This window comes from Enterobacter sp. SA197 (assembly GCF_054131575.1).
Genome location: NZ_CP096393.1, coordinates 1,672,477 through 1,787,819 on the forward strand (window position 1 = coordinate 1,672,477; position 115,343 = coordinate 1,787,819).

Consider the following 115,343-nt stretch of genomic DNA (forward strand, 5'->3'; position numbering starts at 1 on the left):
CGCCCCCAGAACACCCACAAAAATCACGCATACCGCACTGATGGCAGGAATGCCGCCTATGCTTCCTCCTACGGCCATCGCAATGGGCGTCGTCACGGATTTTGGAAGAACCGAAGCTGCAATTTCAGGTGTCGCCCCCATCATCAGGGCGATAACTGAACCGGTGACCATGGCGACCACGCTACCAATAAAGCAAATAGTGATTATCGATTTCCAGCGCGCCCGGATCTGGTGAAGCTGTTCATAGAGCGGGAAGGCGAGCGCCACGACCGCAGGCTGCAGCAGGTCATTGAGGATTTTGCTCCCCTGAAAATAGTGATCGTAAGGGATCCCCGTCAGCAGCAGGAAAGGAATAATCACCACCATGGCTATCAGCAACGGATTAAGCAGCGCCATCTTAAAACGTGCGGCGAGTTTGCGCGCAGCGAAGAACACGGCCAGGGTCAAAGGCAGGGACCACCAGATATACGTCATCATTATTTACTCTCTTTTTTACCAACGACGTTACGTTCGCCATGTACCAGATGGGTGCTCCAGCTCACAACCAAAAAGACAATGAGCGTACTCACGGCACAGGAGACCACAATGGGCCCGAACTGAGCGCGTAGCATGTCGTAATACTGCATGACCCCCACACCGATAGGCACAAAGAGAAGCGCCATATAGCGGATCAGGACGTAGCAGCCAGGGGCGACCCATTTCGCCGGCAGGATTTGCAGTGCCAGCAGGACAAATAAAATCAGCATGCCAATAATGCTGCCGGGAATAGTAATAGGTAGCAGCGAAGAGAGGTAAATTCCCGCATACAGACAGGCGTAAATAAGAGCAAAAGCGCGCAGATAGTGCCAGATATTAGTCAGTGATTTACTCATGGTGAAAACCCTTGATGAACCGCATTCATCATACAATTAAAGGCTAAAATGTGCTACCGATCACATCATGAATTATGAGCATACCAAATATTCCTTTAGGGAACGTCAGGCCTTACCACAGGATAACGCCTGCTTTTCGTCTGTCAGCTTGCGTATTGCCTCAGTAATATGGTGAACGACTTCCTGTATGCCACGGTGGACTACACGATCCTGGCGCATAACCCAGCCTAATGTACGGTGCAGCGGGGGCTCCAGAGGAAAAATTTCAAGGCCCTCTCTTTCCAGCGGCTGCGCAACAGCCATGCGTGGCACGATACTCACCCCCAGTCCTGCACGCACCATGCGTTTAATCGCTTCGACGCTGCCAAGCTCCATCACCGATTTCGCCTCTACGCCAGCGCTTAAAAACCAGTTATCAATTTGCTGGCGAACGCCGCTACCGGATTCAAACACAATGAGCGGCATCGCGGCGCAACGGGCCGGGGAAAAAGGGGCATCCACGCCTTCGAGTCCCGTCGCGCCAATCACCACAAACTCTTCCTTCATCGCCGGGGTTATCTCTATGTTTTTGCCTGCCGCGGGCAGAGTGACGAGGCCGATATCAATCCTGTTTTCTTCAATGGCGCGAACAATGTCCTGGGTATTCCCGGTGCGTACGTCGACGGTAAGCTTTGGCCAGAGCTGACGCAGCGCCAGCAATACCGGAGGCAGTAAATGAATACACAGGGTTGCGCCTGTTCCCAGAACAACGCTGCCGCTGATGTGCTGCTGGTGTCTGGCGACAGCCTGCACTGCCGTGTTGACCGCTCTGTCAATCTCAGCGCAATGTTCGAGTAACGTCAATCCGGCAGGCGTAGGGCGGATACCGCGCCCGGTTCGCTCAATTAAGCGCGCCTGCAAGGTGGCCTCTAACTGGCGTATCTGCAAACTGACCGCAGGCTGGGAGAGGCCCAGCACCGTGGCCGCAGCGGTAAAACTTCCCCGACTTATCACCAGCTTATAGGTGGCCAGCTGATCGAGACTGAGGGTGGTCATGCAAGGTTTTCCTTATACAGGTCATAAGTGAAGACCTGTGCCTGAAGAGAGAGGGAACGGTTATCCTGCCTGCATCAGAAACAGGAGTTGAAGAATGCACATTACTGAAGCCGAAGAACATCATATTCCCGCCATCCACGCAATATATGCCTGGCACGTGGCCCACGGCACCGCCTCGTTTGAAACCGAAATCCCCACGCCTGACGATATGCTGGTGCGCCTGAACAACTTGCGTGACGCCGGACTGCCCTGGTTTGTATTGATCCATGAGGGCAGTGTTAAAGGGTACTGCTACCTGTCACGCTACCGGACTCGTGCGGCGTACCGCTACACGCTTGAAGATTCGATTTACATTGATAATGCTTTTTGTCGCCAGGGGGCGGGCAAAAAGCTGCTCGCCAGGGCTATAGCCTGGGCCGAAGCACACGGGTACAGACAGTTGATCTGCGTGGTCGGTAACAGTGAAAACGAAGCTTCACTGGCTTTACACCAGCGTGCTGGTTTTACGCTAACGGGCACGCTAAAAAATGTTGGGTTCAAACATAATCGTTGGCTGGATATTGTTATTCTGCAACGTATGTTGGGGGAAGGGGCGCTAAGCGTGCCCAAGGACGCGCATCCTGCTTTAACCTGCGCATGACATCCACTTTTGCGTGGGTGGTCGTGGACCGTTGTTGTGACAAGCCTTATGGCATTACGCCAGCGCTGAACGTTAAGAGTAACGTTCTCTTACCTTCAGCGCGCCCGAAATAAGGGAAGGGGCATCACTCCGGTGCCGCTTTTTACGAGCCCGTTTCCATAAGCGGAAAAAGCATTACCCCTGAAACGTGAAAAATGCCACAATGGTGGCTGTTTATACAGTGTTTCAGGTTTGACGATGGCCCTTACCACTGCGTTAAGAGCGCAAATTGCCGCCTGGTATAAGGCGTTGCAACAACAGATCCCCGATTTTATTCCCCGAGCCCCGCAACGACAGATGATTGCCGATGTGGCGAAAACCCTCGCCGGGGACGAAGGACGGCATCTGGCAATCGAAGCGCCAACGGGGGTCGGCAAAACCCTCTCCTATCTGATTCCGGGGATCGCCATTGCTCGTGAAGAGCAGAAAACGCTGGTGGTCAGCACCGCTAACGTCGCTCTGCAGGATCAAATTTTCAGTAAGGATCTGCCGCTGCTGCGCAAGATTATCCCGGACCTGCGCTTTACCGCGGCCTTTGGGCGCGGGCGCTATGTCTGCCCGCGTAATCTGGCAGCGCTCTCCAGTACCGATCCCACACAGCAGGATCTGCTGGCCTTCCTTGAGGATGAGCTCACGCCAAATAATCAGGAGGAGCAGAAGCTTTGCGCCACGCTGAAAGCCTCTCTGGACAGCTACAAATGGGATGGCCTGCGCGATCATACCGATAAGCCGATAAGCGACGATCTCTGGCGGCGTCTCAGCACGGACAAAGCCAGCTGTCTGAATCGTAACTGCCATTACTACCGTGAATGCCCGTTTTTTGTCGCACGTCGTGAGATTCAGGAGGCAGAAGTGGTGGTGGCGAATCATGCGCTGGTGATGGCCGCACTGGAAAGTGAAGCGGTATTGCCCGAGCCGAAAAATTTGCTGCTGGTACTGGATGAAGGCCACCACCTGCCTGATGTGGCCCGTGATGCGCTGGAAATGAGCGCTGAAATCACCGCACCCTGGTTTCGTCTGCAACTTGACCTGTTCAGTAAACTGGTAGCGACCTGCCTTGAGCAGTTCCGGCCCAAAACTACGCCGCCGCTGGCGAACCCGGAACGCTTTAATGCCCATAACGAAGAACTGTACGAGCTTATTGCCTCGCTGAATAACATTCTCTGTCTTTATCTTCCCGCAGGTCAGGAAGCGGAACACCGCTTTACGATGGGGGAACTTCCCGAAGAGGTGATGGTGATTTGTCAGCGGCTGGCAAAGCTTACCGAGATGCTGCGCGGGCTGGCAGAGCTATTTTTGAACGATCTGAGTGAGAAAACCGGCACCCATGACATCGTGCGTCTTCATCGGGTACTGTTGCAGATGAACCGGGCGCTGGGCATGTTTGAATCCCAGAGCAAACTCTGGCGGCTGGCCTCAATGGCGCAGGCCTCTGGCGCACCGGTCTCCAAGTGGGTTACCCGCGAAGTACGGGACGGGCAAATTCACCTGTTCTTCCACTGCGTTGGCATTCGCGTCAGCGATCAGCTGGAAAAACTGCTCTGGCGCAGCGTACCGCACATTGTGGTCACCTCTGCCACCTTACGCTCGCTTAATAGCTTTTCACGCCTGCAGGAGATGAGTGGCCTCAAACCCAAAGCGGGCGACCGTTTTGTGGCGCTGGACTCTCCCTTCAACCATGTTGAGCAGGGGAAAATCGTTATCCCGCAGATGCGTCATGCGCCGCTTATTGACAATGAAGCGGCGCACCTGGCCGAAATGGCAGCCTATTTTCGCGAACAGGTTGAGAGTAAAGCCCACCGCGGAATGCTGGTGCTGTTTGCCAGTCAGCGGGCGATGCAGCTCTTTTTAACCTTTGTTACAGACTTGCGTTTGTTACTGCTGGTGCAGGGCGATCAGCCCCGCTACCGGCTGGTTGAACTTCACCGTAAACGCATCGATGAAGGGGAACGTAGCGTGCTGGTCGGTTTACAGTCCTTTGCGGAGGGGCTGGATCTTAAGGGCGACTATCTGACGCAGGTGCACATCCATAAAATCGCCTTCCCACCCATCGACAGCCCGGTCGTGCTCACCGAAGGCGAGTGGTTAAAAAGCCTTAATCGCTATCCCTTTGAGGTACAAAGTTTACCAAGCGCCTCGTTTACCCTCATTCAGCAGGTGGGGCGTTTGATTCGTAGCCACAGCTGCCACGGTGAAGTGGTGATTTACGACAATCGCTTGCTGAGCAAAAGTTACGGCAAGCGCCTGCTTGACGCGCTCCCGGTTTTTCCTATTTCCCAACCCACTGTTCCTGACGTTATAGTGAAGAGACCGAAGCAAAGCCGCCGTAAGCGCCGCTGAAAATGTGAGTCAGTGAGGAGTGTCGATGGATTACCGCAAGATCATCAAAGAGATTGGTCGGGGAAAAAACCATGCCCGCGATCTGGATTTTGACACCGCCCGTGGGCTGTATTCCCGGATGTTAAGTGGTGATGTCCCGGATCTTGAACTGGGTGGTATCCTGCTGGCCCTGCGAATAAAAGGGGAAGGCGAAGCAGAAATGCTGGGGTTTTACGAGGCCATGCAGCAGCAGACCCTACGCCTGACGCCACCGGTCGCGAAACCGATGCCGATTGTCATACCCAGCTATAACGGTGCGCGTAAGCAGGCAAACCTGACGCCGCTGCTGGCGATCCTGCTCAATAAACTGGGTTTCCCGGTTGTGGTTCACGGCGTAAGCATCGATCCGACCCGGGTAGTCAGCGAAACCATTTTCGCTATGCTCGGGATTGAAGCTACACATCATGCCGGGCAGGCACAGGCAAAACTGGAAGGTCAAAAGCCTGTGTTTATACCCGTGAGCGCGCTGTGCCCACCGCTGGAAAAACAGCTCTCTCTGCGCTGGGTGATGGGTGTCCGTAACAGCGCCCATACGCTCGCGAAACTGGCGACGCCCTTTGAGAAGGACGCTGCACTTCGCCTCTCCAGTGTTTCTCACCCGGAGTATATTCCACGCGTCGGTAAGTTTTTTGCCGACATTGGCGGCCGTGGTTTGCTGATGCATGGAACGGAAGGCGAAGTGTACGCCAACCCACAGCGTTGTCCGCAAATCACGCTCATCGACGCGCAGGGCACGCGTGTGCTCTTTGAACGTCAGGATGCCCCGACGCAAGCGGTTTTACCCTCAGCAAAAGACCCCGAAACCACAGCGCGCTGGATTGAGCACTGCCTGTGCGGGCGTGAACCGATACCGGAATCCTTAAAGATTCAGATGGCGTGCTGTCTGGTGGCGACGGGTGAGTGCAGTTCACTGGAAGCCGCGCACTCGCGCATTGCAAGCCACTTCTGATCGACAGGCAAAAAAAAGCCCGTCTCATCACTGGACGGGCTAAAAAGGGTAATAACAACAGGGTCAATGAGGGGTGGAGCATCCGTCAGAGGGTTAGTCTACGGGGTACATCAATTTAGGTTACTTGTAGATAACTGCAGTGCCGCTCAGTTTGTTGCTGGTGTTGGCAGAGGTGATGCTATAACCCGTTGCGCCAGCAGCAGCAGCTTTTTCAGCCAGTTGTGCTTCCAGACCATCCAGAGTGGTAGCGCCTTCGGCGGAAACGACACCGATTTTATTCATGTTCTGGGCCTGCGCCGGGTTAATCGCCTCTGCGGCGAAAGCACCGAAGGACAGAGTAGAAAGGGCGATGGCAGCAACAGCATATTTGATGGTTTTCATAGTTAATCTCTCGCAGGTTATTCTGTTCAGGGGACGTTCTTCCGTCGATGTGATAAGTATCACGGTTTTTTACGAGAGAGAAAATCTAAGAGAATTGACGGCCTTGTTTAAAAAAATTGAATAACTTTTAACGTGTTGATTTATCTGTTAATAATTAAAAAGCAGCGCTTTTTTTGCCGCTTCGTCTGACGGGGTTAAAGGGTTAGGCACAGAATGCTACTTTTTATCGGCATAAATGTGCGCGCAAGCGAAACCGCTTGCGCTGCATAAATCGGTAAAACAGAGTCAACGAAGCTGGCTGTCTTTGGAACCTCTGCGATTATATCCTGCATGTGTCGAGTTTTGTAAATCTTTCTGCTGCTGACACTGAAGACAGAATCGTACCCCCGGAATCGCTTTACGCCGTGCATCAGGAATAGGTTCTCCGCACTCGGCGCACTCTTTAAGGCTTTCACCTTTAGGCAGGTCGTTACGCGCCCGCGCTACTGCATCTTCAATAGTGCTGTCGATCTGATCCTGTACTGCACCGTCATTTGCCCAACCGGAAGCCATCGTCTTCACCTCGGTGTTGATCATTCATAAGATCAATATTGCGTATTATTTCGCCATTTCAAGCCCCGGAGATAAAAAACCCGCAGCGAGTGCGGGTAAGCGCAACGCGAAAGAATTAGCGGTCGTCGGGGCGACGCATATCGAAACGCTGCGCATCCGTAATGGTGTAATAGGCTGTCGGGCCACCGGCCCGCAAAATGGGCTGCGCTTTTGCCGTCTGGTATATACCCTCTTCTAACAATGATTCATCAATATGGATGGCAACCGCTTCACCCAAAACCAGCCAACTGTCCAGCTCGTCACCATTGGCCTTTGTCAGTTGAATACACTGGGAGAGCCGGCACTCGAAATGGACGGGGCTTTCTGCCACGCGCGGGGCTTTAACGAGATGACTGGCAAGGGGTGTTAACCCGCCAAAAGCGAACTCATCCTCGCCGGGGGCGAGTGAGGCGGAGGTTTCATTCATTCGCTCTGCTAACGCACGGGTTGCCAGATTCCAGACAAAGACTTTCGTCTCAACTATGTTTCGCACGCTGTCTTTCCAGCCGCTACTGGCGAAACCAATAATCGGCGGGCGATAATTGAAGCAGTTAAAGAAGCTGTAGGGCGCAAGATTCTGCTGACCACTACTGTTTAACGATGAGATCCAACCGATGGGGCGAGGGCCAATAATCGCATTAAGCGGGTCATGGGGCAGACCGTGTCCCTTTGTAGGTTCGTAAAAATACATGGTGCGTTCCTGACAGCTGAGAGTTTCTTTAACCTCACTTATTTACCCTGCCGCCGTCAACGGGTATCTTACGCCGCTGCCAACAGGAGAATGCCATGAATGCCCAGAAGCCGGGGTTACACCCACGTAACCGCCACCACAGCCGCTATGACCTCGACACGCTTTGCGAGAAAACACCCTCATTGCGTGAATTTATTACCACCAGTCCGGCGGGGGAGGCCACAGTAAACTTTGCCGACCCGCAGGCGGTCAAAACGCTAAATAAGGCGCTACTGGCACATTTTTATGGCGTTAACGAGTGGGACATCCCGGCGGGCTTTTTGTGCCCACCTGTACCAGGTCGTGCGGATTATATACACCATCTGGCAGATCTGCTGGCAGAGAACAATGAAGGCAAGGTGCCTGCTCAGGCCACTATTCTGGACGTCGGCACCGGCGCGAACTGCATCTATCCCCTGATAGGCGTTCATGAATATGGCTGGCGTTTTACCGGCAGTGAAGTGAGCCAGGAAGCGTTGACCAGTGCGCTTGCCATCGTTAACGCTAACTCAGGGCTGACCCGTGCCATTCGTCTGCGTCGTCAGAAAGATCCCGCGCTGATTTTGCCGGGCATTATCCATAAAAATGAGTGCTTCGACGCCACTCTCTGTAACCCTCCATTTCATAACAGCGCCGAAGCCGCTGCTGAAGGGGGGGAGCGTAAGCGCCGTAATCTGGGGCTGGCAAAAGACAGCGAAGCCAACTTTGGCGGTCAGCAGCAGGAATTGTGGTGTGAAGGTGGGGAAGTGGCCTTCATCAGTAAAATGATTGATGAAAGTAAACAGTTTGCGCGGCAGGTGATGTGGTTCAGCTCGCTGGTTTCCCGTGGCGATAACCTTCCGCTGCTCTATCGCGCGTTGACGCAGGCGGGGGCGGTTAAGGTTGTGAAAAAAGAGATGGCGCAAGGCCAGAAGCAAAGCCGGTTTATCGCCTGGACCTTTATGGACGACGCCCAGCGTAAACGCTGGGCGCAGACCCGTTTTAAAGGGTAGGTGGGGCGGGGGGCTGTGGCATAAGGGCCTGCGGCTGGCTGCCCGGCGACGGCAGCACCTGATAGGTCTGCACTGGCGGGCGCACGTCCGCCAGGTCAAAGTGCTTTTTCACCATACTGTCGAGCGCAAAACGCACCGTCCACTGCTTGAGTGGCAATGTGGTGAAGGTGACACGGATGGTAAAGGCGGTGTTAGTCAGCCCCACGATGCCCACAAAAGACGGCTCGCCGATGATGAGCCCCCGAATATCCTGCATCTCCATCAGCTCCGCGACGGCATCCGCCAGCGCTTTCTTCGCTTTGTCCGCATCCTCATGACGATCCACATCGTAGTTGGCCACCACCGACCCGATTCCCCGCACAAAGTTGGCGAAGGTGGTTATCGATGACCAGGGAATGATGTGATAGGCCCCGGTATCCTGACGCACCCCCACTGACCGAATCGACATACGTTCAACAGTCCCGGTTAGCGGGCCAATAGTGACCAGATCCCCCGTATTCATGCCGTTTTCGAACTGAATAAATATCCCTGTAATGATGTCCTTTACCAGCGTCTGGGAACCAAAGGAGATGGCCAGGCCCAGAGCGCCAGCACCAGCCAGCAATGGGGCAATGTTAACGCCAATTTCCGACAGAACAATCATGATGGTAATGGTACTGATAACCACCGCCAGCGCATTACGAAACAGCGTCAGGAGCGTGCGGGTTCGTGCGCTGGGAAGCGAGCGACCATGAATGTCCAGCGCCAGACGGTTCTCAATGATGCTTGCCAGCAGCGTCCAGCCTACTGCCGAGAAGAACAGAATGAGGGCAATGCGGATAAGGATATCCACCGCTTTTTCCCCGGCGCCATAAGTCAGCCAGTACCAGAAATCAAACAGCCCCCAGGCGTTGAGCAACAACAGCACCGTGGCGCACACTACCAGGATACGCGCAACTTTCAGCGAGGATGAGAGCCAGCCGTTGAGGCGCTTCTGGAGCTCCGGATAGTTGCGCTGGGTTTCCGGTGAGAGGGTGATGGTTTTATTTATCCAGCGGGAAAGCATGCCGGAAAGAAAGGCGGCAATACTCAGAATCGCGAGGCTGCTCACTGAGGCGCCCATCATAAATTTCAGGCTGTTACCCGGATCGAACAGGGAGAAGAAGAACAACACAATGAAATAGGCGCTGGCCAGCCAGTGCCACACCAGCGCGAAGGCGCGGATAAACAGGCTGAAAAAAGCTAACGACCGATCGGCAAGTGTGTGCAGGTTTTTTTGAATCACCTTTTTATTGTGGAAGATAAGATAGAGCGCCCAGATGGTTATGCACAGCATGATAATGACGTTAGCCAGTGCACCCACCTGCACGTTGACCTGATTTGAGATGATGGGTACAGCCACCAGCAGGCCATAGCCAATCAGGCTGCTTAATGCGCTCAGGCGTAAATGCCAGTAGCGCGCGGTTTCATCGGCAATGCGAAAAGGGCGCAGATCGGGGATGCGGGGGCAAAAGACCAGTCTGAGAATCGCTTTAAAAAATTCAATCAGCGCGAAAGCGTTGAGAAACAGGCTTTGCTGAAACGCGATAGTACGATTACCGTTATTGAGATTCGTACTGAGGAGCTGTCCGACAAACAGCGTCAGGGCCAGCAGCATCATATCAATGATAAACGCCCCGATAATCATCGACGGCAGCTGGAGCCAGTTGCTTCGTTCGCGGTTTTTATGTCGGCCCCACTGACCCATTTTTCGGTACAACGGCATCACGCTAAAGCGCACCAGAAACCAGAAGGCGAAGACCAGGGCTGCCAGCAGTAAAAAGTAAGTCGCCGCATTGTAAAAGGTGTGTGGATTAAAGGCTTTATGGGGAGAACCGGTGATATTGCGATAGAGCTGGGCAAAGCGCTCAGAAAAGGCGTCGCCATAGTATCCGCTGACTTCGGTAATCTTCTCCAGCACAGTTTTTTCTTCGGTTATCGCCGGTGGCGTAATAAGCGGAACGGGGTCCTGCGGGGGCGTGGTGGCGACCTTACGCAGTTGATCGATCAGTTCCTTTCGGGATTGCTCATTATCAAGTACGTCGGCAAGGGCAGCATAGGCCGCTTTTTTCTGTTCGACGTCCGGTTCTTGTGTGCTGGTCGTGGGGGTTGAAGGGGCTGCGCCCGTGGTCACCCCCGGTATAGCAACCGCCTGAACTGATGAGCAGAACAAGCTGGCGAGCAACAACAGGATCCACGGCACGGCATTCTCCGATGAAAAAAAGTAGCAAAATGATAAGTATAGATGGCAAGCGGAGGAAAGGAGATTTTGGGAACATTCTGGCGTAAAAAAGCCGGGCGAACCCGGCTGGTCATGTCATGCGCCAGAATCAGGAGACGTGTTGCAGGAACTCCTGCAGACGTGGACTCGGCGGATTTTCAATCAGGGTCTGCGGATTACCATCTTCAGCAATGCGACCTTTATCGATAAAGATCAGGCGGGAAGCTACTTTCTCAGCAAAACCGATTTCATGGGTCACGATAACCATCGTCATTCCCTCTTCGGCCAGATCCTGCATGACTTTCAGGACTTCATGGCGCAGTTCCGGGTCAAGCGCAGAGGTCGGCTCATCGAACAGCATCATTTTCGGTTTTACTGCCAGTGCACGGGCAATGGCCACACGCTGCTGTTGACCGCCGGAAAGTTCAGACGGGTAGTGATGCGCGCGCTCTGCCAGGCCAACTTTTGCCAGCAGCGATTTCGCCAGCGTTTCGGCATCCGCTTTTTTCGTGCCGCGCACGCGCAGCGGACCAAACATCACGTTTTCCAGCGCGGTCAGATGCGGAAAGAGATAGAACTGCTGGAACACCATGCCCGCTTCCTGGCGGATCAGGCGGTCGTCAACCTTCGGATCATTGACCTTCAAACCATCGACAATCAGTTCGCCGCTGGTTATCTCTTCAAGTTTGTTGATACAGCGCAGCAGGGTGGATTTACCGGAGCCGGAGGGACCGATAATCACGACGACTTCGCCCTGAGTGATGTTCAGGTCGATATTGTGCAGCACCTGAGTTTGCCCAAAGTGCTTGGATACGTTCTTAAATTCAATCACAGGATTTTCATCCTTCTTTCAAGGCGGCGCAGAACAAAGCTCAGAACCAGCGTAATAATCAAATAAACAACGGCAACGGCGCTCCAGATTTCCAGGGCGCGGAAGTTACCGGCGATGATCTCCTGGCCCTGGCGGGTCAGCTCGGCCACGCCAATAACGATAAATAGCGAGGTGTCTTTAATACTGATGATCCACTGATTCCCCAGCGGCGGCAGCATACGACGCAGCGCCAGCGGCAGAATAACGTGACGAATGGTCTCACCGCGGGACAACCCCAGCGCCAGACCGGCCTCACGAAAACCTTTGTGGATGGAGAGTACAGCACCGCGGGTGATTTCCGCGATGTAGGCGCCTGAGTTGATCATGATCGTGACCACCGCAGCGCTGAAAGGGTCGATACGCAGATCGTTGAATGCCATCGGCAGGGCGAAGTAAATAAACATCACCTGCACAACGATAGGGGTACCGCGAATAACTTCAATAAAAACAAGCGCAATATGGTTGGCAATCCAACCGCCAAAGGTGCGTGCGAAACCTGCCGCTAAACCAATAATCAGGCCGCCAATTAAGCCAAGGACCGAGATCCAAAGCGTCATTTTTGCACCTTCAATCAGAAGCGGAATGGCGGGCCAGATGGCACTCCAGTCAAACTGCATGATGAATTCCTGTAAACCGTGGTGGAGATATACAAATACCCATAGTACCGGAACGTCGGCCTACGGGTTATAAATCTGCTTTTGTATGCCCGGTAAACATCAGATTACCGGGCAAAAAAACAGCGAAAAAATAGTTTTATTTAGGTTCGGTACCGAACCATTTTTTATAGATTTCGTTATAAGTACCGTTGTCGCGTAAGGTTTTCAGTGCGCCATTCACTTTAGTACGCAGGTCATCGCTGCCTTTCGGGAAAGCAATCCCGTACTGCTGAGCTTCAAGAGAGTCACCCACAGCTTTGAACTGACCCTTACCGGCGGTCTTAATGAAATAGAGGATGTTTGGCGTATCATGCAGAACCGCATCAGCACGGTTGGTGCCAAGCTCCATATACGCATTATCGATATTCGGGAACTGACGCAGGTCTTTGGTTTTAATGTTGGCCTTCGCATAATCTACGGAGCCAGTACCGCTTTTGACCGCAACCACTTTACCATCAAGATCTTTTACGCTTTTTACGTCGTTGTTACTGCTTTTCACCATCACCAGCAGGCCGCTTTTGTAGTAGCCGTCAGAGAAATCGATCGCTTTTTTGCGTTCGTCAGTAATGGTGATACCGGCCAGCGCCAGGTCAACGTTCTTGGTCTGCAGTGCCGGGATGATGCCGCTGAAGTCCATTGGTTTCAGCTCATAATCAAGCTTCAGTTCTTTTGCAACGGCGGCCCACAAATCGACGTCAAAACCGACGTACTTGTCACCTTGTTTGAATTCGAAAGGAACGAATGCGGTGTCAGTCGCAACAACTAATTTTTCTGCGGCCTGGGAAGATACAGCGAAAGCAAGAGCGAGTGTAGCCAGGGAAAGTTTGAATACAGACTTCATAGTTTTTCCTTTTATATCCACGGGGCAATCCCCTGCGAGAACGTACGCAGTATGAAAAAATCGTGCCAGGTTTACAACCCGTTGTTTTGTAAAGAGGCGGGATTCTCAACGTGCACGATGGCGCGCGCATTACCGGCGTTTTGCACCAAATTGGGGCTTTATTATGGTGCGTGCGCAATGCATGCACAGATTACTAGCAATTTAGCGCGGAAATTCGCCAGTAAACAATCTTTTCATAACAATTTTGTGAAGTGATGATAACAAGATGGGCGTGATTAGCGGGACAGATAATTTTTTTTGCACTTTTATGGTGCAGGGGAATAAAAAACCCCTTTGCGCGGGCGCAAAGGGGTCAGAATCACAGCTTATGGATTACTCGATGTTAGATTCGATAAACCACAGGAACTGATCGAGGTCGCGTGAGGCAGCGGTGAAGATATCGGCAGTATCTTCATCTTTCGCTTCGCCGATAGCTTTACGCACATCATTAGCGACGACTGCGTAACGGTCAGCCAGCTCTTTCAGGTGATCCTGTACGCTGTGAATATCCAGCGGGTAGCTCTTCAGCGCGGTTTTGCTGTTGATGACCTGAGTGGTCCCGAGCGCAACACCACCTAACTGTACGGCACGCTCTGCCATGGTATCCAGATGATTCACCAGGGCGGTGCGGAAACCATCAAGCATTTCGTGAACGGCGATAAAATTCGCCCCGCGCATGTTCCAGTGCGCCTGTTTAGTGATCAGGGAGAGATCAATGAACTGGACCACCTGGCGATTCAGCACCTCAATGGTTGCCTTCTTCTCGCTGTCCGGTACATCGTTGCGGGTATAAAGCAGATTAGACGCTTTCGTTTTAACCAGTTTAGCGGTACTCATAATCTCATATCCTCTTGATGTTTGTGTCCCAGGTAATGACTGGAACTAAGTATAGCACCAGATTTCAGAGTGATAATTTGGATATGCCTATCGGTTTGATAGCATCGGTTAAAATTTAACGCATTTGTGGCTGAATAATAATTATTATCACGGCTGAGGCCGTTTAATAATTATCGACAAAACGAAAGCGCCTGTAACGATATATAAATCTTACGGCTAAAGGCACAAATAATAGAGGGGAAATGAGAGTGGTAAAGTGCATGGTTATTCAGTCTGAGCTCAACAACCATGCGCAAGAATAATAATTATCCGATCTCTACTTTCTTTATTTCGCTCTCTTTGCGGATGGTAAGCGTCGAACCGATGGAGGCGATAACAATACACATAAGTGCCATAATTTGCTGAAAATTAAGCGTTTCGCCTAAGAAAACCATGCCGGACATTGCCGCCAGCGCAGGTTCCATACTCATTAGTGTCCCGAAGGTGCGGGTTGGAATCCGGGTCAGAGCGATCATTTCCAGTGAATAGGGCAGGGCGGTTGATAATATGGCAACGGCAATACCCAGCGGGAGCACTGACCAGTGCCATAATAACTCTCCAGCCTGGATAATTCCTAAAGGAACAAAAACAATGGCCGCTATTAATGAACCAAGGGCGACAGTCGCAGGCCCGTGATCTTCTCCTGCTTTCTGTCCGCTAATAATATATACCGCCCAGCAGGCCCCCGCGCTTAATGCAAATGCGGCCCCGGTGAGATCCACATGGGCGACATCGTCACCTAATGGTAATAAATACCATAGCCCCACAACGGCCAGGATAACCCATAAAAAATCAATGGCCCGGCGGGAGCCAAAAAGGGCCACTGATAGCGGGCCGACGAACTCCAGTGCTACCGCTATGCCTAACGGAACGGTTTGAATGGAAAGATAGAAGAGATAATTCATCGCCCCCAGCGACAGACCGTAAAAAAGCAGGGGCAGCCGCTGTTCACGGGTGAATCGTAAGCGCCAGGGCTTGAATATTACGATCAAAATCAGAGTACCCAGTGCAATGCGCAGCGCCGTTACACCGGGTGCGCCAACCAGCGGAAACAGTGATTTTGCCAGTGACGCGCCCCCCTGAATGGAACACATCGCCACCAGCAGCACGATTACAGGCAGCCATACCGGCATTTTACGAGACGTACCAGGCATCCTTTCTCCCGTCAATTTTTGTCAAAAGAAGTAAAAGAACGAGTCTACTTTAAATAGACCCGGCTGGTTGAGGGTTTGTTGAAAATCCGTCGCGCAAACCAGGTAGAATAGGGCGCATCTGCTGGTTAATTAAGCTATTCGATTAGGATTAATCTGGATGAATATGCCATGGTGGAACCTTCATAATGGCAGGTAGTATGGCAAAACGGCTGTTTAATGAAAGAGTTAGTCAACAGAGGAAATGTTCTGTTACAGGAAAAGCGTCATTAGACATCGTTAATGCCAAAGAGTTTCTTAACATTTTTTGATATATTTAAAACTTAGGATTTACTTGAAGCACATTTGAGGTGGTTATGAAAAAAATTGCATGTCTTTCAGCACTGGCCGCTGTTCTGGCCGTTTCCGTAGGTACTGCTTCCGCTGCAACTTCTACCGTTACCGGTGGTTATGCTCAGAGCGACGCGCAGGGCGTACAAAACAAAATGAACGGTTTCAACCTGAAATACCGTTATGAAGATGATAGCAGCCCGCTGGGTGTGATTGGTTCTTTCACTTACACTGAGAAAGATCGTTTCGAAGACGGCACTTACAATAAAGGTCAGTACTACGGTGTTACCGCAGGCCCGGCATTCCGTCTGAACGACTGGGCAAGCATCTACGGTGTTGTAGGTGTTGGCTACGGTAAATTCCAGCAGTCTGAAGACCAGCTCAAAACTGCAAGCAACAGCGACTACGGTTTCTCCTACGGCGCAGGTATGCAGTTCAACCCAATGGAAAACGTTGCCCTGGACTTCTCCTACGAGCAGTCTCGTATTCGTAACGTTGATGTTGGCACCTGGATCGCAGGCGTCGGCTACCGTTTCTAAGACGGTAACGATAAAAAATCCGCCTACGGGCGGATTTTTTTTATCTGCAATAAACGCACATCTTAGCGATTACGCGGTTCGAAAATATCCGTCGCAAGCTGGCTGTAGTCAATTTTCTGTAACTTAAAATTGGTAACGTAGACTGGCCCGGCTTTTTTCTCAGACATAAACGGGTACGAATTTTTTATCTCTTTCGCGCTAATACCTGTCCACTGCGAGAAGAAGCTCAGGAAATCGTTAGCCGAACGCCGCGCGTTAATCACCCGATGCGTTTTATCATCGCTCGAAATCACCATGAAAGGCACCTGGAAGTTCTGCTGGAACTTGTCGTCATGTGCCAGATATTGCACCTCTTTTCCCCGCTCTCTGAAGGTCAATCCATGATCGGAAAAATAGGTGATGGAGAAGCTCTCTCCGCTGCTATTTAACTGCGAATAAAGTTTGCCAAGCAGCTCATCCGTTGCGGTGATGGAATAGAGATAGCACGAGGTCTCCTTCGACTGCACGAACTCGTTATATTTATCCCCTGAACGTTCACAGGTTGAGGGGTGCGACCCCATCAGGTGCAGAACAATCAGCTGCGGCTGGGTACGGTGAGTTGAGAGCACCTGCGATGTCATTTTAAGTAAATCTTCGTCGCGGGTATTTTTATCAGCTTCAAAATCGCCCTTTTTCAGGAACTGCACTTCGTCGGCGCGCTTCGCGATACTGGCAATGGCGGTATCATACTCGCCGATCTGCCCCTGGTTTGAAAACCACCAGGTCTGAAAACCGGCACGGTTCGCCAGGGTGACGAAATTGTTCTGGTATTCCGGCTTGCCGTTTACAACGCGGTTCAGGGTCAATCCCAACGATTTTTGCGTTGACCCACTTGCGGAAATGTAATCCATAAAGAAGGTGCCGTTAGCCTGACTGGCAAAAGGGGAGTTATTCCAGTGCCCACCAAACGCCCCGACGGCATCGCGGCGTACGCTTTCACCAATGACAACCACATAGGTATGGTATCGGGTTTTTACCGCCGTCACGTTCCAGGAGTCTTTCATGTTGGCAAGCTGGGCCATGCTGGCCTGCTCATCAATCACGCCCTGATTGTTGACCACCACGTCGCGGACGAAGCGCAGCACCGGAATCCCGGTATCGCGAAGATGCACGTCATACCCGCGGAAATAATTTTGCACCGGCCCCACAAAATAGCAGCCAACGCAGAAGAGGGCTGCAAGGGTATCCCATTTGGTCCAGGCGGGCTTAGGTTCCGCTTTGCGGCGAAATGACACCACGCCAAGCGCGAAAATGAGTAAGCCGATAGCGTAGTGATACCAGGGAAAAATCTTCAGGATTTCCGTCGACTCTTCCATATTGGTGGAGTGCAATGCCAGCAGGGTATTAAAGTTCGGCGCGCCATAGGCCTGACCAAACGGATAATATGAGGCCGCAACCAGTGAAAAAATCCCGATGAGCACTTTTTGCGTACGCGGCGCATGGCGCCACATAACCCACATAAAGGCGGTAAGCACCACAGCATAAAGCACGCTGAATTCATAACCGAGCGCGTGATTTATCAGAATGGATTGTAAAAAGTAGAAGCCCGTCCACGGGCTTAACGCCTGTCCACGGGAGACAAGAGGTTCTTTAATTATCAGGCTCATAGTCACTATCACGAAAACGCCATGTGAACACCCTGGCGTAAGGGTCAATACCTGCCGGACAGTGCGTGGAGAGGGGAGTGGTCCACTTCTGCGAGCCGCAAGTTGTGCAGGGCTGCGCAAAGATAAATTGAGCGGCGGAGAAGGTCAACACCCGCTAAGGGATTGTTTTGGGAGGAACGCTGCAAATTGCAAAAATAAGGGAGACTGAGGGTCGGTCAGGCCAAATATAACGAGGGATTATGACAAAAAAATGAAGCGGCGTACCGCGACGCCGCCTTAATGAGAAGATTTTTCGTCTGATTTTGGTTTGCCGCTGATGATGTCACACAACATGTTAAGCAGCAGCAAACGTACTTTAAAGGGGGAGTGACTGAACACGTTCATGCACCTCTTGAATTCATTCATGATGACCTCCTGACGTTCACGTTCAGCGCGGTTTGACCTTGTCGCAGTGAACGTTATACATACAGATATAGCACAGGCTATATTGTATAGCTACGGCTAATACGTTAATTTTTTGTGCTGCTTCACGATTGGTTTACAATGAGCCCTCTCTTTTATGGCGCGAATGTCGCGTTACACCCCAGAGGAAGCACAATGAACCGTCGCGCAGGTAAGCAAACTATAAAAAAAGTGACGCTGGTGAATGTTGAAGAGCATGTCGAAGGGTTTCGTCAGGTACGTGAAGCGCACCGGCGTGAACTGATTGATGATTATGTCGAACTAATTTCTGATTTAATTCATGAAGTAGGGGAAGCCCGTCAGGTGGATATGGCGGCACGTCTTGGGGTTTCACAGCCCACTGTCGCAAAAATGTTAAAGCGTCTGGCAACGGTAGGGCTGATTGAACAGATCCCCTGGCGCGGCGTTTTTCTGACCCCCGAAGGCGAAAAACTGGCGCAGGCCAGCCGCGAGCGTCATCAGATAGTGGAAAGTTTCTTGCTGGTGCTGGGCGTTAGCCCGGAGATCGCACGCCGCGATGCGGAAGGTATGGAGCACCATGTCAGTGAAGAGACGCTGGAGCGCTTTCGCCTCTTTACCCAACAACGCGGGCTACCCACCGAATGAACCTGCCGCTTTTCCACGCGCTAAAGCGGGATCGCTTCTTACAACTTTTACTCCTTTTGGGAACAGGTCTGTGCGTTGTGGTTCCCTTTGCGCCTGGTACCTGGCCTGCCGCCATTGACTGGCACACCATTATTACGCTGAGCGGGCTGATGCTTCTTACCAAAGGCGTGGAGCTAAGCGGCTATTTTGATCTCCTGGGGCGCAGAATGGTGCGCCGCTTTCGTACCGAACGGCAGCTGGCTATGTTTATGGTGCTGGCGGCCGCGTTGTTATCTACCTTCCTTACCAACGACGTGGCACTGTTTATTGTGGTGCCCCTGACCATTACCCTTAAAAGGCTCTGCGAGATCCCGGTCAACCGACTGATCATTTTCGAAGCACTGGCCGTTAATGCCGGTTCACTGCTGACTCCTGTAGGAAACCCGCAAAATATCCTGTTATGGGGGCGCTCCGGCAGTTCGTTTCTGGCGTTTATCGGGCAAATGGCCCCTCTGGCGCTGGCCATGATGATATCGCTTCTTATCTTTTGCTGGTTCTGTTTTCCCAAAAACGCGCTTCGCTATCATAGCGGGACCACCACGCCCGACTGGCAACCACGACTGGTCTGGGCTTGCCTGGGCTTTTATATCGTCTTCATTACCGCGCTGGAGCTGAAGCTTGAGCTATGGGGGCTGGCAGCGGTGGCGATCGGGTTTCTTCTCTTTGCGCGCCGGGTAGTGGTGAGCGTGGACTGGACGCTATTACTGGTCTTCATGGCGATGTTTATTGATGTGCATTTGCTCACTCAACTGCCGGTTTTGCATGACCTGCTCAGTGCGACACGTGAGCTTTCTGCGCCCGGTTTGTGGTTTACGGCCATCGGACTATCGCAATTTATCAGCAACGTGCCGGCGACTATCCTGCTCCTTAATTATGTCCAGCCGGATACGCTGCTTGCCTGGGCGGTAAACGTGGGGGGCTTTGGCCTATTGCCTGGCTCTCTGGCTAACCTGATCGCCCTGCGCATGGCTAACGACCGCCGTATCTGGTGGCGTTTTCACCTTTACTCCCTGCCAATGCTGCTCTGGGCAGCGCTCATCGGCTACGGGTTATTTCTTCTCAGATAGTGCTGATTTGTCAGTTTATCCTGGCAAATGTATAGCGAGCTTCTAACTTTAGTAAACGGCGTAACTATGACGCCGTTCACTGACAGGATTGTTGCGAGCTATGGCAGACACTACAACTTCGCCTGACAACGGGCAGGAAAAAGAAGAGAAAACCCCGCGCAAACGCCCCGGTAAAAAGCCACTGATTATATTGGGGGTAGTGGTGGTCGTGATGGTTATTGTTGCACTGGTCTGGTGGATGATGACCCGCAATCAGAAGACCACCGATGACGCCTTTACCGATGGCGATGCCGTAACCATTGCGCCAAAAGTCGCAGGCTATGTTACCGAGCTGCGGGTGAAAGATAACCAGCAGGTGAAGAAGGGTGACCTGCTGCTGGTGATTGACCCGCGTGATGCGGCGGCCCAGCGCGATCAGGCGCAGGCTCAACTGGGCCTTGCCGAGGCGCAGCTTCATCAGGCCGAGGCACAGCTTGCGCTTTCCAAAGTGCAATATCCCGCCCAACGCGATGAAGCACGCGCGCAGGTGCTGAAAGCGCAGGCTGATTTAGCCAATGCTCAGGCGGCTTATAAACGCCAGCGGGGCGTTGATCCCCGTGCTACCACACAACAGAACATCGACAGCGCCAATGCGCAGTTGCGTAGCGCCCAGGCCCAGCTCGCCAGCGCGCAGGCCCAACTTGAGGTGGCCGATCAGGTACAGCTTCAGATCCGCCAGCAGGAGACCAACGTTGAGGCCCGGCAGCGGCAGGTCGATCAGGCCAAAGCCCAGCTTGAAACCGCAAAGCTCAATCTTTCCTGGACCGAAGTTCGCGCACCTTTTGATGGTTATGTCACTAAACGCAACGTGCAGACCGGCACCCTGGTGCAGGCAGGCACCGCGCTCTTTTCCCTGGTCTCGCCACACATCTGGGTGACAGCGAACTTTAAAGAGTCGCAGCTTGAACGTATGCGCCCTGGCAATAAAGTCACCGTGAAGGTTGATGCATGGCCAGACATGGAGCTCGAAGGACATATTGACAGTATTCAGCAGGGCAGTGGTTCGAAGTTTTCCGCCTTCCCGTCGGAAAACGCCACCGGCAATTTCGTGAAGATTGTGCAGCGTGTGCCGGTGAAAATCGTTATCGATAAAGGTCTGGACACCAGCCGCCCCCTGCCGCTTGGCTTATCAGTTGAACCTAAGGTCACGCTGGAATGACCGATACCCATCATGAAAACTGGCGCCCGGCCAGTAATCCCTGGACGGTGGCATGGGTCGTGACGCTGGCGGTGTTTATGGAAATTCTCGACACCACCATCGTCAACGTTGCCCTGCCGCATGTCGCCGGTTCGCTGTCAGCAAGCTATGACGAATCGACATGGGTACTGACCAGCTACCTGGTCGCCAACGGGATTGTGCTGCCCATCTCTGCGTTTCTGAGCCGGGTATTTGGCCGCAAGCAGTTCTTTCTGATCTGTATTGTCATGTTTACCGTCTGCTCATTCTTATGCGGTATTGCCACCGAACTCTGGCAAATCATTCTGTTCCGCATTTTGCAGGGCTTTTTTGGCGGTGGGTTACAGCCCACGCAACAGTCAGTGCTGCTGGACTACTTTAAGCCAGAGGACAGGGGCAAAGCCTTTGGTCTCTCATCAATTGCTATCATTGTCGCGCCGGTGCTGGGGCCCACCCTTGGCGGCTGGATAACCGATAATTATTCGTGGCGCTGGGTCTTCTTTATAAACATCCCGGTTGGGATCGTCACGGTGTTAGCTATCTACCAGTTGCTGGAAGATCCGCCCTGGGAGCGAAAATCAGAAGAGAAGCTCTCCATTGACTGGGCGGGGATCAGCCTGATTGCACTGGGGCTGGGCTGCCTGCAGGTGATGCTCGATCGCGGGGAAGATGAGGACTGGTTTGCCTCCGACTTCACCCGTACCTTTGCGGTTCTGACGATGATTGGCATCATTGGTGCCATTTACTGGCTACTGTATGCCAAAAAGCCGGTGGTGGATCTGCGCTGTATGGCAGATAAAAACTTTGCCGTGTCCAGTCTGCTGATGGCGGGGATGGCCATGATCCTGTACGGCAGTTCGGTGGTTATTCCCCAACTCGCGCAGCAGGACCTGGGCTATACCGCCACCTGGTCCGGGCTGGTGCTCTCGCCGGGGGCGGTGCTTATTGTGCTGACGATCCCGCTGGTGCTTAAACTGATGCCCGTCGTGCAGACACGCTGGATAATCGCCTTTGGCTTTTTCTGCCTCGGGGCCTCCTTCTGGTGGTCGCGCACGCTCACGCCTGACATCGACTTTGAAACTCTGGTGCTGTTTCGTAGCGCGCAGTCGATAGGGCTCGGGTTCCTGTTTGTGCCGCTCACGACTATTGCCTTTATTACCATTCCACGGCAGCTCAACGCCGATGCGGCGGCGCTGTTTACCATGTTCCGTAACGTGGCGGGGTCGATAGGTATTTCGCTCTCTACGGCCGCCATTACCGAGCGCTCGCAGGCACACAGCGCGCATCTGTCAACCCATGCGTCGCCCCTGAATGAGCAGTTCCAGCTTGCGCTTCGCGAGTCGGCTGAAGCGATACGCAATTTCACCGCCATCACCGGCGATGCGATGAGTGCCGCAACCGGCCAGATGTACAAAATCATGATTGCGCAGTCGCGTTTTCTCGCCTATATCGACGTGTTTACGTTGCTCGCGGTGGTGGCGTTTTTACTGATTCCATTTTGTTTACTGCTTTCGCCCATCAAGAGCGAAGGCAGCGCAGGAGCACATTAATATGTCCAGGCGTGGTCTCTCTTTGATGATGTTGTCGCTCTTACTGGCAGGATGCGCGGTGGGGCCGGATTACCAGCAACCGAAGCCGCAAACCCCGGCACGCTGGAACGATCCGGGTGATAAAAGTGTGGCGTCGCAAACCGCCCCGCAGGCCGTCAACCCGCGCTGGTGGACAACCTTTAACTCCCCACAGCTGAACAGTCTGATTGACAGGGCTGTTGCCGGGAATCTGTCGCTCCAGCAGACGGTGCTACGTATCGCCGGGGCACGTGAACAGATTAATCAGGCAGGCGGCGCCTTTTTGCCAGCGGTCAATGGCAACCTGCAGGCGACCCGACAACAGCTTGGCCTGGAAGGGGAGCTGAAATCCCATGACGTCTATGGACAGCTCGATAACGTCGACCCGGAAATTTCCGGCGCGTTAGGGGCATTAACTCAGCCGGTCAATCTCTACCAGGGCAGCTTTGATGCCCAGTGGGAGCTCGACCTGTGGGGCAAAGTGCGCCGCCAGGTTGAGGCAAGCGAAGCGCAACAGCAGCAGGCCATTGAGCAGCGCAACGATGCCCTGGTCTCCCTGCAGGCGGAGGTGGCACGCGCCTGGCTGCAACTGCGTGGCGCGCAAAGTATCATCAAAACCCTGCAAACCCAGATTGATACCGCACAACAAACGTTTGAGTTGACGGAAAACCGCCAGCGCGGCGGATTGTCACCGCAATTAGATGTGGAAAATGCCCGTGCGCAGGTGGGCAATCTTGAAGCGCAGTTGCCGCAGTATCAGGCTCAGGAGCGCCAGGCAATGAACGCCCTGGCGGTGCTGCTGGGTAAACCGCCCGGTGCGCTCGACGGCGAATTGCGCGGTTCGCGGCCGCTGCCCGTTCTGCCAAAAATTGTGCAGACCGGTATTCCCTCCACGCTGGCGCGCCGCCGCCCGGATGTGCGGGAAGCCGAAGCGACCCTGCACGCGGCAACGGCACAGATAGGCGTCTCGGTAGCGCAGCTATTCCCGAGCCTCACGCTCAGCGGACAGTTTGGCCTGCGTAACAGCGAAACCGACTGGCTGACCGACTGGAGCAGCCACTTCTACAGTTTCGGCCCGCAAATCTCAATTCCGATTTTCCAGGGCGGACGGCTGGTCTCCAGCGTGAAGCTGGCCCGTGCTCAACAGGGCGCTGCGGTGCTTAACTACCGTCAGACGGTACTGGAAGCGCTGGGGGATGTGGAAAATGCCCTGGTCAGCTACCGCAGCGATCAGCAGCGGGAAGCGGGGCTTGATAAAACCATTGAAGCGCTGCAAAACGCCTTCAGTCTAGCCAGCGACAGCTATCGACAGGGGATCGCGACCTTTATTGATGTGCTGGATGCCCAGCGCCAACTGGCACAGGCTGAACAGCAGCGCGCCCAGGCACGGGTGCAAAGCAGCCTTGATCTGGTGGCCTTGTACAAAGCGCTGGGAGGCGGCTGGGAACCTTACCAGAACGTGCGACTGCCAGAGTATGACGTTTTCGGTGATGCGCCGCGCGGATAAGTTTCAGAGGTTCAGGCAAGAAACAGGCAGAAACCTCACATTCCGGCGCGCCGCGTTTTGCGTATAACTGTTTGCGTCAACCCACAATGAGAGGAGACGCGCCATGCGTTATCAAAAACTCGGCAATACCGGTCTGTTTGTATCTGAATTATGCCTTGGCACCATGACCTTTGGTGGTGAAAGCGGGATGTGGAGCAAAATCGGCCAGTTAGGCCAGTCGCAGGCAGACCAACTGGTGGGCAGCGCGCTGGATGAAGGCATTAATTTTATCGATACCGCGAACGTCTATTCTGAGGGCCGCTCGGAAGAGATAACAGGTCAGGCGCTGAAAAACCTGAAAATCCCCCGCGAGAACGTGGTGGTGGCGACCAAAGTGTTCGGTGAAACCGGGACGGCGGGGGTGAACTCGCGCGGCAGCTCGCGTTACCACATCATCGGCAGCGTGAAAGAGAGCCTGAAACGCCTGCAGCTCGATCATATCGATCTCTACCAGTTGCACGGTTTTGATCCGGCAACCCCAATGGAGGAGATGCTCTACGCGCTGGATAACCTCGTGCAGCACGGCCACGTGCGCTATATCGGCGTCTCCAACTGGGCAGCCTGGCAAATCACCAAAGCGCTGGGGATATCTGAGCGTCTTGGGCTGGCGCGTTTTGCCTCGCTGCAGGCTTATTACACCATCGCCGGACGTGACCTTGAGCGCGAACTGATGCCGATGATGCAGAGCGAAAACGTCGGTCTGATGGTCTGGAGCCCGCTGGCTGGTGGCCTGCTGAGCGGTAAATATGATCGCGACGGGCAGGGCGAAGCGGGCAGCCGCCGTCTCGAATTTGATTTCCCACCGGTGAATAAAGATCGCGCATTTGACTGCGTGGACGTGATGCGGGTCATTGCACAAGCCAAAGGGGTATCTGTGGCACAAATAGCGCTGGCCTGGTTGCTCCATCAGCCCGTCGTGAGCAGCGTGATCATTGGCGCGAAACGCCAGGAGCAGCTGATGGACAATATTGCGGCAACGCATATCCGCCTCACGGAAGAGGAGTTGCGCCAGCTTGATGCGGTGAGTGCCTTACCCCGTGAATACCCCGGCTGGATGCTGGAGCGTCAGGGCGAATACCGTCGCAATCAGTTAGCAAGCTAGTTCTCTTCTTTGCCTCACCCCGGTGATGCCTTTGGGCCACCGGGGTTTTCTTTTTTCTGCGTTTTGCCCCGTCCTGTTTTCTCCACCTTGCTCACAAAAAACGATCGTCGTCGTGGCCTGACTTTTCATATTTGTCTATATGACTAGTCATGAAATAGATATGACTTTACATGTGACCACGGAGATAACGAGATGACAAAAACACTACCGCCGGGCTTTTTATGGGGCAATTCGGTCTCCAGTATGCAGACCGAAGGGGCATGGAATGAGGGCGGAAAGGGGCCTTCAGTGTACGACATCCGCGAAGCCAGCGAGTTTGCCTCAGACTGGAAGGTTGCCACCGACTCTTACCACCGTTACACGGAAGATTTCGACTGCATGCAGGATCTGGGCATGAACTGCTACCGGTTCCAGATTTCATGGAGCCGCGTCTGCCCGAACGGTGACGGCGACTTTAATGAAGAAGGGATCGCGTTCTACGATCGTTTTATTGACGATCTGATTGCCCGTGGCATTGCGCCGATGATCTGCCTCTACCATTTCGATATGCCGCTGGCGCTTGCGGAAAAATATAACGGTTTTACCGATCGCCGCGTGCTGGATGCGTTTGTGCGTTACGGGCAAAAGATGATCGACTGCTTCGGCGACAAGGTGACCTGGTGGCTGACCTTTAACGAGCAGAACATCTACCACATGCCGGAAGCGTTCAAAGTCGGGGGCTATCTTAAGGGGGAGAAAACGCTGCGCGAGCTCTATCAGATTCAGCATCATGTGATGATGGCGCATGTGCAACTCACCCATTACCTGCACCAGACAAAACCGAAGGCGCTGATGGGCGGGATGCTCGCACATCAGTTGGTCTACCCGGCGACCTGCAAACCGCGTGATGTGTTCTGCGCCCAGCAGTATGACGAATTCCTCAATCAGAACCTGCTGCGCGTCTTTGCCGGCCAGGGCTACAGCCCGGCGGTGATGGCGGTGGTAGAACGCGAAGGTTTTAGCGATATCTATCGGGCTGAAGATTTAACGCTCATCAGCCAGGTGAAAAGTGATTATATGGCCTTCAGCTACTACGCCAGCAAGACGCTGGACAGCGACGCCATCTCCCCCGATGCGCCGGTCAATTATTATCTGCAACAGGGCGACGTGCCTAACCCGCATCTGAAGGCGACGGAGTGGGGCTGGCAGATCGATCCGCTCGGTTTTCGCGCCATCATCACCCGTTACTACAACGACTGGCGGCTGCCGGTGTTCCCGATTGAGAACGGTATCGGGGTGATTGAAAGCTGGGATGGTGTCAACCCGATTCAGGATGATTACCGCGTGGCCTATCACCGCGATCACCTGCAGGCCATGAAAGACGCCATCTTTGAAGACGGGGCGCAGGTGATTGGCTATCTCGGCTGGGGGCTTATCGATATTCTCAGCTCGCAGGGGGACATGCGTAAGCGCTACGGCGTGGTGTATGTAAACCGCGAAAACCACGATCTGAAAGACCTCAAGCGCATTCCAAAACAGAGCTACGCCTGGCTGAAACAGGTAATCCATACCAACGGTCGCGAGATGTAACGCGCCGCCGTAAGCCATTCACGGGAGACCATTATGTCTGACGCTAAACAGCCTGAAAATACGCCGTCCTTTGTCGACAGGTTTGTCGATTTTTCTGCACGCCTCGCAGGACAGGTGCACTTGCGATCGCTCAGAGATGCCTTCGCTGCCGTCATGCCGATATTTATTCTGGCCGGGCTTGCGGTGTTAGTAAATAACGTGGTCTTCCCGTGGATCCTGGAGGGTGAAACGCTGGCGCGTTTCAAAGTCTGGGGTGACGTCATTATCAATGGCACGCTCAATATCGCGGCCCTGCTGATTGCTCCCATGACCGCCTGGTCCCTGGCGCGCAATCGCAATTTCGATAACCCGGTGTCGGCGGTGGTCATTGCCTTATCGAGCTACATTATGATGATGCCAGTGACGCTTGAGGTCGTACCGGTTGGCGGCAACGCGGCGGTAACGGTAGGCCAGATGCTCTCGTTCGGCAACATAGGTTCGACCGGGATTTTCGCCGGGGTGATTATCGGCCTGCTCTCCACCGAGCTGTTTATTCGGATCGCGACGATTAAAAAGCTGAATATTTCCCTGGGGGAAAATGTGCCCCCGGCGGTCGGCCAGTCATTTTCGGCGCTGATCCCGACCATTATCACGCTGTCGACGTTCGCCATTGTGGCGGCGCTGCTGGCAAATGTGCTGCACACGGATTTGATTCATCTCATCACCACCTTGATTCAGCAACCGCTACGGCTCGTTAATACCAGTCTTCCGGGCACACTGTTTATTTATAGTTTTGGTAACTTCCTGTTTACGCTGGGTATCCATCAGTCAGTGGTCAACGGCGTGATTCTGGAACCTTTCCTCTTAATCAACACCAACGAGAATATGCTGGCCTTTGCTAACGGGCAGCCGATTCCGCATATCATCAACAATATCTTTGTGCCGACCTTCGGCATGATTGGCGGTACGGGCAGTACGCTCTCGTTGCTGATTGCTATCTTCATCTTCTCGAAGCAGAAAGCGGCCAATCAGGTGGCGCGGCTCTCTGTCTCCCCTGGGCTATTTAACATCAATGAACCAGTGATTTTTGGCCTGCCCATTGTCTTTAACCTGCCGCTGATGATCCCGTTTGTGCTGCTGCCGGCGATAGGTATTTACTTCGCCTGGCTGTGTACCACGCTCGGCTGGATGGCAAAATGTGTGGTGATGATCCCCTGGACCACGCCGCCTGTTCTGAGCGCATGGCTGGCCACGGCGGGGGACTGGAGGGCCGTGGTGGTGCAGTTGATAATCATCATCTTTGGTGTATTCTTCTACCTGCCTTTCCTCAAGATAGCCGAGAGAGTGGCCTTAAAAAACAACGGCATAACCGAATAATATGAAGGACAGGCAATGGCGGCGAAATACATACTTATCGCGCGGGAAATCAAACAGCGGATCCTCAGTCAGCGTTACAACGCCAGCGAACCGTTGCCTGACCAGTTTGCCCTTGCCGGGGAGTTTAATACCAGCCGGATGACTATTCAGCAGGCGATGCGCCAGTTGATTGTGGAGGGACTGGTCTATACCCGCCAGGGGCAGGGCACCTTTATTCGTAAAAACTTTCTGCAGCTCTCCCGTTGGGATTTACCAGGCAGTGATTACTATGGCGCGACCAAAACCTGGGAGCACGTCGGGCAGGTCACCAGTAAAATCATCCGCTTTGAGCTGCGCTTCCCGACGGAAAAAGAGCAGGCGTCGCTGCTGGTAGGGCCGGATGACCCGGTCTATGACTTTATCCGTCTGCGTCTGCTTGAGGGCGAACCCATGTCGCTGGAGTTTACCCTGATGCCGGTAAATCTGGTGCCGGGGCTTAATCGCTCCCATCTTGAGAGTTCTGTTTTCAGCTATGTGCAGGATGCCCTGGCGCTGAAAATCATGGGCTCATACCGCATAGTGCGCGCGCTCAAACCGGGTGAAGAGGACAGGCAGTATCTCAATTGCGATGAGACTGACCCGGTGCTGGAAGTGGAGCAGGTCATTTATCTGGAAGATGGCACGCCCCTGGAGTATGCACACTGCCATTACCGCTACGATCACGGTGGGGTGATTGTGGTGAATAACGGATAAAAAAAAGCGGGTCTGAGACCCGCTTTTTTATGGATAAGCTACAGCTTAGTTCAGACGGACCGGCATACCGGAACGGTTCTGAATCGCCTGTTCAACAATGTTCTGATCAACATCCGCCTGGCTGGTCACGCTCTGCACGCTTTTGGTCAGCGTGATAGGCACGATTTCGCCTTCGTTGAACTGCTCTTCGGTCGTCGACAGCGGGTTATGCACTTCAACATAACGTGAACCATCTGGCTCAGTGGTCGCTTTTACCGGCTCATCAATAAACTGAACGCGTGTGCCGACCGGCACATTTTCGAACAGGAATTTGATGTCGTCGTTACGCAGACGCACACAACCGTGGCTTACGCGCAGACCGATACCGAAGTTCGCATTGGTGCCGTGAATAGCATACAGACGACCAATGTAAAGCGCGTACAGGCCCATCGGGTTATCCGGGCCCGCCGGCACTACCGCAGGCAGCGGCTCACCCGCAGCAATATACTCGGCATGCATTTTCGCGGTCGGCGTCCAGGTCGGGCCCGCTTTTTTGCGCTCAACTTTGGTTGTCCAGTTGATCGGGGTGTCTTTACCTAACTGACCAATACCGATTGGCAGTACGATCACGGTATTGGTGCCTTTCGGATAGTAGTAGAGGCGCATTTCGGCGCTGTTGATGACAATACCTTCGTGCACGGTATCCGGCAGAATCAGCTGCTGCGGGACGTTCATGACGGTGCCGCCTTTCGGCAGGAAGGCATCAATGCCCGGGTTGGCTTCCGTCATATTGGACAGGCCCATCTGGTACTCCGCGGCAAAGTACTCCAGCGGTTGGGTGTTGCCCTCAGGAATAGTTACGACCTGGTTCTGACCAACCAGACGGCTACCATCGGTTGGCAGCGGGTAAGTAACAGCAGACGCGGTATTGCAAAAGCCTACGACGGCAAACGCCGCCGCTAAAAGCGTTTTTAATTTCATGTTCATGTTGTGCGAGATTCGTGCCACAGGCCGTTGGGTTAATAATGCTTTCTATAGATGGGAGCGCATTATATGTGCATTCCCTCGCCCAGGGAATTCAGATGTGTACGAAATCACATTTTTTTCCCGTTGCTTTCATTTTAGCCGTGCGTTTCGAAGCAGGAATCTAATTCGGAATTGTGGCATAATACGGCGTTTGTCACACATTTCAGGATACTTCCGTGTTAGTAACCAGCAACGTCACCATGCAGTTCGGCAGCAAGCCGCTCTTTGAAAATATTTCCGTCAAATTTGGCGGCGGCAACCGTTACGGCCTGATCGGCGCTAACGGGAGCGGTAAATCCACCTTTATGAAAATCCTTGGCAGCGACCTGGAACCTACGCTTGGGAACGTCTCACTCGATCCTAATGAGCGCATCGGTAAGCTGCGTCAGGATCAGTTCGCCTTCGAAAATTTCACCGTACTTGATACCGTCATCATGGGTCATGGTGAATTATGGGAAGTGAAACAGGAGCGTGACCGCATCTATGGTCTGAGCGAAATGAGCGAGGAAGATGGCTACAAAGTGGCCGACCTCGAAACCCAGTATGGCGAAATGGACGGCTACTCCGCTGAAGCACGCGCGGGCGAGCTGCTGTTAGGCGTGGGGATCCCTGTCGAACAGCACTACGGTCTGATGAGCGAAGTCGCGCCAGGCTGGAAACTGCGTGTGCTGTTAGCCCAGGCCCTGTTCTCTAACCCGGACATTCTGCTGCTCGATGAACCTACCAACAACCTGGACATCGACACCATCCGCTGGCTGGAGCAGACGCTGAACGAACGCGACAGCACCATGATCATCATTTCGCACGACCGTCACTTCCTGAATATGGTCTGCACGCACATGGCCGATCTTGATTACGGCGAGCTGCGTGTGTATGCGGGTAACTATGATGAGTACATGACCGCGGCAACCCAGGCGCGTGAGCGTCTGCTGGCGGATAACGCCAAGAAAAAAGCGCAGATTGCAGACCTGCAATCCTTCGTGAGTCGCTTTAGTGCCAACGCCTCCAAATCTCGTCAGGCCACCTCCCGCGCCCGTCAGATTGATAAAATCAAACTGGATGAGGTGAAAGCCTCCAGCCGCCAGAACCCGTTCATTCGCTTCGAGCAGGATAAGAAACTGTTCCGTAATGCGCTGGAAGTGGAAGCCCTTACCAAAGGCTTCGATGACGGTCCGCTGTTTAAAAACGTTAACCTGCTGCTGGAAGTGGGCGAGAAGATTGCCATTATTGGTGCGAACGGCGTGGGTAAATCCACCATGCTGAAGACGCTGGTAAGCGACCTTGCGCCTGATAACGGTACGGTGAAATGGTCCGAAAATGCGCAAATCGGCTATTACGCGCAGGATCATGAATATGAGTTCGAAAACGACCTGACCGTGTTTGACTGGATGAGCCAGTGGAAACAGGAAGGGGATGATGAGCAGGCGGTGCGCAGCATTCTGGGGCGTTTACTTTTCAGCCAGGACGACATCAAAAAGCCGGCAAAAGTGTTGTCCGGTGGTGAAAAGGGTCGCATGCTGTTTGGCAAGCTGATGATGGAAAAACCGAATATCCTGATCATGGATGAACCGACCAACCACCTGGATATGGAATCCATTGAATCGCTGAACATGGCGCTGGAGATGTATCAGGGAACCCTGATTTTCGTCTCTCATGACCGTGAATTTGTCAGTTCGCTCGCTACCCGTGTAATCGAAATTACGCCAGAGAAAGTCATCGACTTCTCCGGTAATTATGAAGATTACCTGCGCAGCAAAGGCATCGAATAATTCGCACCACGTCATGCGCTTTTCCTGAATTCAGGAAAAGCGCAGTTTCTGTTTTAAACGCCATTCTCTTTGCTATGCCAGCAGAATCAGTCGGCCACCATCCCCAGCGCACGTTTACCGTAATCATTCAAATCCGCCACGGTAAAGCGATTCTGCCAGTCGGTTTCATAATCTTCACGCGGGAAATCCCCCGGCGATGCTCCTTTCTCCAGAGCCGCTTTAACCTTGCGGGCGTAGGCCAGATTTTTCTCGCACATAGGGGCCGCGGGAATATACATCACGTTTCCCCAACCCTGCTGGTCATTAACCGGGGCCACGGAGTGAATCACATCGCAGTGCCACCAGACGGAATCGCCGGCTTCCAGCGCCGGAATAGAGGTCAGCGCCTCTGTCAATAATGGATGCCACTGCTCAGAGATGGGCAGAACGCGACCCGGCGCCACACCGCACAGCTCATCTTCCGGCACATCATCAAGCAGCGGGCGCAGCAGAATGTACGCCATCGCTTCGGGAATCGGTACTACGTGCAGCAGCCCTTGTCCTGGGATCATGTCGGAAAGTGCTGTCCAGCCCTGGAAGGTCCGGAACACTGAACATTTTGTGGTGTTATCCACCGTGTACTCTTCCACTTCGGTGCGGTGCGCGGCGTCCCACGGATCGTACTCATCCAGCTTACCGTTAAAGACATTGGCAAACACCCGTTGATAAGCGGGTAACAGCCAGCGCTCCAGTGCGCCGGAATCGGTATGCGCGCCGAGTCCTTTTGAGGTCGTTCCCGGTGGGCGTCGACGAATACGGTCAGGGTAAATAACACTGACGTCCGGATCGAACCACCGGGTGCCTTCGCTTTCAAAACGCCACAGACGATTGAGGAACGATTGTACGGTCGCCATTTCATTACTCTGGCGCGCCTGCATTTGCGCCTGCGACCAGTAAATCGGGTAGATTTCAGGACGCGATGCCTCCAGCGTGCCAAAGAAGCTGTCGCCGGGCCCTTTGTAGACATCATCGAAATGGTTTTTTTCGAGATAGGCCATCATGTCCTGATCCCAGCCCAGTGCCTTTTCGCGGGGGAAATGGCCTTTAATCACAGCGCATCCCCGACGCCTGATGGCGTCCCGTTGCGCCTGCGAAATGTTGCCGCATGCCAGATCAGCATAGGGGATCTCAGGCCAGATAGCCTCGCCGTTGGCCTTCAGCCTCTTAATTTCAGTCACCCGCTCCTGAATGCGCTTGTGCAGGGCATCGAAAACCGCCTGTACGTCACCCATCTGCTGGCGAAGCGCGTGTTTCATCTGGCGGATCGCCTCTTTAGGGTCGGCGGGCAACGTTTCACTGGTGTATGTCATGATGACCTCTCAATCTTTCATTCGAAAGTTATAAAGATTACATATGACAATTTAAGTTAAAATTAAGTTAATGCAAGTTTAAAAACTTGATGCCTGACACAAAGTGAAAAGAAGGGCGAAACGAGAGGGGTGAGAAAACGGGCCGGCGCTGACGCACCGGCACCAGGACTAATTAAAGGGCGCAGCGCCTTCAAGCACGGACTGGATCACATTCAGCGCGCCCTGATGGTTGTTGTCATCCGTCTGGTGACGGGCAATTGCTTTAATGGCATCGCTGGCATTCGCCATCGCAAAGGAGAAATCGGTCATCCGCAGCATCTCCGCGTCGTTACCGCTGTCGCCAATGGTGACGCACTCTTTGGGTGTGAGGTGCCAGCGTTTGAGCAACCGCGTAATGCCGTTGGCTTTGTGCAACCCGGGAATAATCAAATCCACAAAACCAAAGCCACTGGTGACGGGCTTCATGATGCCGTCCAGTGAGACGTGAAGTCTGTCCATAAGCTGTGGGATGTCGCTGTCCGGTAAATTGAGGGAGAATTTGAACAGCGTGTCATCAATCTGGTGATAATCACTGACGCGTTGCAGGCGATGATAGTGTTTTGACATCAGGTCAACGAACGCTTGCGGGGCGTTTTCACTGACGTAAGCGCTGTTAAGGCCACAGGCCACAAAATTGAGCCCTTTATCCTTCAGCAATTCGCCAATCACTACCTGGGCTTCATGGCGGGTCAATTCGCCGTGAAACAGCTGTTGCCCATTCGCATAGACCAGCGCTCCGTTCTCTGCAACGAACGAGATCTGGTCTTTAAGCTCGGGGAAGAACGAAATCAACTGGTAATACTGGTTGCCGCTGGCGACGACAAATTCGATGTCGCGTTCTTTCAGCCGGGCAAACTGGGACATAAAACGATCGCGGTCGTACTGCTTGGCGTCGTCCAGAAAGGTTCCGTCCATATCAGTGACGATAACTTTCACGGTCATACATAAGCTCCTGGAATATGTTTTTCCAGTAACATTGTAATAACAGTGTGACCTGCAGCACAAATCTATTTCATTCGAAAGTAAAAATAGGGTGAAAGCAAAAGGCAATCGTAGTGGCTTTGTGGATGTCCGCCCCTCGTCCGGCGGGAGGAATGGCGAGAAGGCAGCGGAGCCTGCATCTCCCTCTCACCCTAACCCTCTCCCTCAAGGGAGAGGGGACCAGACCGGGCCGCCTTTCTGCCTCTCACTTTGGGGAAGGGCCGGGCGAGGGCAGCGGAGCCTGGTTCTCCCGCTCACCCCAATCTGCTCCCTCAAGGGAGAGGGGACCAGACCGGGCCGCCTTTCTCCCTCTCCCACGGGGAGAGGGCAAGGGTGAGGGCATCAGAGCGCAGAGACGGTCTGCATCACAACGTGTGCTCGGTACGGGCAATAATATCGTCCTGCGCATCCGGTGAGAGTGCCGTAAAGAACGCGGAATAGCCCGCTACCCGCACGACCAGATCACGATACCGATCCGGGTGTTTTTTCGCCTCAACCAGCGTCTCACGTGAAACAATGTTGTACTGAATATGCCAGCCCTTGTGATCTTCAAAGAATGTACGCAGTAGCATCATCAGCTTCTGACGATCGCCTGCATTATCCAGCGTCGACGGGTTCAGTTTCTGGTTCAGCAATACCCCGCCGAGAATCGATCCGGTAGGCAGCTTACCGACTGAGCCAATAACCGCCGTTGGGCCCAGATGATCGGTGCCGGATGCCGGACTTGCCCCTTCTGCCAGCGGCGTATGGGCTTTACGTCCATCTGGCGTGGCCATGGTAGCGGCCCCGAAGGGCACGTTGGCCGAAATCGAAGAGGTTCCTGCGTAATAGGCGCCACCAATCGGACCACGGCCAAAACGCGGGTTGCGATAATGTTTGAGTTCATCGATATAGGTCTGATAGGCGCGGGCCAGCAGGGTATCAACGCTGTCATCATCATTACCGTACTTCGGCGCGCCGTTGATTAAGCGCTGGCGTAGCTGTTCATGGGTCAGTCCATCAAAGTCTGCCGCCAGCGCCTCTGCCAGTTGTTGCTGACCAATGACGCCCTGATCGAATACCAGTTTTTTTACCGCGGCCAGTCCGTTGCCGAGGTTTGCAATTCCCACCTGCAGGCCGGAAACCCAGTCGTATTTTGCGCCCCCTTGCTTGATGCTTTTCGCCCGCTCAATACAGTCGTCCACCAGTGCCGAACACAGAATGTCATGTACGTTCTCTTCAAGCATGGTGTCGACCACATACTCAATCTCAATAGATTTGCGGGTGTAATAACGTATCTGGTTGTCCCAGTCAGCCAGCATGTCGTCAAATCCGGGGAAGTTGCCTTTCGACAGCGCATGCTCCTGGGGCAGGAATACATTGCCGCTGGTGGCGTCGCGGCCCCCTTCCATTGCCGCCAGCATCACGCGGGCGAAGTTGATAAAGCTCATGCCGGTGCAGCGATAGCCCCATTTACCGCCGACAGCAGTTTCAATGCAACCAATGGCCGCGTAGTCATAGGCGTCCTGTGGCTCCACCCCAAGCTTAATAAATTCAGGGATGACGATTTCGTCGTTATTAAAAGCAGGCATACCAAAGCCGCAGCGGATGACCTGCACGCAGGTATCCAGAAAGTCGTTACTCATGCCCGCGTGATAGCGCACGCTCAGGTTCGGCTGAGTGGAACGCAGGCGACCACAGGATTCGAGGATCGCATAAGAGAGCGGATTGACCGCATCCGTCGCCTTGCCATTGACCAGACTCTGCCCGCCAATAGTAACGTTCTGGTACAGCGGGCTCCCCGCTGAGGCTTTGGAGTGCGAGCCGGAGCGAATTTTGTTCACCTCCAGTAGCTTCAGCCAGCAGCCGTGCAACAGCTCAATGGCCTGTTCGCGTTCAAGCGACTGGTTCAGTTCAACGTCACGGCGGTAGAAGGGGTACAGGTACTGGTCCATGCGCCCGAACGAGACTGAGTGACCGTTGGACTCGATTTGCAAAATCAGCTGGATAAAATAGCAGAGCTGCAGCGCCTGCCAGAAGGTTACCGGGGGTTGATGGGCAATCACGTCGCAGTTTTCTGCGATGGTCAGCAGTTCATTACGACGCTGTTCACGGCTTTCCGTTGAGGCCATTTCGCGTGCCAGTGCGGCAAACCGTCCGATATGCAGACTGACGGCTTCCAGCACAATATCCATCGCTTTCAGAAACTGCTCGCCGTGAAGATCTTCCAGTATGGTCAGGTTAATACGTGAACGGCGTTCAGCCACACGGGCACGCAGGCCGTCCAGCCCCTGCTCCAGCACCAGCGGAAAGTTTACCGCCAGGTGCGCATCGCCGGAGGTCATGTTGCCTTCGGCTTTAATGATGCCCGTCTCCAGCAGCGCTTTTTGTTCATCGGTAAACATACCGTAGCAGCGATCCTGCACCGTCTGCCCGCGCCACCACGGACAAACTTCATGCAGCACGCGTTTATTCTTCTCGCTCACCGCAAAACCTGCGCCTGGTCTGTCCGCAAGGTCATCAATCTCTTTTTCAATCCAGGAGACCGTGTATTCCGGGAAGATGGGGGCGGCGCGCACTTCGCTTGCCTGATTGCCGATAATCAACTCGTCGTGTTTGATCCAGAGATTCCGTAACGCCAGGTGATGCGCCAGTGCCAGCGCCCGCCGTACCGGGATCGGCTTATCCATGTGGGCACGGTACATCTCAGTGTAATGTTGCGCACGCTCGGTACAGACAGGGGGTTTAACGATATGTACCAGCGCATCTTTATGCGCCCTTATGCGTTCGGTCAGGGTAGTGAGCTGCAGGGTGGTCATGGCGTTATCCTCGTAAGGTGACGGTGAGTCCTTTCTGGCGGGCGTAGTCCTGGGCAAAAGCCAGTAACGCGGGCGCATCAAGCGGCTTATCCGGTGCGGTGTAAGGTTGATTGAGCAGAGTGTATTTGTTCATGCCCAGTGTGTGATAAGGCAAAAAATGGATCTCACGAACCTGGAGTTCGTCTGCGGCGAAACGGGTAATGGCGGTGATGGACTGCTCGTCAGCGTTAAAACCAGGAATCAGCGGTACGCGAACGATCATCTCTTTACCGGCCTGGGCCAGCCGTTTGAGATTATCCAGCACGCGTCTGGCGCTACCGTCGGTCCACTGTCTGAACACCGCGCTATCGACATGCTTAAGGTCGGCCAGAAACAGACTGACATAGGGCAGTGACGGCGCAATGTAGTGCCAGGGCACGTGCAGACAGCTTTCTACCGCAGTATGAATGCCCTCCTCATGGCTGCGCTTTAAGAGTGCCTGAGCCAGCGTGGGATGCATAAAGGGTTCGCCGCCGGAGAGCGTAATGCCGCCGCCGCTGCGGGCGTAAAAAGCCCTGTCGCGTAGTACGGTCGCCATGATCTGGTCAACGGACTGGTTTTCGCCGCAGACGGTCAGCGCCTCGGTGGGGCAACAGAGGGTCAGGGCGTCCAGGTCGGCTTCATGGAGCGCGTCCCGCTCGATCACCAGTCCGTTAAGCGTGCGCGTAATAGCCGTGGGCACCGCCTGCTGGCAAAGGTGACATCCCTCCAGACACAAGCGTGCGTCAAACAGCACCTCGCGCCCCCGCGCCCGGCTTTCAGGATTCTGACACCAGCGGCAGCCCAGCGAGCAGCCCTTCAGGAAGACCACGGTACGAATACCCGGGCCATCATGGGTGGAATAGCGCTGAATATTGAAAATCATGGAGTATCCTCATATTGCGTATGAAGATTAAATTACTTTCGAATGAAAGTTAATTTGATAAGGATCAACGCCCTGTCAGGTAATGTCAGGCCAGTGCTAAAGCATGGAGGAGGTCACATTTTGAATGGAGTAGTGCGGGGGAAATGTGCGCGCTGATGCCCTCACCCCGGCCCTCTCCCACGGGGAGAGGGAGAAAGGCAGCCCGGTGACGTTCCTTCCTCCTCAAAGGAGAGAGAGGATGGCGGCTCGATTTAGTCCCCTCGCCCCTTTGGGGAGAGGGCCAGGGTGAGGGGAAACATGCGGCTCTTATGGTCATTCCGTTCACCTCATGTTCCTTGCTGTTCTGTCACGCCAGAACCCGTGAACGTGCCAGGGTGGTTCACCGCCACCACCCTGGCGACCCGGGCTCCCGGCCAGGAAAATCGCCGCTGGCGCGGTCCATGATGCTTATGTCGTCTGACTATCGGGTCGGGGACCAGCCTGCCTCCCTGCAGGCTATCCCCTCCGCCCGCGTCCCTGCGGGCGGCCCCGGTCAGCCGTCAACGCCTCATCGATTTTCAGCCGGACCCAGTCATCGCGGTGACTGTTTTATTCTCATTTCGCCGTGGTATCGCTGTAAAACGGCATATTACTGGGGATCCCTCTCCCACGGGGAGAGGGAGAAAGGCAGCCCGGTGCCGTTGTTTCCCGCTTGAGGGAGAGAGAGGATGGCGGCTCGATTTAGTCCCCTCGCCCCTTTGGGGAGAGGGCCAGGGTGAGGGGAAACATGCGGCTCTTATGGTCATTCCGTTCACCTCATGTTCCTTGCTGTTCTGTCACGCCAGAACCCGTGAACGTGCCAGGGTGGTTCACCGCCACCACCCTGGCGACCCGGGCTCCCGGCCAGGAAAATCGCCGCTGGCGCGGTCCATGATGCTTATGTCGTCTGACTATCGGGTCGGGGACCAGCCTGCCTCCCTGCAGGCTATCCCCTCCGCCCGCGTCCCTGCGGGCGGCCCCGGTCAGCCGTCAACGCCTCATCGATTTTCAGCCGGACCCACTCATCGCGGTGACTGTTTTATTCTCATTTCGCCGTGGTATCGCTGTAAAACGGCATATTACTGGGGATCCCTCTCCCACGGGGAGAGGGAGAAAGGCAGCCCGTTGCCGTTGCTTCCCCCTCAAGGGAGAGAGAGGATGGCGGCTCGATTTAGTCCCCTCTCCTTTGAGGGAGAGGGTCAGGGTGAGGGGGAAATGTGCGCGCTTACCTTCATCCCCGGTCCTGTTAACCTCCACATACCTCGCAGTTGGAGTGGCGCATCAGCTTCATCTCCCGGAACTGGCAGGTCATCGCATCGTACATCACGATTTTGCCCGAGGCGGGGGTGCCGTAATGCGTCAGCACTTTAATAGCCTCCATCGCCTGAAGAGAGCCGATGATGGCCACCAGCGGTGCCATCACCCCCGCTTCCACGCAGGTCAGGGCATTCTCGCCAAACAGACGACTCAGGCAGCGGTAGCAGGGTTCATCCTCGCCCCAGGTGAAGACGCTGATCTGCCCCTCCATGCGAATAGCCGCCCCGGAAACCAGCGGGACAGTGTGCGCGAAGCAACCGGCGTTGAGCTGGTTGCGGATGGCCACGTTGTCGGTACAGTCCAGCACCAGGTCGTGGGCGGCAATCTGCGCTGACAGGGCCGCGTCGTCCAGCTGCGCGTTGAGGGTATCAAGCTGAACATAAGGGTTAAGCCGGGCAAGTGTCGCCTGGGCGGAGATCACTTTCGGCTGCCCGATTGTGGCATCGCTATGCAAGGTCTGGCGCTGCAGATTGGAGAGCGCGACGGTGTCAAAATCGAGCAGCGTCATCTGACCCACGCCCGCGGCCGCCAGATATTGCGCCGCAGCACAGCCGAGGCCGCCCAATCCCACGACCAGTACCCGAGAAGCTTTCAGCCGCTCCTGCCCGTCAAAATCAAATCCACGCAGAATGATTTGCCGGTTATAACGCAACATCTCTGCATCGCTCAGCGCTTCCACGTTCATCCTCCGAACAGATGGTTAAAGGTCTCAACCTCGACCCACTCGCCCGGCTCAACGTTGCCGCGCTCGCGCTCCAGCACCACAAAGCAGTTACCCTGACTGAATGAACTGAAAATATGCGAGCCCTGCGGCCCGGTGGAGCTCACACTCAGTTCGCCGTTTTCATCGCGGCTGAGAATGCCACGCTGGAAATCCAGACGCCCCGGTGATTTTCTGAGCCGCGTAGCGGCACGGGCGCGCAGACGCATCGGCAGAGGGTTATTTGTTGCGCCGCTCAGTTTCGCCAGTAACGGTTGCACAAGCTGATAAAAGGTGAGGGCCGCTGATACCGGGTTGCCCGGCAGCCCGCAGAACCAGCTGTGTTGCAGACGACCAAAGGCAAAAGGTTTGCCCGGCTTAATGGCCAGTTTCCAGAAGGTGATTTCACCTAACTCATCAAGCATCGCTTTGGTGTAATCCGCTTCGCCGACCGAGACGCCGCCTGAGCTGAGAACCACGTCAGCCTGCTGGTCTGCGGTGATAAAGGTTTCGCGCAGCAGGGCCGGATCGTCACGGATAATGCCAAGGTTAATGACCTCGCACCCCAGTTGCTCAAGCATCAGATGCACCGCAAGACGGTTAGTATCATAGATCTGCCCGTCGCCCAGGGGGTGTCCCGGCAACTGCAACTCATCGCCGGTGGAGAAAAGGGCGACGCGGATTTTGCGCACCACGTTGACGTCTGCAATACCCAGCGAGGCGAGCACCGGCACTTCAGCAGCGGTCAGTCGGGTTCCGGGCGTGAACACGACGGACCCGGCACGAATATCTTCGCCAAGACGACGAACGTTTTGCCCGGCGCGAACGGCCGCGGTAAAGCGTACTCCCGCGTCCGTCACTTCGGTCTCTTCCTGCATGACCACCGCTTCACAACCGGCGGGCACCGGGGCGCCGGTCATGATGCGTACGCAACTGCCGGCTGGCCATTCGCCATGAAAAGGCTGCCCGGCAAAAGCTTTACCGGCAACCCTTAGCGGAATGCCCTGCTCAAGATCGGACATCCGCACGGCGTAGCCATCCATTGCGGCATTATCAAAACCCGGCACATTTATCGGAGAGATAACATCCTGCGCGACAACGCGACCAAAACAGGCCAGAAGTGGCAAGGTTTCACTTTGCTCCAGTGGGGTAATGGCCGACAGCATTTGCGCCAGGGCAGCATCGAGGGGAATAAGGCCCGCAGTATGTTCCATGAGTGGCTCCAGTAAAACGGATCAAAGGAGGCATTATGGCAGAAAAGTGCCCCCCGCTGCATGTACTCCTCCGTGGGCAGAGTGCGAAGCCTGCTTTACATAGTTGTAACGACTTTCTATATTCAAAAATCGTCTGAAGTTGTGACGACGATAATGATATTTATAGTAAAAGCAGCAGAGTACCTGACCGGGCGATGAAAAAATGACCAAAGCAGTGATTGCGATACACGGCGGCGCAGGGGCAATTGCCCGCGCCCGGCTAAGCCCGGAGAACGAGCGGCACTATATTGAAGCCCTGTCGTCCATTGTTGAACAGGGTCAGCGCATGCTGGAGGCGGGCGAAAGCGCGCTGGATGTGGTGACCGAAGCGGTACGCCTTCTGGAAGAGTGCCCGCTATTTAATGCTGGTGTTGGTGCGGTCTTTACCCGCGATGAAACCCATGAACTTGACGCCTGCGTTATGGACGGTGAAACGCTGCTGGCCGGTGCGGTGGCCGGCGTCAGCCGTCTGCGCAACCCCATCCTTGCCGCACGGCTCGTTATGGAACGCAGCCCCCATGTCCTGCTCGTCGGGGAAGGGGCAGAAAAATTTGCTTTTGCTGAAGGCATGGAGCCGGTTGCGCCTGAGATTTTCTCCACCCGGGAACGTTATCAGCAACTGACAGAGGCCAGGGCGGACAATACCCTGCGTCTCGATCACGGCAATGCTCCGCTGGATGAGCGCCAGAAATTTGGCACCGTTGGCGCGGTGGCGCTCGATAAACAGGGCAATCTGGCGGCAGCCACCTCTACCGGCGGGATGACCAACAAGTTGCCCGGGCGCGTCGGTGACTCCCCTTTACCGGGGGCAGGGTGTTACGCGAATAATGCCAGTGTCGCGGTCTCCTGTACTGGCACGGGCGAAGTCTTTATTCGTACCCTGGCCGCTTATGACATCGCCGCACTGATGGATTACGGTGGGCTCAGTCTGCATGAGGCCTGTGAGGCGGTGGTGATGGAAAAACTCCCCGCACTTGGCGGCAGCGGTGGCCTGATTGCGGTCGACAGGGAAGGCAATGTGGCCCTGCCCTTTAACAGTGAAGGCATGTACCGCGCCTGGGGCTATGCGGGTGATGCACCGAGCGTGGGAATTTATCGTGAATAAGGAGAGCGACATGTCGCAACGACCCGCAGAGGATGTACAGAATGTGCTCGATGTCAGCAATCTGAACGTGACCTTTAGCCATGAACAGCAACGCACCGAGGCAGTGCGCGGCCTCTCCTTTACCTTAAAACGTGGTGAAACGCTGGCGATAGTGGGGGAGTCCGGCTCAGGGAAGTCGGTTACGGCGATGTCTCTGCTGCGCCTGCTGGAGCAGTCCGGCGCTGAGGTTAACTGCAACCATATGTTGTTAACCCGCCGCAACGGTAAACGTGTCGATCTCGCTACCCTTAGCCGCTCGGGTCTGCACGGGGTGCGTGGTGCGGATATTGCGATGATATTCCAGGAGCCGATGACCTCGCTGAACCCGGTGTTTCCGGTCGGTGAGCAGATTGCTGAGTCTATTCGTCTGCATCAGGGGGTGAATAAAGAGGCGGCGCTGGTTGAAGCCAGACGCATGCTGGACCTGGTGCGTATCCCCGAATCTCAGGCGATTTTATCGCGTTTTCCTCATCAGCTTTCTGGCGGCATGCGCCAGCGGGTGATGATTGCGATGGCGCTCTCGTGTCGCCCGGCGGTATTGATTGCCGATGAACCCACTACCGCGCTGGACGTCACCATTCAGGCGCAAATTCTGCAGCTCATCAGTGTGCTGCAAAAAGAGATGGCAATGGGGGTGATTTTCATCACCCACGATATGGGCGTGGTGGCGGATATCGCCGATCGGGTTCTGGTCATGTATCAGGGTGAGGCGGTGGAGACCGGCACGGTTTCGCAGATATTCAGCGCGCCTCAGCATCCTTATACCCGTTCCTTGCTGGCGGCCGTCCCACGGCTGGGGGCGATGAACGGTAGCGATCTGCCGCGACGTTTTCGGTTAATGTCATCTCAGCCTGCACACCGTCCTGAAGAGGAGACGGAGCAGGACACGGTGGTGCCAGGTGAACCCATTTTACAGGTACGGGATTTAGTGGCGCGTTTCCCGATTCGCAGCGGCATCCTTAACCGCGTCACCCGCGAAGTTCATGCGGTGGAAGGGGTGAGTTTTGACCTCTGGCCTGGCGAAACCCTGTCGCTGGTGGGGGAGTCCGGCAGCGGAAAATCTACTACCGGCCGAGCGCTGCTGCGTCTGGTGGAGAGCCAGAGCGGAGAAATCACCTTCAACGGTGAGCGCATTGATACCTTACCGTCAAACAAGTTGCAGCCGCTGCGCCGGGATATTCAGTTTATTTTTCAGGATCCCTATGCCTCTCTCGATCCGCGCCAGACCGTGGGCTATTCGATCATGGAACCGCTGCGGGTGCATGGGATCATGAGCGAAGATGAGGCCCAGCGACGCGTCCTGTGGCTGCTGGAGCGGGTGGGGTTAAAACCCGAGCACGCCTGGCGCTATCCACATGAATTTTCCGGTGGACAACGTCAGCGTATCTGCATTGCCAGGGCGCTGGCGCTGAATCCACGGGTGGTGGTAGCCGACGAATCCGTCTCCGCGCTTGACGTGTCGATCAGGGCGCAAATCATCAATCTTTTGTTAGATCTTCAGCGGGAAATGGGCATTGCATTTTTGTTTATTTCCCACGATATGGCGGTGGTGGAGCGGATTAGCCATCGCGTGGCGGTTATGTACCTTGGACAGATTGTCGAAATTGGCCCCCGCCGGGCGGTATTTGAGGATCCGCAACACCCCTATACGCGAAAACTGATGGCCGCCGTGCCGGTCGCGGACCCGACACACCACCGGGCGCAACGGGTGCTGCTGTCGGATGAACTACCCAGCAATATTCATAAGCGCGGCGATGTTATCGAACGCGTGCAGTTACATCACGTCGGCGCGGGGCATTATGTCGCACGCACGACACCAGGCAATACGCAATCCCGTTTTTGACAGATTCAGGCAGGGACACTCAGGAGAACAACATGACACAATTCGTCGCACGAAAATGGCAGCTGGGGGTTGCGATTGCCGCCACCCTGGCCGCCGCGCCGGCACTGGCTGCCAAAGATGTCGTGGTCGCAGTGGCCTCGAACTTCACCACCCTTGATCCCTATGATGCGAACGACACATTATCGCAGGCGGTGGCAAAATCCTTCTATCAGGGGCTGTTTGGGCTTGATAAGGACATGAAATTGCAGAACGTGCTGGCGGAAAGCTACACCGTTTCTGACGATGGCTTGGTCTACACCATTAAGCTTCGTCAGGGGGTAAAGTTCCAGGATGGCACCGATTTTAACGCCGAAGCGGTGAAAGCCAACCTCGATCGCGCCAGCAATGCTGACAATAAACTCAAGCGCTACAACCTCTACAAAAACATCGCCAGCACCGAGGCTGTTGATGCCTCGACGGTAAAGATCACGCTTAAAGAACCCTTCTCGGCGTTTATCAATATTCTTGCCCATCCGGCCACGGCAATGATCTCCCCTAAAGCGCTGGCGCAATATGGCAAAGAGATTGGGTTCCATCCGGTGGGGACCGGCCCGTACACCCTGGAAACCTGGAACCAGACCGACTTTGTTAAAGTGAAAAAGAACCCGGACTACTGGCAGAAAGGGTTGCCGAAACTTGACACCATCACCTGGCGACCGGTGGTCGATAACAATACCCGCGCCGCCATGCTGCAAACGGGTGAAGCACAGTTTGCCTTCCCGATCCCTTACGAGCAGGCCGCTGTACTGCAAAAAAACAGCAAGCTGGAGCTGGTGGCGAGTCCGTCTATCATGCAGCGCTATATCAGCATGAACGTGACGCAAAAACCGTTCGATAACCCGAAAGTGCGCGAAGCCATTAACTATGCCATTAACCGCCAGGCGCTGGTAAAAGTGGCCTTTGCCGGTTACGCCACCCCGGCAGCTGGCGTGGTGCCGCCCTCTCTGGCTTATGCCGCGACCTATCCGCAATGGAAATATGACCCGGCAAAAGCGCGTCAGTTACTCAAAGAAGCGGGCTTCCCCAACGGCTTTAGCACTACGCTTTGGTCTTCGCATAACCACAGTACCGCACAAAAAGTGCTGCAGTTTACCCAGCAGCAGCTGGCGCAGGTGGGTATAAAAGCCCAGCTCACGGCGATGGATGCCGGTCAGCGTGCGGCTGAAGTGGAAGCGAAAGGGCAGAAAGAGAGCGGAGTCAGGATGTTCTATACGGGCTGGTCGGCGTCAACCGGGGAGGCTGACTGGGCGCTGTCACCGCTGTTTGCTACCCAGAACTGGCCGCCTGCGCTCTTTAACACCGCCTTTTACAGTAATCCGAAGGTGGATAAGGATCTGACGGATGCTCTGAAAACCACTAACGACGAAGAAAAAGCCCGTCTGTATAAAGATGCTCAGGATACTATCTGGAAAGAGGCACCCTGGGTGCCGTTGGTTGTCGAAAAACTGGTTTCTGCCCATAACAAGAATCTGACCGGCTTCTACATTATGCCCGATACCGGTTTTAGCTTTGACAACGCCGACCTGAAATAAAAAACTCATGCCCACCGCCCGCGTGGCGGTGGGGTGAGGGAAAACAGACATGCTTAATTATGTTTTAAAACGCCTGCTGGGCCTGATTCCAACGCTACTGATTGTGGCGGTGCTGGTGTTTTTATTTGTCCATCTCTTACCCGGCGATCCGGCGCGGCTGATTGCCGGGCCGGAGGCAGACCAGCAGGTCGTTAACCTGGTGCGTCAACAGCTGGGCCTGGATCAACCGTTATACGTCCAGTTCTGGCACTACATTACCAATGTGGTGCAGGGCGATTTTGGTATCTCGATGGCATCGCGCCGCCCGGTGGTGGATGAAATCGCCAGTCGCTTTTTCCCCACGTTCTGGCTGACTATCGCCAGCATGACCTGGGCGATGCTTTTTGGCCTTGTCGCCGGTATTGCCGCCGCGGTATGGCGCAATCGCTGGCCGGACAGGCTGGGTATGGCGCTGGCCGTTACCGGCATCTCCTTCCCGGCCTTTGCGCTCGGTATGCTGTTAATGCAGATCTTCTCGGTTGAGCTTGGCTGGTTGCCCACCGTCGGTGCAGACAGCTGGCAGCACTATATTTTGCCATCCATGACGCTCGGGGCCGCCGTCGCCGCAGTGATGGCGCGCTTTACCCGTGCCTCGTTTGTGGATGTGCTGAATGAAGATTATATGCGTACCGCCCGTGCCAAAGGGGTGCGAGAACGCTGGGTTATCCTTAAACACGGTCTGCGCAACGCGCTTATCCCGGTGATAACGATGATGGGGCTGCAGTTTGGCTTCTTGCTTGGCGGGTCGATCGTGGTCGAAAAGGTATTCAACTGGCCAGGGCTTGGCCGTTTGCTGGTGGATTCCGTAGAAATGCGCGACTACCCGGTCATCCAGGCGGAAGTGCTGCTCTTCTCTCTTGAATTTATTCTCATCAACTTAGTGGTGGATGTGCTCTACGCTGCCATTAACCCTGCAATCAGGTACAAGTAAGGATGCGACTGTTTAACTGGCGTCGTCAGGCGATTTTAAATGCCCTGCCCGGAGTAAAGCCGGGACAGGTAAGAACCCCGTGGCATGAATTCTGGCGGCGCTTTCGCCGTCAGCCGGTGGCAATGACCGCCGGACTTTTCGTGCTGATTCTGATTGCGCTCGCGGTGATTGCCCCCTGGATTGCCCCTTTTGATGCGGAAAACTATTTTGATTACGACCGCCTGAATGAGGGACCCTCTCTTATTCACTGGTTCGGCGTCGACTCCCTGGGGCGGGACATACTGAGCCGCGTGCTGCTGGGGGCCAGAATTTCGCTGGCCGCCGGCGTGTTTGCCGTACTGATTGGGGCGGCAATCGGCACACTGTTTGGCCTGTTGGCCGGGTATTATGAAGGGTGGTGGGATCGCATCATCATGCGTATCTGCGACGTGTTGTTTGCCTTTCCTGGCATTCTGCTGGCCATCGCGGTGGTCGCGGTCATGGGCAGCGGAATGACCAACGTTATCATCGCGGTGGCGGTTTTCTCAGTCCCTGCCTTTGCACGTCTGGTACGAGGCAATACGCTGGTGCTAAAGCAGCAAACATTTGTCGAGTCGGCTCGCAGTATCGGTGCCAGCGACATGACCATTCTCTTCAGCCACATTTTGCCCGGCACGGTCTCGTCGATCGTGGTCTACTTTACAATGCGGATCGGGACTTCAATCATCTCCGCGGCCAGCCTGTCGTTTCTGGGGCTTGGTGCGCAACCGCCGACGCCCGAATGGGGAGCAATGCTTAATGAAGCGCGGGCCGATATGGTCATTGCGCCGCACGTGGCGCTCTTCCCCTCACTGGCCATTTTTCTCACCGTGCTGGCGTTTAATTTATTGGGTGATGGCTTACGTGATGCCCTTGATCCAAAAATCAAAGGGTAATCAGGGCCTCGCTCATGCTCCTGAGGAAAACGGGCAGCACCGGGTTGGGGTTGGCTTTTGAGTAGACAAGAAAATTGTGCGCCTGAATATTTACGCCTTCAATATTCATGAACGTCACGTTGGGCATCCCCAGCGTGCGTGATGAGGCGGGAACGATGGCGCACCCCAACCCGGCATTCACCAGACCCAGAATAGTGTGGGTCTGGGCGAGCTGGTATTTATAGTCCGGCGTAATGTCATTAAACACAAACAGGTCGGTTATCCGATCGTAAAAATGGCGGGCTTCATCCGGGCTGTAAAGAAAGAAGGGCTCATTGTTAAATGCGCTGAGGGGAATTTTCCGTTTACGTGCCAGCGGATGCTCTGAGTGAAATGCCCCCACAAAGGTTTCACCCTGAAGCGGCTGGTACGCCAGCAGCGGATTTGGTGGGACATGGCGCACAAAACCAATATCAAGACTGTTGTTTTCAATCGCGCTTATTTGTTTATGCGACACCAGTTCCTGTAGCTGAAAGGTGACTCCAGGCAATTTTATGGCGAGTTCTTTTAGTAACTGGGGAATAAAATTCCATGAAAATACCGCAGTAAATCCCAGCGAAAGTGTTCCCGTCTCGCCGGAGGCGCAAAGCTGAACGGAGGATTCCAGCCGGTCCGCTAATTTAAGAATTAATCGGGCTTCGGTCAGTAAATGGTGACCCATATGAGTAAGCTGAACGTGCCGGTTATTCCTGTCAAACAGGGCGCCGCCAAGGCTTTTTTCCAGCAGTTGAATCTGGCGACTCAATGGCGGTTGCGTCATGCTCAGGCGGGCGGCGGCGCGACCAAAGTTTAACTCTTCGGCAACCGCAATAAAGCAGCGAAGCTGATGTAAATCCATAATTCAATTCTTATATTAATGAATACCGGATTTATATTAGACATGAATTATTGCGCTGTCCATCATCGTCTTATTCCCACTTAATGGACAGACGCAATGCTAAATAAAACAGACCAACAAAAAACTCACATTTTATTAACTCAAGCGGTGCCCGGCCCGATTGATGAAATATTACGGCGTGATTATTACGTGCATCGTCTATACGAGGCCCGCGAGCCAGCTCAGATGCTGGCGGAAACGGGGACGAGTATTCAGGGCGTGGTTACCGGGGGAGCAAAGGGACTATCCCGCGACATCATGGAACGCCTGCCTGCACTGAAAATTGTTGCCATCAGCGGTATCGGAACGGATGCGGTGGATTTGGCCTATGCCGCGGAACGCGGGATATTTGTCACCACCACGCCCGGCGTGCTAACGGATGATGTGGCAGACATGGCGCTGGGGCTGATGATCTCAACGCTACGCCAGATGAGTGAGGGGGAGCAGGTGGTGCGCGCCGGACGCTGGCCGCAGACCACCCTGCCACTGGCGCGTAAAGTCAGCGGCACCACCGTTGGGATTATCGGCATGGGACGGGTGGGGCAGGCCATTGCCCGGCGAGTTGCGGCGTTTAATACCACGATCCTTTATACCGATCTCGGGCCGGTTAGCGGACTTGATTACACCTTCGTTGCAGACATCCACACCCTGGCGCATGAGGTTGACGTACTGATCCTGGCCGCTTCTGCCGACGCAGGGCAGCTCATCATCACTGAATCGGTGCTCGACGCGCTGGGGGCTGAGGGGTACTTCATCAATGTCGCGCGCGGCAAGCTGGTGGATGAGCTCGCGCTGCTGTCTGCGCTCAGCGAGAAACGCATTGCCGGCGCAGGGCTGGATGTGTTTGCCAATGAACCGCACGTGCCGGAGGGGTTTTACACCCTTAATAACGTGACGCTTCAGCCTCATCGTGCCAGTGCCACTCTCCAGACCCGTCTGGCGATGGGGGAAATGGTGCTGGAAAATCTGGCGGCCTGCTTTAACGGACAGTTACCGCCACATCGCGTGTAACTCCGCTAACAACGCGACCTCTGTCTTCCCTTTAAAAATACAGCGAGAACATCATGAGCAAACAAATGGAAGTCTCTCTGGAACAGGTCAAACGCGTCGGGCATCACCGTTACTGGGTGCTGGGCCTGATATTTATTATTACCGTCATTAACTACGCTGACCGTGCCACCATGTCCATCGCCGGGACATCGGTGGTGAAAGAGCTGGGCCTCGACCCGATGATGCTGGGGATGATCTTCTCCGCCTTCGCCTGGGCATATGCGCTGGGGCAAATCCCCGGAGGCTGGCTGCTTGACCGTTTTGGTGCCAAAAAAGTCTATGGTATGAGTCTGGTGCTGTGGTCGGTATTCACCATGCTGCAGGGCACCGTCGGCTGGATTGGGCTAACCGGTAGCCTGGCCGCGATGACGCTGTTCCTGATGCGCTTCATGCTGGGCCTTGTGGAGTCGCCCGCGTTTCCGGCGAACTCACGTATCGTCTCCAGCTGGTTCCCGACCCGCGAGCGTGGATTAGCTTCCGCACTGTTTAACTCCGGGCAGTACATGGCGGTGGTGATTTTTACCCCGATGATGGCCTGGCTTACCCACGCCTGGGGCTGGGAACACGTCTTTATCTGGATGGGGGGATTAGGGCTTGTGCTGGCGGCGGTGTGGTTTGGCTGGTACAAAGAGCCGCATAAAGATCCGCGCCTGACGGAAGATGAAAAAAAATTGATGCGCGAGGGCGGGGCGCTGGTGGATCTGGACAGTGGAGTGAAACAGGGTAAAAAAATCGCCTTACGCGACACCAAATGCCTGTTTACTAACCGCAATTTGTGGGCTATCTACCTCGGGCAGTACTGTATTACCGCGTTAACGTACTTCTTCATTACCTGGTTCCCTATCTATCTGATTCAGGGACGTGGCATGACGATCATGCAGGCGGGTTGGGTTGCCGCTTTACCTGCAGTATGCGGTTTTACCGGCGGTCTGCTCGGCGGTTACCTCTCTGATTTACTTATTAGCCGTGGTGTTCACCCTTCCCGCGCCCGTAAAACGCCATTTGTGCTCGGCATGGGACTCTCCACTATGCTGGTCTTTGCAAACGTGGTGGACAGCAATGCCGCGGTAATTTTCCTGATGGCGCTGGCTTTCTTCGGTAAAGGTTTTGCGGCAGTGGGCTGGGCTGTTCTGTCGGACGTGGCACCGAAAACCATGATTGGCCTGTGTGGGGGTGTGTTTAACGGCATCGGTAATATCGCAGGGATCATTACGCCGCTGGTGATTGGCTATGTGGTCACGGTGACCGGTTCGTTTAACAACGCATTATGGTTTGTGGCGGCGCACGGTGTACTGGCAGTGGTGAGCTACGTACTGATCGCAACGCGGTTTGAGCGCGTGGGTGAGTAAATAAAAACGCCGCCTGATAGCAGGCGGCGACAGAGTTAAACGCGGGTGCCCCACAGGTCGTATTCATCCGCGTTTTCCACTTTCACGCGCACGATATCCCCTGGTTTGACCCCGTTTTCACCGTTCAGATAGACCGCACCGTCGATCTCAGGTGCATCCGCCATACTGCGGCCAATAGCGCCTTCTTCATCCACTTCATCAATGATGACCAGAATTTCGCGGCCCACTTTTTCCTGCAGACGCTCAGCAGAAATTTTCTGTTGCAGCTGCATGAAGCGGTTCCAGCGCTCTTCTTTAACCGCTTCCGGCACCTGATCTGCCAGTTCGTTAGCGGTTGCGCCATCAACCGGGCTGTACTTGAAGCAGCCTACGCGATCCAGGCGGGCCTCGGTCAGGAAGTCGAGCAGCATCTGGAAATCTTCTTCGGTTTCACCTGGGAAGCCAACAATAAAGGTAGAGCGCAGGGTCAGTTCCGGGCAGATTTCACGCCACTGCTTAATGCGTGCCAGCTGACGGTCAACCGAGCCGGGGCGTTTCATCAGTTTCAGGATACGCGGGCTGGCGTGCTGCAGCGGGATGTCCAGATAGGGCAGGATTTTACCCTCGGCCATCAACGGGATGACATCATCAACGTGTGGGTAAGGGTAGACGTAGTGCAGACGCGTCCAGATACCAAGCTTCGCCAGTTGTTCGCAGAGACCAACCATACTGGTTTTTACCGGCTCACCGTCATGGAAGCCCATACGGTGCTTCACATCAACGCCGTAGGCAGAGGTGTCCTGCGAGATGACCAGGATCTCTTTTACGCCAGCATCCTTCAGACGTTTTGCTTCGCCCAGCACGTCACCAATCGGGCGGCTGACCAGATCGCCGCGCATGGATGGGATGATGCAGAAGGTGCAGCGGTGGTTACAGCCTTCAGAAATTTTCAGGTAGGCGTAGTGGCGCGGTGTCAGCTTAACGCCTTGCTCTGGGACCAGACTCAGGAACGGGTTGTGCTTCGGCTTTGGTACATAGTGGTGCACATGCTCCAGAACCTGCTCGTAACTATGAGGCCCGGTAATTTCCAGTACCTTCGGGTGGACTTCGCGGATCTGATCGACTTTCGCACCCAGACAGCCGGTTACGATCACTTTGCCGTTTTCATTCAGCGCTTCGCCAATGGCCTCCAGTGACTCCTGAACCGCGCTGTCAATAAAGCCGCAGGTGTTGACGATAACCATATCGGCGTCGTTATAGCTCGGCACAACGTCATAGCCTTCAGTGCGCAGTTCCGTCAGGATGCGCTCAGAGTCGACGAGGTTTTTCGGGCAACCGAGGGAGACAAAGCCGATTTTCGGCTGGTGCGTAACATTGCTCATAGTTCAAAAATTAATCAGTTAAGGGATGCTCAGGGCACGGATTGTACAGTTATCGGCGGGAGATTTATAGCGGATTGTCGGCAGGCAGGATCAAAAATCCGCTGGCCTGGGTGGAGCCTCTGCTACCTGTTTTTGCCAGTAAACGACCCCGGGTCGTCAGAATTCATCCACCGTGTCCCGGTCGTTATTAATCACGTCGAACACTAACTCGCCATCATTAACCGTAAAGGTAATAGAAGTGGCGTAGCTATCCTCAATATTCATATCCTGGCACAGGTTAAAGATGAAATAATGTATTTGATAATAAAGAACATAGGTAGTGTCACGCAGATGTTCAACCCGGTTAATATCAAACGCATTGGTAGAGCGCGCATGGGGGCTGATAAAACCTAAATCCATGTTAAGCGCAGGAATAAGTGCGGGGGAGTGTCGATTGTGCTGCAGGTAGTGCTGAAGCTCACGGGCAGAATCAGCGTGGTTATCGGCAAGGGTAAGGTTCAGCGGAAAAATATGCATAACGCGCCTGATCAAAGTGTCTGTGGCGATAACATACCACGGCGGTTCAGCTTCCTCATAAAACGTTCGCGGGGTATTTCGGGGTATAACATGAGCGTGCTAACCATACCTCTAAAGGATACTTTTGCCGTTGAGTTTGCAGGAATAATCCGGGGCGTGAATATAAGCGAGGTAAAAAAAAGCCGCTCGGACGAACGGCAGATATACAACACAGGGAATTCTTCAGAAACATAATGATTTACGGCAGAAATAATAGCCTGCTAATGAATGGCTGTCACCCGTTATGTAAGAGAAAAGTGTTTTCAATGTTAAATTGTGATGAAGATCGTCTTTGACGAAAAAATGAACCCAGAGGTTCTAATCCGGATGCGCAGGAAAGAGAACAAGGCGTTTGTCCCCTGCGCTTGCCCGGCCCCATCAGTCGATAATGATAGGGCCTTACCAAAGCAGCCGTTCACGGCACGCCATTATTTCCATACTGTAAAAATGCCGGGCGTGAATTTAACCGCGTAAACCAGGCCTCAAGAGCCGGGAACGTCGGATGGTCAAACGGCGTCATCTTCCAGCGATTTACCGACAGTCCCAGTACAATATCGGCGAGAGTAAAATCTTCCCCGGCCACCCAGGCTTGGGTTTTTTCCAGTTGCTGATCCACGATGCCGATACAGTGGTTCCACGCTTTAATACCGGCGTCAATCGCCTTCTGATCGCTGTAGGCGGGATTTTTACGCACCAGCGCAGGGAAGACATAGCGCCAGGCATTGTTGAATTCGGATGCCTGCCAGTCCATCCACTGCTCCACCCTGGCGCAGGCTTGCGCATCATCCGGGAGAAGATCGCGACGCTCAGCTTTACGGGCCAGATAGCGGCAGATGGCGTTCGATTCCCAGAGTACAAAATCGTCGTCAATCAGCACCGGCACCATTTCATTGGGGTTCATGGCCCGAAAGGCGTCCGTTTGCGTGGAGGCAAACCCACTGCCGTAGTCCTCCTGCTGATAGTCAAAGCCTGCTTCCTCGCAGGTCCACAACACTTTTCGCACATTGATTGACGAGGTTTTCCCGAGAATGCTTAACATGATGGCAGGCCGCTCCCTACGGATGTGATGGATTATAGACAATACATCAACGGCATTACCTCCTGCTACAACCCGGCGGGCACCAGCATGGTGCACTGCCTGATCCTGACTCACCAAAACGGGGAGCCATAGTACCCGCTCATAGTTAATAAACTGATAAATAAGTAATTAATTTTCTGGCACACCGCTTGCAATGCATTAAATGCAGTGCAACACAACACAATTTGCAAATAGCTGGCTAGGGTTCCGGTTCGCGTGTGCGGATGACTGGTCCAAGAGCTGGCGACCTCTGAGAGGTTACACGGCGGGACAAAAACCCGGGAGACAGCAGCACCAGTGGGTGTCGCGCTGCCCTTTTTTTGTACCAACCAGAGGTCCATGATGAAGAAAACGCCATTACTCCGCTCCCTCGTGCTGTCGCTGGTCATGCTGACCACTCTCCCCACCTTTGCTGCGGTAAAAAAAGAATTTAACGTCTGCTGGACTATCTACGCGGGCTGGATGCCCTGGGGCTCCATCAGCAATCACAAAATCATCGATAAGTGGGCCGATAAATACGGCATCAAAATTAATGTCGTGCAGCTTAACGATTACATCGAATCCATCAACCAGTACACCGCCGGTCAGTTTGATGGCTGCACCATGACCAATATGGATGCACTGACTATCCCGGCGGCGGGCGGTGTGGATACCACCGCGCTCATTCTCGGCAGCTACTCCGAAGGCAATGATGGGGTAGTAATGAAAGGCAAGGGCAAAACGCTTAAGGATCTGAAAGGGCAGCAGATTTACCTGCCTGAACTCTCTGTTTCCCACTACCTGCTGGTACGTGGCCTGGAGAAAGCCGGGCTGGCGGAAAAAGATGTCACCGTGGTGAACACCTCTGATGCAGACATTGTCTCCGCCTTCGCCACGCCGGACGTCAAGGCCGCCGTGGCATGGAATCCGCAGCTGTCGGTCATCAAAGGCACGCCAGACACCACTGAAGTGTTCAGCTCCTCACAGGTGCCTGGTGAACTCATCGACATGATGGTGGTAAATACCCAGACCCTGAAAGACAACCCGGCGTTGGGAAAAGCCCTGACCGGCGCCTGGTACGAAATGATGGCGCAAATGAAGGCGCAGGATAAAGCCATGCTGAGTGAAATGGCAGCGGCTTCCGGGACCGATCTGACGGGCTATCAGGCGCAGCTGAAAACGACCCACCTTTTTTACACTCCGGCTGACAATCTGGCCTTTGTCACCTCTCCTGATTTGCCTAAAACCATGCAGCGCGTGGCGCAGTTCTCCTTTGATAAAGGGCTGCTTGGCGACGGTGCGCAGAGTGCCGATTTCATTGGCATGGCCTTCCCCGGCAGCGCCACGTCCGGTGATGCCAGTAACCTCAAACTGCGTTTTGACGACAGCTTTGTGAAACTGGCCGCCGACGGCAAGCTTTGATTTATCGAATGACGGGAAACGACGCCATGCGACATATTAATCGCCATCCGACCCGGGGCATGCGCTATACGCTTGTCCTGCTGCCCTTCGTTATTCTGCTGGCAGCCTACTTTCTGGGGTCAGCAGTCCGCCTTGAGGCCAACCCCCAGGACAAACTCCTGCCCGGCTTGCAGAACATGCTGGATGCGGTATCGCGCATGGCCTTCAGCCCGGATAAACGCAGCGGCGATTATCTCTTCTGGATGGACACCCTGGTTAGTCTGGCGCGCCTGCTGACCGGTCTGGCTATCGCCTCGCTGGCAGGGCTTTGCATCGGTATCACTGCCGGGGTCTTCCCGATGTGGCGCGCCTCGCTGTCGCCGCTGATGACGGTGCTGTCAATGATTCCGCCGCTGGCGATTCTGCCGGTGCTGTTTATTGTCTTCGGGCTTGATGAACTCTCAAAGGTGATGCTGATAGTGATTGGCATTACCCCTATGCTGGCCCGTGATCTTGAACACCGCGCCAGGGAAATCCCGCCGGAACTCCTGATTAAAGCCCAGACGCTCGGCGCCTCGAGCTGGACGCTGGTCCTGCGCGTAGTGTTACCGCAGTTGCTGTCGCGCCTGTTGACCTCACTGCGGCTGATGCTCGGCTCGGCGTGGCTGTTTCTTATTTCCGCCGAGGCTATCTCGTCAACGGCAGGCCTCGGCTATCGCATCTTCCTGGTGCGCCGCTACATGGCAATGGACGTCATCATTCCTTATGTGGTGTGGATTACATTACTGGCCTGGCTGATGGATTTGGGTCTGCGTCAGCTTCATAAAACCTGTTTTCCCTGGGCGGAAGGAGGGAAGGCATGAGCTTTATTGAGATCAACAATGTCTGGCAGGAGTACGGGCCGCACGTGGTGCTGGAGCGTCTTAATCTGCAGGTCAATGCCGGGGAGTTTTGCTCGATGGTAGGGGCTTCGGGCTGTGGGAAGTCCACCTTCCTGCGTTTGCTGTTAGGCCAGGAGGCACCAAGTCGCGGCACGCTGTCGCTGGATGGCAAAGCCCTGTCGGCCGAGCCGGACCGCAGCCGTGGCGTGGTGTTTCAGCGCTATTCGGTCTTTCCCCACCTGAGCGTGCTGGGCAACGTGACCCTGGGTCTTGAGTTTCCGCAGGCCCCGGTTCTGGGGCGTCTTTTTGGCGCACGAAAGCGCGAGGCGCGCGAGCGGGCGGTGTGGATGCTGGAAAAAGTGGGGCTGGGGCACGCGCTGGACAAATACCCGGCGCAGCTCTCCGGCGGCATGCAGCAGCGCCTTGCCATTGCGCAGGCTTTCATTATGCAGCCACGCGTGCTGCTGCTGGATGAACCCTTCGGTGCGCTGGACCCCGGCATTCGCAAAGACATGCATGCGCTACTGCTCCAGCTCTGGGGGGAAACCCGCATGACGGTCTTTATGGTCACGCACGACCTCTCAGAAGGGTTCAACCTCGGCACCCGACTGCTGGTGTTCGACAAAGTCCGTATCGACCCGCACGAACCCAATGCTTACGGCGCACGCATCACTTACGACATACCGCTCAACGAAGCGCGGCTGGCCGAAATGACCGGCAGCACGCCTCAAAACGTCTATGCATTAAGGAGTTAACCTGATGACTTCACTGGAAAATATGACACCCGTTCTGCGAGAGGAAACCCTGCCCGGTGGCGGCACGCTCTCCTTTATTCTTAAGCGTGGACAGATCCTGCGCATGACGGACATCGACGGCGGGGACAATGTCAGCCTGATGATGCTCAATCCCCATGAAAAGAGCGAACGTCTGAACCTGCCAGACACCCTAAAAGGCCAGCATACGGCGCGCCTGACCACCGGTCACTGCTTCTACTCCGATATGGGACGCGTACTGGCCGGAATTGTGGCCGACACCTGCGGCTGGCACGACCCTTTTGGCGGCGTGCTTAATGCCGCCGAAGTGAAGGAGAAATATGGTGAGGGTCGCTACCAGCGCCTGCGCAACGGTTTTTACCGTAACGGCACCGATAACCTGCTGGTAGAGATGGGTAAATGGGATTTAAGCCTTGAAGACCTGCTGATGGTGGTGAATTTCTTCAGCAAGGTGACGGTAGCAGAGGACGGCACCTTCGCCTTCCACCCGGGTGCGTCACAACCGGGCCGCTATGTAGAGCTGTTTGCGCCGATGGACGTGCTGCTGGTGATGACGGCACTGCAACACCCGATGGACCCGACAACGGAGTACGCGCCGCGCCCGGTGCAACTGAGCTGGCGTCAGGCTGACGATGAAAATGCCGCTATCGGGACGCTACAGAGCCGCCCGGAAAACGAACGCGCATTTGCTAACACCCGTTTATTTGCCCTCTAAGGAGCCACCAGATGCATGTCACCAGTCAGAAACACCCCGACGACGCACTCTTTCGCCATGTGATCCCGGCGGGCGAACCCTACCTCTTTGAAGTGAAAAAAGGCCAGACCGTACGGTTGCTGGATCTGGAAGGCAACCAGGCCGTGGATACGCTGTTTTACAATGCTGACCAGCCACGGGAGCGCTACGATCCGCAGCGCACATTGCGCCGTCAGGGTAACGCCTATCTCACCACCGGCAGCGTACTCTATTCCAGTCTCGGTAACCCCTTGCTGACCATTGTGGCCGATACCTGTGGCCGTCACGACACCCTCGGCGGGGCCTGCGCGCAGGAGAGTAACACCGTGCGCTATGCGCTGGACAAACGTCAGATGCACAGCTGTCGTGACAACTTTCTCTGCGCCTGCCTGCATGATGGTCGTATGCACAAACGGGATATCGGGGCCAACATCAACTTCTTTATGAACGTACCTGTCACGCCAGAAGGTGGGTTGACCTTTGAAGACGGTATTTCTGCCCCCGGTAAATATGTGGAGCTGCGTGCCGAATGCAACGTGATTGTGCTCATCTCCAACTGCCCGCAACTGAACAACCCCTGTAATGGCTGGAACCCGACACCGGCGGAGGTGCTGATATGGAATTGATCCGCCAGGTGCGCAGCCTGCTTTATCACCTGTTTGCCGTTCGTGCCGCCCGCCTGCCTTTACCTCAGGACAGGCCCACGACACCGCGTCCATAGAGACATCGCCCCTTATGGACGACCATAAGGTGAGCCGATTTTCGGCGGGACGACCCGCCAGCACTGAGTTCTGACTATGTTTACGAAACTCCTTATTGCCAACCGTGGCGCGATTGCCTGCCGGATCCTGCGTACCCTGCGCAGCATGAACGTAAGTGGGGTGGCCGTCTGGTCTGAGGCCGACGCCAGCAGCTTACACATCCGGGATGCTGACGAAGCCATCAGCCTCGGTGATGGCCCGGCGGCACACACCTACCTCGTCACGGAAAAAATTATCGATGCCGCCCGTAAAAGCGGTGCCCAGGCGATTCATCCCGGTTACGGTTTTCTCTCTGAAAACGCCGCTTTCGCCGAGGCCTGCGAAGCCGCGGGGATTGCCTTTGTCGGCCCGACGCCGGAGCAATTACGCGTGTTCGGCTTAAAACATACGGCGCGTGCGCTGGCGAAAAACCACGGTGTCCCGATGCTTGAAGGCACCGGGCTGCTGGCGAACCTTGACGAGGCGCAGCAGGCGGGCGCGCAGGTCGGTTTTCCGGTGATGCTGAAAAGTACTGCCGGCGGCGGTGGCATCGGAATGCGCGTCTGTTATAACGCCAGCGAGCTGGCGGAAGCCTTTGACGCCGTGGTACGGCTGGGTAAAAACAACTTCAGCGACGCCGGCGTGTTTATCGAAAAGTACATCGAGCGCGCACGCCATCTGGAAGTCCAGATTTTTGGTGATGGGAAAGGCGACGTGATTTCCCTGGGGGTTCGCGACTGCTCGGTCCAGCGCCGTAACCAGAAGGTGCTGGAAGAGACCCCGGCCCCGAATCTGCCGGACGGAATAGAAACCGCATTGTGTGAAGCCGCCATTACGCTCGGCAAAGCCATCAACTACCGCAGCGCGGGCACGGTGGAGTTTGTCTATGACAGCCTGGCTCGCCAGTTTTACTTCCTTGAGGTTAACACCCGACTGCAGGTGGAGCATGGCGTCACTGAGCAGGTGTGGGGCGTGGACCTGGTGCGCTGGATGATTGAACTGGCGGCAGGCGAGCTGCCGCCGCTGTCAGCGCTGGCGGCAGGGCTCACGCCACAGGGACATGCGGTGCAGGCGCGTCTGTATGCCGAAGATCCCGGCCGCCAGTTTCAGCCCTCGCCAGGCCTGCTGACCGAGGTCGTTTTCCCACCTGAGGATCGCAGTAAGCTTCGTGTCGACACCTGGGTGGAGGCCGGTTGTGATGTGCCGCCGTTCTTCGATCCGATGCTGGCCAAGATCATCAGTTGGCAGCCGACCCGTGCGCAGGCGATTACTGAGCTTAATGCGGCACTGGATGCCACCCGCCTGTACGGTGTGGAGACCAACCGTCACTACCTGCAACAGATCCTCGCCTTTGCACCTTTTGCTGAAGGTGATCCCTGGACGCGCTGCCTGGAGGGGCTGACCTACCGGGCCACCACCATTGAAGTGCTGAGCGCAGGCACCCAGACCACGGTGCAGGATTATCCCGGTCGGCAGGGCTACTGGGCGGTGGGGGTACCGCCGTCGGGACCAATGGATAGCCGTGCGCTCCGTCTGGGTAACGCGCTGCTGGGTAATGCCGCAACCGATGCTGCGCTGGAGCTTACCCTTAGCGGGCCGACGCTGAAATTTAATACCGATGCCGTTGCGGTGGTGACCGGGGCGGCAATGAGCATTACGCGCGATGGCGAAGAGATCGCCATGAATACTCTCTTTACTCTCCAGGCAGGCAGTACGCTACGTCTGGGAGAGGTGAGCGGGGCGGGCGTGCGCAGCTACCTGTGTCTGCAGGGCGGTATCAATGTACCGGACTATCTGGGCAGTAAAAGTACCTTTACCCTCGGGCAGTTTGGCGGGCATGCCGGGCGCGCGTTACGCACAGGTGACGTCCTGCACATTAATGCGCTGAACGCCGCACCGCGTAGCGTCGCCTTACCCGCGAGCCTGCAGACGACGTTCCCTGGCGTGCGCGAACTGCGGGTTATCTACGGGCCGCACGGCGCGCCGGAATATTTCACCCAACAGTATATCAACACCTTTCTTGCCACCGACTGGGAGGTGCACTTCAACTCCAGCCGTACCGGTATTCGTCTGATTGGGCCAAAGCCTGAGTGGGTGCGTGACAGCGGCGGCGAAGCCGGGCTGCATCCGTCCAACATACATGACAACCCGTATGCCATCGGCGCGGTGGATTTTACCGGTGATATGCCCGTCATCCTTGGGCCGGATGGCCCGAGCCTTGGTGGTTTCGTCTGCCCGGTGACGGTTATCGAAGCGGATCTCTGGCAGCTTGGGCAACTAAAGGCGGGCGATAAGGTGCGCTTTGTGCCGGTAGAGATGGCGACCGCGCGCTTACTGGCGCAGGCGTGTAATCAGGAAGTAGAGACCCTGCAACCCGTCGCCGTGAACTGGCAGCCAGCGGCGCGGGTATCGCCCGTGGTGCTTGATATCGGCGAGACGGACAAACGTCTGGTGGCACGGCTTTCCGGTGATACCCATTTGTTACTGGAAATTGGCGCGCCGGAGCTGGATCTGGTGCTGCGTTTTCGCGCTCACGCGCTGATGCAGGCGCTGGAAGCCCGTGCGCTGGCGGGGGTGATTGATCTGACACCGGGCATTCGTTCTCTACAGGTTCACTATCAGCCGGAGACGCTGCCGCCCGACGCCTTGCTTGAGGCGATCGCAGAACTCTGGCACGAGGTCTGTCAGCGTTCGGATCTTGATGTGCCGTCACGTGTGGTCTGGTTGCCGCTCTCCTGGGACGATCCGGCCTGTCAGAAAGCTATTGAAAAATACATGACCACTGTGCGCCGCGATGCGCCCTGGTGTCCGAGTAATCTTGAGTTTATTCGCCGTATTAACGATCTCGCCAATATCGATGAGGTCTACAAAACCGTCTTTGATGCCCACTATCTGGTGATGGGGCTGGGGGATGTCTATCTCGGCGCACCAGTCGCTACGCCGCTTGACCCCCGTCATCGCCTGGTGACCACCAAATACAATCCGGCCCGCACCTGGACGGCTGAAAACTCGGTAGGCATTGGCGGCGCCTATCTTTGCGTGTACGGCATGGAAGGGCCGGGGGGCTACCAGTTTGTCGGCCGCACGCTGCAGATGTGGAACCGCTATCGCGATGTGGCTGATTTCGGCGGCAAGCCCTGGCTGCTGCGCTTCTTCGACCAGATCCGCTTTTACCCGGTCTCTGCTGAAGAGCTGCTGACTATTCGCCGCGATTTCCCGCTCGGGCGCTATCCGCTGCGTATTGAGCAGACCACCCTGCGGCTGGCGGAGTACCAGCAGTTTCTTGCTGAAGAGGCGGACAGCATCACGGCGAACCGCGCGCATCAGCAGCAGGCCTTTGCTGCCGAGCGCGATCGCTGGATTGCCAGCGGCCAGGCCCATTTCGACAGCACCCTGGTGGTGAGCGACGAAGGGGAAGATGCGCCGCTGATGTCGGGTGAAAGCGGGGTCGACAGCCCGGTCTCCGGCAACCTCTGGCAGGTAAACGTTAAAGAGGGCGATACCGTCAGTGAGGGCCAGACGCTGGTCATCCTTGAATCCATGAAGATGGAAATTCCGTTGACCGCGCCCCATGCCGGTGTGGTCAGTCAGGTTCGGGTGCAGCCGGGCAGTGCCGTGCGCGCCGGGCAATGCGTAGTGGTGATGGAGAAAAGACAATGACAGAGGCTTTTGATTTACGACTTGATACGCTCTCAGCGCACTACAAAAGCGGCACGCTGACGCCGCGCACGCTCATCCGGCAGCTACGTGAACGTGCCATTGCGCTTAACCCGGCATTCTCTCTCTTCATTTATATCCTGAGTGAAGAGGAGCTGGAGCCCTATCTGGCGGCGCTTGATGCACGTAAGCCTGATGAACTGCCGCTCTACGGCGTGCCGTTTGCTATCAAAGACAATATCGATCTGGCGGGGATTGCTACCACCGCAGCCTGCCCGGCCTTTGCCCGCACGGCTAAGCAGGACGCGACAATTGTGCGTCAGCTGATTGCGCTGGGAGCGGTGCCGCTGGGTAAAACCAACCTCGACCAGTTCGCCACCGGGCTGAACGGCACGCGCTCACCTTACGGTGCCTGTCGCAACAGTGTGCATCCGGACTATCCGTCGGGCGGCTCAAGCGCAGGTTCTGCGCTTTCAGTAGCACTGGGCGTTGCCAGTTTTGCGCTGGGCACGGATACCGCGGGCAGCGGGCGTGTGCCGGCCGCGCTTAATAATCTGGTCGGACTTAAAGCGACAAAAGGGCTGGTGTCCACGGCGGGTGTCCTGCCCGCCTGCCGCACGCTGGATTGCGTGACCTTCTTTACGGCGACCGCTGCCGAAGCCAGCCGTTTACTCGCGCTCACTGCAAGGCTGGATCCTGCTGACGATTACAGCCGCCAGAACCCGGCGTGGAACGGGGCACAGGCCTTTGGGAGACCCCGAAAAGGTTTTCGTTTTGGCGTGCCCGATACGCTGGAGTTTCTTGGCTGCAAGGAGAGTGAAGCACTGTTCAACACCGCAAAAGCACAGCTGGTGGCGCTGGGTGGCGTGCCGGTCAGTATCGATTTCACTCCCTTTATGACGGCGGCAAAGTTGCTTTACGACGGGCCGTGGGTCGCGGAGCGATATCATGTAGTGGGGCCCTTAATTGAAGCACAGCCCGATGCCGTGCTGCCGGTTATTCGCGACGTATTGCAAAAAGCGCCCGGCACCGATGCGGTCAGCACCTTTGACGGGCTGTATACCTTGCAGCACCTCAAGGCTCGATGTGATGCCACCCTCGCTGACCTGGAGTGCGTACTGACGCCGACCTACCCGCGTCCGGTAACGCTGGCTGAGCTTCATGATGAGCCGGTAAAACGCAACTCAGATTTGGGTTACTACACCAACTTTATGAATCTGCTGGACTATGCCGCCGTGGCGGTGCCGGTCGGTTTTATGGCAGATGGGTTGCCCTCGGGAGTTACGCTCTTTGGTCGCGCTTTTACGGATCAGTATTTACTCGGGGTGGCGGATGCGCTACAGCGTGCCCGTCCCCTGACCTTACCGGGCGGAGCCATGCTTAATACACCAGCAGTAAGCGGGGAAGGAAGCAACGATCGCGTGCAACTGGTGGTGTGCGGTGCCCATCTTGATGGACTGGCCCTTAATCACCAGTTACGCGAGCGTCAGGGGCGCCTGATTGAGGCTACGCAAAGTGCAGCGGCCTACCGCCTGTATGCGCTGGCGGACGGTAAACGACCGGGGATGGTCCGGGATGTTGAACAGGGTCAGTCTGTAGCGGTGGAGGTGTGGGAGATCCCATCCAGTGAGATGGGTTCCTTCCTGTCGGGGATCCCGGCGCCGCTTGGCCTTGGCAAAGTCGAGCTCATGGACGGACGGTGGTTAACTGGATTCATTTGCGAAAATTATGGTTTACAGGGCGCGACGGAGATCACCGAACGAGGCGGCTGGCGCGCATGGCTTGCGGGGCGGGCATAAAATTAAGCCGCGCTAAAGTGTAAAGATGTGTGTTCGGTGGTCAATAATTGATTGCTTTCATGCTTTTGTTCGAAAGTTGTTCATACTATGAAATGACACAATGGCTGACAAAGGAGGGGAAAGGTATGAACGTTGATGAACTCACACGCTGCCTGCTGGACAAACTGCTCAATGCCCGTGTTGAGCTTGAGACCTATACCCATATGCGTAAAGCAAAAGGCTATATGTCGGTCAGCGAAACCAATCAGTTAAAGGACCATTTTTTTGATCTCGCGAAGGAGATTCGCGACAGGGGTGAGCAACTGAATCAGTTGCTGGATCACGATAGTCGCGGTGCAGTGTATCGCGCTGAAGAAGCGTTATCGTCGGCTGCCATCAGCCTGATGACCGGGCGTCATGACTGTCCGTCCTATATTGCCGTAAATGTTGATAAACTCGAGCGTTCTTTGAACATCCTGCATTTCAGCATCGACTATCTGAGTGAACATTCACGACTTGAAGAGGCGTGAGGCAGGGGGAGGAGACTCCCCCTTTTTACTGTGGTTTTGCCTGAAGGTTGAGTGATCCCAGTAATATTTCGTTTTACTGCGATACCAGCGCGCAATGAGCACACAATAGTTAAAGCGATGGCTGGGGGTAGGGGTCGCCAGGGCGGTGGCGGTGAACCCTTCTGGCACGTTCACGGGTTCTGGAGCGACAGAAAAGCAAGGAATAAAGGTAAACGGAATGCCCATCATAGCCGTATGTTCCCCTCGCCCTAACCCTCTCCCCAAAGAGGAGAGGGGACTTTCCGTGCCCCTGTTATTTTGTGGGGATCCCTCAGCCCAAAGAGAAAGGAAAAGAGCGAACTGATAGCAGGACGCATCGTATTAACCCTCCCTGTTTCAATTTTTGTAAAAGTCACCTCCCGCTTGCGCAGGCTGTCTACCCTTTAGGCTAACAACCGCTCAAGGAGTGTGCCATGCGCCGCCACGCTATTTATTTGATACCTACTTTGCTCCTCTCTGCTTCCGTACTGGCGGCCCCTGCGCCGGTGAAGGTTGAGGTGCTGCAAACCAGACTCGATCACCCCTGGTCACTGGCTTTTTTGCCCGAGAATAAGGGGATGTTGATCACCCTGCGGGGCGGTCAGCTTCGCCACTGGCAGGCCGGTAAAGGTCTTTCCGATCCCATTGTTGGTGTGCCGCGCGTGTGGGCAAACGGACAGGGCGGCCTGCTGGATGTGGTGCTGGCACCGGATTTTGCTCAGTCGCGTCGTGTCTGGCTCAGCTATGCCGAAGCGGGCAGCGACGGCAAAGCTGGCACGGCGGTGGGTTACGGGCGGTTGACGGAGGATCTTTCGCGTCTTGAAGCCTTCCAGGTGGTGTTCCGCCAGCAGCCTAAACTCTCTACCGGCAACCACTTTGGCGGCCGCCTTGTCTTTGATGGCAAAGGCTATCTGTGGATTGCGCTCGGCGAGAACAATCAGCGCCCGACCGCCCAGGACCTGGATAAGCTGCAGGGCAAGCTGGTGCGTCTGACCGATGAAGGAAAAGTGCCGCCCGATAATCCCTTCGCCGGACAGTCGGGTAAGCGGCCTGAAATCTGGGCTTACGGCATACGCAATCCGCAGGGCATGGCGATGAACCCCTGGAGCAATGCGCTATGGCTTAACGAGCATGGTCCGCGCGGTGGCGATGAGATAAATATCCCGGAGAAAGGCAAAAACTACGGCTGGCCGCTGGCGACATGGGGCATTAACTACAGCGGATTCGCCATTCCCGAAGCCAAAGGCGAGAAGGTGGAAGGGACTGAGCAACCCATCTTTTACTGGAAGAAATCTCCTGCGGTGAGCGGTATGGCGTTCTACAACGCCACGACGTTCCCGCAGTGGAAAAACAAACTCTTTATTGGTGCCCTTAAGGAGAAGGATGTGATCGTCATGAGCGTGAACGGCAATACGGTGACGGAAGACGGACGGATACTCGGCGATCGTAAACAGCGTATCCGTGATGTGCGCGTCGGGCCGGATGGCTTCCTCTATGTGCTGACGGACGAATCAGACGGTGAACTGCTGAAAGTCAGCCCGGCGGCGTAACTCGCGCCGGGCGCTGCGTCAGGTGACGGGGATCATGACGACGTCACGGAACGGTGGGCGCTGGGTGAGGCGGTGATACCAGCTTTCCAGATGCGGACGCGGTGTCCAGCTCAGGCCCATATTGTAAAGGTTGTAGATGAAGGGGGCGACGGCGATATCACCGGGGCCAAATGCCTCACCTGACAACCACGGCTGCGTTGCCAGCGCATCGTCCAGCAGCGCGAAGAGTTCTTCGCAGGCATTGATCCCGGCCTCGATAGCGGCAGTATCACGTTTTTCCGCCGGGGTACGCACGAGACCGACCAGCAACACGCCATGTTTTGGCGCCAGCGTGCTGAGCGCCCAGTCCATCCACTTCTCGCCTTTTGCGCGTTCAGCGGGCGACTCTGGCCACAGGCGCGCCTGCCCGTATTGGGCACTGAGATAACGCACGATGGTATTGGACTCCCAGAGCACCACGTCGGTTTCGTCATCACGCAATAACGGAACCAGCCCGTTCGGGTTCATCGCCAGATATTCCGCATCACGGTTCAGGCCAAAGGCGCCCCCCGCCAGAATGTGTTCATAGGGTAACTCCAGCTCTTCCAGCGTCCAGCGTACCTTCTTCACGTTAGAAGAATTATTTCTGCCCCACAGTGTGATCATATGACCCCCTTTATGTTCAGCCTCTTCAGATGATAACCATGGTGGGATAAAGTTAACGTTCTGGCAACGATTTACAAAAAAAGTGGCCTGCGTAAGCGCAACATTATGTTATTGCATAAACTTTACTTTTTGGCGCTTTCATTCATCTACGTTATGCGCTATTACTCTCGGCTTGTTGCGGCACGGTGGTGCGACGTTTATTTCAGAATGGATACCTGGGTGGCCTATATGACGCATTTATCTCTCTTTCCACGCGGCCTTGCGGCGGGAGCCGCGCTGATCGTTCTCTTTTCTTCCTCTCTGCACGCGGCTGAGCAAGCCCCTGCTGCGCCGGCAATCGATGCCCGCGCCTGGATCCTGATGGATTACAACAGCGGAAAAGTGCTCACCGAAGGCCATGCAGATGAGAAACTCGACCCGGCGAGCCTGACCAAACTGATGACCAGTTATGTTGTCGGTCAGGCACTTAAGGCCGGAAAAATTCAGTTAACTGACACCGTTACCGTTGGCAAAGACGCCTGGGCCACAGGAAACCCGGCTCTGCGCGGCTCCTCACTGATGTTCCTCAAGCCTGGCGATCAGGTCTCGGTGGCGGATCTCAACAAAGGGGTCATCATTCAGTCGGGTAACGATGCCAGTATTGCCATTGCCGATCATGTGGCCGGTAGCCAGGACGCCTTTGTCAGCCTGATGAACGGCTACGCGACCAAACTTGGCCTGACTAACACCACCTTTAAGACGGTGCATGGTCTGGACGCGCCAGGGCAGTTCAGTACCGCCCGGGATATGGCGCTGCTCGGCAAAGCGCTTATCCATGACGTCCCGGATGAGTACGCCATCCACAAAGAGAAAGAGTTCACCTTTAACAAGATCCGTCAGCCGAACCGCAACCGCCTGTTGTGGAGCACCAGCATGAACGTCGACGGGATGAAAACCGGCACCACAGAGGGGGCCGGTTACAACCTCGTGGCGTCGGCAACCCAGGGCGACATGCGTTTGATTTCGGTAGTGCTGGGGTCGAAAACCGACCGTATCCGCTTTAACGAATCTGAAAAACTGCTCACCTGGGGTTTCCGTTTCTATGAGACCGTCACACCCATTAAACCGGACGCGACCTTCGTCAGCCAGCGCGTCTGGTTCGGCGATCAGAGTGAGGTGAAGCTGGGTGCCGGAGAGGCAGGGTCGGTGACCATTCCGCGTGGTCAACTGAAAAACCTGAAAGCCAGCTACACCCTCACGGAACCAGAACTGAAAGCGCCGCTGAAAAAGGGGCAGGTGGTGGGCACCATAGACTTCCAGCTCAACGGTAAATCCATTGAACAGCGTCCACTGATAGTGATGGAAGCAGTGGAAGAGGGCGGATTCTTTGGCCGGATGTGGGATATGGTGCTGATGAAGTTCCACCAGTGGTTTGGCGGCTGGTTCTCCTGACAATTACAGACCGTGCCGTGACAGGCACGGTCTGCTTCAGTACATCAGTTTGATCTGCTGCGCGTGGGCAAATTCCGCTAAGGCATCGTCAGGGCGGGCGTCACTGACGATGGCGTCGAAGTGGCCCAGCGCACCCATGCAGGCCGGGCGCACTTTGCCGAACTTGCTGTTGTCCACGACCAGCACGTGATATTGCGCACTGGACATGGCCCACTGCTTAAGCGGCAATTCTTCAAGATTGAAACAGGTTACCCCCTGCTCCTGGTGCACTCCCGCCGCCGAATAGAAGGCGATGTCGGGTCGTAAGCAGTTCAGCGTCTCGTTGAAATTGAGCGGCTGAAAAATGGCGTTACTGGCATGGAATTCACCGCCGCTCAGAATGGCCCGGCAGAGGGGCTTTTCCTGCAGCGCGAGAAACGTATTCAGAGAGTAGCAGACGCCGATGAACGGCACCTCGTCCGGAATGGCTTCAATGATCCAGGGCGTGGTGGTACCACAATCGAAAAACACCATCTGATGAGGCAGCACCAGTTTTGCAGCAAGCGCTGCGGCACGTCGCTTCTCGTCGACCAGGCGCGTTTTTTGATCGCTGAGAAGGTAGTGGCTGGCGGTTCGGGGCTCAAGTACGATATAGCCTCCGAGCAGTACAACAGGCGCGCTGTTGGTACTGAGATCGCGGCGAATGGTCATCTCGGACACCCCCAGCAGGGCGGCGGCTTCTTTCAGATGCAGCTTATCACTGCGTTTAAGCGCGGAGAGTAACTGACCGATACGTTCGTCACGTCTTGTTTCCATAGAACCCCTGAGTATAAAGAAAGCCCTGCGCAGAGCAGGGCGTTCATATTACCTTTGCCGTCGGGCTTAGTCACGTACCCAGCCCCGGCGAATGGGGATCGCAAAACAGAGGCGGTAAAGCTGCTGGGTGAGGCGAAGCAGGGTGTGACCGGGGCCATGCCACAACATCTGCGCGGTCAGGCAGCCGCAGAGCGCCACCATCAGCCCGCCGAGCATATCCAGCGGCCAGTGCACGCCAACGTAGACACGGGACCAGGCAATCGCCAGCGCAATTACCATCAGCACCGCGCCGGACCAGATCCTGTGCCAGGCGATAAAGGCGACGGCGAAGGTGAAAATCACCGTGCCGTGATCGCTTGGGAAGGAGTAGTCGGGCGAATGGTGCAGAAAGTTGTAGCCGATATGGTCGACGAACGGACGATTATGGGGAAAAAGATGGCCCAGCAGCCAGGAGAGGGTCATGCTGACCGCCATTGCCATAGCGACTTTGATCACCAGTTGCCGCTGGGCGCGCACCTGATGCCGTGGCCCCCAGAGCCACAGACACACTGCCAGCACCGGCACGATGCCAATGACATCATTAGCAATCGCCCTGGCGGCGCTGATAAGCCAGGCGGGGGAATCGGGAGTGGCATTAATCCACTCGAACAGCGAGGTGTTGAGAGTTTCTAACATACCGTTGACGACGCTTAGCACACGGGCAGTAATGGGAAAACGTTAACCATAAAAGCATGATTACGCAGGGTAAAGTGCTTTTACTTTTCTGAACGCAGAGTTAGAGAATTCTGACGCCAGAAGGTTCATTATTCTGCAACATTAGGTCATGACGCTTAAGCGAACCTTAAGTGGTAAAAAAGTGCTCCCGGCGAACTCAACGGCACAATTCACTATCCCCGTGCAGAGGCTTTGATTACACTCTGCGCGATTTTTTACGTTAAAGAGAAGACATGCAAAAACACTCCCTTTCCGGTCAACGCCTGGGTCGCCAGGCGCTGTTATTTCCGTTGTGTCTGGTTCTGTACGAATTCTCCACCTATATCGCCAACGATATGATTCAGCCCGGTATGTTGACCGTGGTTGAACAATATCAGGCGGGTATCGAGTGGGTGCCAACCTCCATGACCGCCTATCTGGCTGGCGGTATGTTTTTACAGTGGCTGCTGGGGCCGCTGTCGGATCGTGTGGGTCGCCGCCCGGTGATGCTGGCAGGGGTGGTGTGGTTCATTGTGACCTGCCTTGCCACCCTGCTGGCGCAGAACATTGAACAGTTCACCCTGTTACGGTTTTTACAGGGCATCAGCCTCTGTTTTATCGGCGCTGTGGGTTACGCCGCGATTCAGGAATCTTTCGAAGAGGCGGTGTGTATTAAAATCACCGCCCTGATGGCGAATGTGGCCCTGATTGCGCCACTGCTTGGCCCGCTGGTCGGGGCTGCCTGGGTGCATGTCGCTCCCTGGGAGGGCATGTTTGTGCTCTTTGCCGTGCTGGCGGCCGTCGCCTTTGTCGGCTTACAGCGTGCCATGCCGGAGACGGCCACGCGTCTCGGTGAGTCGCTGTCGATGAAAGCACTCTGGCACGATTATGCGCTGGTGATGAAAAATGTGCGCTTTGTGGCGGGGGCGCTGGCGACCGGGTTTGTCAGCCTGCCGTTACTGGCGTGGATTGCCCAGTCACCCATTATCATCATCAATGGTGAGCAGCTGAGTAGTTATGAATATGGGTTGTTACAGGTGCCCATTTTTGGCGCACTGATTGCGGGTAACCTGGTGCTGGCAAAACTGACCTCACGCCGGACGGTCCGTGCGCTGATTATTCTCGGCGGCTGGCCGATTATCGCCGGGTTGATTGTCGCTGCGGTCGCGACAGTGGCCTCATCGCACGCTTATTTGTGGATGACGGCAGGCTTAAGCCTGTACGCCTTCGGTATCGGGCTCGCCAACGCCGGGCTGGTTCGCCTGACGCTTTTCGCCAGCGAGGTGAGCAAAGGGGCTGTGTCGGCAGCAATGGGCATGCTGCAAATGTTTATTTTCACCGTCGGCATAGAGATCAGTAAACATGCCTGGCTGGTGGGTGGTAATGCGCTGTTCAGCCTCTTTAATTTACTCAATGGTCTCTTCTGGCTCGGACTGATGGTGATTTTTCTGCGGGATAAGCGTGTGGGCAATTCACTGGAGGGTTAAGGCTGTTTACATCGCGATGTGAAACAGCCTTAACCGTTAGTGGTGATGGTCATCAATCTGGTGTTCGATAATCATCCCTTCACCCACGCTTGCCAGATGGCGGGCGCGAGGCGCAACGCGCATCACCGGGGCCGGGGTAACGATCTGCGGAGCGACATAGGCTGTCTGTGGTGCGGGAGTGTTCAGGGGTACCAGTTCAATTTTGTAGCCATCAGGCACGTTTACCGTGATGTTTTGCGCCATCGCGCCGCTGGCGAGTGTGGCAAAAAGTGCAAGTGTGAGCAGGGAGCGTTTCATGTTCGCCTCGACAGAGTGAGGTGGCTGACCGGGTGCCAGCCACAAAACCGGACGAAGTATGGGGAATCGCCAGAAGGAAAGTGTTGCCACGCGTGCGGTACTTGAACCTCACGCGCGGTATTCTCATCGCGGTGCTGACGCCATCGGGGTTGCAGGTTTGGCAACCGCTTTAGCAACCAGTGCGGCGACCATGACAAGGCCCAGCACCACCATCATCGCGCTACGTAAACCGTAGTGCTCCCCCAAAAAGCCCAGCAGCGGCGGCCCTACCAGAAAAGCGAGATAACCTGTTGTGGCGACCACGCTGACGCGCGTTGGCGCATCGGGGCCGGTATCGCTCGCCGCAGAGATGGTCAACGGGAAGCCCAGCGACGCCCCCAGCCCCCAGAAAATAACCGACGCTCCGGCAACCCAGGCGTTATCAACGAAGATGATAAGCCCGATACCAAGAGCACCTATCAGTGCGCTGGCGCGAACGACGGTGACGCGGCTGTAGCGATCGATAAACCAGCCGCCAGTAAAGCGCCCGACGGTCATCCCCAGCGTGAAACCCGCATAAATCAGTGAGCCGGAGGTGGGATCAAAGCCATGTCCGTCAACCATCAACAACGGCAACCAGTCGTTCGCTGAGCCTTCTGCAAAGGCCATTGCCAGGACCACCATGCCAATCAGCAGTAGCTGGCTATCGCGCCAGAAGGGCACACCCTGTTTACTGCGTTGTTTATCTTGCGGCGTGTCTTTGCCGGTGCCCTCGGGAATAGCAGAGATAGCCATGACGATGGGCGTAATGGCCACCCCTGCCGCCAACAGGATGTGCAGCGTAGCCGGGGTTCCAAATGCGGTGAGTGTCATCCCAATGCCCGCACCCGCCAGTGTGCCCAGACTGTAGAACCCATGCATCATCGGCAGCACGGTTTTGTTCATCTCACGTTCAACAGCGGCACCTTCGATGTTAATGGCCACTTCGCCTGCGCCCAGGCTGCCGCCAAAGAACGCCAGCCCGATGGCAAACAGGAGCGGCGATGCCAGCCACAGCGCCAGACTCAGAATTGCCATGCCAGCAACGGCCACCGTCATACTGGCGCGAATCACCTTACGTGTCCCAAAGCGTTTAACCAGCCAGCCGGAGGAGAGGATGCCGCTCATTGAGCCCACGGACAGTCCAAACAGCACGGCACCCATTTGTGCTGTCGACACTGACAAAATATCGCGGATCGCCGGGGTTCGCGTGGCCCATGACGCCATCAATAAACCTGGTATGAAGAAGAAGGTAAACAGCGCCCAGAGGCGATGTTTCAGGGCATTACGAGGAGAGATGACAGCCATTACGTCGCATCCTGCAGGGAAAAGTGAGGACAACACTAGCAAGGGTGTGTACATTTGTACATAACTGATTGAGAGGGTGTATGAACAGACGACCGAACGACCCGCATCGACGTGAAAAAATCATCGAAGCGACGCTGGAAGCCATTGCTGAGCATGGGATTCAGGCCGTAACCCACCGTAAAATCGCCAGCCACGCGGACGTGCCCCTCGGCTCCATGACCTACTATTTCACAGGCATCGACGCGCTGCTTGACGAAGCTTTTACCCGATTCACTCAGCAGATGTCGGAACAGTACCAGGCCTTTTTCGACAAGGTAACAAACCAGGCTGAGGCCTGCGATGCCATCACCCGTCTCATCTACAGCGCACAGGTGACCACCCCGCACAATATGGAACTGATGTATCAGCTCTATGCCTTCATGAGCAAAAAGCCGACCTTTAAAAGCGTAATGCAAAACTGGATGCGCACCAGTCAGACCACCCTCGAACAGTGGTTTGACCCAGTCACCGCGCGTGCGCTGGATGCGTTTATTGAAGGGATGACGCTGCACTTTGTGGTGGACAGGGAACCGCTTAAGCGTGAAGACCTGAGGATAATGATTGGGCGGATTGCGGGGGAAAGATGAGTGGCAGAAAACAAAAAACCCATCAACCTTGAACCGAAGTGGCGGGGTTGATGGGCTCCACAAATTGGGGACATCAAAGAAAAGCAGTGGCACTAGTTATGACTGACGCTCTGATAAAAAGTTCTCTGTCTGTCAAAAATAAATGCTACTTCAGAGTTATCCGAGGACAGGCCAGATGATGATGATGAGTGTCCCTGCCAGCGTCAGCAATACGTTGGCGATGGCGTAGGTGCCAGCATAGCCCAGCGCCGGGATGTTACTGCGCGCGGTGTCGCTGATGATCTCCATCGCTGGCGCGCAGGTACGCGCCCCCATCATGGCGCCGAACAGCAGGGCACGGTTCATCTTCAGGACATAGGCGCCGAAGAGGAAACAGATCATCACCGGCACCAGGCTTACTATCAGCCCGGCAATCAGCATCTGCCCGCCAACTTCGCCCAGACCGTTCCCGATGCCGCTGCCTGCGCTAAGCCCCACGCCTGCCATAAACACCATCAGACCAAACTCTTTCACCATGTTCAACGCGCCCTGGGGGATATAGCCGAAAGTAGGGTGGTTGGCACGCAGGAAGCCAAGCATGATACCCGCGAACAACAGGCCTGCGGCATTACCGATGCCAAAGCTGAACGAGCTGAACTGGAAGGTGATCATGCCAATCATCAGGCCGACGATAAAGAAGGCGCAGAAGGCGAGGAGATCTGTCACCTGGCTGTGGATAGAAATAAAGCCGATACGATCGGCAATGGTCTTCACCCGTTTTGCTTCGCCACTCACCTGGAGCACATCGCCTTTATTGAGCACGATATTGTCGTCTATCGGCATCTCAATCTGGCTGCGGATGACGCGGTTGAGGAAACAGCCGTGATCGGTCAGTTTCAGTTGGGCCAGGCGGCGATTAACCACGTTGTGGTTTTTGACCACCACCTCTTCGGTGACAATACGCATATCCAGCAGATCGCGGTCGAACACCTCTTTACCATTACGAAAGCTTGGATCGAGACGGGCGTGCGCGTCCGGATAGCCCACCAGAGAAATTTCATCACCCACCTGCAGTACCGCATCGCCGTCGGGGTTGGCCAGAATGCCGTTGCGGCGAATGCGTTCGATATAACAGCCCGTCTGACGATAGATACCCAGTTCGCGCAGGTTTTTACCATCCGCCCAGGCCACCAGTTCAGGGCCAACGCGATAGGCGCGGATAACCGGCAAATAGACTTTGCGGTTAGTGTCGGTATCGAGGCCACGCTCGCGGGCAATTTGCTGGGCGCTGGTTTGCAGATCCTGATGTTGCAGTTTGGGCATGTAGCGTGACGCCACAATTAAACTCACCAGCCCGATAAGATAGGTCAGGGCGTAACCGAGACTCAAATGATCGAGGGCGCTGGTAAGCTGACTGTTCTCCATTCCCAGATGACGCAGGGTATCGCCTGCGCCAACCAGAACTGGCGTGGAGGTCATAGAGCCTGCAAGCATCCCCGCCGTTAGCCCAATATCCCAACCGAACAGCTTACCCAGGCCAAGCGCGATCAGCAGAGCACTGCCAACTAATACCAGCGCGAGCATGAGATAATTCTTACCATCACGGAAAAAAATTGAAAAAAAGTTTGGTCCGGCTTCCACGCCAACACAAAAAATAAACAGCATAAAACCCAGGTTAAGGGCGTCGGTGTTAATGCTGAAATGCTGCTGACCTAATAATAAGGAAACCACTAAAACGCCAATGGAATTACCGAGTTGTACCGATCCCAGGCGTAATTTTCCCAAACAAAGTCCGAGCGCCAGAACCACAAATAATAACAGTATGTAATTCCCGTTTAACAAATCTGCGACGTTTATATTCACGGAGTCTAACTTCTTGTTTACTTGTAAGCTATTGAAAGAAATGGTTATTTGGGCTAATGTTTTGAGCTGCGGCGGGTGCTGAAAAAATGCGTGCTTCGCCCCGATTTTTACCTCAAAACAATAACTGGTCGCTAGTTTAATCGTAAAGAATTCCAACGGCTAGTAAGAATCAACTATTCCCCTTTGGGCCATTTAGCAGGGATTGCCTTCACGCTTTATCTGACAGGACGTTCTTTTGAACGAATGCGTGTTTGATAGAGAAAAAATCAGGAGGATGGTTTGAAATATAAACAGAGTTTAGCGGGCATCTTCTGCTGCTTTATACTTTTTATCGTCGTTTGTCTGTCGCTGGTAATGAATGTAGACGGTGCGTTTCGGGCATCCGGACATGCGGAGCTGGGGCTACTTTTCTTTATTATTCCGGGCGTAGTGGCTGGTGTTTTTACCCGTCGGCGCAATGTCATGGTGTCGCTCGTCGGCGCTATTCTCGCCGCGCCACTCTGTTTCGTGCTGATGCGACTCTGCTTCACACCGGTCCGCTCCTTCTGGCAGGAGCTGGCATGGCTGTTCAGTGGGCTGTTCTGGTGCTCGCTGGGGGCCTTATGCTACCTGTTTTTAAGTGGGCTCTTCAGCCGGTTATCTTCCCCGCGGGCGCGTTAAGGAGCCTTTGCCCTGCCATCGTCGGTGGCACAGTCAGGCAAACCAGCCGAAATGTTGGCGAATGTATTTGTTGAACTCGCTGGTGCTACCAATGTGCTGTTTATCAATAAAAATTTGCGGTACGGTGTCGATAGATTTGCCCGCCGCCTCTTCCAGCGCTCTGCGGCTGACCCCCTCGGTATGAATGTCGACATAGCGCCACTCGAACCCTTTTTGCTTTTTAGCGATCCGCTCGGCCACTTCTTTTACGCGAGCGCATTGCGGGCAACCCGCACGACCAAATATCACGGCATACATTTTTTCTCTCCATTATCCAGAGGGTAACTGAGGGCATCATGCGTCTTTTCGCGGCGCAGTGAAAACAGGTTATGCCTGTTGTGTTGATGCCCGGAACCTTTCAGAGCAAGTTACGGATAATTCCCGCGACGCGGTTCATTTATAATGGTCGTTTTGCAACTTTTTCAGGGAAACGCATGACACCCACTATCGACCTCCTTTGTCACCACCGTTCGATTCGCCATTTCACCGACCAGCCGGTTACCGATGCACAGCGCGCAGCGATTATTGCGGCGGCCCAGGGCACCTCCAGCTCCAGCTTTTTTCAATGCAGCTCCATTATTCGCATCACGGACACCGCCCTTCGCGAACAGCTGGTGACCCTCACCGGCGGTCAACAGCATGTGGCACAGGCAGCGGAATTCTGGGTGTTTTGCGCCGATTTTAACCGCCATTTGCAGATTTGCCCGGAGGCACAGTTGGGGCTGGCCGAGCAGTTGCTGCTCGGCGTGGTCGATACGGCGATGATGGCCCAGAACGCCCTGACGGCAGCGGAGTCTTTGGGGCTTGGCGGGGTTTATATCGGTGGACTGCGGAACAATATTGAGGCGGTGACCACGCAGCTTAAGCTGCCAGAACATGTGCTGCCGCTGTTTGGTCTCTGCCTCGGCTGGCCTTCGGATAACCCGGACGTGAAACCGCGTTTACCGGCCTCCCTGGTGGTGCATGAAAATAGCTACCAGCCGGTGGACACGCAGACGCTCGCGCAGTACGACGAGGAACTGGCGGCCTATTATCTCTCGCGTGGTAGTAATAATCGTAAGGATACCTGGAGCGACCATATCCGGCGTACCCTTATCAAAGAGAACCGTCCTTTCATTCTCGATTATTTGCACAAACAGGGATGGGCGGTGCGTTAATTCCTATGCATCCGGCACCTTGCTACGTGTATGATACGCGTGCTTTTCCAGCGCTAATCAGAGAGGTGCAGGGTGAAAATTGCCATATTGTCCCGGGACGGAACGCTCTATTCGTGTAAACGTCTGCGTGAAGCCGCCACGTCCCGTGGCCATCAACTCGATATTCTCGATCCACTGTCATGTTATATGAGCATCGATCCTGCTGCCTCTGCCGTGCATTATAAAGGCCGCCAGTTGCCCCACTATGACGCGGTTATCCCGCGCATCGGCTCTGCAATAACCTACTACGGCACGGCATCACTACGGCAGTTTGAAATGCTCGGCAGCTACCCTTTAAATGAATCCGTGGCCATTACGCGCGCCAGAGATAAACTCCGGTCGTTGCAGCTGCTGGCCCGTCAGGGCATCGCGCTGCCGGTTACCGGTATCGCTCACTCCCCGGATGATACCAGTGACCTGATTGCGATGGTCGGTGGTGCGCCACTGGTGGTGAAGCTGGTGGAGGGTACGCAGGGCATCGGCGTGGTGCTGGCAGAGACCCGGCAGGCAGCGGAGAGCGTCATTGATGCGTTTCGCGGTTTGAACGCCCATATTCTGGTCCAGGAATATATAGAAGAGGCCAGAGGTAAAGATATCCGTTGTCTGGTCGTCGGTGATGAAGTGGTAGCGGCTATCGAACGTCAGGCAAAAGAGGGGGATTTTCGCTCAAATCTGCACCGGGGGGGCGTGGCGAGTGTTGCCACTATTACGCCGCGTGAGCGGGAGCTGGCGCTGGCGGCGGTAAAGACCCTTGGGCTGGATGTCGCCGGAGTGGATATCTTACGGGCGCACCGCGGGCCACTGGTGATGGAGGTCAATGCATCGCCGGGCCTTGAAGGCATTGAAAAAACAACCGGTATCGATATTGCGGGCAAAATGCTTCAGTGGATTGAGCGTCACGCCACCCCAGGCTTTTGCCTGAAAACAGGCGGATAGCCGTTTTCCCTTTCGAATCATGGTACATCGCCGGCTTTTTGCGTAAGCTAGGGCATTATTTTCTAAGCAGAGGTTGTGTCGCACTATGGATTCACTTGTTGTCCCTGGTCTGGACACCCTACGTCAATGGCTCGACGAAGCGGGTATTAATTTCTTTGAATGCGATACCTGCCAGGCGTTGCACCTGCCGCATATGCAGAATTTTGATGGGGTGTTTGACGCTAAAATCGATCTCATTAACGATGTCGTGCTCTTTACGGCAATGGCTGAAGTGAAGCCGTCCGCGCTGCTGGCGCTGGCTGCAGATCTCTCTGCCATTAACGCCAGTTCTTTGACGGTGAAAGCATTTATTGATATTCAGGATGATAACCTGCCAAAACTGGTGGTTTGCCAGACATTATCCGTCGCCGCCGGGGTGACCACTCAGCAGTTTGCCTGGTTTATGCAGCAGAGTGAAGAGCAAATTTCGATGGTGATTCTTGAGGCCCGCGCCCATCAACTGCTCTATGTGCCGGAAGAAGACGATAAGTCAGGCGGCGACGAAACGCTCAATTTTCTTCACTAACACCTTGTAACTTAAGCGCAGCCGCTGCCAGAGCGGCTGCATAACAGATATTATTATTCTGCCCTAATCCCTTCCTTCCAGCGTATTCCACCGCCATTCCCGTCAGTTCGGCTTATCCAATAGACAGAATCTGCATAAAAAATTGATAAAAGGCGTTTTTTAATCTGCCCTATAGCCTCTAACCCTGGCTACAGTTATTCTTGCGGTGCTTTGAAAAGCATGCGGCGTCGACCGAAAGATTTTTTCGCTTCGGTGAGTGCAGACTGACAAAATATGCATGAATCTTGCATATCTTAAATGCATACATTTAGTTCGTGTGGTAACGGACTTTCCAGAAGGAATGAGATATGACCGCTTTGAGCAAAAAATGGTTATCAGGTCTTGTTGCGGGTGCATTACTGGCGGTCTCTGCCAGCACACTCGCCGCAGAGCAAAAGACGCTGCATGTTTATAACTGGTCTGATTATATTGCACCGGATACGGTGGCCAATTTCGAAAAAGAGACCGGTATTAAAGTCGTTTATGACGTATTCGATTCCAACGAAGTGCTGGAAGGAAAACTGATGGCTGGCAGCACCGGTTTCGATCTGGTGGTGCCGTCAGCGAGTTTCCTGGAGCGTCAGCTTACCGCCGGCGTGTTCCAGCCGCTTGATAAAAGCAAGCTGCCGAACTGGAAGAACATGGATCCGGACGTGTTAAAGATGGTTGCCAAACACGACCCGGATAACAAATACGCAGTGCCTTATCTGTGGGCCACTACGGGCATCGGTTATAACGTCGATAAAGTCAAAGCGGCTTTGGGTGATGTACCCGTAAACAGCTGGGATCTGGTGTTAAAACCAGAAAATCTGGAAAAACTCAAAAGCTGCGGCGTCTCCTTCCTGGACGCCCCGGAAGAGATCTTCGCCACCGTGCTGAACTACCTCGGTAAAGATCCCAACAGTTCGAAAGCTGATGATTACTCCGTGGCGGCGACCGATCTGCTGCTAAAGCTGCGCCCGAATATTCGCTACTTCCACTCCTCTCAGTACATTAACGATCTGGCTAACGGCGACATTTGTGTGGCGATTGGCTGGGCAGGTGATGTCTGGCAGGCGGCCAACCGGGCCAAAGAAGCCAAAAACGGGGTGAACGTCTCCTACGTCATCCCGAAAGAAGGCGCCCTGGCGTTCTTCGACGTCTTTGCCATGCCAAATGATGCAAAAAATAAAGAAGAAGCCTATCAGTTCCTGAACTATCTGATGCGTCCGGATGTGATTGCCCATGTCAGCGACCACGTATTCTATGCTAACGGTAATAAGGCATCTGTCCCGCTGATCAGCGCCGAGGTACGTGATAACCCGGCTATTTATCCGCCTGCGGATGTGTTTGCCAAACTCTACACGCTGAAGGTGCAGGATCCTAAAATTGATCGCGTGAGAACGCGTGCGTGGACAAAAGTGAAAAGTGGCAAATAAATCAATCAGCTGAATAGCGATTGACCTGCACCAGGGCGGTGCAATTGCCCCATAATGGACAGAGGTCATTGACCTCTGTCCAGTCATTTTTCATCAACCGAAAAAGGCGGTTGATGTTTTTGCCGGAGAGCACTTGAGTGAATGACGCTATCCCCCGCCCACAGGCGAAAACCCCCAAGGCGCTGACGCCTCTGCTGGAAATCCGCAACCTGACCAAGTCGTTTGACGGTCAGCACGCCGTGGATGATGTCAGCCTGACCATCTATAAAGGCGAAATCTTTGCCCTTCTGGGGCCTTCCGGCTGCGGTAAATCTACGTTGCTTCGCATGCTGGCAGGGTTTGAGCTGCCGACGACCGGGCAGATCATGCTTGATGGCGTGGATCTGGCGCATGTGCCGCCCTACCTGCGGCCCATCAATATGATGTTCCAGTCCTACGCGCTCTTTCCTCATATGACCGTCGAGCAGAATATCGCGTTTGGCCTGAAGCAGGACAAACTGCCCAAGGCGGAAATTACCGCCCGCGTCGCCGAAATGCTGAGCCTGGTGCACATGCAGGAGTTCGCCAAACGTAAGCCCCATCAGCTTTCCGGCGGTCAGCGCCAGCGTGTCGCACTGGCACGTAGCCTGGCAAAACGACCCAAGCTTCTTCTGCTTGATGAACCTATGGGCGCGCTGGATAAAAAGCTGCGTGACCGTATGCAGCTTGAAGTGGTGGATATCCTGGAGCGCGTGGGGGTGACCTGCGTGATGGTGACCCATGACCAGGAAGAGGCAATGACCATGGCCGGACGTATTGCCATTATGAACCGTGGTAAGTTCGTGCAGATTGGTGAACCGGAAGAGATCTATGAGCACCCGACCACCCGCTACAGTGCAGAATTTATCGGCTCGGTTAATGTCTTTGAAGGGCTGCTGAAGGCGCGTGAAGAGGACGGTCTGGTTATCGATTCCCCCGGGCTGGTTCATCCGCTGAAAGTGGATGTGGACGCCTCGGTCGTGGACAACGTGCCGGTTTACGTAGCGCTGCGTCCGGAAAAAATCATGCTCTGTGAGGAGCCGCCTGCTGACGGTTATAACTTTGCGGTAGGCGAAGTGGTGCATATCGCCTACCTGGGCGACTTGTCGATTTACCACGTGCGTCTGCAAAGCGGGCAAATGATCAGCGCGCAGCTGCAGAATGCGTATCGCTATCGTAAAGGCATGCCGACCTGGGGCGACGAAGTACGCCTGTGTTGGGAAGCCGACAGCTGTGTGGTTCTGACGGTTTAAGGAGCGGTAATGAGTACACTTGAACCCCCATCCCGCGTTGACAAGCCTGGCGGTTTTCGCCTCTGGCTGGCGCGTTTGCAAATGAAGCACGGGCGCAAGCTGGTTATTGCGCTGCCCTATATCTGGCTGACGCTTCTGTTTTTACTGCCTTTTTTGATTGTTTTTAAAATCAGTCTGGCAGAGATGGCCCGCGCCATTCCGCCCTATACTGACCTGGTAGAGTGGGCAGATAATCAGCTGACCCTCTCCCTTAACTTCAATAACTTCCTGCAACTGACCGACGATCCGCTCTATTTTGAAGCTTATCTTCAGTCGTTACAGGTTGCCGGGATCTCCACCCTTTGTTGCCTGTTGCTGGGTTACCCGATGGCCTGGGCGGTGGCCCACAGTCGGCCTTCAACACGTAATATTTTACTGTTACTGGTGTTGTTGCCTTCCTGGACGTCGTTCCTTATTCGCGTGTATGCGTGGATGGGGATTTTGAAAAGCAACGGCGTATTGAATAACGTCTTAATATGGCTAGGGGTTATCGATCAGCCGCTGGCGATTTTGCACACTAATCTGGCGGTGTACATCGGCATTGTGTATGCCTATCTGCCGTTTATGGTGTTACCTATTTACACCGCACTGACGCGCATCGATTACTCGCTGGTGGAGGCGTCACTGGATTTAGGCGCGCGTCCGCTGAAAACATTCTTCAGCGTTATTGTTCCACTGACCAAAGGTGGCATTATCGCGGGGTCAATGTTGGTGTTTATTCCGGCGGTAGGGGAGTTTGTTATCCCGGAACTGCTCGGTGGCCCGGACAGCATCATGATTGGCCGCGTGCTCTGGCAGGAATTCTTTAACAACCGTGACTGGCCTGTGGCCTCAGCGGTCGCCATTATCATGCTGCTGCTGCTCATCGTGCCCATTATGTGGTTCCATAAACATCAGCAAAAACAGATGGGAGAGGGGGCATGAACAACTTACCGGTAGTGCGCTCGCCGTGGCGTATCCTGATTCTGGTGCTTGGGTTTACCTTCCTCTATGCCCCTATGCTGATGCTGGTCATCTACTCGTTTAACAGCTCAAGGCTTGTGACCGTCTGGGCAGGATGGTCCACACGCTGGTATGGCGAGCTGTTTCGTGATGACGCGATGATGAGTGCGGTGGGCCTGAGCCTGACGATTGCGGCATGTGCCGCCACGATGGCGGCGGTACTGGGGACCATCGCTGCGGTTGTTATGGTGCGTTTCGGCCGTTTTCGTGGATCGAATGGTTTTGCGTTTATGATAACCGCACCCCTGGTGATGCCAGATGTGATTACCGGGCTGTCACTACTGTTGCTCTTTGTGGCGCTGGCCCATGCCATCGGCTGGCCTGCCGATCGTGGCATGCTCACTATCTGGCTGGCCCATGTCACCTTTTGTACCGCCTATGTGGCGGTGGTTATCTCATCACGTCTTCGCGAGCTTGACCGCTCCATCGAAGAGGCGGCGATGGATCTGGGTGCTACGCCGTTGAAGGTCTTTTTCATTATCACTCTGCCGATGCTGATGCCAGCGATCGTTTCCGGCTGGCTGCTGGCCTTCACGCTGTCGCTGGATGACCTGGTCATTGCCAGTTTTGTTTCCGGCCCTGGCGCCACCACACTGCCGATGCTGGTGTTCTCCAGCGTGCGTATGGGGGTTAACCCGGAAATCAACGCCCTGGCCTCGCTTATCCTCGGTGTGGTTGGCATTGTTGGTTTTATCGCCTGGTGTCTGATGGCACGTGCTGAAAAGCAACGTATCAGAGATATCCAGCGTGCAAGACGGGGATAATGGCTCTAGAATCTTAAAAGTTGTGTCGCAGATGCCGCGCCTGTCGCGGCATCTATTCACAGGGAACAGTACCGATTGGGATTCTTTACTAAAACACGCCACACCCATGCCCGCCCGAATATTCCGGCGTTAGTCCAGGTCGCGGCCATCGCCATCATCTCTATCCGGTGTGTCGACTTCATAATGATTTTTATGACGCTCGGGCCACAGGGGCTGGTTGAATTCGTGCAGCGTAGCGCCCAGACCTGGGCATTAACCCTGATTTTCTTTGGCAGCCTGGTGCTGGTTTTTGTCGAAATACTCTGTGCGTTTTCAGTGGTTAAAGGGAGAAGCTGGGCGCGGTGGGTCTATTTACTGACGCAGATTATCGCCGGCGGCTATTTATGGGCGGCCTCGCTGGGTTACGGCTACCCTGAACTCTTTAGCATTCCCGGTGAGTCGAAGCGCGAGATTTTTCAGACGCTACTCCTGCAAAAGGTGCCTTCTCTGCTCGCGCTGTTTTTGCTCTTTATTCCTTCTCCCAGTCGGCGCTTTTTCCGTCTGCAATAACGATGGTACAATCCCGCCCCCCGCAAAACAGAAGGCTTTACTATGCAGTGCGCACATTATGACGCCGGACGCTGTCGTTCCTGCCAATGGATCGAGCAGCCGGTCTCTGAACAATTAACCACGAGGATGACCGATCTGCGAGCGCTGCTGGCGGGCCTTCCCGTTGCGGAGTGGCGCACGCCTGTCAGCGGTCCTGAAAAAGGCTTTCGTAATAAAGCAAAAATGGTGGTTAGCGGCAGCGTCGAAAAGCCACTGCTGGGTATGCTGCATCGGGATGGCACGCCGGTCGACCTTAGCGATTGCCCGCTCTATCCTGCTGCTTTCTCTCTGGCGTTCGCTGCAATCAAACCCTTTATCGCCCGTGCCGGTTTAACGCCTTACAACGTTGAACGCAGGCGCGGCGAGCTGAAATATCTTCTGCTTACCGAAAGCCAGCACACCGGCGGGATGATGCTGCGCTTTGTGCTGCGTTCTGAATCCAGGCTTGAGCAACTGCGGGCGGCGCTGCCGTGGCTGCAGGCGCAACTGCCACAGCTGCGCGTCATTTCGGTCAATATTCAGCCGGTGCATATGGCCATAATGGAAGGGGAAAAAGAGATTTTTCTCACTGAGGAGCGCACCCTGGCAGAATGTTTTAATGATGTACCCTTATGGATCCGTCCTCAAAGCTTCTTCCAGACTAACCCAACGGTGGCGAGCGCATTATACGCAACGGCCAGAGAGTGGGTCAGGGCGCTGCCGGTCCGGCATATGTGGGATCTTTTCTGCGGTGTGGGCGGGTTTGGTTTGCACTGTGCCACACCGGAAATGACCCTGACCGGCATTGAGATCTCCCAGGAAGCTATTGCCAGCGCGAAACGTTCTGCTGAGCAACTGGGTCTCACTCGTCTGCATTTTCAGGCTCTCGACTCTACGGCATTTGCCACCGATCAGGGTGAAGTACCGGATCTGGTATTGGTGAATCCGCCGCGCCGGGGCATAGGCAAAACTTTATGTGACTACCTGAGCCAGATGCAACCGCCGTTTATTGTCTACTCCAGTTGTAATGCGCAGACCATGGCGAACGATTTTCACCTGCTGCCCGGCTACCGTATTGAGCGGGTACAGCTCTTTGATATGTTCCCCCACACCGCGCATTATGAAGTGCTGACGCTTTTAGTACGTAAATAATCTTCTTTGCGAAATCTATAACGAATTTGTGACAACTTCCTGCCCGGTTATTCGTTAATCTTAGCTATATGGCCTTAACCGGAACGGACGATGGATAGCGCAAAAAAAATACTGCTGGTCGAAGACGATCGGGATATTGCTGAACTGTTGCAACTCAACCTGCGGGATGAGGGCTTTCAGATAGTTCATCAGGAGGATGGCGCACAGGCGCTGCGTGAGCTGGACAGAACCGACTGGGACGCCGTGATCCTGGATCTGATGCTGCCGAACGTGGATGGCCTTGAGATCTGCCGCCGCATCCGGCAGATGACCCGTTATCTTCCGGTGATCATCATCAGCGCCCGATCCAGTGAAACTCACCGCGTACTCGGCCTTGAGATGGGGGCTGACGATTATCTGGCGAAGCCTTTTTCGGTGCTGGAGCTGGTGGCCAGGGTAAAAGCGCTCTTTCGCAGACAGGAAGCGATGGGGCGCAATATTCGCCACGGAATGGGCAGCATAGCCTGCCACGATCTCACTATCGACCCGCTTCCGCGTGAAGTGCGTCTGCGTGGCGAGCTGGTGGATTTAACCCCCCGCGAATTTGATCTCCTCTACTGGTTTGCCCGTCATCCCGGCGAGATCTTCTCCCGGCTGGCGCTGCTGGAGCAGGTATGGGGCTATCAGCACGAAGGCTATGAGCATACGGTCAACACCCACATTAATCGCCTGCGGATGAAAATCGAAAAGGACGCTGCCGCGCCGGAAATCATTCTCACCGTCTGGGGAAAAGGCTATAAGTTTTCGCCAAATCCGGAGGAGAGCGAATGCAACGTCTGAGCCTGAGCCAGCGCCTGACGCTGGTGTTTACCGCTTTGTTGCTGTTATGTGCAGCGGCTGCCTGCTCGCTGCAACTCTACAGCACTACCCGTTATGGCGACGCTATGGTTCAGCGGCTCTCCGCAGGGCTTGCTCAACAAATTGCCAGAAGCGAGTCGCTGCTCGACAGGCAGGGTCAGGTTAATCGTGAGGCGCTGAAATCGCTGTTTGACCGGTTAATGACCCTGAACCCGAGCGTGGAGCTGTATATGGTTTCGCCTGACGGTATTTTACTGGCGGATGCGGCACCCGAAGGGCATATCAAACGTGAACGTATAAACCTCGCGCCGGTGCAGGCATTTCTGGCCGGCGCGGAGTGGCCCGTCTATGGCGACGATCCCCGCAGCAGTGATAAGCAAAAAGTGTTCAGCGTGTCGCCGGTGCGGGTAGAGGGGCAACTGCACGGCTATCTTTATATTATTCTGCAGGGAGAGGCCCTGGACGCGCTTGCCGACAGCGCCTGGCAACATGCGTTATGGCGCGCAATGTTATGGTCGCTGCTGCTGGTTGCGGCGCTCGGCCTGCTTGCAGGGGGGGTAGCCTGGTGGTGGATCACCCGCCCGGTCAGGATGCTGACGCGTGAAGTCAGCGCGCTGGAGCAGGAAAGTATCATTGCCATCAAACGCGTGGCGGAACAGCCACTCGATCCCGCTGCAGGCAACGAAGTGGCCGTGTTACAAAATGCCTTTATTGAGTTGTCCCGCAAGGTCGCCAGTCAGTGGGATGCGCTGGCTGATAACGATCGTCAGCGGCGGGAGTTTGTTGCTAACATCTCGCATGATTTGCGTACGCCGCTGACCGCACTGTTGGGTTATCTGGAAACGCTGTCGGTGAAAGCCGATTATCTGACGCCGGAAGAGTCCAAACACTATCTGAGCATTGCGATGCGTCAGGGCAACAAAGTGCGGCATCTGTCGCAACAGTTATTTGAACTGGCCAGACTCGAACATGGGGGCATAAAACCGCAGCCGGAATCTTTTGTGATGGCCGAGCTGGTGCAGGATGTGGCGCAAAAGTTTGATTTAATGGCCGAAACGCGGGCTATCCGTATCCACCTTGAGCTGCCAGTGGGGCTTGCGCAGGCTTATGCCGACCTCTCGATGATGGAGAGGGTGCTGACCAACCTGCTCGATAACGCCATCCGACATACCCCTGATGGAGGCATTATTACCCTTCGGACCCGGCAGGAAGCAGAACAACTGGTGGTGGAAATCGAAGACAGCGGCGCGGGTATACCGATGGAGCTTCGTGCCAGCCTGTTCCAACGGCCCTCTGTTCTGGATAAACCCAGGGCGGGCGAGTCACGGGGTGGTCTGGGTCTGATGATTGTAAGAAGAATGCTGCAACTGCATGGCGGGGATATTCAACTGGTGGATGTACGAACCGGTGCCTGTTTCCGGTTTTCACTGCCGCTTCCCCGCGGATAACAGGCAAAAAAAAGCCGCATCATGCGGCTTTTTTACTGTTAAATCAGCTTACTGTGGGAACCACTGGTCGCTGATTTTCTGATAGGTACCATCAGCTTTGATTGCCGCCAGCGCGCCGTTCAGTTTTTCCAGCAAGGCTTTGTTGTCCGGACGCACGGCGATCCCAAGACCGGTGCCAAAGTACTGCGGGTCGGTTACTTTCGGCGTCGCGGTGCCCAGCTGCGGGTTGGTTTTCAGCCACTCATTCACCACGGCAGTATCACCAAATACGCCATCGATACGCCCGTTTTTCAGGTCGATAATCGCATTCTGGTAGCTGTCATACGCCACGGTTTTCACTTCAGGATGTTTATCCTGCAAATATTTCTGGTGAGTGGTGCCGTTTTCCATGCCGATACGCTTGCCCTTAAGATCTTCAAAGGATTTGAACGCATCTTTTTTGGCAATAACCAGCGCGGAGTTGGCATAGTAAGGCTCAGTAAAGGAAACCTGCTTGCTACGCTCCGGGGTAATGTCCATACCTGAGATCACCGCATCATATTTTTTGAATTTGAGGGCAGGGATCAGGCTGTCGAAAGCATGATTGGTAAAGGTGCAGTCGGCCTGCATCTGTTTGCAAAGCGCCGTTGCCAGGTCGATATCGAAGCCCACAATCTTGTTGTTCGCATCCATGGATTCAAACGGCGGGTAGGTAGCAGAAACACCAAAGTTAATTTTTTCAGCGGCTGTCGCACCGGCAGCGAAGGTGGCGAGTACTGCGGCCAGAATCAATTTTTTCATCACTGGAACTCCTGTCTGTCAATCTTATTGTGGTTGCCGTGTTGTGGGCATGGGGCTAACAATGCCAGTTAATGAATTAGTATGCAATATATATGCTTAAATATTTTTTATTGTGGATAAAAAAAGCGAGAACTTAATAAGTTACTCGCTTTTTGAATATTATTTATGCATTAATTACGCCGTTCGAACGCTAGTGCTTTACGCTCAATCAGTCGCATCATTAACGTCAGTAGACCATTCACGATAAGGTAAATCACTCCCGCTGCGCCGAACACCATCACATCGTAGGTGCGTCCGTACAGCAACTGCCCGTGACCCATTACCTCCATTAAGGTAATGGTGTAAGCGAGCGAGGTACTTTTGAATACCAGCACCACTTCGTTCGAATAGGACGAGAGGGCGCGCTTGAAGGCGTACGGCAACAGAATGGCCAGGGTATCTTTTTTACTCATGCCCAGAGCGCTACAGGACTGCCATTGACCCTCCGGAATGGCGCGGATTGCACCGTGGAACAACAGGGTCGTGTAAGCCGCACTGTTAAGCGACAGCGCGAGCAGCGCGCAAAGCCAGGGTTCCGACAACAGATGCCAGATGACCGGATACTCCTGCAACACCGGAAACTGACCTGGGCCATAGTAGATGAGAAAGATCTGTACCAGCAGCGGCGTGCCCGTAAACAGGGTGATATAACCGCGCACAATCCAGAACAGAACCGGCGTTTTCAGCGTCAGAATGATAGTAAAGAGCAGCGAGAGGATCAGTGCCACTACCAGAGATGCTGCCGTCAGCGTGAGGCTGGTATGCAGACCCTTGAGTAATTCAGGGAAAAATTCAAGCATCAGCCAGGCCTCCGTTCAAAGCGCGTTGCACGCAGGTCAATGCGTTTGAGTATCCATTGGCTGATAAGGGTAACCACCAGATAAATAGCCGCCGCCACAATGTACCAGGTGAAGGGCTCCTGGGTACGGGTGGCAATACTTTTCGTCTGCAACATCAGGTCATTCACGCTGATAAGTGACACCAGCGCGGTATCTTTCAACAGCACAAGCCACTGGTTACCCAGGCCTGGCAGTGCGTGACGCCACATCTGCGGCATCACCAGGCGGAAGAAGATAGCGCTTTTCGACAGCCCAAGCGCCTGCCCGGACTCCCACTGGCCCTGAGGCACCGCTTTCAGGGCACCTCGCAGCGTCTGAGAGGCATACGCTGAATAGAGCAGCGACAGGGCAATAACGCCGCACAGGAAAGGACTGACATCGAAGTTTTCGATCGCCAGTTGCACCGGGATCTCGACAAACCCGAGATGAATGTTGAAACCGTCAGAGAGAATAAGCAGCAGCTGTGACGAGCCAAAATAGATAAACAGGACAACCAGAATTTCTGGCAGGCCGCGTAAAATGGTCACCAGCGCCGTGCCAGCCCAGGCTACCGGACGCCACTTCGCTGATTCCCATACCGCAAAGATCATCGCCAGCACCAGGCCTATGATCAGGGCGCAAACGGCAAGGCCGACGGTCATCCCGGCGGCGCTTACTAAAGGAAAAAATTCGTTCATTCAGATTACTTCTGGAACCATTTGCTGTAGATGGTTTCGTAAGTGCCATCTTTCTTCACTTTTTCCAGCGCGGCATTGAATTTCTGCTGCAGCTCCGTATTACCCTGACGCACCGCAATGCCCAGACCAGTACCGAAGTAGGCTTTGTCCGTCACTTTGTCGCCCACTGCGGCCAGTTTATCGTTGGCCTTAAGCCATTCGGTCACGACGGCAGTATCACCAAATACGGCGTCAATACGGCCATTTTGCAGATCCAGTTTGGCATTCTGGTAGCTGTCATAGGGGACAGTGGTAATTTCCGGGTGTTTATCGTTGATGAATTTCTGATGCGTGGTGCCGTTCTGTACACCCACTTTCTTGCCTTTAAGGGCATCAATACTGGTGTATTTACCGCTCTGCCCAACGAACAGGGCGGAGTTGTCATAATAAGGCGTCGTAAAGAGCACCTGTTTTTCACGCTCTGGGGTGATATCCATTCCTGCCATCACGGCGTCAAAACGACGGAATTTCAGGCTTGGAATCAGGCTGTCAAATGCCTGGTTAGTGAAGGTACAGGTTGCATCAATCTCTTTACACAAGGCGTTGGCCAGATCGACGTCAAAACCAACAATTTTATTATTAGCATCGGTCGACTCAAACGGAGGGTAGCTGGCTTCAGTGGCGAAACGGATAGTCTGGGCAGCGGAGACGCTCAGGCTGACGCTGGCAAGCAGTGCGGCAATCAGAACTTTTTTCATTGTTATTTCCCCAAATAAATCAGTGAGATAAGTAGTATTTGAACGCGTCGGTTTGCGGCGAGGTAAAGCAGCTCGCATCCCCTTGTTCGACAATATGGCCGTTTTCCATGTAGACCACGCGGCTGGCGGTCTTACGTGCTACTTCAACTTCGTGGGTCACGATAACCTGCGTGATACCCGTTTCCGCCAGCTCACGAATAATGCTGACAATCTGGGCAGTAATTTCCGGATCCAGTGCGGCAGTGGGTTCATCAAATAACAGCACCTGGGGCTCCATCATCAGCGCACGGGCGATCGCCACACGCTGCTGTTGGCCGCCAGAAAGGTGCAGGGGATAACGGTCGCTGTAAGGCTTAAGGCGTAAACGCTCCAGCAGTTTATCGGCCCGCGCGAGCGCCTGATCTTTGCTTAACCCCAGCACACGGCATGGTGCTTCAATCAGGTTTTGCACGACGGTCAGGTGTGGCCAGAGGTTATATTGCTGGAAAACCATACCCACATTCTGACGCAGATCGCGAATCGCCTTATCAGAAGGTGTTTTGGCAAAATCGAAGTGATTGCCTGCAATAGTGAGCTGGCCTGAACGAGGCTGCTCAAGCAGATTCAACACGCGTAGCAGAGAGCTTTTACCTGCGCCGCTGGGACCAAGAAGCACCAGCGTTTCGCCCTGGGGACATTCAAGGGTGATGTCAAAGAGCGCCTGGTGTGCGCCATAGAAGCAGTTAATGCCGTTTAATTTTATACTCATCGAGGCAATCTAATAGCAATTGAGGCCGCAAATAGTAACGTTCGCAGAATAGTTATGCAATATTTGTGCGTTAAAACTTAAATATAAACCGCCGCACTCAATAAAGTTAGCACAAAATACCGGAGCTCGAGGTAAGCAGGAATAAATGTCGGCATTCACGCCGGAATGCCAGACATTTTGCGGGGTTTAAGCGGGATTTATCGTATTTACGCCTCAGCTCGCTATCGGTGCTCAACAGACTGGCGCAAAGTTCCGGCGGGAGCATGAGCAGCGCCGCCAAGGTAGCGAACGTCATCTACTGCCCAGCACTGGCCTTCTCTGATCATCAGCACCTCATCCTGCCACGTCTGGCTGCCCTGGGTCAGGGTTACGCGCAAAGGAATGTTACGTGCATCGGTATTGGGGATGGTGGATGCGCTGGCGACGCTGGCTTTTTCTGGCATGACCGTGCGGCTGGAGAAGGGGTCCGATCGCAGCAGCGCTGTGTTTCGATTATCCCGGCTTGCCGCCGTTAGCATGGCTGCCAAATCGTCGCTCAGGTAAGGTCGCAGTGCCGACAGGTCATTGCTGTGATGCTCAATACGAAAATCGTAAAATTTCTGTGCCACCGTGTCCGGGCCCCCTTCGATGCATGGACCGCTACGGGTGCCGATGTCCTTGTAAGCCGGCGGGACAGTGGTACAGGCGCTGAGCAGCAACGCACAGGGTAAAGCGAGAGTCAGAGCAGAATAGCGCATAATGATTTCCTTATTTTCGCTTCGGATTTAACTTCCTTTCAAGAATAGTGTATTGCTTCGATAATGTGTGAAGTACCGCACTTGAAGCCTAAAAGGAGAACCTGATGCAATTTTCAACTACCCCCACTCTGGAAGGACAACCGATCGTGGAATACTGTGGTGTTGTCACCGGCGAGGCAATTCTGGGTGCCAATATCTTCCGCGATTTCTTTGCCGGTATACGCGACATCGTGGGCGGTCGTTCCGGCGCTTATGAAAAAGAGCTGCGTAAAGCGCGGGAAATCGCTTTTCGTGAACTGGCTGAGCAGGCCAAAGCGCTGGGTGCGAATGCCGTCGTGGGTATTGATATTGATTATGAGACGGTAGGTAAGGACAGCAGCATGCTGATGGTTAGCGTCAGCGGTACGGCGGTGAAAACACGCTAATGAAACGTTTTCTACCGCTGCTGTTACTTGCACTGCTGCTGTCTGGCTGTGCGGGCGAAAAAGGCATTGTTGAGAAGCAGGGGTATCAGCTTGATACCCGCCGTCAGGCGCAGGCCGCCTATCCACGGGTCAAGGTGCTGGTACTGCATTATACGGCAGATGATTTTGACGTCTCGCTGGCCACCTTAACCGACCGGCACGTCAGCGCTCATTATCTTATTCCTGCCCGTCCGCCGCTTTACGACGGTAAACCCCGCATATGGCAGCTTGTGCCGGAACACTCCCTGGCCTGGCATGCCGGTATCAGCTACTGGCGGAACGCGACTCGCCTCAACGATACGTCGATTGGCATTGAGCTTGAGAATCGTGGCTGGCGGAACGTGGCGGGTCGTAAGCAGTTTACCCCCTTCGAACCTGCACAAATTGCCGCGCTCATCCCGCTTGCTAAAGACATCATCAATAGTTACAACATACTTCCTCAGAATGTGGTGGCACACGCTGATGTCGCCCCCCAGCGAAAGGACGATCCCGGGCCACTTTTCCCCTGGCGGGAACTGGCGGCGCAAGGCATTGGCGCATGGCCGGACGCCACACGCGTTGCCTTTTATCTCAATGGGCGGGACCCTTACGACGCGGTGGATACCGCCTCACTACTCGATTTACTGGCGCGCTATGGCTATGAGGTAAAACCTGAGATGACGCCGGGGCAGCAGAAAAGGGTGATCATGGCCTTCCAGATGCATTTTCGCCCGACGCTGTGGAATGGCGTGGCGGATGCAGAAAGTCAGGCTATTGCGCAAGCATTGCTGGAGAAATACGGGCAGAGCTGAGGGTCAGATTTTACCGTGATCTTTTAACCATCGGGCCGTGCGCAGAATACCGTCATCAATAGTGACAACCGGCTGGTACCCCAGCTCTTTCTCCGCGCGGCTGATATCCAGCGTGAAATCGAAGTTGAGCTTGGAGACGCCATAGTGGGTAAAAGCCGGTTCTTTAGCGGCTTTGTTGCCAAAATGCTCCATGCTGCGCGCAACGACATCCAGCATGGCATAGGGGACTGAACGGATGCGGCAGTCCACCTCCAGCTCGTCAATCAACTTTTGCACAATGTTGCGTAATGGGCGCGGTTCGCCATTGGTGATGTTATAGGTACGCCCGGAGGGAAGCGTGTCGCAGGCTTCCTGACTGGCAAGCCACATAGCGTGCACAGCGTTTTCATAGTAGGTCATGTCGACCGTTGCCCGGCCTCCGCGCGGAAGCAACACGCTGCGGTAGTGGTGCATCATCTGCGCCAGTCGCGGGATGAGCACCTTATCATGCGGGCCAAACAAACTTTGCGGGCGCAACACGGTGAAGCGGGTATTGGGGTTAGCCTGCGCCAGCAGCTGAATCACATCCTCACTGGCTGCTTTACTGCGGGCAAATTCGTTGGCAAAGCGCGCCGGACGAAACTCTTCTTTAATAGCGTGATGATGGCGATAGTCAAAATAGAGTGAGGGTGAGGAGATGTGAATGAAATTACGCACACCCCAGGCGACGGCCCACTCGCCGAGGCGACGGGTGGCGCGAACGTTGGCCAGGTCAAACGCCGCCTGAGTGCCCCAGGGTGAGGTGAAGCTGGAACAGTGCCAGAGGGTATCCACACCCGCTAACATTGCTTTGGCCTGAGAGGAGACGAGTTCGGTCAGGTCGGCATGGATAAACTCCGCACCCATTTTTGTCAGCAGGGAGCCCATCGCCTTGTTGCGCCCGGTAGCCCTTACGCTGATGCCTTTTCGGCGTAAATATTCGACGGCATTGCGACCTAACCCGCTGGTTGCGCCTGTGACCAAAACCTTCATAGCAATCCACTATAGTGACCCGCATTCATTGCGTGCGCATTCTTCCGTGAAACAGGCCGGTATGCAATGGGAAACGTGAAAGAATAGGGTCCGGTTTCACTTTTTTTCTGAGTATTGTTCTGCTAAATGGGCAATACGCCGCGCCATCCCCCGAAAGATAAACAGATGAGCCGGGATCATCAGCAGCCAGTAGAGCAGGCCTGGCATGCCGTGCGGGTGCCACCAGGCCCGGACATCCAGCAAGCGGTAGGTTCCCATATCCGTCAGAGTAAAGCAGAGGCGACCCAGCCCCGGCGCTTTCATTCCGAACAGCAGGGCCAGTTGCTCCTGCGGTTCGGCAATGATGACCCGCCAACTATCAACCCGATCATCTACCTGCAGATAGTCGCGAGACGGACGACCTTTATCCAGCCGGTGTCCGATAAGCCTGTCGAGTAGCGCCCGGATCTGCCAGAGCGCGTTGCCATAAAAATACCCTTCCTTGCCGCCTATCTGGTTGATGACGTCCCAGAGCGCACGACATGAGGCCGTTGTTTTAACCCTGTACCCCGCCTGTTTCGGAAAGTAGCCATACTGAGGTCGCCAGCGGGCAAACGCCTGTGGCGAATAACCCCAGTCGCCGGAGTGAGCCAGACGTGCTTCATCCTGTAATGTTCGCGTTACCGCCTCACGAAAGGGGATGAGCACCTGTGGGATCAGCGCACGCAGGGCCCTGTCATCGGCAAGCAAATCGTGTTTAAGCCCCTGAATAAGGCTGCGGGCGATGGTGGGCGGGACGGAGGTGATGACCTGTAAAAACCAGACGGAGATAAGGCGGGTGGGCAGCGGGATCGCCACAAGCGGGCAATGCACGCCGCTTGCCGCCATAAACTGTTCAAACTGCTGCTGATAACTGAGCACTTCAGGCCCGGCCGCCTCATAGACCTGGTGATGAGTGAACCTGTGGTGACGCAGCTCCAGCAAGTAGTGGAGCAGGTTCTCCAGCGCGACAGGAGTGGTGCGGGAGCGAACCCAGCGCGGTGGGGTGAGTATGGGAAGGTTGTAAACCATATCCCGCATGACCTCAAACGCCGCCGAGCCCGCGCCGACAATAATTCCGGCACGTAGTTCGATGACGGGTACGCCCGCATCACGAAGCAGGTCGCCTGTGAGCTGACGGGCCCTGAGATGGTGAGATTCACTGGTTTCCTTTGCCTGCAGCGAGCTCAGGAAGATGACCTGGCCTACGGGCACCTCCCGCAAAGCGTCACGTACATTAAGGGCGATTTGCCTCTCCTGGGCGACCAGATCGCCGGTTTCACCCATGCTGTGAACCAGGTAATAGAGCGTGCCGACATCCCTGAGCAGGGAGGGGAGATCGTCCGGCCAGCTGAGATCAATCTCGTGGCAGCTTACCCCCGGCAACGGCTGTTTTCGCAGTCGAGAGAGCTGGCGGGCCGCTGCCCGTACCTCATGACCCTGCTGGCTCAGTGCCTGAATCAGATGCTGACCAATGTAGCCGCTGGCCCCGAGCACCAGGATAGGTTGTGGCACGCCCGGCTCCTTAGCGCTGCAGGAACGCCTGCCAGTGACGAACGACTCCGGCAAGCTGCTCACGGTTGACGTCAAGGTGTATGACCAGGCGGACAACTGGCGAGGCGTTGATGAGCACACCACGCTCATGCATAAACGCGCCCAGCCCGGCAGCATGCTCCTCTCCCACGCGCACAAACAACATGTTGGTATCGTGGCGCATAACATCGGCACCACTCTCCCGCAACTGAGCGGCCATCCAGGCGGCATTGTCGTGATCGTCTTTCAGACGCTGAACGTTATTCCTGAGGGCATAGAGGCCAGCCGCGGCAAGGATACCGGCCTGGCGCATACCGCCACCGGTCATTTTACGCCAGCGAGTGGCGCGTTTAATGTAGTCGCTACTGCCCACCAGCAGTGAGCCCACCGGCGCGCCTAACCCTTTGGAGAGACAAATGGTGAACGAGTCACAGAATTGGGTGATCTCACGCAGTTCACAGCCATACTCGACCACGGCATTAAAAATGCGTGCGCCGTCTACATGTAAAGCCAGACCCTTCGCTCGGGTAAACTCCCACGCCTGCTGAAGATAGTCACGGGGCAGGACTTTGCCATTATGGGTGTTTTCAAGACTCAATAATCTGGTGCGGGCAAAGTGGATATCGTCGGCTTTGATTTTAGCGGCGACCTTGTCCAGCGGCAGACTGCCGTCTGCGGCAGCGTCAATCGGCTGCGGCTGAATACTGCCGAGCACCGCTGCACCGCCAGCTTCATACAGATAATTATGGGCACCCTGACCAACGATATACTCGTCGCCACGTTCGCAGTGGCTCAGCAACGCCACCAGGTTCGCCTGGGTGCCTGTCGGCAGGAAGAGAGCGGCCTCTTTACCGCTGAGTTCGGCGGCAAAGCGCTGCAGTTCGTTAACGGTCGGATCATCCCCATAGACGTCATCTCCGACCGGGGCCGTCAGCATCTGGTCAAGCATGGCACGGCTGGGGCGGGTGACGGTATCGCTGCGTAAATCAATCATGGCATTTCCTTATATACACTCCATCCTTCACGCTGTCGGGGCAACGGGCACGCCCCGCCCCCCGTCGCACAGGTCTCTGTGCTGCCGGGGGGGGCGGGCTTGCTGCCTTGATGCAACACGATTGATGTTGTGTATGAACTGAAAAGGCTATTTTTACCTGAGCCAGTTCGTTTTTGCCAGTTCGACAACTTCGTCGCCGCGCCCGCTGATGATGGCGCGCAGCATATACAAACTGAATCCCTTCGCCTGTTCCAGTTTGATTTGCGGCGGGATCGCCAGTTCATCTTTCGCCACCACCACGTCAACCAGTACCGGCCCGTCAATGGAGAAGGCCTGCTGCAACGCGGCGTCCACATCGGCAGATTTTTCCACACGAATCCCGGTAATACCGCAGGCTTCGGCGATGCGGGCGAAGTTCGTGTCATTCAGGTCTGTTCCATCGGTGAGATAGCCGCCAGCCTTCATCTCCATCGCAACGAACCCCAATACACTGTTGTTAAAGACGATGATTTTCACCGGCAGCTTCATTTGCACCACGGAGAGAAAATCACCCATCAGCATACTGAATCCGCCATCGCCACACATTGCCACGACCTGGCGGTCGGGGGCCGTCGCTTTTGCGCCCAGCGCCTGCGGCATGGCGTTTGCCATTGAGCCGTGGTTAAAGGAGCCCAGCAGACGTCGTTTGCCGTTCATCTTAAGATAGCGTGCGGCCCAGACGGTCGGCGTTCCTACGTCGCAGGTAAAAATGGCATCGTCACTGGCATAGTGGCTGATTTGCTGAGCCAGATATTGCGGATGCACGGCCTTGTCGCTGGGTTTGGCCAGATCGTCCAGCCCTTTACGGGCATCGCGATAATGCTCCAGTGCTTTGTCGAGAAAACGACGGTCGGTTTTCTCCTCCAGCAAAGGTAACAGAGCCGTTAATGTCGCATTGATATCTCCCACCAGCGCCATGTCCACCTTGCTATGTGCGCCAATGCTGGCTGGGTTGATATCTATCTGAATGATTTTGGCATCCGTCGGGTAGAAAGCGCGGTAGGGGAACTGCGTGCCCAGCAGGATGAGGGTGTCGGCGTTCATCATGGTATGGAACCCTGACGAGAACCCAATAAGCCCGGTCATGCCCACATCATAGGGGTTATCATATTCCACATGCTCTTTGCCGCGCATGGCATGGACTATCGGCGCTTTCAGTTTAGCGGCGAATTCAATCAGGGCGCTATGCGCTCCGGCGCAGCCGCTGCCGCACATCAGGGCAATATTGCTGGAGTAGCGCAGCAGTTGCGCCAGTTTTTTTAACTCTTCCGCGGCAGGTGTTACCACGGGCTGAGGAGCAGGATACCAGTGACTGCTGGCGGTTTCAGGAGCCGGTTTCAGTGCCACGTCGCCGGGCAGAACAATCACTGCCACGCCACGCTTGAGGATAGCGGTACGCAGGGCGATTGCCAGCACTTGTGGGATCTGTTCAGGCGAAGAGACGAGCTCGCAGTAGTGGCTACATTCACGGAACAGCTCCTGCGGGTGAGTTTCCTGGAAATAACCGCTGCCAATCTCGCTGGAGGGGATATGAGCGGCAATGGCCAGCACCGGGACGTGATTACGGTGGCAATCAAAGAGACCATTGATCAAATGCAGATTGCCCGGACCGCAGGAACCGGCACACACCGCCAGCTCACCAGTGAGTTGAGCCTCCGCCCCTGCGGCAAAGGCGGCAACTTCTTCGTGACGCGTTGGCATCCAGTCGATGGTTCCCATACGGTTAAGACTATCACTTAAGCCATTCAGAGAATCCCCGGTTACACCCCAGATGCGTTTGATTCCAACCTGTTCCAGTGTCTTAGCAATATAAGCGGCCACTGTCTGTTTCATCGTATGACTCCATATAAGTATGTCGTCTACAAGCGTAGTCCATGAAATGTCATTAATTTTGCGTAAATTGCCCCTGATTACATAGGGCTTTATTTCTGTTGAGATTAGGCATAATCTGCATAAAGTTGAATAAAAATAGGAATCATTTCAAATGGTTAAATCATTGTTAGATTCAGTTAATAAGATGTTAGCTCATGAGGATTTTGGTCGTTTACTGCTGCGGCTCGCGGTGGGCGGACTAATGTTTTTTCACGGTTTCCATAAGCTGATGGACGGCACCGATGGCATCGCGGGTATGCTGGTGGCAAAAGGGTTACCGGGGTTTATCGCTTACGGCGTGCTGGTCGGTGAAGTGGTTGCCCCTATCCTGATTGTCATTGGCGTCTTTACCCGTCCGGCGGCACTGGTGCTGGCCTTTACGATGGTCGTTGCCTGGTTGATGGTCGGTATCGGAAAAACCGGCGCGCTGGATGCAACCGGGGCATGGGCTATCGAAAGCCTGGTCTACTTCTTTATTGGTGGGCTGGCCGTCGCGTTTCTCGGGGCAGGTCGTTACTCACTTATCCCCGCGTTGAGGTAAAAAAAAGCCTTCCCGCAAGGGAAGGCTTTGCGTTATTCAGTTCCGTTTACGCCAGGACTAAATCACTTTGTGGATGGCATGAGCAGGCCAGCACATAACCTTCACTTATCTCCTGCGGAGTCAGCGTCATCGTGCTGTTGACGCTGTATTTCCCGGAAATAACCTGCGTTTTGCAGGAGCCGCAGACGCCCGCACGGCAGGCTGCATTCACCGGCACCTGGTTGCTTTCAAAGGCCTCAAGCAGTGTAGTCCCCACCGGTGCAAAGAACGCTTTTGCCGGCTGGAGTTTGGTAAACTTCAACCCGCTGGTGGCTGCTTCGGCAACAGGCGTAAAGAATTTCTCATGAAAGAACCGGGTAACGCCCAGTGCCTTCACATCTTTTTCCACCTGGTCCATATAAGGGGCGGGGCCACAGGTCATGACGGTTCGCGAGGCGATATCGGGAACCCGGCGCAAAATATCCTGCGTTAAGCGTCCTGCGAGGAAACCGTCGGTGGCGTTATGTTCCGCTACCAGCGTGACCGGATAATTCTTCCACTCGTCGGCAAAAATTACATCCTGCGGCGATCGGACGCTAAAAATAACCTGCACATCCGCCTGCGGGCGATAGGCTGCCAGCCAGCGGCGCATTGACATGACCGGTGTCACCCCACAGCCTGCCGCCAGCAACAGCAGCTTGTCGTTGGCCTCATTATCACAGGTAAAATCACCCTGTGCGTCAGAGAGCCACAGATAGTCGCCGCGTTTCACATCGCGCGTCAGCCAGGAGGAGCCGGTACCGTTATCCAGACGACGGATGGTCAGCGTAATGTATTCGCTCACCCCCGGCGTCGAGGAGAGGGTATAAGCACGTAGCTGCTCTGCACTGTTGCGGATACTGACCAACGCATACTGACCGGCGCGGTAAGGGTAATAATCATGGCATAACAGCGACAGCGTCCAGACATCCGGCGTCTCCTGCTGGATGTGGTGAACCTGCATACGCCACGGGCACTGCGGGGTTGGCATTGTCATGGGTTACTCCTTACGCACCTAACATCTGCTGTAAATCCTGCTCGACGGTGGTGATGGCACGCAGACCGAATTTTTCGTTCAGTACCGCCAACAGGTCAGGCGTCAGGAAGCCTGGCGCAGTCGGGCCGGTGACGATGTTGGTAACACCCAGCGACAGCAGCGTCAGCAGGATAACGATAGCTTTCTGCTCGAACCAGGAGAGCACCAGTGAGAGCGGCAGGTCATTCACGCCACAACCGAGTTTTTCGGCCAGCGTCACCGCCAGGATAATGGCAGAGTAAGCATCGTTACACTGACCGGCATCGACCAGACGCGGCAGCCCTTCAATGTTGCCGAAGTCCAGTTTATTAAAGCGATATTTGCCACACGCCAGGGTCAGAATCAGACAGTCGTCCGGCACGCTGGTGGCAAAATCAGTAAAATAGTTACGTTCACCGCGGGCCCCGTCGCAGCCGCCCACGAGGAAGATGTGACGCAGTTTTTCGCGGCTGACGAGATCAATCAGCGTATCAGCGGCCCCCAGCAGTGTCTGACGCCCGAAACCAACGGTAATCAGATGCTCAATTTCACTGTACGGGAAGCCAGCCAGCTGCTGCGCCTGCTCAATCACGCGGGTGAAGTCGTCACCTTCCAGGTGGTTAACGCCTGGCCAGCCGACAATGCTGCGAGTCCAGATGCGTTCATCATAAGCGCCGACGGTCGGGTCGATGATGCAGTTCGAGGTCATCACAATGGGACCCGGGAAGCGGGCAAATTCAACCTGCTGGTTCTGCCAGCCGCTGCCGTAGTTACCCACCAGATGTTTGTATTTACGCAGTTCCGGATAACCGTGCGCAGGCAGCATCTCACCGTGGGTATAGACGTTAACGCCGGTACCTTCGGTTTGTTGCAGCAGATTATGCAGATCTTTCAGATCATGGCCGGAAATCAGAATGCATTTACCAGCAACGGCCTTCACGTTGACCTGTGTTGGGGTCGGATGCCCGTAGGCGGTCGTTTCGCCCGCATCCAGAATGCTCATGACCCTGAAGTTCATCTGACCAATTTCCATTGAGCAGTCGAGCAGCGCATTCATATCCGCAGGCCAGGTACCCAGCCACGCCATAATCTTGTGGTACTGAGCGTAGATCTCATTGTCGTACTGACCGAGCACGTGCGCGTGCTCCATATAGGCGGCAGCCCCTTTCAGGCCATAGAGGCAGAGAAGTCGCAGGCCGAGAATGTTTTCACCAATAACCGCTTTATCAATATTCGGCGTAAACGCAGCGGCCTGGCGCTGAAGATCGCCAAGGTCGTCGCTCAGCAGTTGCAGGTCTGCCATTGGATTTTCGACGGTAGCGGCAGGATCAATGCTCAGGCACTGCGCTTTTAAGGCTTCACGGTAGGCAATGGCTTCACGCGCGTAACCGACAATTCGCACGGAGTCGAAGTTGACGTTGGTCAGGGTAGAGAAGAAGGCGCGAGGTGCGAAATTATCGATCTCATGAACGATAATGCCGTATTCACGCGCTTTGCTGGCCCAGGCAGACAGCCCCTGAAGTGCGGCGATCAGCAGATCCTGCAGGTCCGATGTTTCGGCCGTTTTGCCGCACATACCCTGCGCGTAAGCGCAGCCATCGCCCGCCGGGGTACGGATGGTTTGTTCACATTGCACACAAAACATAGTCACACCTTATAAGTTTTAAAGTTATATTTAAAATACATGTTTAAGATTAAGCGGGTGTGGTGAGGCTTAAAAGGGGTTTTTTACGCAATATGCACATAGATTGATTTAGCGCAATTTTGACAGCGTCAGCTGGTTTTGCCCCTTCGCAGGGGGAAATGCTGTTTTTACTCAGAGATCTCGCCGCTATACTCAGGGTAACGTTATGGAAAATGGAATGTTTCCCGGAGGGGTTATGATCCTTGAACGCGTCGAAATTGCAGGGTTTCGTGGCATTAATCGGCTCTCGTTGATGCTTGAGCAAAACAATGTGCTTATCGGTGAGAATGCGTGGGGTAAATCGAGTTTGCTGGATGCGTTAACCTTACTGCTGGCCCCGGCTCCCGAGCTTTACCATTTTGTTCGCGACGATTTTTGGTTTCCCCCTGGCGATATTCATGGTAGGGAGCATCATCTGCACATTATTCTCACCTTCCGTGAATCGGTGCCCGGTCGCCATCGGGTTCGACGTTATCGCCCTCTGGAAGCATGTTGGATGGCGAGTAGCGACGGATACCATCGTCTGTTTTACCGACTGGAGGGGGAGCTCGCAGAAGAGGGCAGCGTCATGACGCTCCGCACTTTTCTTGACGCCGAGGGAAATCCATTGCCCCTCACGGATATTGACGCTCTGGCCCATCATCTGATCCGCCTCATGCCCGTTTTGCGGCTGCGGGATGCGCGCTTTATGCGCCGCCTTCACGCTGGAGAAGAGGCCGGGGTGCCGGAAACTGACGCCACCGCGCGTCAGCTTGACCTTCTCTCACATGAGCTGCTCTCCCAACCGCAAAATCTTTCTGATGCGCAAATTCGTCATGGTTTATCTGCGATGGTCCAACTGCTTGAACACTACTTTGCTGAACAGGGAAGCGGGCCCACGGCCCAGCGGCTGATGCGTCGGCGCTCTCATGATGAACAGCGCAGCTGGCGTTATCTTGATGTCATAAACCGGGTCATCGACAGACCCGGTGGCCGAATGTATCGCGTCATTTTACTGGGCTTTTTTGCCACCCTGTTGCGGGCTAAAGGGAATGTCCGCCTGGACAGGGACGCCCGACCACTGCTGCTGGTGGAAGATCCTGAGACCCGGTTGCATCCGATTATGCTCTCTGTCGCCTGGCATCTCCTCAATTTACTGCCCCTGCAGAAAATCACGACCACCAACTCAGGTGAACTGCTTTCCCTTACGCCGGTCGAGCAGGTATGCAGGCTGGTTCGGGAATCATCACGCGTCGCGGCCTGGCGATTAGGGCCGGGAGGGATGAATGCCGAAGAAGGGAGGCGCATTGCTTTCCATATTCGTTTTAATCGAGCTTCCTCCCTGTTTGCCCGCTGCTGGCTGCTGGTTGAAGGGGAGACGGAAACCTGGGTCATCAATGAATTTGCGCGTCAGTGTGGTCATCATTTCGATGCTGAAGGGGTAAAGGTCATTGAATTTGCGCAGTCAGGTCTGAAGCCGCTCATCAAGTTTGCCCGCAGAATGGGCATCCAGTGGCATGTGCTGGTCGACGGTGATGAGGCGGGTAAAAAATACGCCGCCACGGTTCGTGGCCTGCTGAATGAGGATCGTGACCCACTGCGCGATCACCTCACCCAACTTCCGGCGCTGGACATGGAACACTTCATGTACCGGGAAGGCTTTGCTGATGTCTATCACCGCGTTGCGCAGTTGCCTGATAACGTGCCAATGAACATGCGGCGCATTATCACCAAAGCTATCCACCGCTCTTCAAAACCGGAACTGGCTATTGAGGTGGCGATGGAAGCAGGCCGGCGAGGGGTAGAGGCGGTGCCGTACCTGCTGCGTAAAATGTTTTCGCGCGTGCTGTGGCTGGCGCGAGGGCGGGCTGATTAAGTGCGTAGCGTCCGGGTCACCTGGGCCTGCAGAGCATCCAGCAGTTCGTAACGACGGCGATACTCGGAACGTTTTTTACTGGCTATCTCTTCCATTGGTTTGCGAACAATGGTGGATGGCAGCAGAAAAGCGCCGTCAGCATGTTGCTCGCCTGCAAGCGACAGCCAGAAGCTGTCGTAGTCGGCAAACAGTTTCCCCTGTTTTTTCTTGCGATAACGCAAACTCTTATAAATATGGGTGGTATTGCTCACCGCGACGATTTGCTCCATCTCCATAAAGGCGGCAATCCCGGTGCAGGCCTCCAGCAGCAAACGTTTAGGAAACAGGCCGTGGCACGCTTTGGTGGCAAACTGAATCGCATCGTGCGCAACATTGGCTTTTGCCCCTTGTAACCCGCCAATAAACAGTGTGCGTTTACCCTGATATTCACAAAGCGCGAAGGTCATCTCCGCAAGGGTGGTCTGCTGCGCGTCGCAGAAGACAAGCGTTGCCTCGCCTTCTTTATCCAGATTCGCGTCGGCCACAAGTCGGATGGTATAACGCTCTTCGTTTTTTCCGCTAAGCTCAGCCAGGGTAATGCCCTGCGATGTAAAATAGTTCATGCGCACCGGCGCTGAGAGATGCGCGGAAAAGGCCTGATAATGAAAGGATAAGGCCTCCAGCGTGCGCTTTTTGTCCATGACAAGTGAGAGCCACGGGCGATGAAGACGGCAGGGGAGTCCGGGTTGAGCATGCAGCATAGGCAGTAGATCCGGGTGTTTTGCCAGACCGGACAGCAATGACGCAGTGCTGACCGGCATGAGCAGGGATCGCAGCACAAATTTTCGCCGGTAGGCCGGGTTTTGCCAGGCTCGTCCGGGTCTCAGTTCACCGGTCGCGAGCGCACGGAAGAGCTGCCAGCCTGTCCGGATAACAGGCGCGTCAGAGGAAGGAATATCAGCAAGAATGGACATGAAATAACCTGGTCTTAGGGATGATGAGGGTATTGGAACAAGCACACCTTCAACGCCAGATAAATGAGAGCGGGCAGAAATGAAAAGATTACGTTTCGTTAAGACAGCGTTTAGTTATTATTGGCACAAATAGCGTTAATAAAGACATTAGGAATTTTTATGAATTTGAAGGGAAAACGCAAAAAGCGCTGGCTGGTGTTGGGGCTGGTGGTGGTGGTGGCGGCATTCTGGCTGTGGGGTCAGCTCAACACGCCAGTACCTGAGTACCAGACACTGATTGTCCGCCCTGGTGAGCTGTCACAAAGCGTGCTGGCGACAGGCAAACTTGATGCGGTGCGGAAGGTGGATGTCGGGGCGCAGGTCAGTGGGCAGTTAAAAACCTTGTCCGTCAGCATCGGTGATAAGGTGAAAAAAGATCAACTGCTCGGCGTGATTGATCCCGAACAGGCGCAAAACCAGATTAAGGAAGTGAACGCGACGCTCATGGAGCTGCGTGCCCAGCGTCGTCAGGCAGAGGCTGAACGTAAGCTGGCGAGCGTGACCCTGGGGCGCCAGCAGCAGCTGGTGAAAAATAATCTCGTGTCACGTCAGGACCTCGACAGTGCTGTTACCGAGCTTGCGGTAAAAGAGGCGCAGATTGGCACTATCGATGCGCAAATTCAGCGAAATCAGGCCACCCTCGATACGGCGAAAGCCAATCTTGAATATACCCGCATCGTTGCTCCGATGGCGGGTGAAGTAACAGAGATAACCACCCTTCAGGGCCAGACGGTGATTGCCGCCCAGCAGGCGCCCAATATCCTGACGCTGGCGGATATGTCTACCATGCTTGTGAAGGCCCAGGTCTCAGAAGCTGACATTATCCACCTTAAACCTGGCCAGAAGGCATGGTTTACGGTATTAGGCGACCCGCAAACGCGCTATGAAGGTAAGTTGAAAGATATTCTGCCAACCCCTACCAAAGTGAATGACGCCATTTTCTACCATGCCCGCTTTGAAGTGCCCAACCCTCAGGGCGTGCTGCGTCTGGAGATGACGGCACAGGTGCATATCCAGCTTAACGGCGTGAAGAATGTACTGACGGTTCCGCTTGCGTCGCTGGGCGAGCCGGTAGGGGATAACCGTTACAAAGTGAAGCTGCTGCGTAACGGCGAAGTAAAAGAGCGTGAAATTACACTCGGCATGCGTAATGACACTGATGCTGAGGTGACGAAAGGTCTGGAGGCGGGTGATGAAGTGATCATCACGACGACCACCCCCGGAGCGCCTCAATGACGGTACTGCTGGAACTGAATAATATTCGCCGCAGTTATCCTTCCGGTGACGGGCAGGTTGAGGTACTTAAGGGCATTTCGTTAGCCATTCATGCAGGTGAGATGGTTGCGATTGTCGGGGCGTCAGGCTCAGGCAAATCAACGCTGATGAATATACTCGGTTGCCTTGATAAGCCCACCAGTGGCACCTATCGTGTGGCGGGCACGGACGTGTCGACGCTGGACAGTGATGCGCTGGCGCGCCTGCGCCGTGAGCACTTCGGTTTTATTTTTCAACGCTATCATCTGCTGTCGCATCTGACGGCGGCCCAGAACGTCGAGGTTCCTGCGGTCTATGCAGGCGTTGAGCGCAAAGCACGCCTCGCCCGCGCCAGAGAACTTCTGGGGCGGCTTGGCTTAAGTGAGCGGGAAGGCTACTCACCCTCTCAGCTATCCGGTGGACAACAACAGCGTGTCAGTATCGCCCGGGCGCTGATGAACGGAGGGCAGGTTATTCTTGCCGATGAGCCCACCGGCGCGCTGGACAGCCATTCCGGCGAAGAGGTGATGGCTATCCTTCATCAACTGCGCGAACGCGGGCATACGGTCATTATCGTCACGCACGATCCTGAAGTCGCGGCCCAGGCACAGCGGGTTATTGAAATTCGTGACGGCGAAATTCTGACGAACCCGCCCTCTGTGGTGCCTTCTTCCACGGGGCAACCCATCGCGACGGCGGAAACGCCTGCTGGTGTACGGCACTTCTCCGGTCGTTTTCAGGAAGCGCTGATGATGGCGTGGCGCGCGATGGCGGCCAATAAAATGCGCACGCTGTTGACCATGCTTGGGATAATCATCGGCATCGCGTCGGTGGTTTCTATTGTGGTGGTAGGCGATGCGGCCAAACAGCTGGTACTGGCGGATATCCGCGCCATCGGCACTAATACGATAGATATCTACCCTGGCAAAGATTTTGGCGACGACGATCCGCAGTATCAGCAGGCGCTGAAATATGACGATCTGCTGGCCATTCAAAAGCAGCCGTGGGTACGCTCGGCAACCCCTGCCATCTCGCAGAATCTGCGACTTCGTAATGGCAATATCGATGTTGCGGCAAGTGCAAACGGGGTGAGCAGCCAGTATTTCAATGTCTATGGCATGACCTTCAGTGAGGGCAGTACATTCAATGAGGAGCAGCAAAACGGGAGAGCACAGGTGGTGGTGCTCGATAACAATACCCGGCGTCAGCTGTTTCCGAATAAAGCGAAGGTGACGGGTGAAATTATTCTGGTAGGCAATATGCCTGCCACCGTCATCGGCGTGGCGCAGGAGAAGCAGTCGATGTTTGGCAGCAGTAAGATCCTCCGGGTGTGGATGCCGTACTCTACGCTTTCAGCCCGCGTGCTGGGTCAGTCCTGGCTTAATTCCATTACCGTTCGCGTCAATGAGGGTTATGGCAGTGGTCAGGCCGAACAACAGCTGGAGCGCTTACTGACCTTACGCCACGGGAAGAAAGATTTCTTTACCTGGAATATGGATGGGGTGTTGAAAACGGCAGAAAAGACCACACGTACTCTTCAGCTCTTTTTAACGCTGGTTGCGGTTATCTCCCTGCTGGTCGGGGGCATTGGCGTAATGAATATTATGCTGGTGTCAGTGACTGAACGAACAAGGGAGATAGGCATCCGAATGGCCGTTGGCGCGCGGGCAAGCGATGTACTGGCGCAATTCCTTATCGAAGCCGTACTGGTCTGCCTGGTGGGCGGTGCATTGGGTGTGGCTTTGTCGATGGCAATTGCCTTTACGCTGCAACTTTTCCTGCCCGGCTGGGAAATTGGTTTTTCTCCCGTTGCGCTGATTACCGCTTTTCTCTGCTCAACATTTACCGGTGTGCTGTTTGGCTGGTTGCCGGCTCGCAGCGCGGCACGTCTCGATCCTGTTGATGCCCTGGCGAGGGAGTGAATAAAAAGTTAATAAAAATGCCAGTCAACGGGACTGGCATTTTAACTGCAGGATGTACACAATGAAGGAAGTGGCGTCAGGCGACGGCTTCCATCTCCAGAGGCACGATAAGGCTGGCATGATTGCCTTTAGGGCCCTGATGCACATCAAACCGGACGGTTTGCCCGGCTTTTAGCGTTCTGTAACCATCCATCTGGATGGTGGAATAATGCGCGAAGATATCTTCGCCGCCGCCTTCGGGGCAAATGAAACCAAACCCTTTGGCATTGTTGAACCACTTAACAGTACCCGTTTCCATGCTTCGACATCCTTCGTAAATCTTATTTAAGTAAGATGGAATGAACCGGTGGCAGAGCGTGGGGTTGTTCAAAACCTCGCCAACTCTCGACTGTACAATTTAGAGAAATCAGGCATCGCGTCAAGCGTTTGGCAGGGGTTCTTAGAGGTCTATCAGTCAAAAATTTGAAGCAGTTAACGCTATTGGAAAGGTTTGTGACAGCCGTCGCGGATAGCAATGATAGATGATAGTTATCTAACACCTGATGTAGATTTAAGATACATCTTGAATCATGTAATCGGTCGATTGAACGTCGCCGGAACCTGTAACCTAAGATGAAAACTGACGATGGGCAAAAGCAATAGTTGGCTGGATTTTGACCACCTGGCGGATGAGAAACTGCGTGACGCGCTAAAACCGCCATCAATGTATAAAGTTATGTTAATGAACGATGATTACACGCCGATGGAATTTGTTATTGACGTGCTACAAAAGTTCTTTTCTTATGATGTTGAACGTGCAACGCAACTGATGCTCACTGTGCACTATCGTGGAAAGGCCATTTGTGGGATTTTCACCGCCGAAGTCGCAGAAACCAAAGTGTCTATGGTGAACGATTACGCCCGGGAGAACGAGCATCCGTTGCTTTGTACGCTGGAAAAAGCCTGAATGCAGGCGTGAAATTGGGGGAGGTGCCAATGCTCAATCAAGAACTGGAACTCAGTTTAAACATGGCTTTCGCCAGAGCGCGTGAGCACCGACATGAGTTTATGACCGTCGAACATCTGTTACTGGCATTGCTCAGTAACCCCTCGGCCCGCGAAGCGCTGGAAGCGTGTTCTGTGGATCTGGTGGCGTTGCGACAGGAACTCGAAGCCTTCATCGAACAAACCACACCCGTCCTGCCGATGAGTGAAGAGGAGCGCGACACTCAGCCGACGCTCAGCTTCCAGCGTGTTCTTCAGCGCGCGGTGTTTCACGTTCAGTCCTCCGGACGTAGCGAAGTCTCCGGGGCGAACGTGCTGGTTGCAATATTCAGCGAGCAGGAGTCGCAAGCGGCTTATCTGCTACGCAAACATGAAGTGAGCCGCCTTGATGTGGTGAACTTTATCTCCCACGGCACCCGTAAAGACGAGCCGGGACAGTCTTCTCCCGATTCTGGCAATCAGGCCAATAACAATGAAGAGCAAGCAGGCGGGGAGGAACGTATGGAAAACTTCACCACCAACCTTAATCAGCTTGCTCGCGTCGGCGGTATTGATCCGCTTATTGGTCGCGGTAAAGAGCTTGAGCGCGCTGTACAGGTGCTTTGCCGTCGTCGCAAAAACAACCCGCTGCTGGTGGGTGAGTCCGGCGTAGGTAAAACAGCTATCGCCGAAGGACTCGCCTGGCGAATTGTGCAGGGCGATGTGCCGGAAATTATGGCCGACTGCACTATTTACTCCCTGGACATTGGTTCACTGCTGGCCGGAACAAAATACCGTGGTGATTTTGAAAAACGCTTTAAAGCGCTTTTGAAACAGCTGGAGCAGGATACTAATAGCATTCTGTTCATTGATGAGATCCACACCATTATCGGTGCGGGTGCTGCGTCAGGCGGGCAGGTTGATGCTGCCAATCTGATTAAGCCATTGCTGTCGAGTGGCAAGATCCGCGTGATGGGTTCAACGACCTATCAGGAGTTCAGCAATATCTTCGAGAAGGATCGTGCGCTGGCGCGTCGTTTCCAGAAAATTGATATCACCGAGCCTTCTGTTGAAGAGACCGTACAGATTATCAATGGCCTGAAACCGAAGTACGAAGCTCACCATGACGTGCGTTATACCGCGAAAGCGGTGCGTGCAGCAGTGGAGCTGGCGGTGAAATACATCAACGATCGTCATTTGCCGGATAAAGCCATTGATGTGATTGATGAGGCAGGTGCGCGCGCGCGTTTAATGCCGGTCAGTAAACGCAAGAAAACCATCAACGTGGCGGATATCGAATCGGTTGTTGCACGTATTGCGCGTATTCCTGAGAAGAGCGTGTCGCAAAGCGATCGCGACACCCTGAAAAGTCTTGGCGAGCGTCTGAAAATGCTGGTCTTCGGCCAGGACAAAGCCATTGAGGCGTTAACCGAAGCCATTAAGATGAGCCGCGCTGGCCTTGGACAGGATCATAAACCGGTGGGGTCTTTCCTGTTTGCAGGGCCGACGGGTGTCGGTAAGACCGAAGTGACGGTACAGCTCTCTAAAGCATTAGGCATTGAGCTGCTGCGTTTTGATATGTCCGAGTATATGGAACGTCATACCGTTAGCCGCTTAATCGGTGCGCCTCCGGGATATGTTGGTTTCGATCAGGGCGGTTTACTGACCGACGCGGTGATAAAACACCCGCACGCAGTACTGCTGCTGGACGAAATTGAAAAAGCGCACCCGGATGTCTTCAACCTCTTACTGCAGGTGATGGACAACGGCACCCTGACCGATAACAACGGGCGTAAAGCGGACTTCCGCAACGTGGTGCTGGTGATGACCACCAATGCTGGCGTGCGTGAAACCGAGCGTAAATCTATTGGTCTTATCCATCAGGACAACAGTACCGATGCGATGGAAGAGATCAAAAAAATCTTTACGCCGGAGTTCCGCAACCGTCTGGATAACATTATCTGGTTTGATCACCTCTCCACCGAGGTTATTCATCAGGTAGTCGACAAGTTTATTGTCGAACTCCAGGTGCAACTGGATCAAAAAGGTGTCTCGCTGGAAGTGAGTCAGGACGCGCGTGACTGGCTGGCAGAAAAAGGCTATGACCGTGCGATGGGGGCTCGTCCGATGACCCGCGTTATTCAGGACAACCTGAAAAAACCACTGGCCAACGAACTGCTGTTCGGTTCGTTAGTTGATGGTGGACAGGTAACGGTAACCCTGGATAAAGAGAAAAATGAGCTGCAGTATGGTTTCCAGAGTGCGCAGAAGCACAAACCGGAAACCGCGCATTAAGCGCGCCTTTAATAACAAAAACCGGACAGTGGTCCGGTTTTTTTATGCCTGACTAGCGCGGTCAGCACCCCGATGCAGAACGACAAAAGCCGGACAAAAGTCCGGCTTTCAGAATTTCGCACGCGGCGTTGTGGCTAACTGTGATTAACGGCTACGGAAGACAATGCGGCCTTTGCTCAGGTCGTACGGGGTCAGCTCAACAGTCACTTTATCGCCCGTCAGAATGCGGATGTAGTTTTTACGCATTTTACCGGAGATATGCGCAGTGACCACGTGACCGTTTTCAAGTTCTACGCGGAACATAGTATTAGGCAACGTATCCAGAACGGTGCCTTGCATTTCGATATTGTCTTCTTTGGCCATCTAATCCTCGGGGGTATCACTACCATATTTTTTTGAACCGGCAAGATAATGCCCAAGTTCGTCTGTTAAGTAAAGATTTGTGCTGATAAAACGCAGCAAACGGCTTTTGCGCATTACCCTCATGCCACAATCAGGACGCGCGTCACGCGCATCATAAAGGGGAGCGATAAAGAAGAAGGAGGGCGTCCCTGATACGTGCTTCCCTGAATGGCGGGTAACAGGCAGAAGCTGCTCTGAGCGACCATTATAACACCCTGATAAAAAATGTGCCGAAAACATTCATCAGGTTGCTAAAAACAGTTCCCTTGGTACCCAAAAATGGGAAGGTAAGCGCTGTTGCCGTGTCTGACCAAGACGTTCAAGATACTCGCGGCGCGGAATTTCAACGGCGCCCAACGAGGCGGTGTGAGAGTTCAGAACCTGACAGTCAATCAGCTGCCCACCAGCCTCGGCAAAAGCATGGCAAAAAAGCATTAACGCGGTTTTTGAAGCATTTATGCGACGGCTGAACATGGACTCGCCGCAAAACAGCGCCCCCTGCGAAACCCCATACATGCCACCCACGAGCGCACCCTCTTCCCAGACTTCAATGGAATGCGCGTGCCCAAGTTCATGTAAACGATGATAGGCGAGCACGATGTCAGGGGTTATCCAGGTGCCCTCATTACGATCTTCTGCACATCCATCAAGCACCTGCCCGAAAGCATGATTGAGCGTGACGCGATAGGGGGTCGTTTTATGGAAGCGTTTCATACTGCGGCTGACATGAAAGTTTTCTGGCCAAAGCACCGCGCGTGGGTCCGGAGACCACCAGAGAATAGGATCCCCTGGTGAAAACCAGGGGAAGATGCCACGCTGATAGGCCATTAAAAGCCGGGCCGGACTGAGGTCGCCACCTAAAGCCAGCAACCCGTTTGGTTCACGCAACGCCGCCTCCGGCGAGGGAAAAGCAATGGTGTGACGAGAAAGCTGAACCAGGCGCATGACTGCAATGCTCCACAACGCAACAAAGAGTAATTCCTTATGTATATCGTCAACTTTACTCCGCACTTTAACGTTAGCGCAAAATCCGAAGGAAGATGTCGATACCCATCGATTACAGACGCTGCTTAAACTGGTAGTAACGACCCTGTTTCGCCATTAACGCTGCGTGATTACCTTGCTCAATTATTTCACCGTTGTCCATCACAATTATCTGATCAAACCGCGACAGCCCGCGAAGGCGATGTGTCACCATTAATAAGGTCTTATCCTTCATAACCTCATCAAGTAAATCAAGTATTTGCGTTTCGGTCGCGGCGTCAAGACCCTCGGTGGGTTCGTCAAGCAGGACCAGTGGCGCATCGTGCAATAAAGCGCGCGCTATAGCCAGCCTGCGGAGCTCACCGCCGGAGAGCTGGCGGCCCCCTTCACCCAGCCAGGCGTTCAACCCGCTGTCATCCAGCAACTTTTCCAGGCCAACCCGACAGAGTACGGTTGCCAGGGTCTCATCACTGGCCTGCGGAGCGGCCAGAAGTAAATTGTCACGTAAGGTGGCGCTAAACAAATGGACGCGCTGCGGAACCATACTGATGCTTTCGCGTAAGGTGGCTTCGCTAAGTGCTGTAACCGGCAGATCATTAAAGAGAATACGGCCATGCTGCGGATCCCATGCGCGGGTCAGCAGTTGCAGCAGCGTTGATTTTCCGCAGCCGGTACGGCCCAGTACCGCGACGTGCTCCCCACTGGCAATGGATAATGACAGGGCATTCAGCGCATTAAGCGGTTGACCCGGGTAGGCAAAACTTACGTTTTCCAGACGCAGGTTAACCTGCGAGGGGGCCGCATCGCTATTTTCAGCAAACTGCACGTCCACCGGCGAGTCGGTAATTTCCGTAATGCGCACCGCGGAGGCGATCACCTGGCCCAGATGCTGGAAAGCTCCCGTTACCGGGGCCAGTGCCTCAAAAGCGGCCAGCGCACAAAAGACAAAGAGGGCAATAAGCGCGCCGGGCTGCGTATTACCGCCGACCCCACCAGCAGCCAGCCACAGCATGGCAATCACTGCAAAGGCGCTGATAATCAGCATGAGCGCCTGTGAGGCTGCCGTAAGATCGGACTGGCGTCGCTGGGCATCGTGCCAGCTCAGTTCTGTATTCTCCATCTGCTCACGGTAACGTTGGCTGGCGCCAAAAATTGTCAGCTCCGCCTGACCCTGCAGCCAGCTCGTTAACTGCTGGCGATATTGTCCGCGTAAATGTGTCAGGCTCTCTCCGGTGGGCTTTCCGGCGCGATAAAAGAGCGGCGGAAGAATAAACAGTGTGGCAAGCATGATCCCGCCAAGCGTCAGGGCGAGGGGCATATCCAGAAGACTTAGCCCCAGCGTCACGACAAAGATAACGACCAGTGCTCCCACCAGCGGGGAGATAACGCGCAGATAGAGGTGATCAAGCGTATCAACATCTGCCACCACCCGGTTGAGCAACTCCCCCTGACGGAAGCGGGCCAGTCCAGCCGGTGAAAGGGGAAGCAGTTTACTGAACGTGCTGACCCGTAAATGCTGCAATACTCTGAAGGTCGCATCATGGCTGACCAGCCTTTCAAAATAGCGCCCGGCAGTACGTATAATTGCTGCGGCACGCACGCCAGCAGCGGGAAGCATGTAGTTAAAGCTGTAAATTCCGGCGACCCCTACCAGCGCTGAGGCGGATAAGAACCAGCCGGAAAGGGTCAGCAGGCCTATACTGGCCAGCAAGGTCACAATCGCGAGAATCACCCCGAGACTGAGTAACCCGATATGGCGTTTATAAAGGGCGAGATAAGGGAGAAGGGCGCGCATTTAAATCTCCTCCTGACGGTGAGCGAGCAGGGCGGCAAAGGCTCCCCCGGCTTGTGAGAGTTCGGCGAAGGTGCCTTGTTCGATTATCTGTCCATTTTCCATCACCCAAATGGCGTCCCAGTCAGTGAGCCCTTCGAGCTGATGCGTTACCATTATTGTCGTCTGGAGCAAAGAGGCATCGTTCAGCGCCTGCATAACACGCCGCTCACTATGGCTGTCCAGACTGGCGGCGGGCTCATCAAGCAGTAGTAGCTTGCTGGCATCCAGCAGGGCGCGTGCTACCGCAACGCGCTGGGCTTGTCCGACGGAAAGGCGTGCGCCCTGATCGCCGGTTGGCGTATCAAGACCTTGCGGCAACAGCGGCAGGAACTCGCTCACCCAGGCTTTATCGATAACAGCCTGCAGTTCGGTCGCGCTGGCATCCGGCCTGCCCAGCAGAATATTCTGTCGCAAGGTAGAGGCCGGGAGTTGAGGGTTCTGTCCCACCCAGCTAATCATGCGCCGCCAGGCATCAGGGTCGAGACTGCCGGATTCCACGCCATTAATGCGTAAAGATCCTTCATAGGGAAGAAACCCGGAAAGCGCATTAATCAGAGAGCTTTTTCCTGAGCCACTTCGCCCTACCAGCACAACGCGTTGGCCCGCAGGCAAAGTGAAATTAAGCGGCCCGGCAAGCACGGCACCCTCTGGCGATTTGAGAATCAGATCCTGTGCGGTGATGGTCAGGGCTTCATCCGTTTTCAGGGTGAGGTCTCCCCGCTGAGGGTGAGCGAGCGGTGCTTCCATAAAGGTTTTCAGGCTGTCGGCGGCACCAATGGCCTGCGCCTTTGCATGGTAAAAGGTGCCTAAATCACGCAGCGGCTGGAAAAACTCCGGTGCCAGCACCAGTGCCAGGAAGCCAGCGAACAGGGTAACGCCAGCGGCATAGTGGCCAAAATTAAGTTCGCCAAGATAAGAGAAGCCGAAATAGACCGCCACCAGCGCAATCGACAATGAGGTGAAGAACTCAAGCACACCGGAAGACAAAAAGGCCAGCCGCAGTACTTCCATTGTACGACTGCGAAAATCCTGCGACGCCAGGCGGATATTTTCTGTCTCGGCCTCGCCCCGGTGGAAAATGCGCAGGGTTTCCATGCCACGCAGACGGTCGAGGAAGTGGCCGCTCAGGCGCGCCAGGGCTTTAAAGTTACGGCGGTTAGCATCGGCTGCCCCCATGCCCACCATCGCCATAAACAAAGGAATAAGCGGCGCGGTGCATAACAGAATTAATGCTGCAGCCCAGTTAA

Annotated in this window: 104 protein-coding genes and 1 riboswitch (2 of these 105 only partly in view); of the genes, 54 read left to right on the forward strand and 50 right to left on the reverse strand. The window is 54.8% G+C overall.

Going from position 1 to position 115,343, the window contains the following annotated elements:
• The 3 genes from M1D91_RS07655 to M1D91_RS07665 form a co-directional block, all read right to left on the reverse strand.
• Positions 1–477, reverse strand: the 5' portion of a protein-coding gene (locus M1D91_RS07655) for a CidB/LrgB family autolysis modulator (RefSeq protein WP_437430991.1). The gene continues 219 nt to the left of window position 1, outside the view; the window shows 477 of its 696 coding nt (coding positions 1–477); it begins with the start codon at positions 475–477; its stop codon lies beyond the left edge, outside the window.
• Complete coding sequence (locus M1D91_RS07660; RefSeq protein ID WP_437430992.1) at positions 477–872, reverse strand: CidA/LrgA family protein; 396 nt, start codon at positions 870–872, stop codon at positions 477–479. The genes M1D91_RS07655 and M1D91_RS07660 overlap by 1 nt, the downstream gene beginning before the upstream one ends.
• Positions 873–977: 105 nt before the next feature.
• Complete coding sequence (locus tag M1D91_RS07665) at positions 978–1,907, reverse strand: LysR family transcriptional regulator (RefSeq protein ID WP_437430993.1); 930 nt, start codon at positions 1,905–1,907, stop codon at positions 978–980.
• A gap of 94 nt (positions 1,908–2,001) precedes the next feature.
• Between M1D91_RS07665 and M1D91_RS07670 the strand changes: the two genes are divergently transcribed.
• The 3 genes from M1D91_RS07670 (at position 2,002) to ybiB (ending at position 5,914) form a co-directional block, all read left to right on the forward strand.
• A complete protein-coding gene (locus tag M1D91_RS07670) occupies positions 2,002–2,547 on the forward strand; it encodes a GNAT family N-acetyltransferase (RefSeq protein ID WP_437430994.1) in 546 nt (181 codons plus the stop codon).
• A gap of 237 nt (positions 2,548–2,784) precedes the next feature.
• Positions 2,785–4,926, forward strand: a complete 2,142-nt coding sequence (dinG, locus tag M1D91_RS07675) for an ATP-dependent DNA helicase DinG (protein ID WP_437430995.1) — start codon at positions 2,785–2,787, stop codon at positions 4,924–4,926.
• A gap of 25 nt (positions 4,927–4,951) precedes the next feature.
• Positions 4,952–5,914 carry a DNA-binding protein YbiB gene (gene ybiB / locus M1D91_RS07680; protein WP_437430996.1) on the forward strand — a complete coding sequence of 321 codons (963 nt, stop codon included), beginning with the start codon at positions 4,952–4,954 and terminating at the stop codon, positions 5,912–5,914.
• Positions 5,915–6,034: 120 nt separating this feature from the next.
• On the opposite strand, the gene ybiJ is transcribed toward ybiB, so the two are convergent.
• From ybiJ to M1D91_RS07695, 3 genes are all read right to left on the reverse strand, one after another.
• Positions 6,035–6,295: a DUF1471 family protein YbiJ gene (ybiJ, locus tag M1D91_RS07685; RefSeq protein WP_437430997.1), complete on the reverse strand. Its 261-nt coding sequence runs from the start codon at positions 6,293–6,295 to the stop codon at positions 6,035–6,037.
• 285 nt (positions 6,296–6,580) lie between these two features.
• Complete coding sequence (locus tag M1D91_RS07690) at positions 6,581–6,847, reverse strand: DksA/TraR family C4-type zinc finger protein (RefSeq protein WP_437431033.1); 267 nt, start codon at positions 6,845–6,847, stop codon at positions 6,581–6,583.
• 115 nt (positions 6,848–6,962) lie between these two features.
• Positions 6,963–7,577 (reverse strand): flavin reductase family protein, encoded by a 615-nt coding sequence (locus M1D91_RS07695; protein WP_437430998.1) that lies wholly within the window; start codon positions 7,575–7,577, stop codon positions 6,963–6,965.
• A gap of 95 nt (positions 7,578–7,672) precedes the next feature.
• On the opposite strand from M1D91_RS07695, the gene rlmF reads away from it, so the two are divergent.
• Positions 7,673–8,608 (forward strand): 23S rRNA (adenine(1618)-N(6))-methyltransferase RlmF, encoded by a 936-nt coding sequence (gene rlmF, locus M1D91_RS07700; protein ID WP_437430999.1) that lies wholly within the window; start codon positions 7,673–7,675, stop codon positions 8,606–8,608.
• Here rlmF and ybiO read toward each other — a convergent pair.
• The 6 genes from ybiO to rhtA all read right to left on the reverse strand — a co-directional run bounded on the left by ybiO (position 8,598) and on the right by rhtA (position 15,284).
• A complete protein-coding gene (ybiO, locus tag M1D91_RS07705) occupies positions 8,598–10,829 on the reverse strand; it encodes a mechanosensitive channel protein (protein WP_437431000.1) in 2,232 nt (743 codons plus the stop codon). The two genes, rlmF and ybiO, sit on opposite strands and share 11 nt — an antisense overlap.
• Before the next feature lie 127 nt (positions 10,830–10,956).
• Complete coding sequence (gene glnQ / locus M1D91_RS07710; protein WP_437431001.1) at positions 10,957–11,679, reverse strand: glutamine ABC transporter ATP-binding protein GlnQ; 723 nt, start codon at positions 11,677–11,679, stop codon at positions 10,957–10,959.
• Complete coding sequence (gene glnP / locus M1D91_RS07715) at positions 11,676–12,335, reverse strand: glutamine ABC transporter permease GlnP (protein WP_437431002.1); 660 nt, start codon at positions 12,333–12,335, stop codon at positions 11,676–11,678. Before glnP ends, glnQ begins: the two co-directional genes overlap by 4 nt.
• A 136-nt stretch (positions 12,336–12,471) precedes the next feature.
• On the reverse strand, positions 12,472–13,215 hold the full coding sequence (gene glnH, locus M1D91_RS07720; RefSeq protein WP_437431003.1) for a glutamine ABC transporter substrate-binding protein GlnH: 744 nt from the start codon (positions 13,213–13,215) through the stop codon (positions 12,472–12,474).
• Positions 13,216–13,587: 372 nt separating this feature from the next.
• Positions 13,588–14,091, reverse strand: a complete 504-nt coding sequence (dps, locus tag M1D91_RS07725) for a DNA starvation/stationary phase protection protein Dps (RefSeq protein ID WP_437431004.1) — start codon at positions 14,089–14,091, stop codon at positions 13,588–13,590.
• A 305-nt stretch (positions 14,092–14,396) separates the two neighbouring features.
• Positions 14,397–15,284: a threonine/homoserine exporter RhtA gene (gene rhtA, locus M1D91_RS07730; RefSeq protein WP_437431005.1), complete on the reverse strand. Its 888-nt coding sequence runs from the start codon at positions 15,282–15,284 to the stop codon at positions 14,397–14,399.
• Positions 15,285–15,637: 353 nt separating this feature from the next.
• On the opposite strand from rhtA, the gene ompX reads away from it, so the two are divergent.
• Positions 15,638–16,150: an outer membrane protein OmpX gene (gene ompX / locus M1D91_RS07735; RefSeq protein ID WP_437431006.1), complete on the forward strand. Its 513-nt coding sequence runs from the start codon at positions 15,638–15,640 to the stop codon at positions 16,148–16,150.
• A 62-nt stretch (positions 16,151–16,212) separates the two neighbouring features.
• Here the strand turns inward: ompX and M1D91_RS07740 are convergent, their stop codons facing one another.
• Together M1D91_RS07740 and mntS are read right to left on the reverse strand one after the other, a co-directional pair.
• Entirely contained in the window at positions 16,213–17,796 is a 1,584-nt protein-coding gene (locus M1D91_RS07740; protein WP_437431007.1) for a phosphoethanolamine transferase, read from the reverse strand.
• Between the two features lie 276 nt (positions 17,797–18,072).
• Positions 18,073–18,201, reverse strand: a complete 129-nt coding sequence (gene mntS, locus M1D91_RS07745) for a manganase accumulation protein MntS (protein ID WP_437431008.1) — start codon at positions 18,199–18,201, stop codon at positions 18,073–18,075.
• A 192-nt stretch (positions 18,202–18,393) separates the two neighbouring features.
• Here mntS and mntR point away from each other — a divergent pair, with 192 nt between their 5' ends.
• From mntR to M1D91_RS07790, 9 genes are all read left to right on the forward strand, one after another.
• Positions 18,394–18,864: a manganese-binding transcriptional regulator MntR gene (gene mntR, locus M1D91_RS07750; protein WP_437431009.1), complete on the forward strand. Its 471-nt coding sequence runs from the start codon at positions 18,394–18,396 to the stop codon at positions 18,862–18,864.
• Entirely contained in the window at positions 18,861–19,970 is a 1,110-nt protein-coding gene (locus M1D91_RS07755; protein WP_437431010.1) for an anion transporter, read from the forward strand. Before mntR ends, M1D91_RS07755 begins: the two co-directional genes overlap by 4 nt.
• A gap of 100 nt (positions 19,971–20,070) precedes the next feature.
• Positions 20,071–21,168, forward strand: a complete 1,098-nt coding sequence (locus M1D91_RS07760) for an HlyD family secretion protein (RefSeq protein ID WP_437431011.1) — start codon at positions 20,071–20,073, stop codon at positions 21,166–21,168.
• Complete coding sequence (locus tag M1D91_RS07765) at positions 21,165–22,736, forward strand: DHA2 family efflux MFS transporter permease subunit (RefSeq protein WP_437431012.1); 1,572 nt, start codon at positions 21,165–21,167, stop codon at positions 22,734–22,736. Before M1D91_RS07760 ends, M1D91_RS07765 begins: the two co-directional genes overlap by 4 nt.
• Position 22,737: 1 nt before the next feature.
• On the forward strand, positions 22,738–24,261 hold the full coding sequence (locus M1D91_RS07770; RefSeq protein ID WP_437431013.1) for an efflux transporter outer membrane subunit: 1,524 nt from the start codon (positions 22,738–22,740) through the stop codon (positions 24,259–24,261).
• A gap of 103 nt (positions 24,262–24,364) precedes the next feature.
• A complete protein-coding gene (locus M1D91_RS07775; protein WP_437431014.1) occupies positions 24,365–25,402 on the forward strand; it encodes an aldo/keto reductase in 1,038 nt (345 codons plus the stop codon).
• A gap of 192 nt (positions 25,403–25,594) precedes the next feature.
• Positions 25,595–26,971 carry a glycoside hydrolase family 1 protein gene (locus M1D91_RS07780; RefSeq protein ID WP_437431015.1) on the forward strand — a complete coding sequence of 459 codons (1,377 nt, stop codon included), beginning with the start codon at positions 25,595–25,597 and terminating at the stop codon, positions 26,969–26,971.
• A gap of 33 nt (positions 26,972–27,004) precedes the next feature.
• A complete protein-coding gene (locus M1D91_RS07785) occupies positions 27,005–28,327 on the forward strand; it encodes a PTS sugar transporter subunit IIC (protein ID WP_437431016.1) in 1,323 nt (440 codons plus the stop codon).
• A 15-nt stretch (positions 28,328–28,342) separates the two neighbouring features.
• Entirely contained in the window at positions 28,343–29,059 is a 717-nt protein-coding gene (locus tag M1D91_RS07790) for a GntR family transcriptional regulator (protein ID WP_437431017.1), read from the forward strand.
• Positions 29,060–29,104: 45 nt separating this feature from the next.
• On the opposite strand, the gene ldtB is transcribed toward M1D91_RS07790, so the two are convergent.
• The gene (gene ldtB, locus M1D91_RS07795; RefSeq protein WP_437431018.1) at positions 29,105–30,025 is read right to left on the reverse strand and encodes a L,D-transpeptidase; all 921 of its coding nucleotides are present in this window, start codon (positions 30,023–30,025) and stop codon (positions 29,105–29,107) included.
• Between the two features lie 215 nt (positions 30,026–30,240).
• Between ldtB and M1D91_RS07800 the strand changes: the two genes are divergently transcribed.
• On the forward strand, positions 30,241–31,833 hold the full coding sequence (locus M1D91_RS07800; RefSeq protein WP_437431019.1) for an ABC-F family ATPase: 1,593 nt from the start codon (positions 30,241–30,243) through the stop codon (positions 31,831–31,833).
• Between the two features lie 86 nt (positions 31,834–31,919).
• On the opposite strand, the gene M1D91_RS07805 is transcribed toward M1D91_RS07800, so the two are convergent.
• The 6 genes from M1D91_RS07805 to moeA all read right to left on the reverse strand — a co-directional run bounded on the left by M1D91_RS07805 (position 31,920) and on the right by moeA (position 41,153).
• Positions 31,920–33,182, reverse strand: coding sequence for a DUF1479 domain-containing protein (locus tag M1D91_RS07805; RefSeq protein ID WP_437431020.1), 1,263 nt, complete (start codon positions 33,180–33,182; stop codon positions 31,920–31,922).
• Positions 33,183–33,350: 168 nt separating this feature from the next.
• Positions 33,351–34,163: a Cof-type HAD-IIB family hydrolase gene (locus M1D91_RS07810; RefSeq protein WP_437431021.1), complete on the reverse strand. Its 813-nt coding sequence runs from the start codon at positions 34,161–34,163 to the stop codon at positions 33,351–33,353.
• Between the two features lie 404 nt (positions 34,164–34,567).
• Positions 34,568–37,000, reverse strand: a complete 2,433-nt coding sequence (locus M1D91_RS07815) for a formate C-acetyltransferase/glycerol dehydratase family glycyl radical enzyme (protein ID WP_437431022.1) — start codon at positions 36,998–37,000, stop codon at positions 34,568–34,570.
• Between the two features lie 4 nt (positions 37,001–37,004).
• Positions 37,005–37,904, reverse strand: coding sequence for a glycyl-radical enzyme activating protein (locus M1D91_RS07820; protein ID WP_437431023.1), 900 nt, complete (start codon positions 37,902–37,904; stop codon positions 37,005–37,007).
• A 1,264-nt stretch (positions 37,905–39,168) separates the two neighbouring features.
• Complete coding sequence (gene moeB, locus M1D91_RS07825; RefSeq protein WP_437431217.1) at positions 39,169–39,924, reverse strand: molybdopterin-synthase adenylyltransferase MoeB; 756 nt, start codon at positions 39,922–39,924, stop codon at positions 39,169–39,171.
• Positions 39,921–41,153, reverse strand: coding sequence for a molybdopterin molybdotransferase MoeA (moeA, locus tag M1D91_RS07830; RefSeq protein ID WP_437431218.1), 1,233 nt, complete (start codon positions 41,151–41,153; stop codon positions 39,921–39,923). Before moeA ends, moeB begins: the two co-directional genes overlap by 4 nt.
• 202 nt (positions 41,154–41,355) lie before the next feature.
• Between moeA and iaaA the strand changes: the two genes are divergently transcribed.
• From iaaA to gsiD, 5 genes are read left to right on the forward strand one after another with little or no spacing between them, the layout of a single operon-like run.
• Positions 41,356–42,297 (forward strand): beta-aspartyl-peptidase, encoded by a 942-nt coding sequence (gene iaaA / locus M1D91_RS07835; protein ID WP_437431219.1) that lies wholly within the window; start codon positions 41,356–41,358, stop codon positions 42,295–42,297.
• Between the two features lie 10 nt (positions 42,298–42,307).
• Positions 42,308–44,179 (forward strand): glutathione ABC transporter ATP-binding protein GsiA, encoded by a 1,872-nt coding sequence (gene gsiA, locus M1D91_RS07840; protein ID WP_437431220.1) that lies wholly within the window; start codon positions 42,308–42,310, stop codon positions 44,177–44,179.
• 32 nt (positions 44,180–44,211) lie between these two features.
• Positions 44,212–45,750 (forward strand): glutathione ABC transporter substrate-binding protein GsiB, encoded by a 1,539-nt coding sequence (gene gsiB, locus M1D91_RS07845; RefSeq protein WP_437431221.1) that lies wholly within the window; start codon positions 44,212–44,214, stop codon positions 45,748–45,750.
• 49 nt (positions 45,751–45,799) lie between these two features.
• Positions 45,800–46,720 carry a glutathione ABC transporter permease GsiC gene (gsiC, locus tag M1D91_RS07850; protein ID WP_437431222.1) on the forward strand — a complete coding sequence of 307 codons (921 nt, stop codon included), beginning with the start codon at positions 45,800–45,802 and terminating at the stop codon, positions 46,718–46,720.
• Positions 46,721–46,722: 2 nt separating this feature from the next.
• Positions 46,723–47,634, forward strand: a complete 912-nt coding sequence (gene gsiD / locus M1D91_RS07855; RefSeq protein ID WP_437431223.1) for a glutathione ABC transporter permease GsiD — start codon at positions 46,723–46,725, stop codon at positions 47,632–47,634.
• On the opposite strand, the gene M1D91_RS07860 is transcribed toward gsiD, so the two are convergent.
• Positions 47,624–48,511 (reverse strand): LysR family transcriptional regulator, encoded by an 888-nt coding sequence (locus M1D91_RS07860; RefSeq protein ID WP_437431224.1) that lies wholly within the window; start codon positions 48,509–48,511, stop codon positions 47,624–47,626. The genes gsiD and M1D91_RS07860 overlap by 11 nt on opposite strands.
• 96 nt (positions 48,512–48,607) lie before the next feature.
• Between M1D91_RS07860 and M1D91_RS07865 the strand changes: the two genes are divergently transcribed.
• Positions 48,608–49,561, forward strand: a complete 954-nt coding sequence (locus M1D91_RS07865) for a 2-hydroxyacid dehydrogenase (protein WP_437431225.1) — start codon at positions 48,608–48,610, stop codon at positions 49,559–49,561.
• 53 nt (positions 49,562–49,614) lie between these two features.
• Positions 49,615–50,949 (forward strand): MFS transporter, encoded by a 1,335-nt coding sequence (locus M1D91_RS07870; RefSeq protein WP_437431226.1) that lies wholly within the window; start codon positions 49,615–49,617, stop codon positions 50,947–50,949.
• Positions 50,950–50,984: 35 nt separating this feature from the next.
• Here the strand turns inward: M1D91_RS07870 and rimO are convergent, their stop codons facing one another.
• The 3 genes from rimO to M1D91_RS07885 form a co-directional block, all read right to left on the reverse strand.
• Entirely contained in the window at positions 50,985–52,310 is a 1,326-nt protein-coding gene (rimO, locus tag M1D91_RS07875) for a 30S ribosomal protein S12 methylthiotransferase RimO (protein WP_437431227.1), read from the reverse strand.
• Positions 52,311–52,466: 156 nt separating this feature from the next.
• Positions 52,467–52,826 carry a hypothetical protein gene (locus M1D91_RS07880; RefSeq protein WP_437431228.1) on the reverse strand — a complete coding sequence of 120 codons (360 nt, stop codon included), beginning with the start codon at positions 52,824–52,826 and terminating at the stop codon, positions 52,467–52,469.
• Between the two features lie 454 nt (positions 52,827–53,280).
• Positions 53,281–53,904 carry a glutathione S-transferase family protein gene (locus M1D91_RS07885; protein WP_437431229.1) on the reverse strand — a complete coding sequence of 208 codons (624 nt, stop codon included), beginning with the start codon at positions 53,902–53,904 and terminating at the stop codon, positions 53,281–53,283.
• A 227-nt stretch (positions 53,905–54,131) separates the two neighbouring features.
• Positions 54,132–54,230: riboswitch (guanidine-I (ykkC/yxkD leader) on the forward strand.
• 55 nt (positions 54,231–54,285) lie between these two features.
• Here M1D91_RS07885 and M1D91_RS07890 point away from each other — a divergent pair.
• The 9 genes from M1D91_RS07890 (at position 54,286) to M1D91_RS07930 (ending at position 65,983) form a co-directional block, all read left to right on the forward strand.
• Positions 54,286–55,344, forward strand: coding sequence for a putative urea ABC transporter substrate-binding protein (locus tag M1D91_RS07890; RefSeq protein WP_437431373.1), 1,059 nt, complete (start codon positions 54,286–54,288; stop codon positions 55,342–55,344).
• 26 nt (positions 55,345–55,370) lie between these two features.
• On the forward strand, positions 55,371–56,186 hold the full coding sequence (locus M1D91_RS07895; protein ID WP_437431230.1) for an ABC transporter permease: 816 nt from the start codon (positions 55,371–55,373) through the stop codon (positions 56,184–56,186).
• Complete coding sequence (locus M1D91_RS07900; RefSeq protein ID WP_437431231.1) at positions 56,183–56,959, forward strand: ABC transporter ATP-binding protein; 777 nt, start codon at positions 56,183–56,185, stop codon at positions 56,957–56,959. The genes M1D91_RS07895 and M1D91_RS07900 overlap by 4 nt, the downstream gene beginning before the upstream one ends.
• A 4-nt stretch (positions 56,960–56,963) precedes the next feature.
• Positions 56,964–57,692, forward strand: coding sequence for an urea amidolyase associated protein UAAP1 (locus M1D91_RS07905; RefSeq protein ID WP_437431232.1), 729 nt, complete (start codon positions 56,964–56,966; stop codon positions 57,690–57,692).
• A gap of 11 nt (positions 57,693–57,703) precedes the next feature.
• Positions 57,704–58,336, forward strand: a complete 633-nt coding sequence (locus M1D91_RS07910; protein ID WP_437431233.1) for an urea amidolyase associated protein UAAP2 — start codon at positions 57,704–57,706, stop codon at positions 58,334–58,336.
• A gap of 171 nt (positions 58,337–58,507) precedes the next feature.
• Positions 58,508–62,110, forward strand: a complete 3,603-nt coding sequence (gene uca / locus M1D91_RS07915) for an urea carboxylase (RefSeq protein WP_437431234.1) — start codon at positions 58,508–58,510, stop codon at positions 62,108–62,110.
• A complete protein-coding gene (atzF, locus tag M1D91_RS07920) occupies positions 62,107–63,906 on the forward strand; it encodes an allophanate hydrolase (RefSeq protein WP_437431235.1) in 1,800 nt (599 codons plus the stop codon). Before uca ends, atzF begins: the two co-directional genes overlap by 4 nt.
• A gap of 125 nt (positions 63,907–64,031) precedes the next feature.
• Positions 64,032–64,415 (forward strand): biofilm formation regulator BssR, encoded by a 384-nt coding sequence (locus M1D91_RS07925; protein ID WP_437431236.1) that lies wholly within the window; start codon positions 64,032–64,034, stop codon positions 64,413–64,415.
• A gap of 452 nt (positions 64,416–64,867) precedes the next feature.
• Entirely contained in the window at positions 64,868–65,983 is a 1,116-nt protein-coding gene (locus tag M1D91_RS07930) for a PQQ-dependent sugar dehydrogenase (RefSeq protein WP_437431237.1), read from the forward strand.
• 18 nt (positions 65,984–66,001) lie between these two features.
• Here M1D91_RS07930 and M1D91_RS07935 read toward each other — a convergent pair whose 3' ends face one another.
• Positions 66,002–66,628 carry a glutathione S-transferase family protein gene (locus tag M1D91_RS07935; protein ID WP_437431238.1) on the reverse strand — a complete coding sequence of 209 codons (627 nt, stop codon included), beginning with the start codon at positions 66,626–66,628 and terminating at the stop codon, positions 66,002–66,004.
• A gap of 228 nt (positions 66,629–66,856) precedes the next feature.
• On the opposite strand from M1D91_RS07935, the gene dacC reads away from it, so the two are divergent.
• Entirely contained in the window at positions 66,857–68,059 is a 1,203-nt protein-coding gene (dacC, locus tag M1D91_RS07940) for a serine-type D-Ala-D-Ala carboxypeptidase (protein WP_437431239.1), read from the forward strand.
• 36 nt (positions 68,060–68,095) lie between these two features.
• On the opposite strand, the gene deoR is transcribed toward dacC, so the two are convergent.
• Both deoR and ybjG read right to left on the reverse strand, forming a co-directional pair.
• A complete protein-coding gene (gene deoR / locus M1D91_RS07945; protein ID WP_437431240.1) occupies positions 68,096–68,854 on the reverse strand; it encodes a DNA-binding transcriptional repressor DeoR in 759 nt (252 codons plus the stop codon).
• A gap of 66 nt (positions 68,855–68,920) precedes the next feature.
• Positions 68,921–69,529 carry an undecaprenyl-diphosphate phosphatase gene (gene ybjG / locus M1D91_RS07950; RefSeq protein WP_437431241.1) on the reverse strand — a complete coding sequence of 203 codons (609 nt, stop codon included), beginning with the start codon at positions 69,527–69,529 and terminating at the stop codon, positions 68,921–68,923.
• A 272-nt stretch (positions 69,530–69,801) separates the two neighbouring features.
• On the opposite strand from ybjG, the gene M1D91_RS07955 reads away from it, so the two are divergent.
• Positions 69,802–71,034, forward strand: a complete 1,233-nt coding sequence (locus M1D91_RS07955; protein ID WP_437431242.1) for an MFS transporter — start codon at positions 69,802–69,804, stop codon at positions 71,032–71,034.
• Between the two features lie 36 nt (positions 71,035–71,070).
• Here the strand turns inward: M1D91_RS07955 and M1D91_RS07960 are convergent, their stop codons facing one another.
• Both M1D91_RS07960 and M1D91_RS07965 read right to left on the reverse strand, forming a co-directional pair.
• Complete coding sequence (locus M1D91_RS07960; RefSeq protein WP_437431243.1) at positions 71,071–71,331, reverse strand: hypothetical protein; 261 nt, start codon at positions 71,329–71,331, stop codon at positions 71,071–71,073.
• A 123-nt stretch (positions 71,332–71,454) separates the two neighbouring features.
• Entirely contained in the window at positions 71,455–72,657 is a 1,203-nt protein-coding gene (locus M1D91_RS07965) for an MFS transporter (RefSeq protein WP_437431244.1), read from the reverse strand.
• A gap of 80 nt (positions 72,658–72,737) precedes the next feature.
• On the opposite strand from M1D91_RS07965, the gene M1D91_RS07970 reads away from it, so the two are divergent.
• Positions 72,738–73,283 carry a TetR/AcrR family transcriptional regulator gene (locus M1D91_RS07970; RefSeq protein ID WP_437431245.1) on the forward strand — a complete coding sequence of 182 codons (546 nt, stop codon included), beginning with the start codon at positions 72,738–72,740 and terminating at the stop codon, positions 73,281–73,283.
• A 156-nt stretch (positions 73,284–73,439) separates the two neighbouring features.
• Here M1D91_RS07970 and M1D91_RS07975 read toward each other — a convergent pair whose 3' ends face one another.
• Positions 73,440–75,125 carry an aspartate:alanine antiporter gene (locus M1D91_RS07975; protein WP_437431246.1) on the reverse strand — a complete coding sequence of 562 codons (1,686 nt, stop codon included), beginning with the start codon at positions 75,123–75,125 and terminating at the stop codon, positions 73,440–73,442.
• Between the two features lie 279 nt (positions 75,126–75,404).
• Here M1D91_RS07975 and M1D91_RS07980 point away from each other — a divergent pair, with 279 nt between their 5' ends.
• Positions 75,405–75,785 (forward strand): inner membrane protein YbjM, encoded by a 381-nt coding sequence (locus M1D91_RS07980; RefSeq protein ID WP_437431247.1) that lies wholly within the window; start codon positions 75,405–75,407, stop codon positions 75,783–75,785.
• Positions 75,786–75,818: 33 nt separating this feature from the next.
• Here M1D91_RS07980 and M1D91_RS07985 read toward each other — a convergent pair whose 3' ends face one another.
• Positions 75,819–76,082: a GrxA family glutaredoxin gene (locus M1D91_RS07985; protein ID WP_437431248.1), complete on the reverse strand. Its 264-nt coding sequence runs from the start codon at positions 76,080–76,082 to the stop codon at positions 75,819–75,821.
• Between the two features lie 176 nt (positions 76,083–76,258).
• Here M1D91_RS07985 and nfsA point away from each other — a divergent pair, with 176 nt between their 5' ends.
• The 11 genes from nfsA to M1D91_RS08040 all read left to right on the forward strand — a co-directional run bounded on the left by nfsA (position 76,259) and on the right by M1D91_RS08040 (position 87,058).
• Complete coding sequence (nfsA, locus tag M1D91_RS07990; protein WP_437431249.1) at positions 76,259–76,981, forward strand: nitroreductase NfsA; 723 nt, start codon at positions 76,259–76,261, stop codon at positions 76,979–76,981.
• Between the two features lie 72 nt (positions 76,982–77,053).
• Entirely contained in the window at positions 77,054–77,956 is a 903-nt protein-coding gene (gene rimK, locus M1D91_RS07995) for a 30S ribosomal protein S6--L-glutamate ligase (protein ID WP_437431250.1), read from the forward strand.
• An 85-nt stretch (positions 77,957–78,041) separates the two neighbouring features.
• On the forward strand, positions 78,042–78,521 hold the full coding sequence (locus tag M1D91_RS08000; RefSeq protein ID WP_437431251.1) for a type III secretion system chaperone family protein: 480 nt from the start codon (positions 78,042–78,044) through the stop codon (positions 78,519–78,521).
• Positions 78,522–78,868: 347 nt separating this feature from the next.
• The gene (gene potF, locus M1D91_RS08005; RefSeq protein ID WP_437431252.1) at positions 78,869–79,978 is read left to right on the forward strand and encodes a spermidine/putrescine ABC transporter substrate-binding protein PotF; all 1,110 of its coding nucleotides are present in this window, start codon (positions 78,869–78,871) and stop codon (positions 79,976–79,978) included.
• 137 nt (positions 79,979–80,115) lie between these two features.
• Positions 80,116–81,249, forward strand: coding sequence for a putrescine ABC transporter ATP-binding subunit PotG (gene potG / locus M1D91_RS08010; RefSeq protein ID WP_437431253.1), 1,134 nt, complete (start codon positions 80,116–80,118; stop codon positions 81,247–81,249).
• Positions 81,250–81,258: 9 nt separating this feature from the next.
• Positions 81,259–82,212, forward strand: a complete 954-nt coding sequence (gene potH / locus M1D91_RS08015) for a putrescine ABC transporter permease PotH (RefSeq protein WP_437431254.1) — start codon at positions 81,259–81,261, stop codon at positions 82,210–82,212.
• Positions 82,209–83,054, forward strand: a complete 846-nt coding sequence (gene potI / locus M1D91_RS08020; protein WP_437431255.1) for a putrescine ABC transporter permease PotI — start codon at positions 82,209–82,211, stop codon at positions 83,052–83,054. Before potH ends, potI begins: the two co-directional genes overlap by 4 nt.
• A gap of 75 nt (positions 83,055–83,129) precedes the next feature.
• Positions 83,130–83,603, forward strand: coding sequence for a YbjO family protein (locus M1D91_RS08025; RefSeq protein WP_437431256.1), 474 nt, complete (start codon positions 83,130–83,132; stop codon positions 83,601–83,603).
• A 42-nt stretch (positions 83,604–83,645) separates the two neighbouring features.
• Complete coding sequence (rlmC, locus tag M1D91_RS08030; RefSeq protein ID WP_437431257.1) at positions 83,646–84,773, forward strand: 23S rRNA (uracil(747)-C(5))-methyltransferase RlmC; 1,128 nt, start codon at positions 83,646–83,648, stop codon at positions 84,771–84,773.
• A gap of 90 nt (positions 84,774–84,863) precedes the next feature.
• Entirely contained in the window at positions 84,864–85,592 is a 729-nt protein-coding gene (locus tag M1D91_RS08035; RefSeq protein ID WP_437431258.1) for a response regulator, read from the forward strand.
• Entirely contained in the window at positions 85,580–87,058 is a 1,479-nt protein-coding gene (locus M1D91_RS08040) for a sensor histidine kinase (RefSeq protein ID WP_437431259.1), read from the forward strand. The genes M1D91_RS08035 and M1D91_RS08040 overlap by 13 nt, the downstream gene beginning before the upstream one ends.
• Positions 87,059–87,106: 48 nt before the next feature.
• Here M1D91_RS08040 and artJ read toward each other — a convergent pair whose 3' ends face one another.
• From artJ to M1D91_RS08070, 6 genes are all read right to left on the reverse strand, one after another.
• Positions 87,107–87,838: an arginine ABC transporter substrate-binding protein ArtJ gene (artJ, locus tag M1D91_RS08045; RefSeq protein ID WP_437431260.1), complete on the reverse strand. Its 732-nt coding sequence runs from the start codon at positions 87,836–87,838 to the stop codon at positions 87,107–87,109.
• A gap of 170 nt (positions 87,839–88,008) precedes the next feature.
• Positions 88,009–88,677: an arginine ABC transporter permease ArtM gene (artM, locus tag M1D91_RS08050; protein WP_437431261.1), complete on the reverse strand. Its 669-nt coding sequence runs from the start codon at positions 88,675–88,677 to the stop codon at positions 88,009–88,011.
• Entirely contained in the window at positions 88,677–89,393 is a 717-nt protein-coding gene (gene artQ / locus M1D91_RS08055; RefSeq protein ID WP_437431262.1) for an arginine ABC transporter permease ArtQ, read from the reverse strand. Before artQ ends, artM begins: the two co-directional genes overlap by 1 nt.
• A gap of 5 nt (positions 89,394–89,398) precedes the next feature.
• Complete coding sequence (gene artI, locus M1D91_RS08060; protein ID WP_437431263.1) at positions 89,399–90,130, reverse strand: arginine ABC transporter substrate-binding protein ArtI; 732 nt, start codon at positions 90,128–90,130, stop codon at positions 89,399–89,401.
• A gap of 19 nt (positions 90,131–90,149) precedes the next feature.
• Entirely contained in the window at positions 90,150–90,878 is a 729-nt protein-coding gene (gene artP, locus M1D91_RS08065) for an arginine ABC transporter ATP-binding protein ArtP (RefSeq protein ID WP_437431264.1), read from the reverse strand.
• 221 nt (positions 90,879–91,099) lie between these two features.
• Positions 91,100–91,615, reverse strand: coding sequence for a lipoprotein (locus M1D91_RS08070; protein WP_437431265.1), 516 nt, complete (start codon positions 91,613–91,615; stop codon positions 91,100–91,102).
• A 104-nt stretch (positions 91,616–91,719) separates the two neighbouring features.
• Here M1D91_RS08070 and M1D91_RS08075 point away from each other — a divergent pair, with 104 nt between their 5' ends.
• Together M1D91_RS08075 and M1D91_RS08080 are read left to right on the forward strand one after the other, a co-directional pair.
• Positions 91,720–92,040 carry a heavy metal-binding domain-containing protein gene (locus tag M1D91_RS08075; RefSeq protein WP_437431266.1) on the forward strand — a complete coding sequence of 107 codons (321 nt, stop codon included), beginning with the start codon at positions 91,720–91,722 and terminating at the stop codon, positions 92,038–92,040.
• Complete coding sequence (locus M1D91_RS08080) at positions 92,040–92,870, forward strand: N-acetylmuramoyl-L-alanine amidase (protein WP_437431267.1); 831 nt, start codon at positions 92,040–92,042, stop codon at positions 92,868–92,870. The genes M1D91_RS08075 and M1D91_RS08080 overlap by 1 nt, the downstream gene beginning before the upstream one ends.
• 3 nt (positions 92,871–92,873) lie before the next feature.
• On the opposite strand, the gene M1D91_RS08085 is transcribed toward M1D91_RS08080, so the two are convergent.
• The 4 genes from M1D91_RS08085 to poxB form a co-directional block, all read right to left on the reverse strand.
• Positions 92,874–93,881: an NAD-dependent epimerase/dehydratase family protein gene (locus M1D91_RS08085; protein ID WP_437431268.1), complete on the reverse strand. Its 1,008-nt coding sequence runs from the start codon at positions 93,879–93,881 to the stop codon at positions 92,874–92,876.
• A 96-nt stretch (positions 93,882–93,977) separates the two neighbouring features.
• On the reverse strand, positions 93,978–95,414 hold the full coding sequence (locus tag M1D91_RS08090; protein WP_437431269.1) for a DUF2867 domain-containing protein: 1,437 nt from the start codon (positions 95,412–95,414) through the stop codon (positions 93,978–93,980).
• A 10-nt stretch (positions 95,415–95,424) separates the two neighbouring features.
• Positions 95,425–96,426 carry a low-specificity L-threonine aldolase gene (gene ltaE, locus M1D91_RS08095; protein ID WP_437431270.1) on the reverse strand — a complete coding sequence of 334 codons (1,002 nt, stop codon included), beginning with the start codon at positions 96,424–96,426 and terminating at the stop codon, positions 95,425–95,427.
• Between the two features lie 153 nt (positions 96,427–96,579).
• Complete coding sequence (gene poxB, locus M1D91_RS08100; RefSeq protein WP_437431271.1) at positions 96,580–98,298, reverse strand: ubiquinone-dependent pyruvate dehydrogenase; 1,719 nt, start codon at positions 98,296–98,298, stop codon at positions 96,580–96,582.
• A 151-nt stretch (positions 98,299–98,449) separates the two neighbouring features.
• Between poxB and M1D91_RS08105 the strand changes: the two genes are divergently transcribed.
• Positions 98,450–98,878 carry a DoxX family protein gene (locus M1D91_RS08105; RefSeq protein ID WP_437431272.1) on the forward strand — a complete coding sequence of 143 codons (429 nt, stop codon included), beginning with the start codon at positions 98,450–98,452 and terminating at the stop codon, positions 98,876–98,878.
• Between the two features lie 46 nt (positions 98,879–98,924).
• Here the strand turns inward: M1D91_RS08105 and hcr are convergent, their stop codons facing one another.
• Entirely contained in the window at positions 98,925–99,893 is a 969-nt protein-coding gene (gene hcr / locus M1D91_RS08110; protein WP_437431273.1) for an NADH oxidoreductase, read from the reverse strand.
• A 10-nt stretch (positions 99,894–99,903) separates the two neighbouring features.
• Positions 99,904–101,556, reverse strand: a complete 1,653-nt coding sequence (gene hcp, locus M1D91_RS08115) for a hydroxylamine reductase (protein WP_437431274.1) — start codon at positions 101,554–101,556, stop codon at positions 99,904–99,906.
• Positions 101,557–101,791: 235 nt separating this feature from the next.
• Between hcp and M1D91_RS08120 the strand changes: the two genes are divergently transcribed.
• Positions 101,792–103,450, forward strand: coding sequence for an ATP-dependent endonuclease (locus tag M1D91_RS08120; RefSeq protein WP_437431275.1), 1,659 nt, complete (start codon positions 101,792–101,794; stop codon positions 103,448–103,450).
• On the opposite strand, the gene M1D91_RS08125 is transcribed toward M1D91_RS08120, so the two are convergent.
• Complete coding sequence (locus M1D91_RS08125; RefSeq protein WP_437431276.1) at positions 103,447–104,403, reverse strand: VirK/YbjX family protein; 957 nt, start codon at positions 104,401–104,403, stop codon at positions 103,447–103,449. The two genes, M1D91_RS08120 and M1D91_RS08125, sit on opposite strands and share 4 nt — an antisense overlap.
• Positions 104,404–104,562: 159 nt before the next feature.
• Between M1D91_RS08125 and macA the strand changes: the two genes are divergently transcribed.
• Positions 104,563–105,678 carry a macrolide transporter subunit MacA gene (gene macA, locus M1D91_RS08130; RefSeq protein WP_437431277.1) on the forward strand — a complete coding sequence of 372 codons (1,116 nt, stop codon included), beginning with the start codon at positions 104,563–104,565 and terminating at the stop codon, positions 105,676–105,678.
• Positions 105,675–107,618: a macrolide ABC transporter ATP-binding protein/permease MacB gene (gene macB / locus M1D91_RS08135; RefSeq protein WP_437431278.1), complete on the forward strand. Its 1,944-nt coding sequence runs from the start codon at positions 105,675–105,677 to the stop codon at positions 107,616–107,618. The genes macA and macB overlap by 4 nt, the downstream gene beginning before the upstream one ends.
• A gap of 76 nt (positions 107,619–107,694) precedes the next feature.
• Here macB and cspD read toward each other — a convergent pair whose 3' ends face one another.
• The gene (gene cspD, locus M1D91_RS08140) at positions 107,695–107,916 is read right to left on the reverse strand and encodes a cold shock-like protein CspD (protein WP_437431279.1); all 222 of its coding nucleotides are present in this window, start codon (positions 107,914–107,916) and stop codon (positions 107,695–107,697) included.
• Positions 107,917–108,243: 327 nt separating this feature from the next.
• On the opposite strand from cspD, the gene clpS reads away from it, so the two are divergent.
• Positions 108,244–108,564: an ATP-dependent Clp protease adapter ClpS gene (gene clpS / locus M1D91_RS08145; protein WP_437431280.1), complete on the forward strand. Its 321-nt coding sequence runs from the start codon at positions 108,244–108,246 to the stop codon at positions 108,562–108,564.
• Between the two features lie 29 nt (positions 108,565–108,593).
• Positions 108,594–110,876 carry an ATP-dependent Clp protease ATP-binding subunit ClpA gene (gene clpA / locus M1D91_RS08150; protein WP_437431281.1) on the forward strand — a complete coding sequence of 761 codons (2,283 nt, stop codon included), beginning with the start codon at positions 108,594–108,596 and terminating at the stop codon, positions 110,874–110,876.
• Between the two features lie 144 nt (positions 110,877–111,020).
• Here clpA and infA read toward each other — a convergent pair whose 3' ends face one another.
• From infA to cydD, 4 genes are all read right to left on the reverse strand, one after another.
• Positions 111,021–111,239: a translation initiation factor IF-1 gene (infA, locus tag M1D91_RS08155; protein ID WP_002211347.1), complete on the reverse strand. Its 219-nt coding sequence runs from the start codon at positions 111,237–111,239 to the stop codon at positions 111,021–111,023.
• A 282-nt stretch (positions 111,240–111,521) separates the two neighbouring features.
• Positions 111,522–112,223: a leucyl/phenylalanyl-tRNA--protein transferase gene (gene aat, locus M1D91_RS08160; protein ID WP_437431282.1), complete on the reverse strand. Its 702-nt coding sequence runs from the start codon at positions 112,221–112,223 to the stop codon at positions 111,522–111,524.
• Between the two features lie 112 nt (positions 112,224–112,335).
• The gene (gene cydC / locus M1D91_RS08165; RefSeq protein ID WP_437431283.1) at positions 112,336–114,057 is read right to left on the reverse strand and encodes a heme ABC transporter ATP-binding protein/permease CydC; all 1,722 of its coding nucleotides are present in this window, start codon (positions 114,055–114,057) and stop codon (positions 112,336–112,338) included.
• A protein-coding gene (gene cydD, locus M1D91_RS08170) for a heme ABC transporter permease/ATP-binding protein CydD (protein WP_437431284.1) crosses the window boundary here: on the reverse strand, positions 114,058–115,343 show its 3' portion. Its footprint extends 481 nt past the window's final position; only the last 1,286 of its 1,767 coding nucleotides appear in the window; its start codon lies off the right edge, out of view — the gene reads right to left on this strand; its stop codon occupies positions 114,058–114,060.

Coding starts and splice junctions, on each gene's coding strand:
- M1D91_RS07660 (WP_437430992.1), bottom strand. CDS start 872: ATGAGTAAATCACTGACTAATATCTGGCACTATCTGCGCGCTTTTGCT.
- M1D91_RS07665 (WP_437430993.1), bottom strand. CDS start 1,907: ATGACCACCCTCAGTCTCGATCAGCTGGCCACCTATAAGCTGGTGATA.
- M1D91_RS07670 (WP_437430994.1), top strand. CDS start 2,002: ATGCACATTACTGAAGCCGAAGAACATCATATTCCCGCCATCCACGCA.
- dinG (WP_437430995.1), top strand. CDS start 2,785: ATGGCCCTTACCACTGCGTTAAGAGCGCAAATTGCCGCCTGGTATAAG.
- ybiB (WP_437430996.1), top strand. CDS start 4,952: ATGGATTACCGCAAGATCATCAAAGAGATTGGTCGGGGAAAAAACCAT.
- ybiJ (WP_437430997.1), bottom strand. CDS start 6,295: ATGAAAACCATCAAATATGCTGTTGCTGCCATCGCCCTTTCTACTCTG.
- M1D91_RS07690 (WP_437431033.1), bottom strand. CDS start 6,847: ATGGCTTCCGGTTGGGCAAATGACGGTGCAGTACAGGATCAGATCGAC.
- M1D91_RS07695 (WP_437430998.1), bottom strand. CDS start 7,577: ATGTATTTTTACGAACCTACAAAGGGACACGGTCTGCCCCATGACCCG.
- rlmF (WP_437430999.1), top strand. CDS start 7,673: ATGAATGCCCAGAAGCCGGGGTTACACCCACGTAACCGCCACCACAGC.
- glnP (WP_437431002.1), bottom strand. CDS start 12,335: ATGCAGTTTGACTGGAGTGCCATCTGGCCCGCCATTCCGCTTCTGATT.
- glnH (WP_437431003.1), bottom strand. CDS start 13,215: ATGAAGTCTGTATTCAAACTTTCCCTGGCTACACTCGCTCTTGCTTTC.
- dps (WP_437431004.1), bottom strand. CDS start 14,091: ATGAGTACCGCTAAACTGGTTAAAACGAAAGCGTCTAATCTGCTTTAT.
- rhtA (WP_437431005.1), bottom strand. CDS start 15,284: ATGCCTGGTACGTCTCGTAAAATGCCGGTATGGCTGCCTGTAATCGTG.
- ompX (WP_437431006.1), top strand. CDS start 15,638: ATGAAAAAAATTGCATGTCTTTCAGCACTGGCCGCTGTTCTGGCCGTT.
- M1D91_RS07740 (WP_437431007.1), bottom strand. CDS start 17,796: ATGAGCCTGATAATTAAAGAACCTCTTGTCTCCCGTGGACAGGCGTTA.
- mntS (WP_437431008.1), bottom strand. CDS start 18,201: ATGAATGAATTCAAGAGGTGCATGAACGTGTTCAGTCACTCCCCCTTT.
- mntR (WP_437431009.1), top strand. CDS start 18,394: ATGAACCGTCGCGCAGGTAAGCAAACTATAAAAAAAGTGACGCTGGTG.
- M1D91_RS07755 (WP_437431010.1), top strand. CDS start 18,861: ATGAACCTGCCGCTTTTCCACGCGCTAAAGCGGGATCGCTTCTTACAA.
- M1D91_RS07760 (WP_437431011.1), top strand. CDS start 20,071: ATGGCAGACACTACAACTTCGCCTGACAACGGGCAGGAAAAAGAAGAG.
- M1D91_RS07765 (WP_437431012.1), top strand. CDS start 21,165: ATGACCGATACCCATCATGAAAACTGGCGCCCGGCCAGTAATCCCTGG.
- M1D91_RS07770 (WP_437431013.1), top strand. CDS start 22,738: ATGTCCAGGCGTGGTCTCTCTTTGATGATGTTGTCGCTCTTACTGGCA.
- M1D91_RS07775 (WP_437431014.1), top strand. CDS start 24,365: ATGCGTTATCAAAAACTCGGCAATACCGGTCTGTTTGTATCTGAATTA.
- M1D91_RS07780 (WP_437431015.1), top strand. CDS start 25,595: ATGACAAAAACACTACCGCCGGGCTTTTTATGGGGCAATTCGGTCTCC.
- M1D91_RS07785 (WP_437431016.1), top strand. CDS start 27,005: ATGTCTGACGCTAAACAGCCTGAAAATACGCCGTCCTTTGTCGACAGG.
- M1D91_RS07790 (WP_437431017.1), top strand. CDS start 28,343: ATGGCGGCGAAATACATACTTATCGCGCGGGAAATCAAACAGCGGATC.
- ldtB (WP_437431018.1), bottom strand. CDS start 30,025: ATGAACATGAAATTAAAAACGCTTTTAGCGGCGGCGTTTGCCGTCGTA.
- M1D91_RS07805 (WP_437431020.1), bottom strand. CDS start 33,182: ATGACATACACCAGTGAAACGTTGCCCGCCGACCCTAAAGAGGCGATC.
- M1D91_RS07810 (WP_437431021.1), bottom strand. CDS start 34,163: ATGACCGTGAAAGTTATCGTCACTGATATGGACGGAACCTTTCTGGAC.
- M1D91_RS07815 (WP_437431022.1), bottom strand. CDS start 37,000: ATGACCACCCTGCAGCTCACTACCCTGACCGAACGCATAAGGGCGCAT.
- M1D91_RS07820 (WP_437431023.1), bottom strand. CDS start 37,904: ATGATTTTCAATATTCAGCGCTATTCCACCCATGATGGCCCGGGTATT.
- moeB (WP_437431217.1), bottom strand. CDS start 39,924: ATGAACGTGGAAGCGCTGAGCGATGCAGAGATGTTGCGTTATAACCGG.
- moeA (WP_437431218.1), bottom strand. CDS start 41,153: ATGGAACATACTGCGGGCCTTATTCCCCTCGATGCTGCCCTGGCGCAA.
- iaaA (WP_437431219.1), top strand. CDS start 41,356: ATGACCAAAGCAGTGATTGCGATACACGGCGGCGCAGGGGCAATTGCC.
- gsiA (WP_437431220.1), top strand. CDS start 42,308: ATGTCGCAACGACCCGCAGAGGATGTACAGAATGTGCTCGATGTCAGC.
- gsiB (WP_437431221.1), top strand. CDS start 44,212: ATGACACAATTCGTCGCACGAAAATGGCAGCTGGGGGTTGCGATTGCC.
- gsiC (WP_437431222.1), top strand. CDS start 45,800: ATGCTTAATTATGTTTTAAAACGCCTGCTGGGCCTGATTCCAACGCTA.
- gsiD (WP_437431223.1), top strand. CDS start 46,723: ATGCGACTGTTTAACTGGCGTCGTCAGGCGATTTTAAATGCCCTGCCC.
- M1D91_RS07860 (WP_437431224.1), bottom strand. CDS start 48,511: ATGGATTTACATCAGCTTCGCTGCTTTATTGCGGTTGCCGAAGAGTTA.
- M1D91_RS07865 (WP_437431225.1), top strand. CDS start 48,608: ATGCTAAATAAAACAGACCAACAAAAAACTCACATTTTATTAACTCAA.
- M1D91_RS07870 (WP_437431226.1), top strand. CDS start 49,615: ATGAGCAAACAAATGGAAGTCTCTCTGGAACAGGTCAAACGCGTCGGG.
- rimO (WP_437431227.1), bottom strand. CDS start 52,310: ATGAGCAATGTTACGCACCAGCCGAAAATCGGCTTTGTCTCCCTCGGT.
- M1D91_RS07880 (WP_437431228.1), bottom strand. CDS start 52,826: ATGCATATTTTTCCGCTGAACCTTACCCTTGCCGATAACCACGCTGAT.
- M1D91_RS07885 (WP_437431229.1), bottom strand. CDS start 53,904: ATGTTAAGCATTCTCGGGAAAACCTCGTCAATCAATGTGCGAAAAGTG.
- M1D91_RS07890 (WP_437431373.1), top strand. CDS start 54,286: ATGAAGAAAACGCCATTACTCCGCTCCCTCGTGCTGTCGCTGGTCATG.
- M1D91_RS07895 (WP_437431230.1), top strand. CDS start 55,371: ATGCGACATATTAATCGCCATCCGACCCGGGGCATGCGCTATACGCTT.
- M1D91_RS07900 (WP_437431231.1), top strand. CDS start 56,183: ATGAGCTTTATTGAGATCAACAATGTCTGGCAGGAGTACGGGCCGCAC.
- M1D91_RS07905 (WP_437431232.1), top strand. CDS start 56,964: ATGACTTCACTGGAAAATATGACACCCGTTCTGCGAGAGGAAACCCTG.
- M1D91_RS07910 (WP_437431233.1), top strand. CDS start 57,704: ATGCATGTCACCAGTCAGAAACACCCCGACGACGCACTCTTTCGCCAT.
- uca (WP_437431234.1), top strand. CDS start 58,508: ATGTTTACGAAACTCCTTATTGCCAACCGTGGCGCGATTGCCTGCCGG.
- atzF (WP_437431235.1), top strand. CDS start 62,107: ATGACAGAGGCTTTTGATTTACGACTTGATACGCTCTCAGCGCACTAC.
- M1D91_RS07925 (WP_437431236.1), top strand. CDS start 64,032: ATGAACGTTGATGAACTCACACGCTGCCTGCTGGACAAACTGCTCAAT.
- M1D91_RS07930 (WP_437431237.1), top strand. CDS start 64,868: ATGCGCCGCCACGCTATTTATTTGATACCTACTTTGCTCCTCTCTGCT.
- M1D91_RS07935 (WP_437431238.1), bottom strand. CDS start 66,628: ATGATCACACTGTGGGGCAGAAATAATTCTTCTAACGTGAAGAAGGTA.
- dacC (WP_437431239.1), top strand. CDS start 66,857: ATGACGCATTTATCTCTCTTTCCACGCGGCCTTGCGGCGGGAGCCGCG.
- deoR (WP_437431240.1), bottom strand. CDS start 68,854: ATGGAAACAAGACGTGACGAACGTATCGGTCAGTTACTCTCCGCGCTT.
- ybjG (WP_437431241.1), bottom strand. CDS start 69,529: ATGTTAGAAACTCTCAACACCTCGCTGTTCGAGTGGATTAATGCCACT.
- M1D91_RS07955 (WP_437431242.1), top strand. CDS start 69,802: ATGCAAAAACACTCCCTTTCCGGTCAACGCCTGGGTCGCCAGGCGCTG.
- M1D91_RS07960 (WP_437431243.1), bottom strand. CDS start 71,331: ATGAAACGCTCCCTGCTCACACTTGCACTTTTTGCCACACTCGCCAGC.
- M1D91_RS07965 (WP_437431244.1), bottom strand. CDS start 72,657: ATGGCTGTCATCTCTCCTCGTAATGCCCTGAAACATCGCCTCTGGGCG.
- M1D91_RS07970 (WP_437431245.1), top strand. CDS start 72,738: ATGAACAGACGACCGAACGACCCGCATCGACGTGAAAAAATCATCGAA.
- M1D91_RS07985 (WP_437431248.1), bottom strand. CDS start 76,082: ATGTATGCCGTGATATTTGGTCGTGCGGGTTGCCCGCAATGCGCTCGC.
- nfsA (WP_437431249.1), top strand. CDS start 76,259: ATGACACCCACTATCGACCTCCTTTGTCACCACCGTTCGATTCGCCAT.
- M1D91_RS08000 (WP_437431251.1), top strand. CDS start 78,042: ATGGATTCACTTGTTGTCCCTGGTCTGGACACCCTACGTCAATGGCTC.
- potF (WP_437431252.1), top strand. CDS start 78,869: ATGACCGCTTTGAGCAAAAAATGGTTATCAGGTCTTGTTGCGGGTGCA.
- potH (WP_437431254.1), top strand. CDS start 81,259: ATGAGTACACTTGAACCCCCATCCCGCGTTGACAAGCCTGGCGGTTTT.
- potI (WP_437431255.1), top strand. CDS start 82,209: ATGAACAACTTACCGGTAGTGCGCTCGCCGTGGCGTATCCTGATTCTG.
- rlmC (WP_437431257.1), top strand. CDS start 83,646: ATGCAGTGCGCACATTATGACGCCGGACGCTGTCGTTCCTGCCAATGG.
- M1D91_RS08035 (WP_437431258.1), top strand. CDS start 84,864: ATGGATAGCGCAAAAAAAATACTGCTGGTCGAAGACGATCGGGATATT.
- M1D91_RS08040 (WP_437431259.1), top strand. CDS start 85,580: ATGCAACGTCTGAGCCTGAGCCAGCGCCTGACGCTGGTGTTTACCGCT.
- artJ (WP_437431260.1), bottom strand. CDS start 87,838: ATGAAAAAATTGATTCTGGCCGCAGTACTCGCCACCTTCGCTGCCGGT.
- artM (WP_437431261.1), bottom strand. CDS start 88,677: ATGCTTGAATTTTTCCCTGAATTACTCAAGGGTCTGCATACCAGCCTC.
- artQ (WP_437431262.1), bottom strand. CDS start 89,393: ATGAACGAATTTTTTCCTTTAGTAAGCGCCGCCGGGATGACCGTCGGC.
- artI (WP_437431263.1), bottom strand. CDS start 90,130: ATGAAAAAAGTTCTGATTGCCGCACTGCTTGCCAGCGTCAGCCTGAGC.
- artP (WP_437431264.1), bottom strand. CDS start 90,878: ATGAGTATAAAATTAAACGGCATTAACTGCTTCTATGGCGCACACCAG.
- M1D91_RS08070 (WP_437431265.1), bottom strand. CDS start 91,615: ATGCGCTATTCTGCTCTGACTCTCGCTTTACCCTGTGCGTTGCTGCTC.
- M1D91_RS08075 (WP_437431266.1), top strand. CDS start 91,720: ATGCAATTTTCAACTACCCCCACTCTGGAAGGACAACCGATCGTGGAA.
- M1D91_RS08080 (WP_437431267.1), top strand. CDS start 92,040: ATGAAACGTTTTCTACCGCTGCTGTTACTTGCACTGCTGCTGTCTGGC.
- M1D91_RS08085 (WP_437431268.1), bottom strand. CDS start 93,881: ATGAAGGTTTTGGTCACAGGCGCAACCAGCGGGTTAGGTCGCAATGCC.
- ltaE (WP_437431270.1), bottom strand. CDS start 96,426: ATGATTGATTTACGCAGCGATACCGTCACCCGCCCCAGCCGTGCCATG.
- poxB (WP_437431271.1), bottom strand. CDS start 98,298: ATGAAACAGACAGTGGCCGCTTATATTGCTAAGACACTGGAACAGGTT.
- M1D91_RS08105 (WP_437431272.1), top strand. CDS start 98,450: ATGGTTAAATCATTGTTAGATTCAGTTAATAAGATGTTAGCTCATGAG.
- hcr (WP_437431273.1), bottom strand. CDS start 99,893: ATGACAATGCCAACCCCGCAGTGCCCGTGGCGTATGCAGGTTCACCAC.
- hcp (WP_437431274.1), bottom strand. CDS start 101,556: ATGTTTTGTGTGCAATGTGAACAAACCATCCGTACCCCGGCGGGCGAT.
- M1D91_RS08120 (WP_437431275.1), top strand. CDS start 101,792: ATGATCCTTGAACGCGTCGAAATTGCAGGGTTTCGTGGCATTAATCGG.
- M1D91_RS08125 (WP_437431276.1), bottom strand. CDS start 104,403: ATGTCCATTCTTGCTGATATTCCTTCCTCTGACGCGCCTGTTATCCGG.
- macA (WP_437431277.1), top strand. CDS start 104,563: ATGAATTTGAAGGGAAAACGCAAAAAGCGCTGGCTGGTGTTGGGGCTG.
- macB (WP_437431278.1), top strand. CDS start 105,675: ATGACGGTACTGCTGGAACTGAATAATATTCGCCGCAGTTATCCTTCC.
- cspD (WP_437431279.1), bottom strand. CDS start 107,916: ATGGAAACGGGTACTGTTAAGTGGTTCAACAATGCCAAAGGGTTTGGT.
- clpS (WP_437431280.1), top strand. CDS start 108,244: ATGGGCAAAAGCAATAGTTGGCTGGATTTTGACCACCTGGCGGATGAG.
- clpA (WP_437431281.1), top strand. CDS start 108,594: ATGCTCAATCAAGAACTGGAACTCAGTTTAAACATGGCTTTCGCCAGA.
- infA (WP_002211347.1), bottom strand. CDS start 111,239: ATGGCCAAAGAAGACAATATCGAAATGCAAGGCACCGTTCTGGATACG.
- aat (WP_437431282.1), bottom strand. CDS start 112,223: ATGCGCCTGGTTCAGCTTTCTCGTCACACCATTGCTTTTCCCTCGCCG.
- cydC (WP_437431283.1), bottom strand. CDS start 114,057: ATGCGCGCCCTTCTCCCTTATCTCGCCCTTTATAAACGCCATATCGGG.